80 protein-coding genes, 2 tRNA genes, 1 rRNA gene and 5 pseudogenes (2 of these 88 running past the window's edge) are annotated in these 115,343 nt (G+C 49.1%); 45 read left to right on the forward strand and 43 right to left on the reverse strand.

Going from position 1 to position 115,343, the window contains the following annotated elements:
- The 3 genes from J4864_RS00655 to J4864_RS00665 form a co-directional block, all read left to right on the forward strand.
- Positions 1 to 1,569: the 3' end of a SusC/RagA family TonB-linked outer membrane protein gene (locus tag J4864_RS00655; protein ID WP_025067195.1), read on the forward strand. The gene continues 1,758 nt to the left of window position 1, outside the view; the window shows 1,569 of its 3,327 coding nt (coding positions 1,759-3,327); its start codon lies beyond the left edge, outside the window; its stop codon occupies positions 1,567 to 1,569.
- 25 nt (positions 1,570 to 1,594) lie between these two features.
- Complete coding sequence (locus tag J4864_RS00660; RefSeq protein ID WP_211814239.1) at positions 1,595 to 3,412, forward strand: SusD/RagB family nutrient-binding outer membrane lipoprotein; 1,818 nt, start codon at positions 1,595 to 1,597, stop codon at positions 3,410 to 3,412.
- A 215-nt stretch (positions 3,413 to 3,627) separates the two neighbouring features.
- A complete protein-coding gene (locus tag J4864_RS00665) occupies positions 3,628 to 6,813 on the forward strand; it encodes an endo-beta-N-acetylglucosaminidase (protein ID WP_211814240.1) in 3,186 nt (1,061 codons plus the stop codon).
- Between the two features lie 363 nt (positions 6,814 to 7,176).
- Here the strand turns inward: J4864_RS00665 and J4864_RS00670 are convergent, their stop codons facing one another.
- The 10 genes from J4864_RS00670 to J4864_RS00715 all read right to left on the reverse strand — a co-directional run bounded on the left by J4864_RS00670 (position 7,177) and on the right by J4864_RS00715 (position 19,266).
- Positions 7,177 to 7,350 (reverse strand): hypothetical protein, encoded by a 174-nt coding sequence (locus J4864_RS00670; protein ID WP_211814241.1) that lies wholly within the window; start codon positions 7,348 to 7,350, stop codon positions 7,177 to 7,179.
- The gene (locus J4864_RS00675) at positions 7,347 to 8,720 is read right to left on the reverse strand and encodes an MATE family efflux transporter (protein WP_211814589.1); all 1,374 of its coding nucleotides are present in this window, start codon (positions 8,718 to 8,720) and stop codon (positions 7,347 to 7,349) included. Before J4864_RS00675 ends, J4864_RS00670 begins: the two co-directional genes overlap by 4 nt.
- A 600-nt stretch (positions 8,721 to 9,320) precedes the next feature.
- On the reverse strand, positions 9,321 to 11,618 hold the full coding sequence (locus tag J4864_RS00680; RefSeq protein WP_246479403.1) for a carboxypeptidase-like regulatory domain-containing protein: 2,298 nt from the start codon (positions 11,616 to 11,618) through the stop codon (positions 9,321 to 9,323).
- Positions 11,619 to 13,069: 1,451 nt separating this feature from the next.
- Entirely contained in the window at positions 13,070 to 13,816 is a 747-nt protein-coding gene (locus J4864_RS00685; RefSeq protein ID WP_007368231.1) for a polyprenol monophosphomannose synthase, read from the reverse strand.
- Between the two features lie 68 nt (positions 13,817 to 13,884).
- The gene (locus J4864_RS00690) at positions 13,885 to 14,712 is read right to left on the reverse strand and encodes a lysophospholipid acyltransferase family protein (RefSeq protein ID WP_246479404.1); all 828 of its coding nucleotides are present in this window, start codon (positions 14,710 to 14,712) and stop codon (positions 13,885 to 13,887) included.
- Between the two features lie 14 nt (positions 14,713 to 14,726).
- Positions 14,727 to 15,905, reverse strand: a complete 1,179-nt coding sequence (locus J4864_RS00695) for a metallophosphoesterase (protein ID WP_211814242.1) — start codon at positions 15,903 to 15,905, stop codon at positions 14,727 to 14,729.
- A gap of 125 nt (positions 15,906 to 16,030) precedes the next feature.
- Positions 16,031 to 17,410 (reverse strand): dihydroorotase, encoded by a 1,380-nt coding sequence (locus J4864_RS00700; RefSeq protein WP_211814243.1) that lies wholly within the window; start codon positions 17,408 to 17,410, stop codon positions 16,031 to 16,033.
- Positions 17,411 to 17,537: 127 nt separating this feature from the next.
- A complete protein-coding gene (locus J4864_RS00705) occupies positions 17,538 to 18,392 on the reverse strand; it encodes a DUF4369 domain-containing protein (RefSeq protein WP_211814244.1) in 855 nt (284 codons plus the stop codon).
- Positions 18,393 to 18,503: 111 nt separating this feature from the next.
- Positions 18,504 to 18,938, reverse strand: coding sequence for a hypothetical protein (locus J4864_RS00710; protein ID WP_211814245.1), 435 nt, complete (start codon positions 18,936 to 18,938; stop codon positions 18,504 to 18,506).
- On the reverse strand, positions 18,922 to 19,266 hold the full coding sequence (locus tag J4864_RS00715; RefSeq protein ID WP_040554712.1) for an FtsB family cell division protein: 345 nt from the start codon (positions 19,264 to 19,266) through the stop codon (positions 18,922 to 18,924). Before J4864_RS00715 ends, J4864_RS00710 begins: the two co-directional genes overlap by 17 nt.
- 157 nt (positions 19,267 to 19,423) lie before the next feature.
- Between J4864_RS00715 and J4864_RS00720 the strand changes: the two genes are divergently transcribed.
- Positions 19,424 to 21,229: a DNA polymerase III subunit gamma/tau gene (locus tag J4864_RS00720; protein ID WP_211814246.1), complete on the forward strand. Its 1,806-nt coding sequence runs from the start codon at positions 19,424 to 19,426 to the stop codon at positions 21,227 to 21,229.
- 528 nt (positions 21,230 to 21,757) lie between these two features.
- Here the strand turns inward: J4864_RS00720 and J4864_RS00725 are convergent.
- Positions 21,758 to 22,240, reverse strand: coding sequence for an S-ribosylhomocysteine lyase (locus J4864_RS00725; protein ID WP_040554713.1), 483 nt, complete (start codon positions 22,238 to 22,240; stop codon positions 21,758 to 21,760).
- 5 nt (positions 22,241 to 22,245) lie between these two features.
- Positions 22,246 to 22,944, reverse strand: coding sequence for a 5'-methylthioadenosine/adenosylhomocysteine nucleosidase (locus tag J4864_RS00730; RefSeq protein WP_211814247.1), 699 nt, complete (start codon positions 22,942 to 22,944; stop codon positions 22,246 to 22,248).
- A 134-nt stretch (positions 22,945 to 23,078) separates the two neighbouring features.
- On the opposite strand from J4864_RS00730, the gene J4864_RS00735 reads away from it, so the two are divergent.
- From J4864_RS00735 to J4864_RS00760, 6 genes are all read left to right on the forward strand, one after another.
- On the forward strand, positions 23,079 to 25,616 hold the full coding sequence (locus J4864_RS00735) for a YfhO family protein (RefSeq protein WP_211814248.1): 2,538 nt from the start codon (positions 23,079 to 23,081) through the stop codon (positions 25,614 to 25,616).
- Positions 25,617 to 26,164: 548 nt separating this feature from the next.
- Positions 26,165 to 27,490 carry an MFS transporter gene (locus J4864_RS00740; protein WP_211814249.1) on the forward strand — a complete coding sequence of 442 codons (1,326 nt, stop codon included), beginning with the start codon at positions 26,165 to 26,167 and terminating at the stop codon, positions 27,488 to 27,490.
- A 59-nt stretch (positions 27,491 to 27,549) separates the two neighbouring features.
- Positions 27,550 to 28,338: a glucosamine-6-phosphate deaminase gene (gene nagB, locus J4864_RS00745; RefSeq protein ID WP_004353564.1), complete on the forward strand. Its 789-nt coding sequence runs from the start codon at positions 27,550 to 27,552 to the stop codon at positions 28,336 to 28,338.
- On the forward strand, positions 28,338 to 30,326 hold the full coding sequence (locus J4864_RS00750; protein ID WP_211814592.1) for a glucosamine-6-phosphate deaminase: 1,989 nt from the start codon (positions 28,338 to 28,340) through the stop codon (positions 30,324 to 30,326). Before nagB ends, J4864_RS00750 begins: the two co-directional genes overlap by 1 nt.
- Before the next feature lie 23 nt (positions 30,327 to 30,349).
- Positions 30,350 to 31,693, forward strand: coding sequence for a sialidase family protein (locus tag J4864_RS00755; protein WP_211814250.1), 1,344 nt, complete (start codon positions 30,350 to 30,352; stop codon positions 31,691 to 31,693).
- Between the two features lie 630 nt (positions 31,694 to 32,323).
- Complete coding sequence (locus J4864_RS00760) at positions 32,324 to 33,685, forward strand: dipeptidase (RefSeq protein ID WP_211814251.1); 1,362 nt, start codon at positions 32,324 to 32,326, stop codon at positions 33,683 to 33,685.
- 247 nt (positions 33,686 to 33,932) lie between these two features.
- Here the strand turns inward: J4864_RS00760 and J4864_RS00765 are convergent, their stop codons facing one another.
- The 3 genes from J4864_RS00765 to J4864_RS00775 form a co-directional block, all read right to left on the reverse strand.
- Entirely contained in the window at positions 33,933 to 34,991 is a 1,059-nt protein-coding gene (locus J4864_RS00765; protein ID WP_211814252.1) for an agmatine deiminase family protein, read from the reverse strand.
- Between the two features lie 624 nt (positions 34,992 to 35,615).
- Positions 35,616 to 37,106: a hypothetical protein gene (locus J4864_RS00770; protein ID WP_211814253.1), complete on the reverse strand. Its 1,491-nt coding sequence runs from the start codon at positions 37,104 to 37,106 to the stop codon at positions 35,616 to 35,618.
- 118 nt (positions 37,107 to 37,224) lie between these two features.
- Positions 37,225 to 39,639: an outer membrane beta-barrel family protein gene (locus J4864_RS00775; protein ID WP_211814254.1), complete on the reverse strand. Its 2,415-nt coding sequence runs from the start codon at positions 39,637 to 39,639 to the stop codon at positions 37,225 to 37,227.
- A gap of 411 nt (positions 39,640 to 40,050) precedes the next feature.
- Here J4864_RS00775 and J4864_RS00780 point away from each other — a divergent pair, with 411 nt between their 5' ends.
- The 3 genes from J4864_RS00780 (at position 40,051) to J4864_RS00790 (ending at position 44,653) form a co-directional block, all read left to right on the forward strand.
- Positions 40,051 to 42,897 (forward strand): putative LPS assembly protein LptD, encoded by a 2,847-nt coding sequence (locus J4864_RS00780; RefSeq protein WP_211814255.1) that lies wholly within the window; start codon positions 40,051 to 40,053, stop codon positions 42,895 to 42,897.
- A gap of 182 nt (positions 42,898 to 43,079) precedes the next feature.
- On the forward strand, positions 43,080 to 43,595 hold the full coding sequence (locus J4864_RS00785) for a nitroreductase family protein (protein ID WP_211814256.1): 516 nt from the start codon (positions 43,080 to 43,082) through the stop codon (positions 43,593 to 43,595).
- 173 nt (positions 43,596 to 43,768) lie between these two features.
- Positions 43,769 to 44,653 (forward strand): carbon-nitrogen hydrolase, encoded by an 885-nt coding sequence (locus J4864_RS00790; protein WP_007368255.1) that lies wholly within the window; start codon positions 43,769 to 43,771, stop codon positions 44,651 to 44,653.
- Between the two features lie 898 nt (positions 44,654 to 45,551).
- Here the strand turns inward: J4864_RS00790 and asnA are convergent.
- A complete protein-coding gene (gene asnA, locus J4864_RS00795) occupies positions 45,552 to 46,589 on the reverse strand; it encodes an aspartate--ammonia ligase (RefSeq protein ID WP_211814257.1) in 1,038 nt (345 codons plus the stop codon).
- 453 nt (positions 46,590 to 47,042) lie between these two features.
- Here asnA and J4864_RS00800 point away from each other — a divergent pair.
- From J4864_RS00800 to J4864_RS00825, 6 genes are all read left to right on the forward strand, one after another.
- Positions 47,043 to 47,116: transfer RNA gene (locus J4864_RS00800), tRNA-Arg, on the forward strand.
- Positions 47,117 to 47,293: 177 nt separating this feature from the next.
- Positions 47,294 to 48,472, forward strand: a complete 1,179-nt coding sequence (locus tag J4864_RS00805) for a dicarboxylate/amino acid:cation symporter (RefSeq protein WP_211814258.1) — start codon at positions 47,294 to 47,296, stop codon at positions 48,470 to 48,472.
- A 146-nt stretch (positions 48,473 to 48,618) separates the two neighbouring features.
- Positions 48,619 to 49,842 carry a peptidase T gene (gene pepT / locus J4864_RS00810; RefSeq protein ID WP_211814259.1) on the forward strand — a complete coding sequence of 408 codons (1,224 nt, stop codon included), beginning with the start codon at positions 48,619 to 48,621 and terminating at the stop codon, positions 49,840 to 49,842.
- A 145-nt stretch (positions 49,843 to 49,987) separates the two neighbouring features.
- Positions 49,988 to 52,258 (forward strand): cation:proton antiporter, encoded by a 2,271-nt coding sequence (locus tag J4864_RS00815; protein WP_211814260.1) that lies wholly within the window; start codon positions 49,988 to 49,990, stop codon positions 52,256 to 52,258.
- Between the two features lie 377 nt (positions 52,259 to 52,635).
- Positions 52,636 to 54,084, forward strand: coding sequence for a tyrosine-type recombinase/integrase (locus J4864_RS00820; RefSeq protein ID WP_246479405.1), 1,449 nt, complete (start codon positions 52,636 to 52,638; stop codon positions 54,082 to 54,084).
- A gap of 52 nt (positions 54,085 to 54,136) precedes the next feature.
- Positions 54,137 to 55,654, forward strand: coding sequence for an AlbA family DNA-binding domain-containing protein (locus J4864_RS00825; protein WP_211814261.1), 1,518 nt, complete (start codon positions 54,137 to 54,139; stop codon positions 55,652 to 55,654).
- A 187-nt stretch (positions 55,655 to 55,841) separates the two neighbouring features.
- On the opposite strand, the gene J4864_RS00830 is transcribed toward J4864_RS00825, so the two are convergent.
- The 13 genes from J4864_RS00830 to J4864_RS00890 form a co-directional block, all read right to left on the reverse strand.
- Positions 55,842 to 56,423 (reverse strand): hypothetical protein, encoded by a 582-nt coding sequence (locus J4864_RS00830; protein WP_211814262.1) that lies wholly within the window; start codon positions 56,421 to 56,423, stop codon positions 55,842 to 55,844.
- Between the two features lie 11 nt (positions 56,424 to 56,434).
- The gene (locus J4864_RS00835) at positions 56,435 to 57,421 is read right to left on the reverse strand and encodes a relaxase/mobilization nuclease domain-containing protein (RefSeq protein ID WP_211814263.1); all 987 of its coding nucleotides are present in this window, start codon (positions 57,419 to 57,421) and stop codon (positions 56,435 to 56,437) included.
- Positions 57,396 to 57,707, reverse strand: coding sequence for a plasmid mobilization protein (locus tag J4864_RS00840; RefSeq protein WP_211814264.1), 312 nt, complete (start codon positions 57,705 to 57,707; stop codon positions 57,396 to 57,398). The genes J4864_RS00835 and J4864_RS00840 overlap by 26 nt, the downstream gene beginning before the upstream one ends.
- 147 nt (positions 57,708 to 57,854) lie before the next feature.
- Positions 57,855 to 58,388, reverse strand: coding sequence for an nSTAND3 domain-containing NTPase (locus J4864_RS00845; protein ID WP_211814265.1), 534 nt, complete (start codon positions 58,386 to 58,388; stop codon positions 57,855 to 57,857).
- Between the two features lie 2 nt (positions 58,389 to 58,390).
- Positions 58,391 to 59,092: a phage replication initiator YdaU family protein gene (locus J4864_RS00850; protein ID WP_211814266.1), complete on the reverse strand. Its 702-nt coding sequence runs from the start codon at positions 59,090 to 59,092 to the stop codon at positions 58,391 to 58,393.
- 15 nt (positions 59,093 to 59,107) lie between these two features.
- Positions 59,108 to 59,431, reverse strand: coding sequence for a DUF3853 family protein (locus J4864_RS00855; RefSeq protein WP_211814267.1), 324 nt, complete (start codon positions 59,429 to 59,431; stop codon positions 59,108 to 59,110).
- Between the two features lie 231 nt (positions 59,432 to 59,662).
- A complete protein-coding gene (locus J4864_RS00860; protein ID WP_211814268.1) occupies positions 59,663 to 60,979 on the reverse strand; it encodes a DUF6043 family protein in 1,317 nt (438 codons plus the stop codon).
- A gap of 751 nt (positions 60,980 to 61,730) precedes the next feature.
- Positions 61,731 to 61,839: ribosomal RNA gene (gene rrf / locus J4864_RS00865) — 5S ribosomal RNA — on the reverse strand.
- A gap of 21 nt (positions 61,840 to 61,860) precedes the next feature.
- Positions 61,861 to 63,477: an AAA family ATPase gene (locus J4864_RS00870; RefSeq protein WP_211814269.1), complete on the reverse strand. Its 1,617-nt coding sequence runs from the start codon at positions 63,475 to 63,477 to the stop codon at positions 61,861 to 61,863.
- Between the two features lie 7 nt (positions 63,478 to 63,484).
- Positions 63,485 to 64,123 carry a hypothetical protein gene (locus tag J4864_RS00875; protein ID WP_211814270.1) on the reverse strand — a complete coding sequence of 213 codons (639 nt, stop codon included), beginning with the start codon at positions 64,121 to 64,123 and terminating at the stop codon, positions 63,485 to 63,487.
- A gap of 1 nt (position 64,124) precedes the next feature.
- The gene (locus J4864_RS00880; RefSeq protein WP_211814271.1) at positions 64,125 to 66,578 is read right to left on the reverse strand and encodes a hypothetical protein; all 2,454 of its coding nucleotides are present in this window, start codon (positions 66,576 to 66,578) and stop codon (positions 64,125 to 64,127) included.
- Complete coding sequence (locus J4864_RS00885; protein ID WP_211814272.1) at positions 66,575 to 70,459, reverse strand: AAA domain-containing protein; 3,885 nt, start codon at positions 70,457 to 70,459, stop codon at positions 66,575 to 66,577. Before J4864_RS00885 ends, J4864_RS00880 begins: the two co-directional genes overlap by 4 nt.
- Positions 70,460 to 70,588: 129 nt before the next feature.
- Complete coding sequence (locus tag J4864_RS00890; RefSeq protein WP_211814273.1) at positions 70,589 to 71,041, reverse strand: hypothetical protein; 453 nt, start codon at positions 71,039 to 71,041, stop codon at positions 70,589 to 70,591.
- Between the two features lie 385 nt (positions 71,042 to 71,426).
- On the opposite strand from J4864_RS00890, the gene J4864_RS00895 reads away from it, so the two are divergent.
- On the forward strand, positions 71,427 to 71,771 hold the full coding sequence (locus J4864_RS00895; protein ID WP_211813571.1) for an ISAon1 family transposase N-terminal region protein: 345 nt from the start codon (positions 71,427 to 71,429) through the stop codon (positions 71,769 to 71,771).
- 1 nt (position 71,772) lies between these two features.
- Positions 71,773 to 72,756, forward strand: a complete 984-nt coding sequence (locus J4864_RS00900) for an ISAon1 family transposase (RefSeq protein ID WP_449579656.1) — start codon at positions 71,773 to 71,775, stop codon at positions 72,754 to 72,756.
- A gap of 111 nt (positions 72,757 to 72,867) precedes the next feature.
- Here the strand turns inward: J4864_RS00900 and J4864_RS00905 are convergent.
- A tRNA-Met gene (locus J4864_RS00905) sits at positions 72,868 to 72,941 on the reverse strand.
- A 333-nt stretch (positions 72,942 to 73,274) separates the two neighbouring features.
- On the opposite strand from J4864_RS00905, the gene J4864_RS00910 reads away from it, so the two are divergent.
- The 3 genes from J4864_RS00910 to J4864_RS00920 all read left to right on the forward strand — a co-directional run bounded on the left by J4864_RS00910 (position 73,275) and on the right by J4864_RS00920 (position 77,174).
- A complete protein-coding gene (locus J4864_RS00910; RefSeq protein WP_211814274.1) occupies positions 73,275 to 73,667 on the forward strand; it encodes an START-like domain-containing protein in 393 nt (130 codons plus the stop codon).
- A 354-nt stretch (positions 73,668 to 74,021) separates the two neighbouring features.
- Entirely contained in the window at positions 74,022 to 75,944 is a 1,923-nt protein-coding gene (locus tag J4864_RS00915) for an LptF/LptG family permease (RefSeq protein WP_211814275.1), read from the forward strand.
- Positions 75,945 to 75,968: 24 nt separating this feature from the next.
- On the forward strand, positions 75,969 to 77,174 hold the full coding sequence (locus J4864_RS00920; protein ID WP_211814276.1) for a bifunctional 3,4-dihydroxy-2-butanone-4-phosphate synthase/GTP cyclohydrolase II: 1,206 nt from the start codon (positions 75,969 to 75,971) through the stop codon (positions 77,172 to 77,174).
- 747 nt (positions 77,175 to 77,921) lie between these two features.
- Here J4864_RS00920 and J4864_RS00925 read toward each other — a convergent pair.
- Positions 77,922 to 79,221, reverse strand: a pseudogene (locus J4864_RS00925) (IS1380 family transposase); the annotation flags it as partial.
- Between the two features lie 216 nt (positions 79,222 to 79,437).
- Here J4864_RS00925 and J4864_RS00930 point away from each other — a divergent pair.
- The gene (locus J4864_RS00930; protein WP_211814277.1) at positions 79,438 to 80,187 is read left to right on the forward strand and encodes a hypothetical protein; all 750 of its coding nucleotides are present in this window, start codon (positions 79,438 to 79,440) and stop codon (positions 80,185 to 80,187) included.
- A gap of 50 nt (positions 80,188 to 80,237) precedes the next feature.
- On the opposite strand, the gene J4864_RS00935 is transcribed toward J4864_RS00930, so the two are convergent.
- A complete protein-coding gene (locus J4864_RS00935; RefSeq protein ID WP_211814278.1) occupies positions 80,238 to 82,232 on the reverse strand; it encodes a helix-hairpin-helix domain-containing protein in 1,995 nt (664 codons plus the stop codon).
- Between the two features lie 382 nt (positions 82,233 to 82,614).
- Positions 82,615 to 83,916: pseudogene (locus J4864_RS00940) on the reverse strand (IS1380 family transposase).
- Positions 83,917 to 84,098: 182 nt separating this feature from the next.
- Between J4864_RS00940 and J4864_RS00945 the strand changes: the two are divergent.
- The 6 genes and pseudogenes from J4864_RS00945 to J4864_RS11945 form a co-directional block, all read left to right on the forward strand.
- Entirely contained in the window at positions 84,099 to 84,812 is a 714-nt protein-coding gene (locus J4864_RS00945) for a DUF8188 family protein (protein WP_211814279.1), read from the forward strand.
- Positions 84,813 to 84,826: 14 nt separating this feature from the next.
- Entirely contained in the window at positions 84,827 to 85,546 is a 720-nt protein-coding gene (locus tag J4864_RS00950; RefSeq protein WP_211814280.1) for a DUF8188 family protein, read from the forward strand.
- Between the two features lie 14 nt (positions 85,547 to 85,560).
- Positions 85,561 to 86,283 (forward strand): DUF8188 family protein, encoded by a 723-nt coding sequence (locus J4864_RS00955; protein ID WP_211814281.1) that lies wholly within the window; start codon positions 85,561 to 85,563, stop codon positions 86,281 to 86,283.
- Between the two features lie 133 nt (positions 86,284 to 86,416).
- Positions 86,417 to 86,677: pseudogene (locus tag J4864_RS00960) on the forward strand (contractile injection system protein, VgrG/Pvc8 family); the annotation flags it as partial.
- A 23-nt stretch (positions 86,678 to 86,700) separates the two neighbouring features.
- A complete protein-coding gene (locus tag J4864_RS00965) occupies positions 86,701 to 87,933 on the forward strand; it encodes a hypothetical protein (RefSeq protein WP_211814282.1) in 1,233 nt (410 codons plus the stop codon).
- Positions 87,934 to 88,130: 197 nt separating this feature from the next.
- A pseudogene (locus J4864_RS11945) lies at positions 88,131 to 88,386 on the forward strand (hypothetical protein); the annotation flags it as partial.
- A 199-nt stretch (positions 88,387 to 88,585) separates the two neighbouring features.
- On the opposite strand, the pseudogene J4864_RS00975 reads toward J4864_RS11945, so the two are convergent.
- A pseudogene (locus J4864_RS00975) lies at positions 88,586 to 89,828 on the reverse strand (IS1380 family transposase).
- Positions 89,829 to 90,252: 424 nt separating this feature from the next.
- Here J4864_RS00975 and J4864_RS00980 point away from each other — a divergent pair.
- Complete coding sequence (locus tag J4864_RS00980) at positions 90,253 to 90,522, forward strand: MerR family transcriptional regulator (RefSeq protein WP_211814283.1); 270 nt, start codon at positions 90,253 to 90,255, stop codon at positions 90,520 to 90,522.
- A gap of 241 nt (positions 90,523 to 90,763) precedes the next feature.
- Positions 90,764 to 91,318: a glycoside hydrolase family 108 protein gene (locus tag J4864_RS00985; RefSeq protein ID WP_007368274.1), complete on the forward strand. Its 555-nt coding sequence runs from the start codon at positions 90,764 to 90,766 to the stop codon at positions 91,316 to 91,318.
- 350 nt (positions 91,319 to 91,668) lie between these two features.
- Here the strand turns inward: J4864_RS00985 and J4864_RS11755 are convergent, their stop codons facing one another.
- Positions 91,669 to 92,226 (reverse strand): hypothetical protein, encoded by a 558-nt coding sequence (locus J4864_RS11755; RefSeq protein ID WP_246479412.1) that lies wholly within the window; start codon positions 92,224 to 92,226, stop codon positions 91,669 to 91,671.
- Positions 92,163 to 92,855 (reverse strand): transposase, encoded by a 693-nt coding sequence (locus tag J4864_RS11760; RefSeq protein ID WP_246479413.1) that lies wholly within the window; start codon positions 92,853 to 92,855, stop codon positions 92,163 to 92,165. Before J4864_RS11760 ends, J4864_RS11755 begins: the two co-directional genes overlap by 64 nt.
- Before the next feature lie 1,169 nt (positions 92,856 to 94,024).
- On the opposite strand from J4864_RS11760, the gene J4864_RS00995 reads away from it, so the two are divergent.
- The 3 genes from J4864_RS00995 to J4864_RS01005 all read left to right on the forward strand — a co-directional run bounded on the left by J4864_RS00995 (position 94,025) and on the right by J4864_RS01005 (position 96,936).
- Positions 94,025 to 94,930 (forward strand): Cbp1 family collagen-binding glycoprotein adhesin, encoded by a 906-nt coding sequence (locus tag J4864_RS00995; RefSeq protein ID WP_246479414.1) that lies wholly within the window; start codon positions 94,025 to 94,027, stop codon positions 94,928 to 94,930.
- A gap of 112 nt (positions 94,931 to 95,042) precedes the next feature.
- Positions 95,043 to 95,858 (forward strand): Nif3-like dinuclear metal center hexameric protein, encoded by an 816-nt coding sequence (locus tag J4864_RS01000; RefSeq protein WP_211814284.1) that lies wholly within the window; start codon positions 95,043 to 95,045, stop codon positions 95,856 to 95,858.
- A gap of 253 nt (positions 95,859 to 96,111) precedes the next feature.
- Complete coding sequence (locus tag J4864_RS01005; protein WP_211814285.1) at positions 96,112 to 96,936, forward strand: zinc ribbon domain-containing protein; 825 nt, start codon at positions 96,112 to 96,114, stop codon at positions 96,934 to 96,936.
- A 1,223-nt stretch (positions 96,937 to 98,159) separates the two neighbouring features.
- On the opposite strand, the gene J4864_RS01010 is transcribed toward J4864_RS01005, so the two are convergent.
- The 3 genes from J4864_RS01010 to J4864_RS01020 form a co-directional block, all read right to left on the reverse strand.
- Positions 98,160 to 98,906 (reverse strand): peptidylprolyl isomerase, encoded by a 747-nt coding sequence (locus tag J4864_RS01010; protein ID WP_211814286.1) that lies wholly within the window; start codon positions 98,904 to 98,906, stop codon positions 98,160 to 98,162.
- A gap of 351 nt (positions 98,907 to 99,257) precedes the next feature.
- Complete coding sequence (locus J4864_RS01015; RefSeq protein WP_211814287.1) at positions 99,258 to 100,085, reverse strand: DnaJ domain-containing protein; 828 nt, start codon at positions 100,083 to 100,085, stop codon at positions 99,258 to 99,260.
- A 127-nt stretch (positions 100,086 to 100,212) separates the two neighbouring features.
- Positions 100,213 to 100,671, reverse strand: coding sequence for a type I restriction enzyme HsdR N-terminal domain-containing protein (locus tag J4864_RS01020; protein WP_211814288.1), 459 nt, complete (start codon positions 100,669 to 100,671; stop codon positions 100,213 to 100,215).
- 229 nt (positions 100,672 to 100,900) lie between these two features.
- Between J4864_RS01020 and holA the strand changes: the two genes are divergently transcribed.
- From holA to J4864_RS01045, 5 genes are all read left to right on the forward strand, one after another.
- Positions 100,901 to 101,926 carry a DNA polymerase III subunit delta gene (gene holA, locus J4864_RS01025; RefSeq protein WP_211814289.1) on the forward strand — a complete coding sequence of 342 codons (1,026 nt, stop codon included), beginning with the start codon at positions 100,901 to 100,903 and terminating at the stop codon, positions 101,924 to 101,926.
- Positions 101,927 to 102,764: 838 nt separating this feature from the next.
- A complete protein-coding gene (locus J4864_RS01030; protein WP_211814290.1) occupies positions 102,765 to 103,235 on the forward strand; it encodes a helix-turn-helix domain-containing protein in 471 nt (156 codons plus the stop codon).
- A 721-nt stretch (positions 103,236 to 103,956) separates the two neighbouring features.
- Positions 103,957 to 104,733, forward strand: a complete 777-nt coding sequence (locus tag J4864_RS01035) for a dihydroorotate dehydrogenase electron transfer subunit (RefSeq protein WP_211814291.1) — start codon at positions 103,957 to 103,959, stop codon at positions 104,731 to 104,733.
- A gap of 114 nt (positions 104,734 to 104,847) precedes the next feature.
- The gene (locus tag J4864_RS01040; RefSeq protein WP_007368294.1) at positions 104,848 to 105,756 is read left to right on the forward strand and encodes a dihydroorotate dehydrogenase; all 909 of its coding nucleotides are present in this window, start codon (positions 104,848 to 104,850) and stop codon (positions 105,754 to 105,756) included.
- Between the two features lie 235 nt (positions 105,757 to 105,991).
- Positions 105,992 to 106,543, forward strand: coding sequence for an isochorismatase family protein (locus J4864_RS01045; protein WP_211814292.1), 552 nt, complete (start codon positions 105,992 to 105,994; stop codon positions 106,541 to 106,543).
- A 249-nt stretch (positions 106,544 to 106,792) separates the two neighbouring features.
- On the opposite strand, the gene aroC is transcribed toward J4864_RS01045, so the two are convergent.
- The gene (gene aroC, locus J4864_RS01050; protein ID WP_007368297.1) at positions 106,793 to 107,902 is read right to left on the reverse strand and encodes a chorismate synthase; all 1,110 of its coding nucleotides are present in this window, start codon (positions 107,900 to 107,902) and stop codon (positions 106,793 to 106,795) included.
- A gap of 80 nt (positions 107,903 to 107,982) precedes the next feature.
- Positions 107,983 to 108,573: an FKBP-type peptidyl-prolyl cis-trans isomerase gene (locus tag J4864_RS01055; RefSeq protein WP_211814293.1), complete on the reverse strand. Its 591-nt coding sequence runs from the start codon at positions 108,571 to 108,573 to the stop codon at positions 107,983 to 107,985.
- Positions 108,574 to 109,089: 516 nt separating this feature from the next.
- Between J4864_RS01055 and J4864_RS01060 the strand changes: the two genes are divergently transcribed.
- The 4 genes from J4864_RS01060 (at position 109,090) to J4864_RS01075 (ending at position 113,083) form a co-directional block, all read left to right on the forward strand.
- Complete coding sequence (locus J4864_RS01060; RefSeq protein WP_007368300.1) at positions 109,090 to 109,458, forward strand: hypothetical protein; 369 nt, start codon at positions 109,090 to 109,092, stop codon at positions 109,456 to 109,458.
- Positions 109,459 to 109,958: 500 nt separating this feature from the next.
- Positions 109,959 to 112,049: a S8 family serine peptidase gene (locus tag J4864_RS01065; protein ID WP_211814294.1), complete on the forward strand. Its 2,091-nt coding sequence runs from the start codon at positions 109,959 to 109,961 to the stop codon at positions 112,047 to 112,049.
- Positions 112,050 to 112,178: 129 nt separating this feature from the next.
- On the forward strand, positions 112,179 to 112,667 hold the full coding sequence (fldA, locus tag J4864_RS01070) for a flavodoxin FldA (RefSeq protein ID WP_211814295.1): 489 nt from the start codon (positions 112,179 to 112,181) through the stop codon (positions 112,665 to 112,667).
- 56 nt (positions 112,668 to 112,723) lie between these two features.
- Positions 112,724 to 113,083 carry a DUF2023 family protein gene (locus J4864_RS01075; RefSeq protein ID WP_174256077.1) on the forward strand — a complete coding sequence of 120 codons (360 nt, stop codon included), beginning with the start codon at positions 112,724 to 112,726 and terminating at the stop codon, positions 113,081 to 113,083.
- Between the two features lie 225 nt (positions 113,084 to 113,308).
- On the opposite strand, the gene J4864_RS01080 is transcribed toward J4864_RS01075, so the two are convergent.
- Both J4864_RS01080 and J4864_RS01085 read right to left on the reverse strand, forming a co-directional pair.
- Positions 113,309 to 114,568, reverse strand: coding sequence for a nucleotide sugar dehydrogenase (locus J4864_RS01080; protein ID WP_211814296.1), 1,260 nt, complete (start codon positions 114,566 to 114,568; stop codon positions 113,309 to 113,311).
- 108 nt (positions 114,569 to 114,676) lie between these two features.
- Positions 114,677 to 115,343: the 3' portion of a nitroreductase family protein gene (locus J4864_RS01085; RefSeq protein ID WP_211814297.1), read on the reverse strand. The gene runs 59 nt beyond the window's last position; only the last 667 of its 726 coding nucleotides appear in the window; its start codon lies off the right edge, out of view; its stop codon occupies positions 114,677 to 114,679.

A 115,343-nucleotide genomic window follows, 5' to 3' on the forward strand; every position in this document is an offset into this window, starting at 1 on the left:
ACGGAGATCTACATCGACTACCTGCTCAACTACAACAAGACTTTCGGCGACTTCGACCTCTCAGCGACAGCCGGATGGGTGGGACATACCATCAAGGGTGAATACAAGGGGACGGATGTCATCGCTACCTATTATGACCGTACGCTGCAGAAGCTGCCTACGAAGGTGAACTACTTTGACACCAGTGCCGGCGGCATGGGCGCGACGTCAAGCTCGAAGTCGTCGAACTGGGACCGTGCATGGCTCGCTACGGCGCAGATGGGATGGAAGGATATGGTGTTCGTCGATGCTTCCTACCGCCGCGACTGGTACCGTCCGTTCCGTTACTTCAAGCTCAGCGGCATTTCCAATACCGACAACTACGGCTATTTCGGCATCGGTGCCAACGCCATCCTGAGCAAGCTCCTCAAGCTCCCCGAGCCGGTCAACTACCTGAAGTACCGTGCCTCCTACTCCGAGGTGGGTAACTCCATCCCCAACATCGCCTACAACGCCGTGAGCACGAACCTGCAGACCGGTGCCATCAACGGCAGCAACTATGCGCAGTTCGTCGACCCGCGGCCGGAGAAGACCCGCTCTTTCGAGACAGGTGTAGAGAGCCTCTGGTTCAACAACCGGCTGAGCTTCGACCTCACCTATTACAACGCTACCATGAGCCACCTCTACATGACGGCGGCGACGGGTACAGGTCTGACGAAGAACATGAACTCTGCCAAGGTGCGCAACCAGGGCATCGAGATGACCCTTGGCTACGACTTCAAGCCGGTTAGCTGGCTGCGCTGGCGCACGTCGTTCAACCTCTCCTACAACAAGAACAAGATTCTCAAGACCGCCTACGACGAGCAGGGCAAGGAACGGCTCATCGAGCAGAAGGTCGGCGGCGTACACGTGAAGTACATGGAAGGCGGTTCGATCGGCGATATGTACGTGCCCGACTTCGACCGTGACGAAAACGGACACATCAAGCTCAATTCGCTCGGTCAGCCGCAGTTCGACAAGAGCGGAAAGCTGAAGTACATCGGCAACATGAACGCCAACTGGCAGATGGGATGGAGCAACACCTTCACCTGGAAGGACCTCTCGCTGTCGTTCCTCATCAACGGACGCATCGGTGGCAAGGTCATCAGCCTTACGGAGCAGCAGCTCGACTACTACGGCTACTCGCAGCGTTCGGCAGATGCGCGCCTCGAGGCGGAGAAGAACAACATCGTCGCAAAGGACTACGGCAATGTCCCGGGCATGATGCTGCCTGACGGCAGCGGGCGCATTGTTCCCGTGCAGTCATACTATCAGGCAATCGGATCGGCAGACAGTCCCGCAGACTACGTCTACAACGCAACGAACTTCCGTATGCGCGAGCTGTCGCTGGGCTACACCTTCCGCAACCTCTTCGGCATGAACCGCAACCTCGCACTGTCGTTCATCGCCCGCAACCTGTTCTTCATCTACAAGGACGCACCGACTGATCCGGACGTTTCTCTCTCGACAACCAACGGACTGGGAGCCTTCGAGCTGTTCAACACGCCGTCGACCCGCTCCTACGGTTTCTCCTTGAAAATGAATTTCTAAACCCAACGATTAAAACCTAACGACAATGAAACTGAAAAATATAGGAACAGTCCTGGTTCTCTCTGTTGCCGGACTGACACTGAACTCCTGCCTGGACTTCGATGTCACGGGTGCCGAGTTCAACCAGACGACACAGAATGAAAAGAAGGTGGTACGGCAAGGTAAGGTCGACTCTATCGATTACCGTGTCAGCATTACCAAAGAGAAATTCGATGATATATATGGCAAGATAGAGACCAATCTGAAAATTGCTCTCGGCGGTGTATATGCGACTCGGGGCGGAAAGAAAGGAGACCCCCCTGTTGCGCATCAGTATCAGTATCTGTCTACATTCTATCAGGATGCCTTCGCACAGTACGGTGTCATCCCTCATGTCAATTATCCCTACTCCGGTATCAACATCGTGTCCTCTTCGGCCATCGACCTGAAGGCTTACAGTGGTGCATACGGTTCCTACCAGGAAGCGACGAAGGCTTTGGTTCCGTTGCTGAACATGGAGGAAATAGATTCTCTTCCGGAGCTGAAGGCGACTTATCTGCTCTTCCTCGACTTTGCAAGCATCGAGTGTGCGGACAACTACGGCCCGATGCCTTATCAGGACCTGAAGACGAACAAGCAGGAGCGTCCTTTCACATACGACGATGTGGAGACGATCTACAGTACGGTAGAGGCTAATCTTGACAGCATTGTGAAATGTTACGATTATTATCAGGCCAACCGCCCGCAGTGGTATAAGGAGAAAATCCAGCGTGCGCTGACCGATTACACTAAATGTAATGTTTCTGCTGACAGGGGAGGATTTAAGGATATGGACATCCTGAAGCGTTTTGCCAATTCGCTGAAACTCCGCATGGCGATGCACATCGTCAAGGTGAATCCGTCGAAAGCAAAGCAGTGGGCCGAGGAGGCTGTAGCAAGTGGTGTCATCGAGACTGAAGAGCAAGAAGTCTGCTTCCTCACAGCCAGCACTGGCAAGAACAATCCGCTGGTAGAACTTTGGAATACATGGAATGATATGCGTATGGGTGCTGGATTTGAGCAGGTGCTCAGGGCTTACAATCATCCTTTCCTTGAAACGCTCTTTGAGAAAAACGACTTTATCCGCTCATCGAAAGGGGAAGACAAGAATCTGAATGCTGGTGAAAAGGTATGCGGAATCCTTGCCGGAGCACATGTCGGGCAGGAACAGGGAAGCACATCAAATCCTTACAACGGATTTTCAAAGCTCATCAACCGTACGATGAACAATGCACCGCTTTACCTGATGAAGCTCTCCGAAGTCTGCTTCCTCCGTGCCGAAGGTGCCGTGAGAGGCTGGAATATGGGTGGCTCTGCCCAGCAGTTCTATGAGCAGGGTATCCGCGAGGGGAACTTTATGGACCGTCAGAGCCAGCGCCGTCCCTATAAGGGAAAGTATGAGGCGGCTATGGATACTTACCTGAAGATGGAGAAGGCCATTCCGTTTACTTATGTTGATCCGACAGGCAACGATGCTGACCGTGTAAGCGAAATCACCGTCGGCGTGAAGTGGAATGAGGGCGACTCACAGGAGACAAAGCTGGAGAAGATTATTACCCAGAAGTACATTGCAGGTTTCCCCAACAGCCTTGAGGCATGGGTTGACCTCCGCCGTACCGGCTATCCGCGCCTGTTCAAGATGCTGAATATGCAGGATGGTGACGGATCGCTGAAAGATGGAGACATCGTACGCCGTCTTCCATTCCCCGGCACTTCCGACCCTGCTACGCTCAAGGACGTTGAGGCTACGGGCCTGAAGGCGCTTGGCGGAGCCGACAAGGAAGGGACACGCCTTTGGTGGGATGTAGAGAAGCCGAACTTCTAACTCCTTGCAACACTGAACATCAAATATCCAATCGGTAAGGACAGACACCTTCGTCAGTCTGTAACGAACAGATAGCTCCTGTACAGGCACCGGCATCTGTCCTTGCTGATTCCTTTCTGTCGGCTTATGTGAAAGCGGAGGCAGCCACGTCTCAGTCCGACTTTGAGCATTGACAAAACCTATTTTTTAATTATAACCCAACTAAAATCATTAAGATGAAAAAGAAATCTACTTTAGCCGCACTGCTTCTTACAGCACTGCTGAGTGGGAGTCCTGCATCAGTCATGGCGCAGAACTACAACTTCGGACAGCTGAACTGGAAGAAGATGGTAGACCTGTTCGCAACAGCCCTGCAGCAAGGCAAGAACTTCCCGACCGACGAGGAGATTGCTTCCCAAATGGGCATGACGACTACAGACCTGTCTTTTATCAAGTCACACGTAAAGCGTCGTGACATTCTTGATCAGAACGGACGTCTTATCAAGAACACTTATGCTGACCGCCGTGTATGGATGAACCTGCCGATGGGCAGCGGATCGGGTGGCGATGCCGGCTATCCTACAGGTGTGTGGCACAACGACGTGTTCTCTCTCTGGAACTATACAGCCCTGTGGGGCAGCTGGAACCACAGTGTAGCACAGATTCCCGGTGCGTGGACGGATGCCGCACACAAGAACGGATGTGACATCCTGGGTGGAACCATCTTCTTCGATGGCGCTTCTTCTGCCGGGGCATACAACGACTGGATTACTTATGCAGGAGCGAAGACTACCGATGCCAAACTGGCTTTTGACGGCTATCGTTACGTTAAGCCTATGATCCACATGCTGATGTATTTCGGTATGGATGGTGTCAATATTAACTGGGAGTTGCATCAAGGCTCTGTGGGCAATTACAAGGGTTTTCACAAGGCATTGTACAAGTATGCAAAGCAGGTGGGCTTCGACGGTTTCCATTTGGGTCTTTATGGCAGCTCGTCACAGCTGACAGCCTATCAGGCTACCGATTGGTATGCAGATTCTGAGGGACAGATTTCCGATCTGATGCTGAACTATGGTGGTGAAACCGGGGCAGAGAACTCCGTGCAGAATGCCAAGAAGGCAAACAGCACACTGGGTGCCAAAGGACTCTGGCAGGGTTTTTGGATTGTGAACTTCAGCAAAGAATGGGAGGATATGACCTATGATGAGGCCAAGGAACTGAATATCTGTCTCTGGGGCGAACACAAGGACAGCCGTTTCTGGAGTTACAACAGCGGATCCAGCACCATGGAACAGCAGGATCACTACCAGCAGTTCCTTGAGCGCACCTTCAGTGGTGGTAATCGCAACCCGCTAAACAAGGTGGGGTTAAGCTACAACAGTCATAATATGGAATGGGCTGGCGATACACCTCCTATGAATGGATGGAAAGGCTTTGCCGACATGGTTCCAGAGCGTTCTACCGTCAAGGGCAGCTTCCCGTTTGCGACCAACTTCTGTCTGGGTAACGGCGACCGTTACAATTACCGTGGCAAGAAAGTTTCAGGTGCATGGTATAATATGTCTGCACAGGACATCGTACCTACCTATCGCTGGCTGGTGCTCAAAGCCAACGAAAAAGTCAGTGATGCTGCACAGATCAGCAAGGACGTTACACCTTCATTCACCCATGAGGATGCCTTTACCGGCGGCACCAGTCTCCGTCTGAAGGCGACGGGCTCTACGGCCTCCGACATCGTGCTCTACCGCACGGACCTTACCACCAACGGCGCAAAGCCTTATGCACTCGTGGCTACCAAGAAGAACGGCGAGAAGAACGGACAGCTGAAACTCATCCTCTTCACCGGCGGTCAGTGGAAGGCATACGACATACCGCAGAACGGTGGCAACAGCTGGAAGGAGCACCGGATCAACCTCGAGGGTCTTGCCCATGGAAGCAAGGTCGAGTATGTCGGTCTCCGTGTGGAGAATGCCGAGAATGGTTTCGATGCGTATGTAGGTGAGCTGCAGCTCAATGACGGAAACACAGCGAAACCTGATGAAGTACAGAACGTAGACGTTACGACTACCTCTACGCTCGTTGAGAACGGCACTACAACTGTTGACCTGAAGATGGCATGGGGTGTAAACCATGTGGCCAATGAATACGGTGTGGTATATAACAAGGATGCCAACATCGACCACTTCGAGGTTATCTACCGTGCGTCAGATGCCAATGACGCCAATGTCGTTGAAGTGGGACGCACCTCACAGTGGGCGGCATTCATCCCTGCACTGGACATAACAAAGGCTGCGAAACCTCAGGTGGCTGTCGTAGCGGTATCAACCGACCTCAAAACCGTTACCAAGCCGGAATGGCATGACATCAAGACCAGCAGTGAGGCGGGTGCGAAAGATCCGTTCGGCTCTTACGGACAGTCCTTCCTCGATACCAATGCGGAAGGCTACAACAATGCTGTCCGCCTGCGCGGCGTTGAACGTTTCACCGTCAAGGGAACACCTGATGGCGACTATAAGTATGAGCTTCCTTATGAGGATTATCTCAAGGACAACAGTCCTAACGGCGTTAAGAACAGTGCTCGTTTCCTGAACTACCACCATGCTGACAAGACTCTTAAGGTAAAGCAGGGTGAAACCTACGAGTTTACCCTCAAGGGTTTTGATGCCCAGGTGGTCGCTACAGGCACCAAGGACGACTGCCGTTACTGCTTCGTAGGCGGCTGGATGGACTTCGACGGCAGCGGTACTTTCAACTACGGAAAGGGCGTTGTAGAGCAGCCATTCTGGAAGGACAATGGTTTCTACTCTTATGCTGACGGCACTTCCTATGCGAACGATCCTGACAAGGATCAGTCTACCTATCCTCTGGATAACAACACCAAGGACGGTACGGAGGCCTATGGCGAGCGTGTGTTCCGTGCCGGAACGCTCCGCAAGGGCAATCCATGCCTTGTAAAGGGTGACGGTCTCAAGGGTAAGATAACTATTCCGGCTGATGCTCACGTAGGCAAGAGCCGTCTGCGCATCGTCTACTCTGACGCATGGTTTGCTGGTGCTTTCGGTCCTGGTTCCAAGACGAACAAGGGCTACACACTTGATATTGATGTAGATATTGTAGGAGACAACCAGCCGGGCCGTACGTATGTTGACAAGCATGATGTAGGCAATCCCGACAACTGGACGATTGTGACAGCGGTTGACAAGGTTGCCAATGTGACAGGTGTTCCTTCTGTCAAGGTGGTTAATGGCAGGCTGGTGTTTGAGAACACCTCTAAGGCTGAAATCTACACGGTTGACGGCAGACTTGTACAGAGTATTGTCGCACCTGTTACGGCAGAGTTGCACACGGCAAATAAGACAGTTCTCATTTTGAAGCTGCATAATAACAAGACCGTCAAGAGCGTGAAAGTTGTACTATAGTATAAAGACGGCTTCCATGTCTCTGCTGACGGAGACCATATTAGAAATTCCTGTTTTCAGGAACTTCTTGGGAGTCGTTCCTTAATTTCTTTAGAGGGAAACAACCCACTAATGAACTTGCCGGACCGGGCAAGAGGCTGCCAGTGCAGCCTCTGCCCGGTCCCTTTTTTGTGCAGAACGGTGCCGGCCTGTTGTCAGTGTAAGTTGAGAATCGGGTACGAAGGGAGAGAGTTGATGAAGGAAAGGGATGGAGTGGGGGAAAAAAGAGGGAAAAAAGAGGGAAAAAGAGGGAAAAAAGAGATAGATGATGATTGCTGCCCCGTAAACCTTTCTGTATTGAAGTCAGTTACAGGCATCTCGTGTTTAGGGACGCATGAATGACACGGTCTTGGTACACCCGTCTATGTGTTGCAGCCTGTCACGTGTTGCGTTGCGGTCCATCACGCAGGGTGCCCGTCGGTCGGCACCGTCCGTGTTGAGGCTCGGCTCCTTGTAATTATGTTGCAGGTTTAATGTGTAGAGTGGGCGCAGCGTCATGCCGCAGACGGGATGCGGTGGTCCTTACGCAGCCGTTTCAGCAGCCACAGGTAGGCGGGGGCGAGGAATAGGTCGGCCATCATCCATGCCACCGGGTCGGCATAGCAGACACCCAGCCACGCCCATGCCGGCACCAGCCAGAGGCTCACGCCGCAGCGGGCGATCATCTCCATCACGCCGCTCATCATGCTCAGGTTGCTGTAACCGAGGCCCTGGATGCTGTATCGCAGGATGACGAGCACGCCCAGTGCAGGGTAGAACCAGTTGGAGATGCGCATCAGCTGTGCCGCATTGGCGATCACCTCCTGCTCGCCTCCGTTGACGAAGAGCATCATCATTTCGTCGGCGAAAGGATAGATGACGGCGACGGTCAGGACGAAGTAGACCATCATGATGCCCATGGCGTCGCGCACGCCGGTCTTCACACGGTCCAGCCTCCTTGCCCCGATGTTCTGTCCGCAGTAGGTCGCCATGGCGACGCCGATGTTCTCCAGCACGCAGGTGAAGAGGTACTTGATGCGGATGGCGGCTGTGAACGAGGCCACATAGACCGTTCCGAGGGCGTTGTTGGCACTCTGCAGCATGATGATGCCGACGGCGGTGATGGAGAACTGCAGGCCCATCGGTACGCCGTTGTTCAGCAGGATGCTGATTTTCTTGTTGTTGAAGTCCCGTTCGTCTCCCTTCGGGACAAGTACCGTCAGGCGGCGGCGGATGAACCGCCGGCACAGCCCCGAGGCGAAGGCCTGGCTCAGGAAGGTGGCGATGCCCGCTCCCTCGACGCCCATTCCCAGCAGGAGGATGAACACGACATCCAGCAGGATGTTCAGGAACGAAGATGCGATGAGGAAGTAGAACGGCTCCTTGGAGTTGCCCAGCGCACGGATCTGTCCCGAATAGAGGTTGTAGGCGATGGTGAAGGGGATGGTGCAGAACTGCAGGAAGAGGAAGACGTAGGCATCGTGGAAGACGTCGGCCGGCGTGTTGACGAGCTGCAGGATCTTCTCGCAGAACAGGTACGAGAGCAGGGTCGCCACCAGTGCGAGCACGACGGCGATACGTCCGGCGTTGCTCACGTAGCACCGCATCTTGTGGTGGTCGCCGGCGCCGAAGGCCTGTGCCACGGGGATGGCGAAGCCTGCACAGGCGCCGTTGCAGAAGCCCATGATGAGGAACATGATGCTGCTCGAGGCCCCCACGGCGGCCAGTGCGCCCACGCCGATCCACCGTCCCACGATGGCGGCGTCGATGATGAGGTACATCTGCTGCAGGAGGTAGCCGAGGATGAGCGGTACGGCGAACTTCAGGATGGATCGTGCAGGTGCGCCGCTTGTCATGCTCTCTGTGTGCTGCGAGGGGGTAGCGGTCATATCTGTCAAAGTTTAATGTTGTCTTTTCTCTGTCGTTATCTTGTCACGCTCTGCAAACTTACATAAAATCCTCGAATAACGGGTCGTTTGAACAGGGAAAATGTTTTTCATCTTTAAGACCTGCTCTGGAAAGCGGACTCTCCTCGCCAATGCTGACGGGGAAGGCGGCAGATCCGTCGGAGGTGTTTTCAGAGGCTGCCATGTAATGGAAACAGGGCGTGCCAGAAGTTTACAGGATAGCGAAAGCAGGGACGGACTTCCCTGTTCTCTTTTTGTGTCCGCAATAGAGCTCGAGCGGTATCAGATTTTTCAATAGATGTATCTATGATTAACCCGTTGGCAGAATTAATTTAGTGCATACTTAGTGTTCCCTGGAAAAAGATCAAGCAGTCCAAAGGCATATAAAATCCATTGGGCTGCTTAATTTGAAATGAAGAAGATGAAGCCAAAATACGGCTTTTCTGAAAATTGCGAGACAAGGTCCCCTAAAGAACTCCCATCACGTTCTTGACAAAGAAACACATTCCTGCCCGGCATCTTGCCGTGTCCGGAAGCCTGGCTCCGTATGTTGTCGGCTCTGTATAATCATACCGAGGCCTGCTATTTGCTTCCTGACAAAACGCCAGAATTGGTATCACTATTATTTATTCGTTTGTTTACATTGTTCTTGTGTTTACCGAAGTCTACGTTGATATATGCTTCAAGCATGAATATCCTGTTCAGGTCATGCGAAAAAGCATCCTGCCTGTTAGGAGCCAGCTTCGACCAGTTTTCTACATACTGACTGTACCTGCTGCTGAAAGGATTCAATACCTGAGCTTGTATGCCCCAGTTATCCCTATTATAGCCGATAGATATTGAATGCAGAGTCTCCTCCTTGGTTAAAGTCTCTCCCCATAGTATTTTATGCCCTTTGCCGGCACTGACCATCAGGAACCAATTCCCTTTCAAAAAGGTAACAGAACCATTTACGCCGAAATCAGAATAGGTGTGGGTGTAATTATTCCCCTCACTTATGTATCTGTTGAAGTATGTGCTGACATTAATCTGACAATTTTCACCGAAAGGAATCAGCTTCAAATTTAAATTATTCTGCAACCGATGAAACCCCCTCTGATTTTCCATTGTACGTATATACTTGTTATTCTCGAACAATGTCGTCTCCATCAAAGGCTTGTCATCAAAGCTGTATCTGATAAGATAATCCAGATCCAACCATTTGCACTTCCAGTTGACGGTCAAATCATTAGAGAAGAACGTCACGGTCTTAAGATTAGGATTCCCTCGTCTGACTTGATAATTATCTATATTCTGGCTCACATCATTCATATCTGATAATGATGGAGAATAACCTGAAATATAGCCAGTGTATCTGACAAGTAAATTCTTGGCCAGATTGTATGACAATTTAAGTGTTGGGCGAAAGATAAGTTTACTCAGGCTTACATCTCCCTGACTGTTATATGTTCTCATTACACCACTACCCATGGTGTATGCCAATTTCCCTACCTTAGACATAAATTCCACGTACCCATAGGTCTCAGCTGTTCGCATACTTACATTCGCATTGATGGTTCCACCATAATTATTGGAAACGAAGGCCTGATTATGTTTTATGCCAAGTGATAACATGGAATTTTTAATCTTCTGCTCATAAATAGCCTCAGCGATGAGCGAATATTTATCACCTTTTGTCTGCGATGCATATTCCTCAACAGAATTTACTCCTCTCTGAACAAAATGCCTATTATTCTTAGTTTTTATATAGGTTCCTACCACATCAATAAACAGATTCTTACCCTTAGCCAATTCTGTCTGGTAATAAATATCTAATGAAGGTATATTTTCCCTCGACTTTTCATGATCGGATATTTTATATTCCTGTCCAGCACTTGTAAGTTCGGATTCTCTGTCTGATATGGAATAAGGCATATCCATATATGACTGTCTATAGTTGATACTTAGCAGACTGTTGTTTTTACTATAGTCATAACCTAATAGGAAATTCATCCTGTCATACTTTACCTTTGTAGGCAAGCCTGTTTCCACATTGTATAGTGGAGTTGCTGTTCCATTAAAGGTTTCAACATTCTCGCGTATCCATTTCAAATCTCTGCGTTCCCAATTAGACATAAACTTGAAAGACGAACTTCCAAAATGATAATTAGCGGAAACATCATAATCTCCTGTTCCGATTTTATTTATGCCATTGGTTAAATCGACTGAGAAATTTCCACCTGAGTTCCTCCGTTTCAGAATAATATTAATGACAGCTCCCACATTTCCATAACGCAATCCCGGATTATCATGGTATTCCACCTTTGCTATATCGTCTGGTCTTAGAGATTTCACCTCAGGAAGCTTTGCCTTTACTCCATTGATTTGTAATTCAACTGTCCCTCCTGTAGTCATCTCTATGCTATTGTTAATAGAATTGATCTCAATGCGTGGAAGACTTAAATTCTGCAGTAACAAAAGGCCATTACTGGATGCCTTCCGTTGCAGACTACTAGGAATAAGTATCTGTCTGTCAATTTTCTGAATTTTATTACTGCCAATGACTTTTACCTCACCTAAAGCCTTTGGTAATACCATCAGTTTGATCTTTCCCATATCAACATCATCCGATGCATTATTACAGGTAATATATTGGTCTTCATAGCCTACATATGACAGATGAACGATAAAGTTATTCGATTCTATACCTTTAATATGGAATTCACCCACATCATTTGTTACGCCACCCAACAAGAATGTCGAATCTGCCGACAGAATTCTGACCGAACATCCAATTACTTCCTTGTCGTTCTCATCGATAATTCTTCCTTTTACACTCATTTGAGAGTATGCTCCTTTGGAAAACATCAGAAACAGGAGCATCATAAAAATATGCTTCATTATTTTATAACATTTAGATAATTTTCCTCATAATATCACATTTAGATCTTTAGCCCTTGTACATCTTGGATCTGGCATAGAAAAAGATTTTCTTCTGTTATCTTTCCTCTGTGAAAGAAGATAAGTGATGAGAACAATTCTCCCGGACTACGAAATTGGCGATTTCATTCAGACAGGATTTATCTGCCATGAATGTCTCATGTTTTTTGAATGATGCAACTTCCTTTTCCATAAAAATTCTTTTATATTTAATTTATACGGCAAAATTAGCGATTTTCCAAATATTGAAGACTACACTTTTGGGTAATTTTCCTTTTCCTGCCTTACTTTTTACACTTTTGTGTAATCTCATAGTGTTATTTCGAAGAAAAAAGTTTCCCCCCGATTCTGTCCGTGATGAGCCGTTCGGGGGATTTCGTGTAAAGGCACAAATAATATATCAAACTGGAAAACAGTTGTTTGTGAATTTTCTGAATATCCCTATTAACGTTTAATAATGTCAAATCAGATTCTAAAATCACGTTTCGTTGGCCAAACAAAGAGGTTTTCAAGGTAAAAGTATTATCTCTGTTTTCCTGTTCTCTTATTTTCTCTGGCAATGACGCCCCCAAAAACAAGTTCTTGGAAAGGAGGTTTCCGTGCGCCATCTGTCATGGATTTTTACCATGCGGGGCTGGATGAGACCCTTGCTCTTGTTCATCGTCCCCTCCTCAGATGAAAAATTGGAGTCCATGGAAACAGGAAAATGGCCAGTAGAGTGTAAGTCCCTTGTTTACAGGTTGATAACGGCGTGTGCAAGAAACGGTGCTTGGTTAGACGGCAATCGGGCGTTAGTTGAGGCTCAATCGGGCGTTAGTTGGAGGGCAATCGGGCGTTAGTTAGGAGGAAAGAGACGGCTGTTTGCCTTTCAGCCTCCCACAGTCTGTCTCCCAGCCGGATGAAGAGCGGGTAAAAACGGATGGACAGCCATCCGGATTGTAAGATTATTTTCTGTACGGCGGCTAAGATTCAATGTGTGATATCGGATAGAGGGAGAGGTCTCCTTTCCTCAAAAGAAGAATTGCCTGTTGAAAAGAAATCATAAGATGTGCCAGAAGTTTATTTAGTAGCTGAAGCAGGGACAGCCGCCCGTCTGTCCGATAAGGAAAGTCTGTTTCGTGGAAAGAAGAGGGCGTCTGTCCACATACGGTAGTGGTGTGTGACACGCTTCCTGTTCCGGTTTTACAGGGCGGCCGCTCCCCCTGCGATGTCCTGTGCATCGGTCTTTCGCTGGACATGAGACCTGCCGGCGCATTGTTCCCTCCTGCTTATATACGGCAGATTCAGCCCTCTCCTTCTGCCACATAGCCCGCTGTGCCTTTTCAAGGAGAAAGCTGAATCCGCCCGTCTGGAAGAGAGAATCCCGGCAAAGGTAACGCCCGGGATCCGCCTGTAAGATTCGGAAAGTGGGATTAATCCTGCACCTTCGGATATTTCCTGAACCATCCATCCATCCGCAGTCGCATTACGCCGAAGAAGGCCTCGGAGAAGATTCCGCCGCTCATCTTGCTGGTCCCCTCCCTGCGATTGACGAAGACGACAGGCACCTCCTTGATTCTGAAGCCGATCTTGTAGGCCGTGTATTTCATTTCGATCTGAAAGGCATAGCCCTTGAAACGGATCCTGTCCAGAGGGATGGTCTCGAGGACGCGGCGGCGGTAACATACGAATCCCGCTGTGGTATCGTGGACGTGGAAACCGGTCACGATCTGGACATACCTGCTGGCAAAATAGCTCATCAGCACCCGTCCGATAGGCCAGTTGACGACATTCACACCGCTGACATAACGCGACCCGACGGCGACGTCATACCCTTCGTCGTGCGTGGCCGCATAGAGCCGCGGCAGGTCGGCGGGGTCGTGACTGAAGTCGGCATCCATCTCGAAGATGTAGTCGTACCCGTGCTCCAGCGCCCATTTGAAGCCGGCGATATAGGCTGTGCCTAATCCCAGCTTGCCCGCACGTTCGATGATGAAGAGGCGGTCTCCGAACTCCGTCTTCATCAGCCGGTGTACAATCTGTGCCGTCCCGTCAGGACTTCCGTCGTCGATCACCAGAATATGGAAATGCTTTTCCAGCCGGAAGACCGCCCGGACAATCTTCTCCATGTTCTCTTTCTCGTTGTAGGTCGGTATGATTACAATGCTGTCACTCGTCATAGGAATACTGTTTTAACAGGACAAATGTAGTGGAAAAATATGATACTGACAAATTTTCCAGCTTGTTTTTACTGGTCCGGATTCTCAACGAAACCCCGGTATTCAGGTGTAAGCCCCGACATGACAGCCTCGTAGGCTTCGGCCATCGTCCGCTTCTCAAACTCCGTCCCCTTCCCTCTGGGCGGAATCGGCTCGTGAATGGTAAGACTGAGCCGGTGCCATACGGGGAAATGCCAGTCCTTCGTCCGTGGCATGACATCATAGGAACCGTTGATGGTAAGCGGGCAGACCGGCAGCTGGAGCTCGTCGGCCAGCATGAAGGCGCCGCGCCGGAACCTGCCCATGTGTCCCGTAAAACTGCGTGCCCCCTCGGGAAAGACGACGACGGACATCCCCTCGCGCAGTGTCTCGCGCGCCGTGTCGTAGGTCTTCTTTATCTTGCTGGCACCGCTCTTGTCCACATAGATGTGGTGGGCTTTTTCACAGGCCAGTCCCACCAGGGGAATCTTGCGGATGGCCTTCTTCATCATCCACTTGAAGTTACGGCCGAGGAAACCGTAGATGAGGAAGATGTCAAAAGAGCCCTGGTGATTGCAGACGAAGACATAACTCTGTCTGGGGTTGAGGTGTTCCCGTCCCCGGACCTCTACCGGCAGGAAAAGCAGACGGACCGTAAGCCACGACCAGCATTTGCCCGGATAATATCCCCAGAAGTGGCCGTTGCCCAGCTGGCAGCCTGCCGTCGTTATCAAGGCCGTGAGGGCAGAGGCCAGGATGAAGAGGGGAAGGAAGATGAACAACGTGTAAAGATTGTACAGAACCGTCAGAATCCGTGCGGGCAACGTATGCAGAGCAGCCGGTCGCCGGTCCTGTCGCTGAGGTGTGGAAGTATACATAAAGGATTTCTTTTTTATTTCTTTTTCTTCGTGTGCAGCGTGATGACTGTTATCTCGTTAGGCATGTTGAGCCGGAACGGCACCAGTCCGCCCAGTCCCGCCGTGACATAGAGGAACCGTCCGCCCTGCCGGTAGAGCCCGTAGTCTTCATGCTGTCGGATGCGGGTCGGCCTCCATCCGAAGAGCTGCATCTGTCCGCCATGCGTATGCCCGCTGAGCGTCAGCTGTGCCGTCGTCTTCGGGAGGATGTTCCGCTTCCATGCGGAAGGGTCGTGCTGCAGCATGATGACAAAGGCGTTTCTGTCCAGGCCCTTCGTGGCCTTTCCATAGTCTGCATAATTGGGGAAAGGCGGTCTGCCGTCGTTCTCCGTGCCACAGATACAGATGGTCTCGCCGGCGGGCGAGGTGATGAGCAGGTGCCGGTTGCGGAGGAGCGTCCATCCCAGTCGCTTCTCCTCCACGGCGATCAGCCGTGCCTCCTGCGCCGCCTTCTCCTTGGGATTCCCTTTGATATATTCGGTATAGTCGTGGTTGCCCAGGACCGCTACGGTTTTCCTCATCGGTTGCCGTAGGACAGGCGCCATCTTCTCCACCTCTTCAGGGCGCATGTTCTGCAGGTCGCCTGTGAAGCAGATGAGGTCTGGGTTCTGCCGCACGATGTTGTCCATCTCCGCCTGCAGGATTCTCTTCCGCCATCCGTCGAAAGTGCCGAGATGGAGGTCGGATACATGTACGATCCGGTAACCGTCGAATGACGGCGGCAGATCCCGGAAGGCCAGAGACACGTGCTTCACCCGGACAGCGGAGACCCCGGCGGTGAGTCCATAAACATAGAAGGCGAAGGCAAGGGTGCCCAGGACAAGTCCGATGCTGTGTCCCCAGTTGCGCTGCGTATGCGTAACGTACTTGCGCACGGCCCATCCTGCGAAAGACGAGAGGGTGAAGATGGCCTTGGGGCCGACGAACATGCCGAGGAGGAAGAGATAGGTGTTCAGCCATGTCAGGTCGGCAGGTGCGAAGTTGCGGATGGAAGCCAGCGCACAGGTATAGACGACCATGCCGATGCAGGGAGTCCACCATAGCAGGCGTTGCCGCCACGTGATGTGGTAACGCTTGCGGAAATAGTGCATATCGATGTACAGGTCGGACAACACTATTGTCAATATAAGGTATATGACGATTCTGGCTATCATTTCTTCTTCATGCAGAGGCGGTGAGGACTTCTTGCCGCAGCGTCAGGCCGGGGACGGTGTCGGACAGGGACTTCTCTCTGAAACGCTGTCGTCCACAACAAGGGCGGGGCAGGCCTTTCCGGCATTCAGAGGCCATGTCCGGCTGACCGGCCGGCCTCCTGTCCGTGCCGGAAGGTAATCTGCTCGCCGCGCACCGTGCCGTCAAGAAGTCCGTCGTTCAGCAGATGGTGTCCGTTGCAGAAAGTATGCAGTACCCGCCACCGGTAGGTATGTCCCTCCATCGGACTCCACTTGCATTTGCTTTGAATACATTTCCTGTCGACCGTCCAGGGCTGACGGGGGGCGACGACGACGAGGTCGGCCTTGTATCCTTTCCGCAGGAAACCCCGGCGGTCCACATGGAAGAGCCGGGCCGGGGCATGCGCCATCAGCTCCACCATGCGTTCGATGCCGAGCACGCCCTGATCGACCAGTTCCAGCATCGTGACGAGTGAAAACTGAACCATCGGCATCCCCGAGGCGGCCTTTGTGCAGCCTCCCTGCTTCTGTGCCGGCAGGTGCGGGGCATGGTCGGTACCGACGACCGTGATCCGTCCGTCTGCGAGTGCCCGGCGGATGGCGGCCTGGTCGGCAGCGGTCTTGACGGCAGGATTGCACTTGATCAGCGCCTTCTTCGTGAGGTAGTCCCGGTCAGAGAATACAATGTGTGCGAGGACAGCCTCCAGCGTGATCCGTCCCTCATCCTCCGGACGGTTCGCCAGAGACAGTTCTCCTGCCGTAGAGATGTGTGCGATGTGCAGGTGCGTCCTGTATTTCCGGGCCAGTTCGACTGCCAGCCGGGAGGAGGCCAGGCAGGCCTCCGCACTGCGGATTTCCCCGTGATGGATGATCGCCGGATCGTCGCCGAAGCGTTCCCTGGCTGCCTTCATGTTCGCATTGATGATGCCTGTTTCTTCACAGTGCGTCATCACGGGGAGACCCAGTTCGGCAGCGACCCGGAAGATCTGCTCCAGCGCCTCACGCCGGTCGACAAGCATGTTTCCTGTCGAAGCACCCATGAAGAGCTTGATGCCGGGGACCGTATGCGTGTCGAGCAGGGGGAACAGACCGCTGTTGGCATTTGTCGCGCCAAAGAAGAAGCTGTAGTTTACGTGGCTCGTCCGCCCCGCACGTTCCCACTTGTCGTGCAGAGCCTCCGGCGTCGTCGTCTGCGGAAGCGTATTCGGCATCTCGAAGTAGGAGGTCACCCCGCCGTATGCGGCAGCCCGGCTCTCGCTCTCGATGTCTGCCTTCTCCGTCAGTCCCGGCTCACGGAAGTGTACATGGTCGTCGATCACGCCGGGCAGGACAAAACACCCCGTGGCATTGACGGTCTCGTCAAATGAGCCACGGGGCTGCTGTGTTCCGGCCATGATGTCTGCGATGCAGTCGTCCTCTATGACGAGCGAGCCGATGAAGCTCCGCCCTTCGTTGACGATTGTTCCACCTTGGATGAGTTTCCTCATGAGTTTCTGTTGTTTAGGGATTACTGGCTTCCTGCTCTGAGACCGTGTCTCGAAAACAGGGGAATGGGGGGTGCGGAGAGAGGAAGAATGCGCAAGAACAAAGGAAGCGGATGTGCGGAGCGGAGTCTTATCTGCGGGCAGGCTCGCCGGCCATCTGTGCGGGCGTCGGGGGTGTGACGGCGGCAGTGGGAGCGGTTCCTGCCGTGTCCGGGATGGCTGCGGCGGCAGGTTCGGCCGTGCCGTTCATCTCCTTCTGTGCCTGCTGGAAGTCTGCATAGAAGGCCTTTACCTGCGGATTCTGCTTGAAGGTGTCTGTCGCCTTGGCCATGATGTATTCAATCCATGACGGCAGCTGGTTGACCACGTTGGCATACATATAGTCGTTCATCCATATGGGGAAGGCATTGGGGGTCGTGTCGTAGGTGATGCGGGTCAGGAATCCCCAGGGGCCGAGGATGTTGTCGAAGTTCTCCGTGATGAACTTCGTGAACAGCCTGTCTCCTTTGGCATATACGCCCAGCGCCTTCTTGATCAGGCGGGCATTCACCGTCTCCTCGTCATGTCCGTTCAGGATGGCTGCGCTCTCTTCATGGTCGATTTCGACGTACTGGTTGCGCAGCTGTGTGAATTTCGTCCAGAAGTCGTTGAGCTTGTCGTTGAGCGGCGTACCGCTGACACGCTGCTGCGTGTTGTCCAGCCTGAGCGTGATGTCTCCTTTCTCCAATACGACGGGGAACTGCAGGTTGACATCGTCCATGAACACCTGTGCCACCTTCACCGAGTCGATCGTCCCATGGAAGGAGAACTGTCCGTGAACCACGTCACAGGAGTCCAGATTGATCAGCGAGTCGCCCTGGTCGGTCTTCAGATACAGCTTTCTCCCATCCAGACTCGACACGTTGGAGGTCCCCTGGATATTGAAAGAGTTGGCACACGATGTGAATGCAGCGAGTGTCAGGAGTGCGTAGAGAACTTTATTCATAGATCATTTAACTGTTCAACTTCTTCTTCTCAGACAAAATTACAACCTATAATCGGACTTGAAGAACTTTTTTATTCAAATTAAAACTATCTGTAATGTTTTTAGCTTTTTTTAGTCACTGCCTTCTCCGCCCTCTTTCTTCAGCTCGTAGCTGATGCGGTGGGTCGTGTACATCTCTAAGACGGCGGATATGAGCAGGAGGATGACCCAGTTGTGATGGAAGATGCTTACGTAACTGCTGTAACCGTCCAGCGAACCGGTGAATGCCGGACGGAGAAAATGGTAACAGTCCTCCACCATGAACAGCCCGGAAAGGATGAATCCCCAGCCCGCCAGGGTCATGATGCGGCGCAGACGGCGGACGGCCAGCCGCGTGCCGAGGTAACGCTGCCGCGACTGCATGAGCACAAAGCCGGCGGTACCGGCCAGCATCAGCCAGCAGGCGACGGACTGAATGAGAAAGAAGGCATACAGACCCGTGCCTGCAACCATGACGATTCCTCCCAAAAGGTAAACGGTTGATTCGAGTTTATTCAGCTGTCTCATACTTAGGTGTGTTGTCGGCCGGCTGCTCATCGTCGCTCAGCACGAAGATGTCTTCGTTGTCAGCCTTCATGAAGTAACGCTCCCGGGCCACGCGGGCGATGGCGTCCGAGTCGGTCTTGAGGTCCTTCAGCTGCTGTGTGTCGTGCTGATACTGACGGTCATATTTCCGGATTTCGGCCTTCAGGTCATCGATCTGGTAGGCGTATTCAATGCGCTTCATGAAACTGTTCTCGTCCAGCACGCCCACGATGAGTGCGCCGAAGATGATGACAATATGGAACTTGAACCGACTGAAGAATCTGTAAATATGTCCGGTAATCTTGCTCACTTCTCTCCTTATTATTTTCTGCAAAAGTAAGGAAAAGATTGCAGACGTACGCAGGAAGCATCCATATTTTTAGCAAATTAACAATTTAATCCTGTCTCTCTCCATCCACTTCCCTTAACTTTTATTACCTTTGCAAGACAATCAGATTTTCAAAACTATGGATGAATATATTGTCTCGGCGCGCAAGTACCGGCCGATGTCCTTCGATTCCGTCGTGGGGCAGCAGGCGCTGACTACCACGCTGAAGAATGCCGTGAAAAGCGGTAAGCTGGCGCACGCTTACCTCTTCTGCGGACCGCGGGGAGTGGGCAAGACGACCTGCGCCCGCATCTTTGCGAAGGCGATCAACTGCGAACATCCCACGGCCGACGGCGAGGCCTGCAACGAATGCGAGAGCTGCAAGGCCTTCAGCGAGGGGCGCAGCTACAACATCTTCGAGCTGGATGCCGCCAGCAACAACTCAGTGGAAAACATTAAGTCGCTGATGGACCAGACGCGCATCCCGCCGCAGGTAGGACGGTACAAGGTCTTCATCATCGACGAGGTACACATGCTTTCCACGGCGGCTTTCAATGCTTTCCTGAAGACTTTGGAAGAGCCGCCGGCACACGTCATCTTCATCCTCGCGACGACCGAGAAGCACAAGATCCTCCCGACCATCCTGTCCCGCTGCCAGATCTACGACTTCGAGCGCATGACTGTGCCGAACATCATCAGCCATCTGAAAAGCGTTGCCGAAAAGGAGAACATACAATACGAGGAGGAGGCACTGAACGTCATCGCCGAGAAGGCCGACGGCGGTATGCGCGACGCCCTTTCCATCTTCGACCAGACGGCGAGCTTCTCGCAGGGAAACATCACCTACCAGAAAGTCATAGAGGACCTGAACGTACTGGATGCGGACAACTACTTCCACATCATCGACCTTGCCCTGGAGAACAAGGTGAGTGAAGTGATGGTGCTCCTGAACGATGTCATCAACAAGGGCTTCGACGGCGGACACCTCGTCAACGGACTGGCATCCCACGTCCGCAACGTGCTGATGGCAAAGGATGCACAGACGCTCCCGCTGCTCGAGACAAGCCAGCAGCAGCGGCAGCGCTATCAGGAGCAGGCGCAGCGGTGTCCTGTCCGCTTCCTTTACAGCGCGCTGCAGATCATGAACCGCTGCGACGTGGAGTACCGGCAGAGTTCCAACAAGCGGCTGCTGGTGGAACTGACCCTGATCCAGGTGGCACAGATCACGCAGAAGGACGATGACGTGCCTGCCTCGGGGCGTAGCCCTAAGCGATTGAAATCCCTGTTCAAGAATCTTATTCTGAAGGCTCAACAGAAACCGGCTCCGCAGGTGGCCGGGAGCCTGAGACATCATGACGAGACAGCACGCCGCTGTCAGGGCGGAAGCCGGGAGCAGGTGGCTGCCCCGTCTCCCGGCGGCACACACGTCACCGCCGCAGAGCGTCCGGCGGCGAAGGTGGCAACAGGTCTGCCGAAGTCCATCAACCTGGGGGCATTGAGCATGTCATTTGACAATCTGCTCAAGAGCGACAGGAAAAAAGCCCGGGAGGACGAGCCTGAAATCACCAACAAGGACGAGAATGAGCCGTTTACACAGCAGGACCTCGTCGTCCGGTGGCGTGCCATGTGTACACGTATGCCGGACAAGATGCAGGCACTGGCACAGCGGATGAAGAACATCACGCCGACCATCACCGAATTTCCGAATATCCAGGTGCTGGCCGAGAACAACATCCAGCTCAACGAAATGCTTCCCATCCGGTCGCGCATCCGGGCCACGCTGGCGAAGGATCTGCACAACGGACAGATCGGCCTTACCATCCGGCTTGCCAGACAGGAGGAAATCAAACCCATGCTTACTCCCCGTGAAGAGTTCGACAGGCTGATGAAAACCAACCGCTCTGTAAAGAAACTCGTAGAGACGCTCGGGCTGGAGCTGGCTTAGCCGACATGGCCGTATTGTCCGGCAGCATACGGTGTTCCGGCACACGCTCTTTGCATACAAGGCAGCGAAACACCCTCCGGCCAGCTTCTCCTGTACGGCAGGGCACTCCCTCTCCGGCACAGGCAGCGAGGCCGTCGGGCTTGGCACAACCGGTGTCAGGCCTCAGCACGGCCGGTGTCCATCGGCAGTACAGCCGGTGACGGGCATCCGCACGACGGCAGAAGCCGGTAAGGAAGGGTACTTCCCGGCATCATCATACCTGTAAAAAGGAGGCTGCCGGCCGACTTATTGCGGAAGATGTCTGCCGGACAGCGACAGGCTTGTTTGCATCCTCTAAACACAGGAGGGTGTGTCAAAATGCAAATACCGTTTTGATCATCTTACAGTTTGAAACAATTCATTAAAAAAGACCTTTTCTGTACTCGATTCTGAGTAAAGAAATGGTCTTTTCTTTGTTGTAGGAAAAACCTGCTTATGGTTTGAAAGTCGTCAAGTTATTCATCTGCATTTTGACGCATCCTCCCTCTCTTATTTCTCCGGGTAATGGAGGTTGGCTTCGGTGATATTGTCCAGCACCTCTGTGAGAAACTTCTTCGACTCCCACTTTGCCATCGGCAGGTCGTGGAGCAGGTAGTTGCCGCAGTCGCAAGGTGCTGCACCGGGGATGTCGCCCTCGTAGTCGGCAACGAACCGGAAGGTGCGGCGCATCAGTCCGACGATGTCTTTCGATGCAAGGTCGCCGCGGAGAATCAGGTAGTTGCCCGTCAGGCAGCCCATCGGCCCCCAGTAGATGATACGGTCTTTCCATTCCGGGTCGTTGCGGAGATAGGTGGCGGCCAGGTGCTCGATGGTGTGGATGGCTCCCACGTGCAGCGCCGGTTCCCGGTTGGGCTCTTTCATGCGGATGTCGAAGGTGGTGACGGTTTCTCCGCCTACTTCGTCCTTGCGGCTTACGTAGATGCCGCGCAGCAGCCGCTCGTGGTCGATGGTGAATGATGGGATCTTGTTCATAGTTTTCATATTATGTCGATAAAGTGTTTCGTCACCTCGAAGCTGCCGTTGGCGACACGCTCCCAGAAGTCGAAGTACTGACTCGCCTTGCTGTCCTTGAGCGGTATGTCGCTGATGATGCGGAAGGAGACGAACGGTGTCCGGTAGATATGGCAGACCTGTGCGATGGCGCAGCTCTCCATGTCGACGGCCGTGGCACCGGGGAACCGGTCCAGTATCTGCTGCATCTTCTCACGCGAGTTGACGAACCACTCGCCGCTGACGGTCAGTCCGCTCCGTATGTGCAGTTCCCTGCAGTCAGGCAGGTCGTTCAGCGACAATGCCTTTTCCACCAGTTCGGCAGGAGCCGTGAAGTATGCCGGCATGCCGATGATCTGCCCGAACGCCACTTCGTCACCGCAGTAGGCATCGTGGTAGGTGCAGGCCGAAGCCACCACCACGTCCGTCACCTCCAGCGTCGTGTCTGCACCGCCGGCACAGCCGCTCGATACGATGAGGTCAGGGTGGTAATGATGGATCATCTCCACGGTACCGACCGCCGCATTCACTTTTCCGATGCCGCACTGCAGCAGGATGATTTCCTTGTCTCCCAGTCGGCCTGTCACGAAGTCTTTATGGTCGAAATGCTCCTTTGCCGTTTGGGAAAGGATTGCTTTGAGCTGCGTGAACTCCTTGTCCATCGCAACGATGATTCCTATTTTCATGCGGCAAAGGTACGAAAAAGTTATAAGCTGGAGATTGTACGTGCTTTGTTTTTTGTAACTTTGCACGCATGATATGGAATCCATGACCTCTCGGTCAGGAAATTCTGTCAGACGAAAGCAAAACAAAAACAAACATGAAAACTTGGAAAAGATTTCTGCCCGATGTGGTGGCTGTCGTGTTGTTTGCGGTCATCTCGTTCGCTTACTTCTTTGTTCCCGTCACACAGGGTAAGATCCTCTATCGCCACGATGCCTCGGCAGGTGTCGGATCGGCACAGGAAATGGCGGCCTACCAGGAGCGTACCGGCGAGGCGACACGATGGACAAACGCCATCTTCGGCGGTATGCCGACCTACCAGATGTCGCCGTCCTACCGGTCGACGGACGGCCTGTCGCAGGTGATGAACGCCTACCACCTCTGGCTGCCGGACAATGTATGGTTCCTTTTCGCCTATCTCCTGGGCTTCTACATCCTGCTGCGGGCGTTCGACTTCCGGCAGTCGCTGGCGGCGCTGGGCGGTGTGATGTGGGCCTTCTCGTCCTATTTCCTGATCATCATCGCTGCCGGACATCTGTGGAAGGTGATGGCACTGGCCTACCTTCCGCCGATGATCGCCGGTGTCGTGCTGGCTTACCGCGGCCGGTATCTGTCCGGCTTCATCGTGACGGCGATATTCACCGCCTTCGAAGTGAAGGCGAACCACGTACAGATGACCTATTACTATCTGTTCGTCATCCTCTTCATGGTCGTCGCCTACCTCGTGAAGGCCATCCGTGAGAAGCGGCTGGCGGGATTCCTGAAGGCGACAGGCGTGCTGGCGGCGGCAGCCGTCATCGGCATCGCCATCAACCTCTCCAACCTCTACCACACCTGGCAGTACCAGAAGGAGAGCATGCGCGGCAAGAGCGAACTGGTGAAGGCGGACAAAGCCAACCAGACCAGTTCTGGGCTCGACCGTGACTACATCACGCAGTGGAGCTACGGCATCGACGAGACGCTGACGCTGCTCGTGCCCGATGCGAAGGGCGGGGCGAGCGTGCCGCTGAGCCAGAGCGAGACGGCGATGAAGAAGGCCGACCCGCAGATACAGTCGATGATTCCCCAGCTCTACGATGCCTTCCCGCAGTATTTCGGCACACAGCCGGGGACGAGCGGACCGGTCTATGTCGGAGCGTTCGTGCTGTTCCTCTTCATCCTGGGACTGTTCCTCGTGAAAGGCCCGATGAAGTGGGCGCTGGCTGCGGCGACCGTGCTGTCTGTCCTCCTGTCATGGGGGCACAACTTCATGGGGTTCACCGACTTCTTCCTCGATTACATCCCGATGTATGCGAAGTTCCGTACCGTGGCGAGCATCCTCGTCATCGCCGAGTTCACCATACCGCTGCTGGCCGCCCTGGCGCTGAAACGCCTCGTCGACGAGCCTGACCTGCTGGGCAGGAAGATGAAGTTCGCCTATGTCAGCCTTGCCCTGACGGCCGGCGTGGCGGCCCTGATCGCCCTGTTCCCCGACATGACGGGGCCGTTCGTCAGCGATCAGGAACGCCAGATGATCAACGGCATACAGGGCATGGACAGCAATACGGCAGGGACGATTCTCGCCAATGTCTCGGCGATGCGTTCCGCCATGGTCAGTGCCGACGCATGGCGTTCGGTCGTCGTTATTCTGATCGGTTTCGCCCTGCTCTTCGGTTACAGGATGAAGAAGCTGCGCGCCGATTATATGATCGCCGCCCTGCTGGTGCTCTGCCTCGTCGACCTGTGGCAGGTGGACAAGCGTTATCTGAACGACGGTATGTTCGTGCCGAAGAGCGAGCGTGACATGCCGCAGCAGCCGACGGCGGCCGACGTGGAGATCCTGAAAGACAAGGGCCTGGACTACCGTGTGCTGAACTTCGCTTCCAATACTTTCAACGAGAACGAGACCGCTTACTTCCACAAGAGCATCGGCGGTTACCATCCCGCCAAACTGCGCCGTTACCAGGAGATGATCGACGCCTACATCGTCCCGGAGATGCAGAAGGCGATGCAGGCGATCGCCGCCAAGGGCGGCAACATGCAGGCTGTGGACGGGGCGAAGGTGTTCCCGGTGCTGAATATGCTGAATACGAAGTACTTCATCCTTCCGTTGCAGGGAGGCACGACAATGCCGCTGAAGAACCCTTACGCACAGGGAAACGGATGGTTTGTCGATAAGATAAGCTATGTTGCCGATGCCAATGCGGAGTATGCGCAGGTGGGCAGGATAGATGTACGCCATGCAGCTGTAGCCGACAAGGCCTTTGCAGCTGTCCTCGGACAGGCGGTGGAGAACGGCTCTGCGGCCACGGTGAGACTGGAGAAGTACGAGCCGAACAACCTGCGATACACCGTCAGCTCGAAGAACGGCGGCATTGTCGTCTTCTCTGAAATCTATTATCCGGGCTGGACAGCGACGGTAGACGGGCAGCCTGCAGAACTCGGCCGTGTGAATTATATCCTCCGTGCTCTCCGTGTGAAACCGGGCAGCCACACCGTTGTCCTCGACTTCCACCCGGCGAGCATCTCTACGACTGAGACGGTTGCTTACATTGCCATGGCCATTCTGATCCTTGCCGTCCTGGGAGCGGGATACATGAAGTTCAGACGGCGGAAGGGGACGGGAGAGCCGAATAGGCTGATGGCAGGAGCCTGAGAAGGCACGGTGCTGTCTTCCAGCACTCCGGGGAATACGGTCTTGTTCCCAGCCGGAGGGGTACCGCGTCCCCGGATATTGGGAACACGGTTCCCGACCGGTTGGGAACACCCTTCCCGGCCGTCGGGAACAGGATTCCCGGCCGTCGGGAAGGGCAGTCCCGGCTGCCCGGAGAAAATCTTCCTGTACATGCTGCGCCCGCTCCTGTCGATGCGGTTTCTGGAGAGGACAATTGTGATCCGGCCGGATGAGGCGAACTGATCCGCATCGTTCGGTCTTGTTTTCCGGTCCCGGTCCGTCCTTGCTGATGCCCGGGTTCTCCTGCGGGCAAAAAGATGTCGGGAGGGGACTTCATTTCCGATGCCTGTTCCTTTGTACCCTGTCCGGATGATGGAGGACGGTGGTGTCCGGATAGCTCCGAGGCGGAAGGATGCCCTTGTATGAGGATGTACACCGGGTATTGGTAAATTAAAGTTAAATAGGTCTTGAGGTGATACGCAAAAGTGCCCTCTGGGCTGTTATTCCTTTAGAAAATCCTGATAGACAAAATGAATCTGAACCCTAAGAACCTAACGGAGGAAACCACATACAACGGGAAACGGATCAGTCCGGCGGCATGGGTGCCTACGCTTTACTTCGCCATGGGCATGCCCTTCGTCGTGCTCAACATGGTCTGCACGCTGATGTACAAGGGAATGGGCGTGAGCGATGCGCAGATCGCCTTCTGGACCTCGCTCATCATGCTGCCCTGGACGCTGAAGCCGCTGTGGAGTCCGTTCCTGGAGATTTACAAGACAAAGAAGTTCTTTGTCGTACTGACGCAGCTGCTCACAGGCGTGCTCTTCGCCCTGGTGGCCTTTGCGCTCCATCTTCCCTCTTTCTTCCCGGTCACGATAGCGATACTCTCGGTGATCGCCATGAGCGGTGCGACGCACGACATCGCAGCCGACGGCACTTATATGTCCGTGCTGTCGAACGAGGAGCAGGCACGGTGGATAGGCTGGCAGGGGGCATTCTACAACATTGCGAAGATTGCCGCGACGGGCGGGCTGGTCTATCTCGCCGGCACGTTCATCGGGCACTTCGGCGTGACGAAGGCCTGGATGCTGATCATGCTGATCATCGCCGCCGTCATGGTGACCATCGGCATCTATCACTATGCCGTCCTGCCGGACCCGGCGAAGCCGACGGAGGGCAGTCCTGTCTCGCTGCACGATTCTCTGCACGAGCTGCTGGAGGTGTTCCTCGACTTCTTCCGGAAGAGACACATTATATATTATATCTGTTTCATCGTCCTCTACCGCTTTGCCGAGGGATTCGTGATGAAGATCGTCCCGCTCTTCCTCAAGGCACCGCGTGCCCAGCAGGGACTGGGACTGAGCGAACAGGAAATCGGCCTGTGCTACGGCACCTTCGGTGCTGCGGCGTTCGTCATCGGTTCGATTCTCGCCGGCTACTACATCGCCTGGCGGGGGCTGCAGAAGAGTCTTTTCTCGCTCGCCCTGGTGTTCAACATCCCCTTTGTCGCCTACACGTTGCTTGCCGTCTACCAGCCCGAGAGCCTGTGGCTGATCGGCGGCGGTATCGTCATGGAATACTTCGGCTACGGATTTGGCTTCGTCGGTCTGTCGCTCTTCATGATGCAGCAGGTGGCGCCGGGCAGGCACCAGATGGCCCACTATGCCTTTGCCAGCGGCATCATGAACCTCGGAGTCATGCTGCCGGGCATGCTGAGCGGCTACTTCAGCGACCATCTGGGCTACCGTATGTTCTTCATCGTCGTACTGGCATGCACCATTCCGGCCCTGCTGATCACATGGTTCGTCCCGTTCACCTATCCCGACAGGACGAAGAAGGCAAAGGCCGCGGCATGAGCGGGGAACAGCGTGTACAGCACATTCAGACCCAAACAAAATAATTAAAACCAAAGATTATGAGATTAATCATAGAACCCAACTACGAACAGCTGTCCCGGTGGGCGGCCAACTACGTCATCGAGCGCATCAATGCTGCCAGAAACCAGGAAAAGCCGTTCGTGCTCGGACTGCCTACCGGTTCGTCGCCGGAAGGGATGTATGCCGAACTGGTGATGGCCTGCAAGGAAGGCAGAGTCAGCTTCAAGAACGTCGTCACGTTCAACATGGACGAGTATGTCGGCCTGCCCGAGAGCCATCCGCAGAGCTACCACACCTTCATGGCCGAACACCTCTTCAACCACATCGACTGCCCGAAGGAGAACATCCACATCCTGAACGGCAATGCCGAAGACCTGGAGGCAGAATGCCGGCACTATGAGGAGATGATCCGTGAGGCCGGCGGCATCGACCTCTTCCTCGGCGGCATCGGCCCCGACGGGCACATTGCCTTCAACGAGCCAGGGTCGTCGCTCCGCTCGCGCACCCGTGTGAAGACGCTGACCTCTGACACGCGCATCGCCAACTCGCGCTTCTTCGACAACGACCCGGAGAAAGTGCCGGCACACGCACTGACCGTAGGTGTGGGCACCGTCATGGACGCCCGGGAGGTGCTGATTCTCGCCAACGGTCACCACAAGGCCGAGGCCCTGCGTGCAGCCGTAGAGGGCGGCATCACCCAGAAGTGGACCATCAGTGCGCTGCAGATGCACGAGCACGGCATCATCGTCTGTGACGAGGCTGCGACCGACAAGCTCACCGTAGAAACATACAAATACTTTAAAGACATAGAAAAGGAGAACCTGTGATGAAGCTGAATCTTAGTTCAAAGATCGTACTCAACCAGATACCGGAGGAGTTCTACCGTCCGGCAACCGCCATCGAACGTTCGGAGATCACCCGCTTCGAGAAAGTGCCGACCGACATCTTCCCGACCATCGAGGAGGGTGCCGTCGACATCGCCAACCAGCTGGAAGCCGACATCAAGAAGCGGGAGCAGGAAGGACGGAAGTTCGTCATGGGCGTAGGGTCCGGCTCTTCGCTCACCCCCATCTTCCAGGAGCTTATCCGTCGGCACGAGGCCGGCAGGCTGAGCTTCAGGAACGTGGTCGTCTTCAACGCCTACGAATATTTCCCGCTGAACGCCGAGAACGTGAACCGCAGCATCAACCAGCTGAAGGAGCGTTTCCTGAATCATGTCGACATCGAGGCGGAGAACATCTTCACGCCCGACGGGACGCTTGCCCAGGACGATGTGCAGGAACACTGCCGGCAGTACGAGCAGCACATCAAGGAGCAGGGCGGCCTGGACGTCATCCTCCTCGGCATCGGCCGCATGGGCAACATCGCCACCAACGAGCCGGGTTCGAGCCTCACGTCGGCCTCACGCCTCATCCTCATCGACGAGACGGCGCGCGAGGAGATGAAGATGAGCTTCGGCTCGCAGGAGACGGTTCCTCCCTGTTCCATCACGATGGGCGTCAGCACCATCCTCTCCGCACGCAGGATCTTCCTTACGGCATGGGGCGAGGAGAAGGCCGACATCATCAAGAAGACCGTAGAAGGCAAGGTCAGCGACACTGTCCCGGCCTCTTTCCTGCAGACGCACAACGATGCGCACGTCGTCATCGACCTCTCGGCGGCAGCCAAGCTGACGCGCATCCAGCACCCCTGGCTTGTCGCTTCCTGCCGGTGGACGGACAAGCTGGTACGTTCGGCACTCGTCTGGCTCTGTCAGGTGACGGGCAAACCGATCCTCAAGCTGACCAACAAGGACTACAATGAGAACGGCCTCAGCGAACTTCTGGCCCTCTACGGGTCGGCCTACAACGCCAACATCAAGATATTCAACGACCTCCAGCATACCATCACCGGATGGCCGGGCGGCAAGCCGGATGCCGACGACACCTACCGTCCGGAGCGTGCCAAACCGTTCCCGAAGCGGGTCATCGTCTTTTCGCCGCACCCTGACGACGACGTGATCTCCATGGGCGGTACGCTCCGCCGCCTCGTCCAGCAGGGCCACGACGTACACGTCGCCTATGAGACATCGGGCAACATCGCCGTCGGCGACGAGGAGGTCGTGCGCTTCATGCACTTCATCAACGGTTTCAACCAGCTCTTCGGCAACGAGCAGGACGAGGTCATCAAGTCGAAGTACAAGGAGATCAAGGAGTTCCTGAAGCACAAGAAGGAAGGCGACATCGACACACAGGATGTCCGCACCATCAAGGGGCTGATCCGCCGCGGCGAGGCGCGCACGGCCTGCACCTTCAACCAGATTCCGCTCGACCACGTCCACTTCCTCGACCTGCCTTTCTATGAGTCGGGCAAGATCGAGAAGCTGCCGATGGGCGAGGCCGACGTGAATATCGTAAGGAAACTCATCAGTACCGTGCAGCCGCACCAGATCTACGTGGCCGGCGACCTGGCCGACCCGCACGGCACGCACCGTAAATGTACGGATGCCGTCCTCGCCGCCATCGACCTGGAGAAAGAGGCCAAGGCGGCGTGGCTGAAGGACTGCCGTGTGTGGATGTACCGCGGCGCATGGGCGGAATGGGAAATCGAGAACATCGAGATGTGCGTCCCCATCAGTCCGGAAGAGCTTCGTGCAAAACGCAATTCCATCCTCAAGCACCAGAGCCAGATGGAGAGCGCTCCGTTCCTCGGCAACGACGAACGGCTCTTCTGGCAGCGTTCCGAGGACCGCAACCGCGGCACCGCCAAGCTTTACGATGATCTTGGGATGGCCTGCTACGAAGCGATGGAGGCGTTTGTGGAATATAAATTTTAGTATAAATCCGGCAAATGCTATTCATGTATAAAAGGATTTTATCAGCTGTCATCCTCTGTACCGTACTGTTACAGGCCGGTGCGGTCGGGACAGGAAACGACAGGAAAGAAAAAAACGATGATGGTTTTACCACCATCGTTTTTGATAGGGCGCACAGCCCCGTCCCCTACCGCATCCCGGCCATCGCCGAGACACGGCGGGGCACGCTGCTGGCGGCCTGCGACTTCCGCTTCAGCCATGCGGACGTGGGGTGGAACAACCGCAACGGCCGCTGGCAGATTGATGTCGTCATGAAGACCAGCAGGGATCACGGCCGCACATGGTCGGACACGCTCTGTGTCGCAAGGGGCGATGAGCAGGCTGCGGACACCGTCCGCACGGCTTTCGGCGATCCGTGCATCGTCGCCGACCGCACGTCGGACAACGTGCTGATGAGCTGCGTCGCCGGGAAGACCGGTTACCAGACGGCGACACGCCGGAATCCCATGCACGCCTTCTTCTTCCGCAGCACCGACGGCGGAAGGACATGGGACAACGGGACGGACCTGACGGAAATGATACACGGTCTCTATGACGGACGGCTGCCCGGCGGCGGCAGTCCCGACGGCATCTTCCTGACTTCAGGGAAGATCATGCAGAGCCGGTACATCCGCAAGGGACGGTTCTACCGGCTGTACATCGCCCATCCCGTCCGACAGAGAGGAGTGGACCGTTGCGGCACGTTCGTCATCTATTCCGACGACTTCGGCCGCACATGGAGCGTGCTGGGTTCTCCCGCTGTTGCCCCCTCTGTCGCTCAGGACGAGTCGAAAGTGGAGGAGCTGCCCGACGGGAGCGTGCTGCTCAGCTGCCGGGATGTCTATGGCGGACGGCGATTCAATGTCTTCACCTATGCGGATGCCCTCAAGGGCACAGGCAGCTGGGGACAGGAGGTGATGCCGGAGAACATGACCGGCAGGCAGGTCAACGCCTGCAACGGCGGCATCCTGGTCGTTCCGGCAAGGAGGACGGCCGACGGACGCCGGCTGTTCGTAGCCCTCCAGTCCGTGCCGCTCAGCGCATGCCGCGACAGTGTGGGCTTCTATTACAAGGAGCTGGCTGCCTATGCCGACTATTCCACGCCTGAAGCCTTGGGCAGGGGGTGGAAGAAGGGACTGCGTGTGACGGATGGTTCATCGTGCTATTCGACGATGGTCAGCATGAAGAACCGCCGCATCGGTTTCCTGTATGAGGTACGCGGGCAGGACGACGGCTATGACATCGAGTTCCGGAGCCTGTCCTTGAAGGAGATTACCGGGGGAAGGTATGCTCTTCTTCCTTCCGTTGACCGTTCTTCCTACATCAGGGAAGCTGCGGCCGTACGGTAGGGAGGATGGTCGGGTGTTTTAAGATCTGGCCGGAAAGTCGTATAGGACTGCTTGTGGGAGCTTTCCCGTCCGGGAAATATTTTCCGGCAGGTCGCTCGTTTCCCTGCTCTATGATGGGGAAGGACCGTTCCGGTATGAAGTTGATTGTTGCATGAAGCCGGACGGTTGTCATCTTGCTGGATGGACTCGGCCGGTATAGTCGGTCAAGTAGGGCTGGCCTGCTGGTTAAGTATATTCCGTCTGTCAGCTAAGTATATTCTGCTTGTTGCCAAGCATAGTCGAGCTTTCGGTCAAGTAGGAACCGCTTGCGGGTTAAGTATATCCTGTTTATCGGCTAAGCATAGTCAACTTTCCGGTCAAGTAGGGTCAGCCTGTCGGTTAAGTATCATCAGCTGTCTGGCGGTACTTTTCCGACAGTCTGCTAAGAGTTGGAGAGACGGCGGGTTGCCCGGGAACAATCCTGCTGACAGGATATTTCCGTGTGAAGTACCCGAAAGAGCAGCGGATGTCTCTGTCAACGGAACGCTGTCCGTAGAACAGTTGTGCGAAATAAAAACCACGGAAAACTTGCAGAAGTCGTAAATCATGTTTAAATTTGCGAGTATTACGAAAATCAACAATCAAATCACTATGATCAAGAACTATGTAGAAGAGAACAAAGACAGGATGCTCGAGGAGCTGTTCAGTCTGATACGCATTCCCAGCGTAAGTGCGCAACCGGCTCACAAGGAGGATATGGTGCGCTGTGCCGAACGGTGGAAGGAACTGCTGCTTGAGGCTGGAGTCGACAAGGCAGAGGTGATGCCGTCAAAGGGGAATCCGATGGTCTATGCCGAGCGGATGGTCGACCCGAAGGCGAAAACCGTATTGGTTTACGGGCATTATGACGTGATGCCGGCCGAGCCTTTCGAGCTGTGGAAGACCGAACCTTTCGAGCCTGTCGTGAAAGACGGCCATATCTGGGCACGCGGTGCCGATGATGACAAGGGGCAGTCGTTCATGCAGGCGAAGGCTTTCGAGTATGTCAACAAGCACAACCTGCTGAAGCATAATGTGAAGTTTATCTTTGAAGGTGAGGAGGAAATCGGATCCGGAAGCCTCGGTCCGTTCATCGAAGCACACAGGGAACTGCTGAAGTGTGACGTGATACTCGTGTCCGACACGGGTATTATCAGTCCTGATGTTCCCTCCATCACAACGGGGCTGCGGGGTCTGTCCTATTGGCAGATTGAGGTGACAGGTCCCGATCATGACCTCCATTCCGGGACGTTCGGAGGGGCTGTTGCCAACCCGATCAATGTCCTCTGCAAGCTGCTTGCCGACGTGACGGGACCTGACGGAAAGATCCGGATTCCTGGTTTCTATGATGATGTGGAGGAGGCTTCCGAAGAGGAACGGAAGCTCGTTGCCTCAATTCCTTTCAATGAGGATGCGTACAAGAAGTCCATCGGTGTGAAGGCTCTCTTCGGTGAGGAGGGGTACAGCACGATCGAACGCACAGGCTATCGTCCGTCATTCGATGTCTGCGGTATCTGGGGCGGCTATACGGGAGACGGTGCCAAGACCGTCATCCCATCGAAGGCATACGCCAAGATCTCGTCCCGTCTCGTCCCGCATCAGGATCACAACAAGATCAGTCAACTGGTAATCGACTACTTCAACCGCGTCGCTCCCGACACCGTTACCGTGAAAGTGGAGAAACACCATGGCGGCTACGGCTACGTCTGTCCGATCGACTTCCCGGCCTACAAGGCGGCGGAACGTGGCTTTGAGACTGTCTTCGGCAAGCGGCCGTTGCCAGTCCGTATCGGTGGAAGCATCCCCATCATCTCTACCTTTGAGAAGATGCTCGGTGCGAAGAGTGTTCTTATGGGTTTCGGTCTGGAGTCGAATGCCATCCACTCGCCGAACGAGAATATGCCGGTTGACCTCTGGCTGAAAGGCATCGAGACCCTTGTCAATTTCCACCTCGAGTACGACAAGGAAGCATAAGCGTATCCCCTGTCACCGTGCCTGCTGTTCCGATGGGGGCAGCAGGCAATATCCTTCAGGCCGGAATCCCGAGAGAACGTCTTTCCTCGGTCGGTTCGGAAAAAGAAGGAAGATGTATCAGAAAGCACCCATGAGGGGTGTGCGAAAAAGAGTAGATGCCCCCGTTTGTCCGGTAAACAACCTGTTCTACGGACAGACGGGGGCATTTCTCTTTGTCTGACAGGACAACTTTCCGTACCTGCCTGAGTCAAGGCAGTTGCATCGTCAGGCAGTGGATGGATCCATGCTGCCTTATGATTGTACGGCTGTCGATACCGATAATCTCCCGGCCGGGGAACGCCTCCTGTATGGTTCCTAATGCGGCCTTGTCCTTTTCGGGCTGATGGTATGTGGGTACCAGTACTGCTCCGTTGATGACAAGGAAGTTGGCGTATGTCGCCGGCAGCCGCTCACCGTCGTCATAGATGGCATCCGGCATCGGCAGGCGCAGCAGACGGTAAGGTCTGCCGTCGGGCGTACGAAGTCTCTTCAGCTGTTCCTCCAGAAGGCGGAACGCCTCATAATGTTCGTCCGTCTCATCGTCACATCCTATATATAATAAGGTGTCATCCGGAGCGATGCGTACGATGGTGTCGATATGTCCGTCGGTGTCATCGCCTGCCAGCTGACCGTGATCCAGCCAGACGACACGCTCCACGTTCGGGAAGAGCAGGCGCAGCCGTCTGTCGATATCCTCTTTTGTGAGTGGCTGATTGCGGTGTGCGGCTGTCAGGCAGCCGGTTGTCGTAAAGAGCGTACGGTCTCCGTCGCTTTCTATCGAACCGCCCTCCAGCACAAAGTCCTTGTGATTTTCCAGTGCACCGTGAAAGAGTCCCGCTTCATAGATCTGCCGGTTGATCCGGTTGTCCTTCTCCGCTGCAAACTTCCCGCCCCATCCGTTGAAACAGAAGTCAAGCAGGTGGGTCGGCTGGAAGCTGCCCTTGGGCTGCGCATCCGAAACGAGGGAGATGGGAGCAACGTCCCGTGCCCATGTGTCATTGCTGTCACAGGCGAAGAGGGTTACCTGCCTCATCTGTTCCTCTATCAGCCTTTCTGCCAGTAAGTTGCGCACCTGCTCTGTGTTTCGTGTCGTGATGAGCAAGGCCTCATGGCGTGTAATGGCATCCGCCATCTGGAGATAAACCTCGGTAATCTCTTTCAGGTAAGGCCGCCAGTCAGTGTCTTCGTGCGGCCATATCAGCATGACGCCGCTTTGCGGTTCCCATTCTGCAGGCAGCCTGAAACCGTGATGTCTGTCTGTATTCATGGTGCAAAGGTAAGAAAAGAAAACGTGATATGCCGCTTCCCGCCGCCGATTTATTGCCGTAGTATTATAGGAAAGGTGCGTCTCCTCCTGGGGATTGTCGGCATGAGCAAGGCCATGATGCAGCTTGACGCAGGTCAATTCATGGGGTTGACGTAGGTCAATTCAGGCGTTTGATATGCGTCAAAATCTTTGATGAAAGTCAACTTTTACCCAAAGATCAAGGTAAAAAAGGCGTTTTTTTTTGTTTGAGGCCGGAAACCACACTAACTTTGCAAGCACAAAACGAAACAAACGGCACCTCATCAGGATAACAAGAGGTGGCCACTGAAAGGGCTTCAGTCTCAATAGGCAGACACAAGTAAAAAGATTGTTTAACAAGAAAAGAAAGGAAAACGTTATGAAAGAGAGAATCAAGAAAGCAAGCATTATGCGTAAGCTGTTCAACTATCTGACAAACGTCATCAGTGAGTACAACATGGGTCGTGCAACTTGTCTGGCATAAGCCGGCAGCACGCTCATTCCTTACGCTAAGAGTTTAGAAAGAAAGTAAAGTTTGAGAGAATATAAAGAGAAATCGGATCGGAGTCCCTGTGGATTCCGGTCCGATTTTCGTTTGCGGAGGGCTTACTTGTTGCCGGCTGCATCGTAATCGGCAATCAGCTGCCGCAGCCCTTCCAGTGTCCGGGTGTCATATTTGGAGGCATCCATACCTGGACGGTTCAGATATTCAGCTGTCAGTTTTGTCCTCGTCTTTGCACTCCGTGTACCTAACATGGCTTTGTCGCCAAGATAGATGGCCTCTTTTCTGTCCTTCAGCTTCAGATAAAGTTCGTCTTTATCCAATGGATGTTCCAGGATGTAGTTGCCCTTTCCGTCGGTAAAGCGTACCTCAAAGAACTGTGGGTGGCGTGTCCCGATATTGATGGAACCACTGCCGCCGGCATTCGTCAGCACACCGTCTTTCGAGCCTTTTGCGCCGATATAGGTCTTGCCGCCTGCATATACGGTTACGTTGTCGGCAGCCTTGAACTTCTGTTCGGTCTTGCCGTTCGCGTCGTTGTGCGTCAGTGTTACGGCTGATCCCATTGCCGGAGCGTCAAGGTCGAGGATGCCACTGGTCCCTTTGCCCATCTTCTTTTCAATGGATTCATAGACGATGGTGATGCTGCCCTCATGTGTCGTACCGTCGGCAAGTACCACCTTGCCAGGCACATTATAGATGTTCACGGAAGCCTCCCTGGTCTCTTTCACCAGCTGTCGTTCTTCGTCGGCAGCCTGCTGTTCCTCTGCTTTTGCCTTGTTGGCCAGTCGCAGCTTGATATTCTCCGTCATGTCTCCCAGTGCATAGCCGTTGGCAAGCAGTTTGGATACCATGCGGCGTACCATCTCGTTCTCGGAGAGCTGGGGTGCCGTCTTGTATTGCAGGAAGGGAAGTTTCCTGTCATCACAGGTCGTTATATTGCTGAAGTTCTCGCTGCCGCTCCAAGATTCGAGCTTGATCTCGGCTACCTGGTTGCCCACACGGTCCTTGATATAATAGTTTCTTTTGCCTAATGATGGGTCATTGACAAGCACCTTTCCCACCACCTCTTTGTTGATGATGATGTCGCCGTTGTCGTTGATGGAGAAAGGATGCTGTGCAGTGAAGTCCTCATCGGCTTTCTCCATCTCTTTGACTGCCGCATAGATGCTGTCCCATTTCGCAGAGAAAGGACGTGAGCCCTGCTCGAAGAGGTCGGTGATGGCGGATTGGTTGATGCCGCTGCCGGCGATGAGCTGGGGCTTGCTGTCTAACAGCTTGTAGACAAAGTACTTTGTGTTGGACAGAACAATCCTGTCTTTCGGGTTCTGCAGCTCAAAGACTGCGCCTTCGGGTGATGTGAACTGGAGCCAGTCTTCCGGTGTGCTGATGCCTTGTTTTGTCCTGTTCGTAATGAAGAATGTGAACACCTTTTTCCCGTCGGGCGTAGACAGTTCGCAGACTCTCTTCTCTTCTTTTACAAGTGCTACCGGTGTGCCGTCAAGCAGAACCTCTCCTTTCTTGATCTTCAGATCCTGGGCATGTGCGGAAAGCACCATGAAGCTGGCGATGAAGCCTAATACCGTTTTTCTCATTTTACTTGTTTGGTTTTGATGTTGATTGAAATTGTCTGTTATGTATTTTATGTCTGATGTCGGTGTTCCCGGTGAATGGAGTCTCTGGTGTCTGCCGGGTCTGTCTTGCGGGAGGTTTCTACAGACGTTCCGCCTCCTTCACCCGGTTCTTGTCTGTTTCAAATTTCCTGCTTCCGAAGTTGTAGTGTACACGGAAGAGTACCTGTCGGCTTTCGCTGTGCCCCCAGATGTCCAACTGCAATGCCCCCTTGCGTCCGTAACTGTCCCAACGCTCAGTGTGGAGGAGGTCGGTAATCATCAAGGATAGTGAGAGACGGTCACGGAGCAGCCGTCTGCTCAGTCCGATGTCTATGCTTCCGCTTGGCTTGAGCACCTCATAACTCCTGCCTTGAGACTTGCTTGCATATTTGGCAGACAGCTCCATACGTATCTTTGCAGGCAGTTGTATGTCGTTTGAAAGGGTAAGGTTGCAGGATGGTCGACGATAATCTTCTCTGTAGGTTTCGTAGTCAAGATGGTTGACAAAGTAATAGGCACCGATGTTTGTACTGATGTCCCACCATGATGTAAGGCGTTTGTTATAGACAAGGTCAAGTGCCAGCTGCTTCTGCTTGCCGATGTTCTTGGTTGTCATGACAATACAGTTCTTCTTGTAAGTGTCGGGAAGTTGAGTGAAATAGTCATTCAGCTGGTTGTAGGATAGGGTAATGCTAAGGCTGTTCTTAGTGTAGCCTAATGAAATCTTATGGCTTATCTGCGGTTGGATAAACGGATTTCCTTTCCAGTAGGTCAGCTCGTCCAGCAGATATTCAAAGGGGTTGAGGTCTTCATATCTCGGTTTGTCCTGTCGTTTGCTGTAGGCGAGTGTGAGCTTTGAACTGTTGTTGAGGTCGTAACTGACGGAGAGGTTGGGGAAGAGCCTTGTGTGACAGTTCTTGTTCTCTTCCATCACTGTTCCGTCCTGATAGGATTTCAATGTCCCTACAGTCTGCATATATTCAATTCGTAAGCCTGCAGAAGCCTGCAGCCGTTTCCACTGCTGGGCATATTGCATATAACCTTCAAGGTTTGACTCTTGATAGGTAAACCTGTTTGACCTTGTGAGGTCAAGTGCGCCTTTTGCATAGAAGCCGAATCGGTTACGGCTTTCCACCTTGGCAGCCTTGACACCTGCCAGCAGTTCTCCACCACGGCTGTTCTTCAGTCTGTAGTCTGTTGTTGACGACAGGATGTTGATTGTTTTCTTGTTTTCGGCTGGATAGTCGTCTTCACGCAGCAGCTTCCCGTCAGGAGAGTAGAACGCATTGGGCTGTTGATTCCTGCTCAATCCGTCAACGTGAATCCAGTCGGCATTTGCAGCGATGCTCTGCTGTTTCGTGATGGCAAACTGATAGCCTATGCCCGTCGTATATTTTGTATTCTCCTGTTTGGTATAGTCATTTCTTGCCTTCAATATTTCATGGAGTGTTTCCCTACCTTTATATATCCATGTAGTGGTTGCCGTAACTCCAGGTCCCGTCAGGGCATCAACCGATGTGTTCAGCGTCAGCTTGTGTCTTTTGCCGGGTTGGAATACAAAAGCCAGTCCGCCAGCGTAGGTGTTACGCTTGTCGGTATCGTCGGTCTCCGAGAAGTTGCGGTCTCCGTCCTGTATCCTGTCAGTGCCATATTCCATGTCGTAGTGTCCGATGTTGTGACTGTAATTGATGCCCAGCTGCCATGTCCGCCTGTTGTAAGCCATGCTGAAATCGGAACTCTGGCGCAGGTGGTTCCAGAAGGAAACACCATGCGAGGTGGAAATATAGAGTCCTCGCTCGTTATTGTTCTTCAGTGTGATGTCGATAATACCGCTTGCCCCTTCCGAGTCGTAACTGGCATCGGGATGGGTGGAGGTGGTAATGCTGGCAATGTTGGAAGACGGGATAGCACGCAGATAGGCAGTAAGTGCTTCACCTTGAAGTCGTATGCGCTTCCCGTTCACATAGACGGTAGCACTGCCGAGGGCAGAAAGCGACAGATTCCCTTTACTGTCAAGCCTCACACTGGGTGTATGGCGCAGAACATCTAAGGAATTACCAAGGTTGGCAAGATAAGACCGGACTACGGAAATGCTTATCTTTCCGCTTTCCATCTTTATCAACGGGCGTCGTTTGCGGGCTGTGACGACAACGTTTTCCAGCTCTGTTCCGTCTGAGCGCAGGTAGATGTTATAAGTGTCGTTGTTGTCGGGAATGGAGAAGAGAACCGTGGTGTCACGGCATCCGATGGCTCCGCAATACAGCTGGTAACTGCCGTCCGTGATCTGGCAGCTGAGTTTTCCGTCTGCTTCCGTCAGTCCATTGGCAACGACTTTGCCTGTTTTCTGGTCGGTAATGATAAGCGTTGCTGCGTCGACGGGTTCCTCTGTCTGCTGCCGGATGCGAAAGGCGATATTCTGCTGGGCCATGACCTGCGATGTGTCAAGTAACAGCAGCCCCATGATCAACAGGGAGAATGAAGCGGAGCGTCCGGTCAGCAGGTTTGTGATCGACATAAGTTCAGTTATATTTCGTATGAATTGTTTTTTTACCTGATAGTTTCGTCTGCAAATTTACGAAATAAATCCCGATTATATGCAGTCAGTAAGGGGTTTTCCTCCCCTTTTTCAGGAGATAAGGCGAAAGTCTCCTCTTTGTCTGCACCTGTCTGGCGGAATCTAAAGGCGGCGATGCAAAGCCGTGACAGCAGGGGTGTCCTGTCCGCAGCCGTCTGGAACAGGAGTACCAGACGTTGGGAACAGGAGTACCGGGCGTTGGGAACAGGATTCCCGATGCTGTGGTAATGTATGACACACGGAGCTTCAGGCTTCCATGTGCAGCAGACAGGGATTGCGGAAAACGTTAAAATAGCGTAATGGTGGCTGTTTTTCGGCATTATTTGAGTATTTTTGCACGTTATTTAGGCAATGAGAAATAAGAGCATTATACTCCTTCTGTCGTTTGCCATCGTCTGTGCGATGGCAAGTGTCAATATGCCTGTTCCGAAGGGTAAGAAAGCCCGGAAAGCAAAAGCCGGCACGATTGTGGTCGACAGTCTGCTTCAGGGACAGGCCGCAGGGACAGGCCGGGAGGACAACGAGCATATTCCGGATACCACGAAGATGGACTCTCTCCAGCTGGCGATCTACCATCACAACAAGGCCATCGACGACTCCATCCGTGCCGACAGTATGATGCGGGCACGCTCGAACGGCATCGATGCACCGGTGAAGTACTCGGCCGACGACTCCCTCGTCTACGATGCGGCCACGGGAACGGCCTTTCTGTATGGCAATGCGAAGGTGGATTATGAGAACATGAAACTTGCGAGCGACAAGGTCTTCATGAACCTTGACAGCAGTACGGTGCGCGCCACGGGAACGGCCGACTCGGCGGAGGAAGACGGCATAAAGGGCAGACCGCTCTTCACGATGGGCAAGGACGAGTACAAGAGCGATACGATGGCCTTCAACTTCAAGTCGAAGAAGGGCCTGATCAAAGGGGTCTATACCGAGCAGCAGGACGGCTTCCTCAGCGGCGAGGTGGGCAAGCGCGACTCTTCGGGTGTCATCTATCTGCAGCATGGCCGCTACACCACCTGTGATGATCCTCACCCCGACTTCTACATCGCCCTCTCGCGTGCCAAGGTGCGTCCGGGCAAGGATGTCGTCTTCGGTCCGGCCTATCTGGTCGTGGCCGACGTCCCCCTTCCGTTGGCAATCCCCTACGGGTTCTTCCCTTTTTCGAAGAAATATTCGAGCGGATTCATCATGCCGAACTACGGTGATGAGAACGACCGCGGGTTCTATCTGCGCGACGGAGGCTATTATTTCGCCATCAGCGACAAGTGGGACCTGAAGCTCCTGGGGGAGATCTACACCAAGGGGTCGTGGGGCGTTTCGGCGGCCAGCAACTACCGGAAACGCTACCGGTATTCCGGTTCGTTCCTCTTCAGTTACCAGGATTCGAAGACCGGAGACAAGGGACTGCCGGACTTCACGGAGCAGGAGAGCTTCAAGATACAGTGGAGCCACCGTCAGGATCCCAAGGCCAACCCCTACAGTTCGCTGGCGGCAAGCGTGAACTTCGCCACGTCGAGCTATGAGCGCAACAACCTCAACAGCATGTACAATCCGCAGACGCTCACGCAGTCTACCCGTACATCGTCCGTCAGCTGGAGCACGAATTTCTCAAGTATAGGCCTCTCATTGAGCGCCACGACCAATCTGGCGCAGAATATGCGCGACTCGACCATCCAGATGACGCTGCCCGACCTGAACATCAGTCTGAGCCGTTTCTATCCGTTCAAGCGCAGGCACGCTGTGGGCAAGGACCGGTGGTATGAGAAGATTTCGATGAGCTATACCGGCCAGCTGTCCAATTCCATCTCCACCAAGGAAGACCAGCTGCTGCATGCCAACCTTTTCAAGGACTGGAAGAATGCCTTTCAGCATACAATCCCTGTGCAGGCGAACTTCACCGTGTTCAATTATATCAATGTCACACCGTCGTTCAATTTTACAGACCGCATGTATTCCAAGAAAGTGCTGCGTGGATGGGACAATGTAAAACAGAAGGAGGTCGTGACAGATACCACATACGGCTTCCACAATGTGTATAACTGGAGCATGAGCGTGGGAGCCAGTACAAAGCTGTATGGATTCTGGACACCGAACCGCAAGCTCTTCGGCGACAGAATCCAGGCGATCCGCCATGTCATCACGCCGCAGATCTCTTTCTCTTATTCGCCGAACTTCGGCGCACGCCGTTATGGTTATTATGGCAGTTACCAGTACACGGATGCCAGCGGTAACGTGAAACTCGTGGAATACTCGCCTTATCAGGATGAATTGTACAGCGTCCCAGGGAAGTACAAGACCGAGATGATCAGTTGGGACGTAAGCAACAACATCGAGATGAAGGTCAAGAGTGACAAGGACTCCACGGGCTTCAGGAAGATAAGCATCATCGACGAGCTGGGAGCGAGCATGTCGTACAATGCCGCTGCCGACTATCATCGCTGGAGCGACCTCAGCATGCGCCTGCGTCTGAAGTGGTGGAAGAACTATACCTTCTCCATGAATGCGCAGTTTGCCACCTATGCTTACGAACTTGACGCCAACGGCAAACCTTATGTCGGCAACCATACCGAATGGGGCTATGGCCGGCTGCCCCGCTTCCTGGGGATGTCGCAGAATTTCTCGTTCACGTTGAACCCGGAGAAACTGAAGAAGTGGTTCGGACATAAGGAGGATAAGGAGGATGACCAGACGGACGACGACGGTGACGGTCCCGACACGGACATCGAATCCAATATGGACGACGACCTTGAAAAGGGGAAGCATGCGGCAAAGAAGAAGCGCGGCAACATTGCCGAGACGGACGACAACGGTTATATGCGCTTCAATATGCCGTGGTCGCTGACAATCGGCTATGGCATCACGATGCGTGAGAATACGGCCGGACGGTTCAATACCAAGACGATGCGCTATCCTTATAAGTTCACGCAGACGCTGAACTTCTCGGGGAACATCCGCATCAGTGACGGCTGGAACATCAACTTCTCAAGCGGCTACGACTTCGAAAACCATGCCATGAGCATGACCACGGCCAGTCTGTCGCGCGACCTTCATTGCTTCAATATGAGCGCATCGGTGGTGCTGGCACCTTATACATCGTATAATTTCACCTTCCGTTGCAATGCCTCGACGCTGACGGATGCGCTGAAGTATGACAAGCGGAGCGGCATCAGCAATGCCGTCCAGTGGTATTGACCCGGAAAGGAAAGGGTTTTGTCTGGTACGTCCGGAGCAGGCAGAGCCCCCCTTTGAACGCCTGTTGCTGAAATGTTCTGGGGGCTGTATGCCGACTTCGGTCTCTTGTCCGGATTCGGGAATGCGATGGACAGACGCATACACCTTCTCTCTCTGATTCTCAAAAACTAAAAAATACGACAATGGAAGCATTAGAAGCTCTGATGACACGCCGCAGCATACGCGCCTATGAAGACCGTATGCCGGCACAGGAACTGATTGACAAGGTGATGGAAGCCGGTCTTTATGCTGCAAGTGGAAAGAATATGCAGACGGCCATCATCGTGGAAGTGACGAACAAAGAGGTACGCAAACGTCTCTCGGTCATCAATGCCGAGATTATGGGTACAACAGCCGATCCATTCTATGGTGCCCCTGTTGTCCTTGCTGTTCTGGCCGATAAAAGCAGTCCAAACCATGTCTGTGACGGTGCGTTGATGATGGGTAACCTGATGAATGCAGCCCATGCCGTCGGTCTGGGAAGCTGCTGGATCAACCGTGCCAGGGAGACTTTTGACCGTGCAGACGGCAGGCGGATGCTGGAAGAGTGGGGGATAGAAGGCGACTATGAAGGGATAGGTTTCTGTATTCTGGGCTTCCCGGCGAAGGAAGGAAAGGCTGCCCCGCGCAAAGCGGGACGTGTCTTCTATGTGAAATAGCCGCCGCCGGCACCGGGTACACGGCTGCCGTAGGCGGTGTAGGGCAGGAAGCCGTAGGCGTAGGACTTTGAAAAAGACAATCACATGCCCCGCTGTCCGTAATCGGGACAGTCTTTCAGCATCTCCTGCCGGTTGGCGGCAGGAGACGCTGGGGGTAGGAAAAAAGACTTTGTATGAGAGAACTGAAAATAGGAATCCTGCAACAACACAATGTTGCAGACACAAAGACAAATACGGAACGGCTGGCAGAAGGCATTGCCGGACTTGCGCACCGTGGTGCAGAACTCATTGTCCTGCAGGAACTGCACAATTCGCTTTATTTCTGCCAGACAGAGAACGTGGAGAACTTCGACCTTGCCGAACCCATCCCCGGACCGTCAACAGATTTCTATGGGAATCTGGCACGTGAACTGGGGGTCGTCATCATCGCCTCCCTCTTCGAAAAGCGTGCGCCGGGGCTATATCACAACACGGCTGTAGTGATAGAAAAAGACGGCAGCATTGCAGGCAGGTATCGCAAGATGCACATTCCCGATGACCCGGCCTATTATGAGAAGTTTTACTTCACGCCGGGCGACCTTGGTTTTCATCCTGTTGACACCAGCGTGGGTCGCCTTGGCGTACTCGTCTGCTGGGACCAGTGGTATCCTGAAGCAGCCCGGCTGATGGCGCTGCAGGGAGCGGAAATACTCGTTTATCCCACTGCCATCGGCTACGAAAGCAGCGATACGGACGAGGAGAAACAACGCCAGCGTGAGGCATGGACGACGGTCATGCGGGGGCATGCCGTCGCAAACGGACTGCCGGTCGTCGCCGTCAACCGTGTCGGCTATGAGCCGGATCCGAGCGGGCAGACGGGGGGGATACGGTTCTGGGGCAGCAGCTTTGTGGCCGGCCCGCAGGGGGAACTCCTGTTCCGCGCTTGTGACAAAGACGAGGAGCATACGGTTGTTCCTGTCGATCTTGACCACAGCGAACAGGTGCGCCGCTGGTGGCCTTTCCTCCGGGACAGGCGGATCGATGAGTATGGGGCGATGATAAAAAGGTTTATTGACTGAAGCCTCACCCCCGGCCCCTCTCCGAATGGAGAGGGGAGTGAAATGCGCTGTCTGCTGTCTTTAGGAGGGGTAATCGCCAGGCCGTGAATCGTATTTACATACTTTCCATGAAATATACTGTCTGCTGTCTTTAGGAGGGGTAATCGCCAGGCTGTGAATCGTATTTACATACTTTCCATGAAATATACTGTCTGCTGTCTTTAGGAGGGGTAATTGCCAGGCCGTGAATCGTATTTACACATTTTCCGTGAAATGCGCTGTCTGCTGTCTTTAGGCGGTATAATCGCCAGGTCTTGAATTGTATTTACATACTTTCGGTGAAATGTACGGTCGGCGGTTCCCAGGGCGGTATAATCGTCAGGCAGTGAACCGTATTTACACATTTTCCGTGAAATGCACCACCTGTGGTTTTCAAGGTTTTATTAGGAAAACAGGGAAAAACAACGATTGCCGCCGGTCTGATGGCAAAAGAACAGTTGCCAGTCCGATGACAGGAGAACGGTTGCTGCTGTACTGTTAATTTAGAAATGAGAAGAGTACTGCTGCCGGTATACTGTTAGTTTAGGAATGGGGAGGAGATGGTTGCTGGCGTACTGTTAATTTGTGAATGGAGAGGAGATGGTTGCTGGCGTACTGTTAATTTGTGAATGGGGAGGAGATGGTTGCTGGCGTACTGTTAATTTGGGAATGGGGAGGAGATGGTTGCTGGCGTACTGTTAATTTGGAAATGAGAAGGGTGCTGTTGTCAGTGTACTGTCCCTTTAGGAAGGGAAAGGACACGGTTACCGGTGTACTGTTGAAGGTAGTGGTAATTGATACATGGAAGCTACGGTTACTTTTCAGGGGAATCACGGTATTCACTCCCCTCTCCATTCGGAGAGGGGCTGGGGGTGAGGCTTTATATCAATCCCATCCCCACCTCCTCACATTCTTTCCGCATCTCTTCCGGCCAGATGCTGGCCTGTATCTCTCCGATATGTGCTTTGTGCAGCAGGATCATGCAGAGGCGGCTCTGTCCGATGCCGCCGCCGATACTCAGCGGCAGCCTGCCGGCAAGCAGCTGCTGATGGAAGAAAAGGTGCTTGCGCTCCTTCTGTCCTTCAAGACCCAGCTGGCGGAGCAGTGCCTGCCTGTCCACACGGATGCCCATAGACGACAGTTCGATGCTATGTCCGAGGACCGGATACCAGACAAGGATGTCGCCGTTCAGCCCCGTCTTTCCGTCTTCAGCTATGGTGGACCAGTCGTCGTAATCGGCTGCACGCCCGTCATGTTTCTCCCCGTTGCTTAGCTTGCATCCGATTCCTTCGATGAATACAGCACCGTATTCTCTGCTTATGGCATCCTCGCGTTCCTTGGCGGTCATCGTAGGATATTTGTCCAGCAGTTCCTGTGCATGGATGAAGTGTATCTCTTCCGGAAGGAACGGTTCCAGCTCGGGATAGGTTTCACAGGCAAGAAACTCCGTACGGAGGATGGCTGCATAGATGCGCCGGACGACACGTTCCAGATAGCAGCGTGTCCTGTCGTTTTCCGTAATGACCGCTTCCCAGTCCCACTGATCCACGTACAGCGAATGGAGGTTGTCCAGTTCCTCGTCGGCACGGATGGCATTCATGTCGGTATAAATGCCATAGCCCGGCTGTATCTCGTAGTCGGCCAGTGTCAGCCGCTTCCATTTCGCCAGCGAGTGTACCACTTCTGCCCGTGCCTCTCCCATATCCTTGATGGGGAAGGAAACCGGCCGCTCGATGCCGTTCAGGTCGTCATTGATGCCCAGACCGGTCTGTACGAACAGCGGTGCCGTGACGCGGCTCAGCCGCAGTTCGGTAGCTAAATTCTGCTGGAAGAAGTCTTTTATCAGCTTTATCCCTTGTTCGGTTTGGTGCTTGTCGAGCACCGCTTTGTATCCTTTTGGCTTTATCAATCGGCTCATGACCATTCCTTTCTGTTTGTCTGCTTGTTTCTTTAATTGTCTGCAAAGTTATAGAATAATTGTCATATTGGCGAAGAATGTCCTGCTGAATGTTGCAGGACTATATGGAAACCGTCATTTTTTGTGTCTTTCTGACATTTTTGGCATCTTCGTCGGCAATGCTCCTTGCGAGGGAGAAGGTGTGAAATCGGTGTGTAAGACTTTGTGTGGGAATGTTGTGTGGTAGAATGTTATGTGGTGGAGAATGTCGTGTAGCGGTATGTTATGTAGCGGAATGTCGTGTGTGGTGGTATATTGTGTGGTGAAATATTATGTGGGAGTTTTCGGAGGGATTGCGGGAGCTTATTGGGAAATTGTAGGTGAAATTGTGGTTGGAATCAAAATCTTTAGCAAGAATGTTTGCTGTTCGTTTGGTATTCTGCAAACTTTACCGTACCTTTGCAACCGTTATCAGGCTCCGTAGCTCAGCTGAATAGAGTGTCAGATTCCGGTTCTGAAGGTCCAGGGTTTGAATCCCTGCGGAGTCACTATAAGGGCGGGACTTCTTTTTAGAAGGGATCTCTAATACGAAAGGATGGGGACGGGTTCTCCTCCCGCACAGATTCACAGATTGTTAACAAAGGATGTATGGTTTTACTGTCCATCCTTTTTTGTTTTACCGAATTAGCATCGAAGACGACTAATTCATTTTTAAAAGACAGAGCATGGAAAAGAAATTCAAGATCGGACTGCTTCCACGCGTCATCATAGCCATACTTCTCGGACTGTTTCTTGGCTATTACCTTCCGGCACCTGCCGTAAGGCTGTTTCTGACTTTCAACAGTATCTTCAGCCAGTTCCTTGGCTTTATGATTCCGCTGATCATCATCGGGCTGGTTACTCCGGCCATTGCAGGCATCGGGAAGGGGGCCGGGAAACTGCTGCTTGTGACGGTTGTCATCGCCTATGTCGATACGATCGTGGCTGCCGGTCTGTCCTACGGGACAGGTACATGGCTGTTCCCGTCTATGATCGCTTCGACGGGAGGCAGCATACCGCATATTGACAAAGCGACCGAACTGGCACCTTATTTCTCCATTACCATTCCTGCCATGGTCGACGTGATGAGCAGTCTGGTATTCTCGTTCATCGTCGGCCTGAGCATTGCATACGGAGGTCTGCGTACGATGGAGAGCCTTTTCAATGAGTTCAAGACCGTTATAGAGAAAGTGATCGAGAGAGCCATCATCCCGCTCCTGCCGCTTTATATCTTCGGCGTGTTTCTCAACATGACGCACAACGGACAGGCACGGCAGGTGCTGCTGGTATTCTCGCAGATCATCATCGTGATCCTTGTGCTGCATGTCCTCATCCTCGTCTATGAGTTCTGTCTTGCCGGTGCTGTCGCAAGGCGAAATCCTTTCCGGATGTTGTGGACGATGCTGCCTGCCTACCTGACAGCCCTGGGGACCAGCTCGTCGGCGGCGACCATCCCTGTGACCCTGAAGCAGACAGAGGAGAACGGCGTAAGCAAGGAAGTCGCCGGATTTGTCGTTCCACTCTGTGCCACGATCCACCTCAGCGGCAGTGCCATGAAGATTACGGCGTGTGCCCTGACAATCTGTCTGCTGACAGGACTGCCGCATGGACTGGGACTTTTTACCTATTTTATCCTCATGCTCGCCATTATCATGGTGGCCGCCCCGGGTGTGCCCGGAGGTGCCATCATGGCTGCCCTGGCTCCTTTGTCGAGCATCCTGGGCTTTAACGATGAGGCACAGGCCTTGATGATCGCCCTGTACATCGCCATGGACAGCTTCGGTACGGCCTGCAACGTGACAGGCGACGGAGCCATTGCTGTCGCCGTGGACAAGTTCTTCGGCAGGAAACGGGTGGGGGGATGACGGTGGAAAGACGCTCCGGTGGACAGACCGTGCCGTCCCTCCTGCTAATAAGAAATCATAAAAACAGACTGTGAAAGTAGTATCATTAGGCTTTTTCGGAATTAAATCGTATCTTTGCAAGCATACAACTAAATATCCGTAACATCATGGAAATAGTAGAAAGATTTATCAACTACACCAAGTTTGACACACAGTCGGCTGAAGACTCAGAGACTGTTCCCAGTACGCCGAAGCAGCTTGTCTTTGCGAAATATCTCAAGGAGGAACTTGAACGGGAAGGACTGAAAGACGTCGAGATGGACGAGATGGGCTACATTTATGCCACGCTCCCCGCCAATACGAAGAAGAAGGTACCGACAATCGGGTTCATTTCTCACTATGACACTGCGCTTGATGCCAGCGGTGCCAATATCAAAGCACGGATCATCGAACACTATGATGGAGGCGAAATACAGTTGAATCCTGATATGGTCAGTTCTCCGCGGATGTTCCCGGAACTGCTGGTCCATAAGGGAGAAGACCTTATCGTCACTGACGGGACGACACTGCTGGGGGCTGACGACAAGGCAGGTATCGCCGAGATTGTACAGGCGATGTGCTTCCTCCGTGACCATGATGAAATCAAGCATGGAGACATCCGGGTCGGCTTCAATCCGGATGAAGAGATCGGAAAGGGTGCGCATCACTTCGATGTGGAGAAGTTCGGCTGTGAGTGGGGATATACGATTGACGGCGGTGACCTGGGAGAACTTGAATACGAGAATTTCAATGCGGCAGGTGCCAAGGTGCTGATTCATGGCGTAAGTGTCCATACGGGCTATGCCAAGGGAAAGATGGTGAATGCCAGCCGTCTGGCTTGTGAGTTCAATGACATGATTCCGGAGACGGAAATCCCTGAACAGACGGAAGGTTACCAGGGATTCTACCATCTTCTCGGCATTGACAGCCGCTGTGAAGAGGCAAAGCTCAGTTATATCATCCGTGACCATGACCGCAGCCATTTCGAAGAGCGGAAGCGTTTTATGGAGAACTGCGTGAAGAAGATGAACGAGAAGTATGGAAAAGGGACGGTTGAACTGAAGCTGAACGACCAGTACTACAACATGAAGGAGAAGATCGACCCCAACATGCACGTCGTCGAACTGGTGCTCCGTGCCATGCAGCAGGCCAATGTCGCTCCGAAGGTGCAGCCGATCCGCGGCGGTACGGACGGTGCGCAGCTGTCGTTCAAGGGACTTCCCTGTCCGAACATCTTCGCCGGCGGAGTCAACTTCCATGGGCCTTACGAGTTTGTCTCGGTACAGGTCATGGAGAAAGCCATGCAAGTCATCGTCAACATCTGCCGGCTGACAGCCGAGTTTAATGATTGAGTTGAGGATATAGAGGAGTTAAGGAGGTTAAAGGAGTTTTGTCCCGCCAGTACATCGGACACGGTGTTGGCTCAACTCTTTTGTCTTCCTTGACTCCTCCTGTACCCTCTGACTCTGCCCTAACTCTCCCCCAATTCCCCGATTCATGTCCGAACTTCCTTCACTGGTCAAAGACCTCGCCCTCATACTCGTTGTAGCAGGATTCGTAACACTTGTTTTCAAGAAACTCAGGCAGCCATTGGTGCTGGGGTATATCGTGGCAGGATTTCTCGTGTCGCCCCACATGCCCTATCTGATGAGTGTCGTGGACAAAGCCGATATACAGACATGGGCTGACATCGGGGTCATCTTCCTGCTGTTCTCATTGGGGCTTGACTTCTCCGTGAAAAAGATTCTCAAGACGGGAGTAGCCCCTGTCATTGCGGCCTGTACCATTCTCTTCTGTATGATGACACTGGGTGTTGTCGTCGGTTACAGCTTCGGGTGGAAAGAGATGGACTGTATCTTTCTGGGCGGCATGCTCGCCATGAGTTCTACCACCATTATCTATAAGGCTTTTTCTGATATGGGGCTCACACAGAAGGGCTTTGCCAATACGGTCATGAGCGTACTGATCCTGGAGGATATCCTCGCCATCGTCATGATGGTAATGCTCAGTACGGTAGCCAGCGGTGCCAGCCCTGACGGCGCACAGGTGGTCGGCAGCATCTTTAAAATCGCCTTCTTCCTTGTGCTGTGGTTTGTCGTCGGGCTCTTTGTCATTCCGCTCTTTCTTCGTTCCGTCCGCAAGATACTCAATAGCGAGACATTGCTGATTGTGGCGTTGGGGTTCTGCTGCCTGATGGCCGTCATTTCCACACAGGTAGGATTCAGTGCCGCCTTCGGCGCCTTTGTCATGGGAAGCATTCTGGCGGAGACCGTTGAAGCAGACAAGATTATCCGGCTTGTAGATCCCGTGAAAAACCTCTTCGGCGCCATCTTCTTCGTCTCTGTGGGAATGCTGGTCAATCCGAAGGTACTTGTAGACTATGCTGTCCCCATCTTTCTGCTCGTCCTGACCATCCTTGCAGGGCAGGCGGTATTCGGGACTTTGGGCTATCTGCTTGGCGGACAGACGCTCAAGAACGCCATGCGCTGCGGATTCTCGATGGCACAGGTGGGCGAGTTTGCCTTTATCATCGCTTCATTGGGCCTGTCCCTGCACGTCATCAGCGATTTCCTCTATCCGGTCGTCGTAGCCGTGTCGGTCCTTACCACTTTCCTCACGCCGTATATGATCCGTGCGGCGGAGCCTTGTTATGACCTCCTCGTCAAGCACCTCCCCAGGCAATGGGTGCGCCGTCTCACGCATATTCAGAATGAACCTTCCGGTGAAAACGCCTCCGCCGACAGTCATTGGAAGGAGCTGGGCAGGAAGATGCTGCTCAATACGATCATCTACGGTATCCTCTCCTCGGCTGTCATCGCCGTCATGTTCTCAACGGTGCTCCCTGTATGCAGACATTTCTCTTTAGAATGGACAGGCAGCCACTGGCCGGGCAATGCCGTGTGTGGTCTCTTCACGGTGGCTCTCATCTCGCCGTTCTTGCGTTCCATCGTCATGAAGCAGAATCATTCAGAGGCTTTCAAGACTTTATGGACGAGCCGGCGCATCAACCGGCTGCCGCTGACAGCTACGATTCTTGCCCGCATTGTTATTGCCGTCGGTTTCATCTTCTACATCTGCAATTATCTTACACGGTTCCAGAATGCACTGATGATAGCCATGGCCGTAGGCATACTGGTCCTGATGCTTCTCTCCCGCCGGCTCAAAAAACGTAGCATCACACTGGAACGGTTGTTCATCGAAAATCTCCGGAGCCGCGACATCAGGGCACAGGTCCAGGGAAAAAGAAAACCGCTTTTTGCGGATCATCTGATAGATCGGGACATTCATATCGCCAATCTTGAACTGCCGGAGGACTCTCTCTGGGCAGGGAAACCGCTCAGCAGCCTGAAGCTCCGCAACCGTTTCGGTGTACACGTCAGCAGCATTCTCCGGGGAGCACACCGTATCAACATCCCGAATGGCAATACCATCCTTTTCCCCGGTGACAAGTTGCAGACGATCGGTGATGATGAACAGCTGACGATGCTTTCCCATGCCATGAAGGAGGAATTGCAGCCGGAAGACACAGAGATAGAGAAGCGGGAGATGAAACTACGGAGCTTCACTCTTTCCCGAGAAAGCCCTTTTATCGGTAAGACGCTCAAAGACAGTGGTATCCGTGATCAGTATAACTGTATGGTAGTGGGGGTGGACGAAGGGCAGAAGAACCTTACCCTCGTCACACCTTCCCGCTGTCTGCAGGCCGGGGATGTGCTGTGGGTTGTGGGGGAACAATCCGACTTGGAGCGTATCATGGCATTAGGGTAGGGAATAGTGAATCTACTGAGTCTGAATAGTTTCGGAGAGGCTGTCCGATTGATGAATGGCCAAAAGCATATCTGTAAAAACAAAAAGGAGTTGCGGACAATCCGTAACTCCTTTTTCGTAGCGGGGGTGGGATCCGAACCCACGACCTCCGGATTATGAATCAGGTACAATTTATTTTTATGATTTTTAGTTTTCAAATATTTGTTGATTATCAGCAATTTAGTAACTTTGCAATAGTTAATGATAGTAGGAAATATCCCATATCAAACCGCATTTGTTTTCCCATTGTTTTCCCATTTTCCGTTCGGATGGCATAATTGGGGATATAAAAATGTGGGAGACACATGCTCTTTAGATAGAACCAGAAAAATGAATAAATGAAAAATTCCCACCTTAGCACCACTTACATGACAGCACGATATAGCTGCTGTACCTTTTCTCTTATCCTCGACAAACGTCACCCTAAAAAGGATAAGAACACACTCCCTGTAGCAATGCGTTATACCATCAACAGAAAGTCGTGGTATCACTATGTCGAAGGAGAATATACTATTGAGGAATTTTCCAAAATTTGCAACCTTAATACAAAATCAGTTCGCTCCGAATTATATAGCAAGAAACTCCAGTTTGATTCTGTCTTTAACAAATACAAAGAATTGATAGAACATCTAGGAAGTAATCTGACACTTGAAAAAATCAAAGCTGTCATTACCGGAGAAGAATCGATAGCCAATACCTCTTTCATTGATGTATGGAAAAGAAAAATCAAAGAGCTGTCTACTAACGGGAGGTTTACGACAGGAGAATCCTATGAATGTGCCCTAAAATCATTTCTGAAAATTCTATGGAAACAGCCAGTAGAAGGTTTTCATATCGACAAAAGCATCATCGAGAGATGGAATGAAGGTATGATGGAAGGAGTGAAGGATAGAGATGGAGAATTGGTTGGTAAAATATCAGATACCACACGAGGCATTTATCTACGTTCGGCCCGTGTTATTTGGAATGAGTGTGTAAAGCTCGGCTATCTTGCCAATACAGAATATCCATTTTCCAATCGTAGGGATATGAACCTTGTATCTATTCCTAAAGGAAACACACGCAGGGCTGAGTTTCTGGATGTAGACAAAATGACAACACTGTATAAAACCTTCATTGGAAAGAAATATCCAGAGAGTTGGCCTAGCGACTTCACTCCAAATGTTCACTATTCATTAGGGCTCTTTCTGGTGCAATATCTTTGTAATGGCTTCAATTTGGTTGATGAAGCTGGGCTGACATACGACGACTATTATTATTCCACCAACGGCAAGGCGTTTCGTTTCAGCAGAAAGAAAACTGCAGGAAGAAGCGAAGAAGGAGCGGAGGTTATTATTCCCATCATCGAACCTCTGAAAAAAGTTCTGGATGAAATTGCCGCTCCGCCGCAGAAAGGAGCCTTAGTGTTCCCAGATATTCTGAAAGATGCAAAAACGGACGAAGAGATACGCAGACGTACTACGCAAGAAAACCAGAACGTTCGGAAAAGGCTACAAATCTTGTGCAAGGACGCCTTGGGATGGGAAGAAAAGATTTCCGGCACATGGGCCCGACACTCCTTCGCCACCAATATGCGCAATGCGGGAGTGGATATGCAATACATATCTGAAAGTATGGGGCATTCTACCCAAAAGTCGGTTACAGTCCTGTATCTTGCCTCCTATCCGCTTGACAAGCAGTTTGAGTATAACAGTCGTTTGTTAAATTTAGATAATAAACCAACAAAAGCCGACATCAAACAAATGACGAAAGCGGAATTACAAGACCTCCTGCTAAAAATGCTCTAACTGCTAAACAATATCAAATAAAAAGATTACATTTGCAAATAAAACAGCAGACATGGCTTTACCCGTAAACATAGAAGACTTGCTGAGCAAGCGGAAAGTGGAAGAAAACCGCATTGAATTCAAGCGTGGTTGGAATCCTGATGACATTTATCACAGTATTTCGGCTTTTGCCAACGATATTGATAATTTGGGCGGTGGGTATATTCTTGTTGGTATTGACCAGGACAGCAATGGCTTAGCCAAAAGACCCGTATTTGGTGTACCATTGGAACAACAAGACAAGATACAGAAAGATATGGTGGCCTACAATAACATGATTTCGCCCTATTATCTCCCTCGTACTTCTTTTGAGCAAGTGGATGGCAAGGATGTCTTTGTCATCTGGGTACCGGCTGGAGTCAACCGCCCGTATGCTGTCCCAGCCAATGTCACGGCAAAGGTAAAGAAGCCGACATACTATGTGCGTAGTGGTTCCAGCAGCATCGTAGCTAAGGGCGAAGTACATGATGAACTGATGGCGTTGGCCAGCCATATTCCTTTTGACGAGCAGCCTAATCCGAAAATTAAAGTAGAGAATCTTTCAATGGTTCTACTACGGGATTATCTGGTGAAAGTTGGAAGCCGACTTCAGGAAAGTGTATTTCAGCAGCCCATGCGTAATACGCTGGAGCAGATGGATCTTTATGACGGGCCAACAGAAAACCGTATGCTGAAGAATGTGGCGGCAATGATGTTTTGCGAGCATCCCGAAAAGATTTTCCCATACACACAGGCAGAGATAGTTATTTTCCCGAATGGCAGGGAGAATGATCCCAATAATTTCAGCGAGAATATCCTGCACGGCAGCGTGCCACAATTGATCAATGGCGCATTGACCTATCTGAAGAATACCATTATCAGGGAGTATATAGCCAAGCAGCCAGACCGTGCAGAGAGCCTGAGATACTATAACTATCCCATGCCTGCTCTTGAGGAAACAATAACGAATGCTTTCTATCACCGTGACTATTCGCAATATGAACCAGTGACCATTACAGTGGAACCAAACGGCATCACTGTAACGAGCATTCCTGGTCCAGACCGCTCTATATCACAAGCTGCCATACAGCAAGGCATGTCGTTGCGTTCCCGACGATATCGCAATCGTCGCCTGGGCGACTTCCTGAAAGAACTGGACTTGACCGAAGGCCGCTCCACGGGTATTCCCACCATTCAAACCGCACTGAAAGAAAACGGTTCGCCACGTGCCATTATCACAACCGATGACAACCGTACTTTTATTGATGTTTTCATCCCCATTCACGAAGGATGTAGCGATACTGTTGTATTAAACAGAGAGCAAGGTGTCCCTCAAGGTGTCCCTCAAGGTGTCCCTCAAGATAATAACCTTGATGATTGGATTATGAAACAAATCCTCAGCAACCCGAATATAACTACCCAAGAACTTGCAATCTCCAGCAGCAGAAGTACAAAAACTATAAAACGCCATATAGCCAAAATACCAAATATAAAGTATATTGGCAGCGGCTATAGTGGTCATTGGGAAATAAACGACAAGCATCAGAAGTAATAGCCGAATATTATCCCCACCTTTTATACCCGGTGTGTGAAAATCCAAAAGGTCATTGACCAATTAGGAAACGGCACCCAAATACGTTTGTTGTGGACCCTCTATAAAGTCCCTCTATAAAGCACTTGAATGGAAAGAAATAACAGGCAACAAATAATTTATCGAAATCTATTTGAATACAAACAGCTCATTCGCTGATATGGTGAGTCTTGTGAATCCAATCTCTCATGGACTCCTCCCAAGTTTCGGTCCTTCGCTCATTGACCGCCTTGAATTGTTGGTACCATTTTCCAGAATATCCCCCCGTATTGTAGAACACGTAACGCCCAAAGTCGGCAAACCCTTGTTCTCGGTCAATACTTTTCCGCATTGCTTCCATTTTGGAATGCTCCGTACAAATCATATTCAGCCCAATGGCAAACATAAAGACACCGAGATTAAAAATGACAATACTTGCAATCATCCATAACTTGATTTGCTTGAACTTGTCCATTTCCTTCTGAAAAGTCTTATGAGCAATGTCTGGGAATCTATCTATAGCTATCTGAACATTATCAACTTTTGAGGCCGAAACATTATCCAGCGATACCGTTTTAGGAGCCTTGGCCATTACTGCATTGAGTGCTGTAATACCTTTGTTGTAGGCCAAAGTGAGAGCTTCACACATTTGGCTTTGAATGGTCTGTATCTGCTGAGCCATTCGCTTTTCGCCTACAGGAGCTACATTTGTTGCTGCCTCTGGCCGTGGTACATATTGATTTTTCTTCATAAATGATATTTCTATATCGATAATCCTTTTGAGGCAAGTCGCTTTTCTTCATCAGTCATGTCGTCCCAGCTTTTTCCAAAAGAGCCACCGACCTCACTTTCCGCATTTCTTGTATTGTTACTTGAAATGACCGGCAGACCTGAGAATCGAACCGACCTCGCAGCAGCAGCCTTCGGTCGTTGGAGATAAACTTGGGAATTATTCTGATAGTTTTTGCGCTCATTCTTGTTTTGTTGAAGTCTATGATAAGTATTCCTTATCCGTTTCAATGTGAAGCAACGGTCAATCTCACTTGCTTTGTATTCTGTCCCAGATTTAGCTTTGAAATAGAATACTTGTAGCTGTCCCTTACTATTCAATGCATCACGAATTACCACACCACGCTCTGCCATTGCTATTTTGAATCCTTCATAACTAAAATGTGGCAAATCTCTGAGTGCGTCAAAAGCAATCTGACGGATTTTGTTCTTGTTCCTTCGGGAGATTTCCATAGCATTGGAGAGCCCATACTGCCTACTCATTTCATTGGCAACTTTAGCTGCTTTCATTCCAACATAAGAGTCCGACAAAAGTTTTCCGTTAGGCAAGACACGGTTAGCCAATATGTGCCAATGTTTCAACTTCTTATTGTTATCGGTACAGTCGTGCTGCCAGGCAATCCATTGGAGTTGCTTATATTCCATTTCTTGCAGTCCAATTTGGTGGATCATTATACGGCTCATAAACTCTTCCACAATTTTCTGACCTTGTTCCAAAGTCGTTACTTTATCAGCGTCTTCTTCTGAAAGCGTAATCACAAAATCGAAGTAGCCTTTCTTGATATTCGGCTTATAATTGAGCATAATATCTCTCATCTCTTCGACCACTTCAAGCGAATTGCCACCATATACATTATGTCGGCACAGTTCCGTCGCAACCTTGACATCTTCGATGATCTTTTTGGCATCATAATTGGCCTTCTCTCGACCATGACTAATGCTTCTTCCTGTTGCTATCATAAAGCAATGATTTTAGTTGGTTGACGATTGCCTGAAGCTCTTTCATCAAGGCCGTATAACTCCCTTGATGAAAGAAATTATGGATATGCTGTAGATCCGCAGTCGCTTTCTTTATATCCTGAAGCAAAAGGAGTTCTTCTTCTGGCAGCCTCTTCCAAGGACGGAATCCCAGTATCACCTTACGGACATAATCGGACTTGGTAAGTCCGCAATCCTTTGCAGTACTGTTTATAGCAAAGAATTCATCTTCCGTGCATCGAAAATCTATTCTAAATTCTTTTCTCATGCCACTTGCCATTTAATAACTTTGCGACCATCGGGAGTGAATTCAAGAGGGGATTTGTACGACAATCCCACTTCTTGCAATTCACTACCAATTACTATCTCAGGAACGTAGGCTTTCACCCCTAAAGAGTACTATCTTAGTAATGGCTCAGAGCCTGTCAATAGTCCGCTCGCCATACTTATTTGCCAATTCTGAAACCGTCAGGTTAGTCGTCAGAATCAAAAGTTTGCCTTTCTTCTCTGCTTGATCCACGAGTTCGGCAAAAGGAGTCCTCCGCTCGCCGTACTTGACATATTCGCTCTCGGTACCAATATCATCAACGCAAATAATATGGCGTTGGAGAATGTTGTCAATACTGCTGTTTAGTTCCTGTGCATCGACGACATTCACTATCAGTCGGCAGTATTGGTTCAACAGCACCGGGATAATCTTGGTGCAGATGACCGTCTTGCCACGTCCAAGATTACCCATACAGATAAGTCCGCTTCCTTTGTTATCGCCCAACCATTCTGCAATCAAATCATATTCGGGAAGGTACTGGGCATCTGGGATAAAAAAGTTGAATCCCTTCTGAAGATTTTCTTTTGGATCAGGGATATGAAATCTAACCTTGGAAGGATTGGGGTTGTATCTGTCCGTTCTGATTCTTTCAACAGCAACACTAAAGTCTACGGTGTTCATAGTTACCATGTCTTATCGTTATCGTATTTATCGAAAGAATTATCTTTTAGGAGAACGCCAGTATTCATGGCTGTTTCAGATGCACTGATATGTTGATTTTTTGCAGAATAATTGGGTAAAGGGAACAGTCCCATCCAACCATTAGCAATGCTGCGATCAATTATTTGGTCAGCTTTCTTCGGATCATTGTTACTGAAATTGAGCAACTGGTTATAGCACTTTTTCAACGAGCTGTTAGTAACAAATGGTTTGTTTATATCTCTCCTATATTGCATCCATTTTTTGAATAGCGATGAAAATCTATCATCTATAAAATCCAACAACTCTGTATCTTCTTTCTTCTTTTCTTCTTTCTTATCTATAGGTTTATTATTGTATGCAGAGGCTTGAAAAGTGGTATTGTTTGGGTATTGAGTCGGTATTGTTTTCGAAGCATTACGATTGCCACGAGGCGCACCTCCGTGATGATGGTTTTCAGACTTACTGCATCCATTCTCATACTGACGCCACGACTTATCCAATTCTACTTTTGCTTGTAGAAACAACTCAAAACTGCGCCCATGAACATTTTCCATTGTCCTTCTATTCAGTCCATAGCAAATGATAGCTGTCACCAAAGGGAGCTTTTCTTCAGCTGGGCACTCCTCTATGAGCAGAAGAAGTGACCGGGTAAATGTAAACTTGTCACGTTGTAGGTTTTTCATAAGCATGGTTTTAGATTAGAGAATAGAATTTTTGTTTTCCGCAGCAAGTTCTAAAGCCTTATCAACATCAACAACAATCTTGCGTCCAATTTGAGAGATGGCATCGTCAATGATACCACTCTTCTTGATTCGGTTTGCCGTAGGAACACTGCATCCAAACGTCTCAGCAATACCCTTGATGCCATAGGTAAGTCTCTTCGGCTTGGAAAGTTCATCCTTAACATTGTTCTTATTGCAGTAAAGTGAAAGATTGTTCATCAGAAAAGCGAACTGTTCACCATTCATCATACAAATAGGAGTCTGCAAGAGCTCCTCTATCGAAAATATCTTCATGTCCATTTTTGTTTGATTCCTAATTGTCAGCAAATGATTACTGACGTTGTTTAACTCTGTGCAATCCGATCGATCTTTATTGCACCGCAAAATTAGGAACATGAAAATCAAAACATGTCTTTTTAATTATTCACGAAAAAAACAGACCGAGATATAACATACAATAACAGAAAAAGGCAGATAAGAGGGTATCGCAACGCTTTTATCCGCCTTCATAAAACATTATTTTGTACCATATCAAGCCGACATCGTATTCTCGAATATCGGTAGCCATTTATTGACTATCTTACGAATACTTTTCCATTCTTCAGAGAAATAGCCCTTATCCCAATTGACCTCATGTTTTCTTTGCGACTTATCCAGCAAGTATTGACGAATCAGCTTCTCCGAGAGTGCATTTTCATGTTTTTTTATCTTGTTGTATTTCTGCCGGGCCTTAGTAATATCCTTTTCAGGCATATCCATGGCGACAAACACTGAGCTGCAGAATGTTTTGAAATTGCAAGGACGCAGAGCATGGGTTCTTTGAAGCAAATAATATAGACACCCTAATGCCGTGGTTTCTGAGTTCTCGCTTACAAAGCAGTGAATGTTTTTAAGCATCTCTGGGGTGTCGTTTGTAAGTAGTTCTTTGAGTGTCCGTAAGTCTTTGGCTTTACCTCCTGTACTACGGACATGACTTAACACAGAATTGATGAAGTCTCCCGTTTCCTCATCTTCTTTCTTGACGATTGCCTTCCACTCTGTTTTCTTCTCAAAACCATCGAGGATGCTCTCTTGAACAAGGTTCTTTATAGCAATATCGGACAAGGTTTGTTCCTCCATATTAGGGTTAGCTGCATCAATATTGCTAATGGCTGCGGAAGTCATCTTTATAAATCCGTGGTCAAAAATCATAAAATAATACAGGCTGTAAATCGAGTCTTTCTCCACATCCTTTTGGGCAAGCAGACTTTTCAAGAACTTCGGAACCATCAATAGGCAATAGACCATATAAGTTTCTGCTACCAATTTCACAAGCTCTCTGCAAGATGCCTCCATCTCTTCTTTGGTCATACCAACAGAAGCATCATATTCCTTCATCATGCCGTCAATGAGACTATTGAAATAGACACGTACTGTTTTGGGAAGGTGTGCGAATAAAGCATCCAGCCATTTTACATCAATAACAAACTCATCAGCTTTTGGCGTATAAGAATCGGACGTATTCAATGCCACGGCTTCACATGATGCCAGGTTCAGGCAAATGAGAATATTCCCATCAAGACATTCGTCCACCATAGTATCATATTTTTCTACGATGGCAGGTATTCTTTTGGGCGCTATAAAATCATTTTGAACAAAGTCATCCATATATTCCCACACCTCCACCATCTCTTTCGGCTGATGGTTCAAGAAGAGCCCGAATAATTTTGCCATGAAACTCATATCACCTTTAGCCATGGCATTAAATTCTGCCAAGAACTTGTTATAAAAAGAAAGATGTTGTTGATGCCACGATTTTAGAATCTGCTGTGGCGACAGATGGTTTGCACTTTGAACATTGTTCTTCATTTGTTCTACAGGTTAGGACAACTGTGTACTGGTCGTACAAACAGTTTGCCAGATTGAATAACAACATTCTCTCGAGTTTTGTAGCCCAATTCACTGGATTCGTTCCCAGCGGAGAGATGGGGCCCATAAAAAGACGAACCAAAGTAAACAGCATCCTGTTTTGTATCACCTACAACCAAAGGGTACATCTGCAGAGCTTTATTCACTCTGGTGTGTTGGAGTCCGCCAATGTACTTTTTCTTCTGTTTACAATATCATGAATGCCATTGCAGACAGATTGAATTCCAATACTTTGTCAGAGATAGATACCTGTGCCACTCAAAGCTATGGCTAACCATCACATAGACAATCTTCACAAAGATACTTATTTTAGTTTAAAAATTGCCTTTATACTTAAGTTTTTAATGCGCACCGAATATTCTCCCGCAGGTACTCGCAAAACTTGTATTTTTGTAATTTGAATTCGTTCTTACAAATTTAAAAGAGCCTTTTACCCCCATGCTCAGGAGGTCCTTATTACAGAAGCATTATTAACCCCACTAAAGCAAGTAGCCAAACAAGGTCAGCAAAACACTTTCCAAGTTGAGTCTAAGACGAATCCCCAAAAGGAGATGACTTTTTCAAATCAGCTCCTTTGTTTTCGGACTGATTTAACTACAAGTCACCATTTACTAGAATAACATTAAAATTATCCATAATGACTTTCTGGATTAAGTTATGCATCACATGTTATCATCCCTGTTCGCTTCCGGGCTGGCACCGACCTACTTTCCCGAATTTGCAGTACCATCGGCATTAACGCATTTCACTTCTCTGTTCGGAATGGTAAGAGGTGGGACAACGTTATCATAAGCACCTAATTATATCTCGATACTCATTCATTACTCTTTTGTAGTATTTAAATCAAATGACCTTTCAAGCGCCAACTCTGGACGAGTGAGAAGGATAGGCATTTCCTTCTTTTCTTCAGCAATCGATTCACTAGAAGCATTTTTAGCTCTCGTAGCCGCCCAATTTCTAAGTGCAGCGATTTGTTCCTTCATTGTTGTTGACAAAGGAACAGTCTTTGCTATGGCATCCATTAGATGCTTACTTAGAAGTTTCGGTTCATCTGGTGCTTCAACGTAGGCCGCAAACATGGCCTCTTTTATGCATTCTTCTATTTCTGCGCCATTAAAACCTTCCGTTTTCTTGCCAAGCATTTCCATTGGGTATTGAGAAGGATCTTGTCCCTTCTTTTTTAAATGTATGGAAAATATATTTTCTCGTTCTTGTTGACTTGGAAGATCTACAAAGAACATCTCATCGAAACGTCCCTTTCGCAACAATTCTGGTGGTAAGAGATTGATGTTATTTGCAGTAGCTACGACAAATACTGGAGATGTTTTCTCTTGCATCCACGTCAATATTGTGGAAAAAATTCTTGATGTTACACCTCCATCAGTTGAACCGCTTGATTGTACACCGCTAAGTCCTTTTTCTATTTCATCAATCCAAAGAACACAAGGTGCTACAGCTTCTGCGGTCGCAATTGCCTTTCGTATGTTGTCCTCACTGCTACCAACCAACCCTTGATAAACCTTGCCAATATCCAACCTCAATAATGGCATATTCCAGAAAGATGCAATACTTTTAGCAGTAAGACTCTTTCCACAACCAGGAACGCCCAACAGCAATAAGCCTTTTGGTTCTTGTAATCCAAAATCACGTGCTTTCTTTTCATATGCTTTTTGTCTTTTGAACAGCCAATCTTTTAGAACTTCCATACCACCAACATCCTTAAGGCTTTCATTCTTAGGAAAATAATCAAGGATGCCAGACTTCTTTATGATTTGTTCTTTTTCTGAAGAAACTGTATATGGTGCATTCTGTCCAAAATCGTCCTTAACAGCAGCAAGACAAAATGCCAAATCTGCTTCCATAGAGGTCATCCCTAAAGCTGCATCTACCATTCTATTACGCATTTCCACCGATAGATTGATCTTACATTGTCTTTCAACAACGCCAAGTGTCTTTTCCATATCTAATCTATTCGGTAATGGAATATTCAATACAGTTACATATTTTTCCAATTCTACAGGCAATTTATAGACAGCAGACAAAATAATGGCGTGAGTATTCGTATGCCTTGCTCTTTCAGCGATAGAACGAATATAGTATTTAACATTTTCCTCTTCTATATAATTGTTGAAATCTTCCAACACAAATACATCCTTACTTGTATCCTTGTCATTTAGAATGTATTTTAACACCTCTTCGGGTTCAACTATTTCTTCATCATCTTTATTAATGACAGGTAGGGGTTTGTCGCTACTAAGGTCTCGTAAACCACTTACACAATTCCAGTTGAATAGACGAACACCCCTTCCTTCCGACTTAAGTATATTTATTATACCTTCTATCTTCTGTTTTGTTCTGTCATATTCAAAACTGGTCAGATACAGGACTGGATAATATGCCTTTAGCATATCTTTAATTTTCGAATATATGGCTTCCATTTTGATATTATTTCTGTTCTATAGATTGTGTGTTTTTTCTACGGGACTTCATCTTTGCTAAATATTTAGCTGGAATATTTGTTTTCTTTGTCATTACCCTTTTGTTACCCAGTAATTGTTCTAGGACATCCATAGCGTCATGAGCTCTTTCATTAACATCGTTCGGTAGATAGTCGGAGTCAGTAACAATCGTCCCATCTTTTAAAATAACAAACTTTATCTGCGCAACAGGTTCGTCCTCGTTTTTGTCTTTTGAACGACCTACCATAAAAAAGCTATAAACTTCTTCTGTTGTTGGAGAGAATCGATCATTTGCTTTATAGGTAAAGCCTTTTTTCTTAAATTCTTGAACCAATGAGTTTTTTGCATATGCAGCATTCAAAGCATAGAATTGGTTTTGTAATTCTTCTACTTTTTGTGCTGCATTTGGTATATAATAAGTGTTATATGTTACTTTATTTGTTGTGAGATTAAGTTTAAGGGCAAATTCACCATACAGTTTTGTGCCTTGGTTTGTATCTGTTACAAGTAGCTCATTTCCTCTAACAGAATACGACCATCCCAAGGTGTCACACGCAGATTTAAGAACATCTACGTGCATCACCTGAGGATTTCGTACAAATCTTGAAGATTCGAATCGTGACATACTACTCAATTTTATATTTTGTGGCAATCTCAATTATCTCAACAGAAAAAAGGAAGGTGCGACTACCATTCCATCGAGTAACTCGATTGTTATGACTATTGATAAACATCATTAATTCATCATTCACCTCAAATTTCTCATATTGGAACTGAATACCCTCAACATCGAAAATAATCCGTTTTTGGTCTCCATTATTATATATAATACTGAGATTGTCGAAGTCTTCACATTTCTTTACGATTCTTCGAAGTGAATTATGAACATCAGCAAGTCTCATTTTCTTTTCGATACCGACCTTTATTGCGGAAGCTAAAACATTTGTACCAGCCAAAACCTTAAACAATTTGTCAATGTTTTCAAGGCCAATATTAGTTGGAGAACACATCTTTTTAGCTTTAGCCACAGAATCGATTGTTATTCGGGTTCCATGTTGGCTTCCGTCCATTGCTTCAGATACCATTGTTTTAACTTCTAAAATTGATGCACTTTCAGTGTCTAGATTTTCCATGGTGGAATTTTGTGGCTGCCTTGGAGCAAATGGCTGTCTTGCAGTTTTAGGCGAGACTTTGCCAGGAAATATTTTCTTATCTGGTACAACGTCTAAATGATTGAGACAACTTTCAAGCAGCTCAATTATAGAAGGATCATCTATTGAATTAGAAGACAAATCCTTGGATATACTTTCCAATGATGATTTGTACCTCTTTTTATCCTTCATGTTTAGCCCTCCCATATTTGATGCGACAACTAACTCTTGTTCAATCTTTGTTAGTTTCTTATGCAGTTCCGCTTTAAGGCATCCCAAAACTTTTTCTTCAAGTAAATCTTCAATCGGGCTGAACAACTTATGAACCTTAGGATTGTCAACATTCAAGAAATAATCTAAGCGTTCATTCTTGTAATTTGCTAAGGATGTAACTTCCAGACTTTCGATTTTCTTCTGTATCCTCGATGCGTAAATTTCTGCAAATTCCAATTGAAAATCTACATACTTATTCTTTGCAACGGTATGATGCGCTAATGTCATCTCTTCTCTTCGTATATGTTTTTGTTCCTCTGATACTGAGAACGATAACACATTGAAACTTCCTGAAAAAAGGACTTTCTGGTCACCTTTAACTTCAATGACATTTTTAAGATGAAACTCTGGGAGTTGAACATAGAAAAAATTAGGATATTGTTCATCCAACAATTTTATTCCAGGTTCAACCTCTTCATCTATCATTGGTTTTCCATCGTTATTAGATGCAGGTTCAGAATAAGCAATGAAAACTCTCTTGTTTTCGTCCTTGAGGAAATTTTCTATAAGTGGACCGCGATCGTGCATAAATGCACCCTTTCGAATCCAAGGGCTAATGAGCCATATTTCATCTGGATCATCCTCATTGAAAATCTTTTGAAGTTCAAGCTCAAAAGATAAAGAATCGTATAGTGCTTTTTTATGAAGTCTCTCCTTATCTGTATTTGCTGATCGAGAGGACTCTGCTTTTGTATCTGACAAAGGTGCATTTTGAGCATTCTCTTCTTCAAGTAATAGTTGCTTTTCTGCCTCCTTTATGTCTTCAGAAATTTCTGATTTGGCAGTCTCTATTGCATCTCCTTCGAGTACTATGGTCTCCTCGTCAATTTCACACTCAAACCTAATACAGTTTTCAAGAAGTTCCGACAACAATTCTGGGTTGGAATTTATCTGCTCCGACATTACATGATTTAATGTATTTGAATTTTCGTCGAAAACAAATGCACGAACCTCTTCCGATGAAGCAATACTTTGTACAAAGCACACATATACCTTATAACTTGCCTCATGTCCTTCACTCCATATTGCACTTTCTAAAAGATAACGATTCTGTGGAAAATGCACATCTTGTGCTTGACATTCTGCATACTGCTTAATCTGCTCTAAAGAAAGATTTAGATTGTCACAAGGCGTGTTAATCTCGTTAATTTTTGAGAGATTGTCGCCTATACAATTTTTTATATTCAACCAAGACAAGTGGGACTTATCAACGTATATATCAAACGATTTTGTATAGGTATCAGGACGTTCACCTTTGCTTGCGTATGTGCGACCGGCATCAGTAAGAGCCATACATGAATCATCACCTTCAATAGCATTGAAGCCTCGAAGTGTATCAATCGCTGTCCGCAATATTGACTGTTCTGCTTTGTCGTTTACTACGTCCAAACCCAAAATCAAACCTATTTTTTTAAATGACGATGTTCCATCTACAAGAAGTATGCCGACAATACCCTTTTCAAGCGATGTTATCTTTGCAGGTCTTTGAGTTTTACCTGCATAAGTAGCTTTGATAAAGTTAATGTCATAAGAAATATATCCAAAGATTCTTTCAGAAATTTTCTTTTCTTCGAATACTGCCTTGGCTATACGAGTACCAATAGGTTCCTGTGCCTTTTGGGTCGCTGTATTTTTATGTTTTTTTATCTTGCTCATCTTACTGCATCTTTAAGTTGTTCAAAACTAACAGTTTCCATATTTGCAATGGAAGCAGCATAATTACTATTACTCTCAAATTGACGTTTGTTGCCAACGACAATAAGAAGACGCCTGGCACGAGAGAAAGCGACATTAATACGTTCGATTTCTTTTGCAAAACCAATATTGTTCTTAGGGTTGCTTCGAACAGTTGAAACAATAATAATGTTGCGCTCCATGCCTTGGAATCTGTCAACTACATCCATTCTATAGTTCTTTCCCTTGTACTTCTTTCGGATTTCCCGACTTTGAGCACTATAGAATGTAATGATGCCAATTTCTTTGTCTTCTGGTTTTTGCTGTGCATTCACAAACTCAGAATATCCATCAGCCTGTAGGAGAGCCTGAAGAACTAAATCTATGGCTTTAAGTTCACCTTCGTTTTTGTAACCAGGGCTTAAGTATGTTTCTGGGGTATGAACATCTATCCATACTGCATGAGTGCTGGGTTGAATTATAGGATTTAATGTTATACCATGCCATCTACTTCCCTTATTTGCCAAATCTGGAATGTCCATAGTTTCGGTTATTCCACACTTTAATCCACCAGTCGCGGCAAGTTCATCTTGATAGAATTGTTTAATTGTATTCATGATCTGTTCATGCATACGATATTGTGTATCAAGTGTGGCAACGATTGTCTTTCTAACTTTTGCAGCAGCTTCAAACAAACGTTTGAATTGAGATTCAGCCTTTTGTAATTTCGCAGCAATTTCTTTTTTGCCAATCTTTTCTAGAGCGCTATCAATTGTATTTTCATCCATCATTGGAGGCAACTGCTTATGGTCACCAATGACGATAATTTTTTTGCCCAAGACAAGTGGTACTGCCATTTCTAATGGTGTGGCTTTACTGGCTTCATCCATAATTACCACATCAAAAAACATGTCAGAACGTTCGTTACCTCCAAACATGTCAGAATATGACTCCATAAAATCACGAGAACCACAAATACTACATGTTGCAGCCACGAGATTTACATTAGTTCTGTATAAACGGCTAAACTCAGTCCTGGAATGTTTATCCTTGGCTTCGAGTTCGTTCTTCCAAGAGCTGATCGCAGACAAATATTTGGGGTCATTAGATATTTTATTTGCAATTCTATCAATCCAAATACGAGTTGCATTATCTTCTCCATTCTCAGAGTCTTGCGCCCAACTATCCATTACTGGCAAAGAGAATCTTCTTCCTTCCGGTTCCAATTTGTCAGGTTTACCTATACGAACAGGTCGAATACCAGATTGACTTTGCAGTCTTTCAAGAGCATTGTCAACTGCAAGATTTGTCTGTGATGTTAATAAGATTCTGCAATCAGGATTCTTGCGGATTTCTTGCCATATTATCTCGGCAATAACAGTTGTTTTACCAGTACCAGGAGGACCTTGTATAAGTGCTAAATCTTTAGCAAGAACAGATTTTGTGACAGCCTCCAATTGCTTTTCGTTCAGATTCCCGATCTTGTGAGTACGAATGTCTTCCATTGCTGTATTAATGTCAACAACGGTTTCTCCTGCATACTTTGGGTCAAATATGAAATTTGGAAGGTTCGGATTTATAGGCCTATGGTTGTATTTGCTTTCTGGCTTTAAAATACGACTCATAGCCTTGCTTTGGCGCATTAATTCCATGGTTTCACCCATGGCAGGGAATTGTATATAGTCACCTGCAACAATTTTCAGTTCTTTTGACGATAATAATTCTAAAACGTCATTATTGGGTTCTATGATGGTATAGTCTCTTGTTCTTCGTACGCAATTACCAATATTTAGGCTGTCTTTTTGAAGATACTGACGACGACGATGACGTATAATGCTTTCCTTTGAGTACTGACTATGCGCTAACTCTTCTTCATCGACCTCGCTTAACTTATCATATTTTGAACCATTAATATAATTGACGTTTTCATTTCTAAAGTCAGATTGAAGCTTGCGATCTAATTCCTGCAATAAAGAAAGGTCCTCCGAAAGCGTCCATTGTGTAACACCCTTATTATTGTTGTCATCATAAAGAAGCTTTATTCCATGAATAGAGGCAAGTGCCCCTTCTATTATAGTCTCAATATTATCTCTTTCCTCAATGTCCACAAAATTGAAAGCAAAATTCAACTCTTTAGCATCTTTGCTGAGTCTGTTTGTTGTGAAATTGCCACGTTTGTCAGCAAGTGCCACATTGACCTTTTCAAATACGCTTCTACGATATTCTTCATTCTCGCAAAGGAATTCTATGCGTGCTGTTGGTTCATACTCAGGAGCTTCTGCACATATAGAGTCATCAAACTGTGAGAAAATTTCTTCTTTAAGAGTTGTATAATCCTCTTGAGATTTTGGGTAGAAAACGACACACGATCTTGGCACATCTACTTGCAGTGAAGATTTGCCATAATTCTGGAGCTTCAAATCTGCAAGAACAGACTTTTCAATCTGGGGCGCAAAAGCGTAGTGGAATGTACTACTAATATATTGGTCGGAATAATTTTTTCTAACCATATTAAAATAACGGCCAACTCGTGGCAGTTCGCTAGGATCATTTACAATCCAAGTGTAGGTATTTCCTTTTATGTTAGCACCTTCAATCTCAATCCTCGTATCTATTTGTTTAGGTGAAACAGATACCATACAACTTGCAAAACGAAGTTTTTGGAATATGGAAAGTTCTGTACTAAGAGGACGCTTAGACGTTATTACATAATGTTTCCCATGTGGTATAACCTGGGTGTCATTAGGAAGGGCCTTAATATAGTTGTTTATATCAATAGATTCAGCAGAAGGCAATAAAGCCATGACCAATTTGGTCGTACAAACAACCTCCGCTATACCTTTGTGATGAGTATCTACAATTTTCTGAAGGAATACAATATCCTTATCAGAGGTTAAAAGAAACTCTCCCGACTCATTCTTCTTTAAATCTACTCCGAACTCAGTCAATTCCGAATCAATGGAAGAGGTTATGGCTGCTAATTCTTCTGAATCTGATATGATTGCAATTTTCCCGCTTACCGTATTGGTGGGTTCTGAATCAGCCTGATAGCAATAGTCTCTTCCAATTGCCTTAATACTTTCTATAGTATCTTCGGGAATGGATTGGTAACTATCAAATGATATAAGGCATTCTCCATCATCGATGGAAACATTCGCTTCCATCTCGCATTTCCCTTTTATTTCTTCAGTAATAGCATTATTTAAATTCTGAGCATAGCTATTCATATCAAAATCCAATTTAAGCAACCCCCCTTTTTGTTTGCTAATGTTTTGAATCTTGATTAAATCTCGTTTGTTCTCTAATAGAGTATTTAGGCCGTCAAGATAAGCCTGCCACATTTCCTTGTCCTCCTCTATTTGAATCTCAATAGGGGGTATCGGAAGCGAGAAACAATCCTTCATGAATTGGGTAATCTCTTGAACATGACCAATCCAATAAGGACCAGCTCCGTTTATCAATTTGAATGAATCCTCATATAAATCAACAAAACGGACTTCACATTTTCTAACTATAAATTGGTCTTTTTCTTCAGGCAAAACCATATTCTTGACTGTGAAATGAGGGGCGCGTAAAGTGCATTCATCCCTTGCCAATTGTGCAGTCATGCAAAAAGGAAGTTCGTCGAACTTTATTGCGAGTTCTTCATATACCTTATTTCGTCCCTTTTGACGACGGTGAATAAGGTAGCACGTGTGGGTACCCGACAATTGTGCAACAGTATCTTCAAAAGAAATCGTCGCATCTTTGTCATAAAATTTAGCATCGTCACTTGTATATCTTACGAACAAAGGAAGAGCTTCACAATCTTCAACGTTGCTGTAGATATTGGACTCTGATTGTCTAATTTCTAATTCTGCCATAGCGAATTAATAATTTGATATTTAATTTATTGGCTCCATAACGAATCGTATTGGATAAAGATGGATTACTCACACAATTCGTTATAGAGCCATTTTATTCTTAAAGGTAATCAAGATGTAAATACATACTTACTTTAAATATACAATGCTAACATTTCTGTCGTATATATTAAGTTGAATTCTTCTAATTTCCGCATCTTCTATTAAGAGTACAATACCATAATTATCGAATGATGCATCTGTCAAGGGTACACCTAGTGCCAAAGCGTCTTCGTCATATCCATATCCACGCAGCTCAACAATATTCTCACTCGTTGAAATTATTCGCATTCGCTTGGGTGCCATTTGGATGTTGTCTTTCCATAATGGGTGAATTCCATCGAGATTATATATTGTAACTGTATAACCCTCACCGCCTTCTATGTTCTTTTCAATAATAAAGCGTCTGTTGCAGCCAAGGTTGTGACCTGAAGCATCCTTCCCGCTTTGGAAACGAATGTGGTCAGAGGAGTCAAAAGGAATATATCCGACTGGTGGATAATTGTCCCCTTCTATGAGATAGTCAACAAAATGATTCTCCATAATTCTATCTGATAATAGATTTCTCAAATTGCGATTTGTTAAAACCTGTCACAAAGTTATAAAAATAATAGCAGATTATTATAAAGAGCGTGATATTTTTATGAGCAAAACTATGCTTGACACAAAAAATGGGGTACTTATATCTTTCTTTTTATGTTATTCCACCTGAGCATTAACCTCGAAGCCATGTATCAATAGGCATTGCTTATTTACATACGATTCTGTTTTATACTCTATGGCATTGCCCACCATTTTGCAAATAAGCGATTTAAAGTAGGATATCATAGCCTTTTCAAAAGCCATTTGTTTGGGTCAGTCCTAAAACCCAGTTGCAAGCCTATACTCTTAAGCACATAATTCCATAAGTATTTATTACCTTTGCATCATGAAGAGTGACCAACTATTACGTTGCATCTTTCCAGATGTACTTGCCGACTACTTTGATGTTGTCGATATTCAAGAGAGTGTTTCCCAGTTTGACTTTTGGCTTGACGAGCGTAACTTTATGGAAAAGTCAGACCATAAGCTAGGCACTGTAAGCAGTTATGGTTTTACCAGCGAGCGTGTAATTCAGGACTTTCCTCTTCGTGGCAAAGCCGTCTACCTCCATGTTCGCCGTCGCAAGTGGCGTGACAGTTCCAACGGAGAGATATTTACTTATTCATATGATGACTTGACGGCCGAGGGCAGTAAACTATCCCCCGAGTTCGTTTCTTTTTTAAAAGAATAGAATTGAGTCCACTGCAGAGAGCATCGCAAGCATCGGTGCGCACTATGGCGTAAATGGCAAGCAGTTATCCACACAGTACAAGGAACATTTCAGTGATTATCGTAGCTGGGACCAGTTGGGGCATGCTCAAGACTGGCTATTGTTTGAAGATAACATAGGTGAGAACCTAAGTATTGATGAGACCTGTCTAAGCAGTGGCGAGGTTTATACTTTTCTGACCAACAAGGCGGGAAAGGGCAGAAAAGGGACTTTGGTAGCTGTGGTTAAAGGGACCAAGGCAGAGGACGTCATCCAGGTTCTCAAGACGATAAACCTTTCTAAACGAAAGACAGTCAAGGAGATAACACTCGATTTATCATCTTCTATGATGCGCATAGCCCGCTCTGTTTTTCCAAAAGCACTTATTACCAATGACAGATTTCATGTGCAGAAACTATATTATGATGCTCTGGATGACATGCGTATTGCTTACCGATGGATGGCAAGAGATAAAGAGAATGAGGAGATAAAAGAAGCTAAAAGTAAGGGTAAGGAATATATACCATTTAGATACAGCAATGGTGACACGCGCAAGCAGTTGCTCGCCAGAGCAAAGTTCATATTGACCAAGCACAAGACCAAGTGGACTGAAACACAGAAAGGTAGGGCGGAAATCATCTTTGAACATTATCCGACACTGAAAAAGGCATATGATTTGGCTATGAAACTTACCGACATTTATAACATCAAGAGCATCAAGGATGCTGCAAGGCTGAAGCTGGCAAAATGGTTTAATGAGGTTGAAGAGCTGGGAGTGGACAATTTCTACACAGTGATTGACACGTTTGAAAATCATTATCAAACCATACTCAATTTCTTTGTAAACAGAGCTACGAATGCAAATGCCGAGTCATTCAATGCTAAGGTTAAGGCATTCAGGGCACAGTTCAGAGGAGTTACAGATATTCCTTTCTTTTTATATAGGCTTATGAAATTGTGTGCTTAAGAGTATAGGCTTGCAACTGGGTTTTAGGACTGACCCATTTGTTTTCCCAATGTTTTCCCAGATAAAAGAAAAAGGAGTTACGAAAACTTCGTAACTCCTTGATTCTCAACGTAGCGGGGGTGGGACCCGAACCCACGACCTCCGGATTATGAATCCGACGCTCTAACCAGCTGAGCTATCCCGCCATCCATGGTGCTTTCGTTCTCGAAAGCGGGTGCAAAGGTATGGAAAAAAAGTTAAGTCTGCAAATTTTGAATCACTTTTTTAGCGGATATACAGGAAAAAGTTTTATATTTGCAGGCGGCTGCTGTCTGCGGGGCTGGTTTCTGTCTTTCCGTAGAGCCGGATGAGCGGCTGCATGGCGGGCTGTATGGGGAATGTTCCGTTCCGCCGGCAGGAGGGGGGCGGTGGCTGTCCTGCAAGGCCGGGACAGGTAGCGGGATGCCGGCAGGTTGGAGCGGACGGCCGGGGGAGAAGAGTTATAAAAATAATGAAAGAAAATGCAGAACATTTGAATAATGAGCAGGAAAATAGAGCTGGAATATGAGCTGAAGACCCGTTCGGGCAGTGCCGTGTGGACATTGATCAGTACGCCGGTCGGGTTGAAGAAATGGCTGGCCGACGATGTCTTCTTTGAGGAGAATGTAGCCACGTTCGTGTGGGGAGACCCGCTCCGCGAACATGAAACACATACGGCAATTGTGATGGAGATGGTGAAGAACAGTCATATACGACTGTGTTGGGATGATTCGGACGACGATTCCTATTGGGAAATAAGGATGTTCCACAGTGAGATCGCCGGCAACTATCATCTCGGTATCACCGATTTCGCCGAGGACGGAGAGGCGGAAGATCTTGTCCGGATATGGAATCAGAACATAGACCGGCTGCACCGGATTACGGGAGTTTGAGGTTTGAGGTTTGAGATTTGAGGTTTCTGCAGGTCTGCTTTTTCTGTTTAAAGGCTGGAACGCTCTGCTTTTCTTTTCACGGCCTTGAGGGTTGCAGTCCGGTTTCATCAGCCCCTTCCGGAACATTGCCGGACAGGTCGCAGGGTGGCAGGCGGAGAATAAAAAAACTAAAAAAGACCATTACTCTGATATTTTTATGTACTTTTGCAGAAAGTAAGCTGCGTTCGGCAGAACGAAAGCTATCTTTCTCCTGCACACGTTTGCCTTCCCTTTGCAGGAAGTGGGGCTGCACACGTTTGCAGCCAGTCTGTCTGTGTGCAAGGAAAAGGTGAGTAGTCAATTCTACATCGTCTCATGTTTCGGATCAGAAAATTAGATATATTCATAGCCAGGCAGTTTGGCATGCTCTTCGCCGGGACCTTCTTCATCAGCCTGTTCGTGCTGATGATGCAGTTCCTTTGGCGGTATGTCGACGACCTGATCGGCAAGGGACTGTCCGTGGATGTTCTCGGGCAGTTCTTCTGGTACATGAGTCTGATGATGGTACCTCAGGCGCTACCGCTGGCCATACTCCTTTCTTCCCTTATATCCTACGGCAACCTCGGCGAGAGCTCCGAGCTGACGGCCATCAAGTCGGCAGGCATCTCACTGATCCAGTCGTTCCGCGGCCTGATCGTCATCAGTGTCCTCATCGCCTGCGGTTCGTTCTATTTCCAGAACAACGTCGGGCCGAGCGCGCAGAAGCACATCGCCCAGCTGCTCATCTCCATGAAGCAGAAAAGTCCGGAGCTGGAGATACCCGAAGGGATCTTCTATGACGGCATTCCCAATACCAACCTTTATGTAGAGAAGAAAGACCTGAAGACGGGACACCTTTATAATATAATGGTGTATCGGATGACCGACAGCTATGAGGACCAGGCCATCATCCTGGCCGATTCGGGCATGCTTCAGTCGACGGCGGAGAAGAAGCACCTCGTGCTGAACCTGTGGAGCGGAGAGTGGTTCGAGAACATGCGCTCGCAGGAGATGGGCAACAGTGCCAGCGTCCCTTATCGCCGGGAGACATTCGCCCATAAGCACATCGTGCTCGACTTTGACGGCGACTTCAATCTCACTGACATGGCGGGGATCTCGAATGATGCCCGCACGAAGAGCATTACCCGTATACAACACGACAAGGATTCCCTGATTCATGTCTATGACAGTGTAGGGAAGGCGTATTATAAGGATGCGCAGGCGATTTACTATCCGTCGCCGAAGCTCACTCCTTCTGATGAGCGGAAGGCGGTCCGGATGGCCGCCGGAAAGGGTTTTGAGGTCGATTCGATGTTCAGCAGACTGCCTGCCGACCAGCGCCGGCAGGTCGTCGACCAGGCCTTGTCTACCGTCCAGCAGGAGGTAGGCGATCTGGAATTCAAGAGTCTGGTGACCGGCGACGGCGACAAACTGATCCGTCTGCACGACATCGAGACCATCAACAAGTTCACGCTGTCGCTGATCTGCATCATCTTCTTTTTCATCGGCGCACCGCTCGGTGCCATTATCCGCAAGGGCGGACTGGGCATCCCGATCATCGTCAGCGTCATCGTGTTCATCATCTTCTACATCCTCGACAACACCGGCTACCGTATGTCCCGGCAGGGCGACTGGGCGATCTGGTTCGGCAAAGGACTGTCGATGGCGGTGCTCATCCCGATGGCGGTGTTCTTCACCTACAAGGCAAACAACGACTCGGCGGTGTTCAATGCCGATCTGTACATGAACCTGCTGCGGAGGATGTTCGGCCTGCGCATCAAACGGAGCATAGCCAGCAAAGAAGTGATACTGAACGATCCGGAGTACGGCAGGGATGCGGAACGGCTCCGGCATCTGAATGTGCAGGTCACCGAATATGCGAAGTCGCGCAACCTGACATCGCCGCCGAATGTGATCAAGGTGTTTTTCCGTTATCATGCCGACCATGTCATCGAGGGCATCAGCGACGAGCTTGAGACCGTCATCGAAGATCTGGGCAACACGCGCGACAAGGTCATCATGACCGAGCTGAACCGTTACCCGGTACTGGCCGTGAAGGCGCATACGAGGCCTTTCGACCGCCGGTGGCTGAACATCCTTGCAGCCCTCATCCTGCCGGCAGGCATCTTCTTCTACTTCCGTATGTGGCGCTTCCGCCTGCGGCTCTACCGTGACCTCCGTACCATCGTCAGCTGCAATGACGTGGTGATTGCGGAGATAGAGTGGATGGAGAAGAGGGCTTCCGGCGGAAGAACCTGAAACACTCATAATCAGTAACAATATATGGAAGACTTTAAACTCGACAGCATCGAAGATGCTTTGAACGATTTCCGGGAGGGGAAGTTCGTCATTGTGGTAGACGACGAGGACCGCGAGAACGAGGGCGACCTCATCATGGCGGCGGAGAAGATCACGCCGGAGAAGGTGAACTTCATGCTGAAGAACGCCCGCGGCGTGCTTTGCGTGCCGATTACGCTCTCTCGCGCCGACGAGCTGGATCTGCCCCATCAGGTGTCGGACAATACGTCCATGCTCGGTACGCCGTTCACGGTTACGGTAGACAAGCTGGAAGGCTGCACGACAGGCGTCTCCGCCCACGACCGTGCCGAGACCATCAGGGCACTGGCCGATCCGGACTCTACTCCCCAGACCTTCGGCCGGCCGGGGCACATCAATCCGCTCTATGCGCAGGACAACGGCGTGCTGCGCCGCTCGGGGCATACCGAGGCGGCCGTCGACCTCTGCAAGCTGTCCGGCTGCTTCCCGGCCGGCGTGCTCATGGAAATCATGAACGAGGACGGCACCATGGCACGTATGCCGGATCTGCAGAAGCGTGCGAAGGAATGGGGCATGAAGATCATCAGCATCAAGGACATCATTGCCTACCGTCTGAAGAAGGAGTCGAGCATCGAGGTGGGCGACGAGGTGGAGCTGCCCACGCAGTACGGCACTTTCCATCTGATTCCGTTCCGGCAGGCGAACGGTCTGGAGCACATGGCCCTCATCAAGGGTACGTGGAAGGAAGACGAGCCGGTGCTCGTGCGTGTACACTCTTCCTGTGCGACAGGCGACATTCTCGGCAGCCGGCGATGCGACTGCGGCGAGCAGCTCCACAAGGCCATGCAGATGATCGAGAAGGAAGGGAAGGGCATTCTTATCTATATGCAGCAGGAAGGCCGCGGCATCGGTCTGATGAACAAGATTGCGGCTTACAAACTGCAGGACGAGGGGCTCGACACTGTTGAGGCAAACATCCATCTCGGCTTCCGCCCCGACGAGCGCGACTACGGCTGCGGTGCACAGATGCTGCGCCACCTCGGTGTACACAAGATGCGGCTGATGACCAACAATCCCACCAAGCGGGTCGGTCTGGAAGCCTACGGTCTGGAAATCACGGAGAATGTGCCCATTGAGATTGCCCCCAATAAGTTCGATTACCGTTATCTGAGGACAAAGCGCGACCGTATGGGACACGACCTGCATCTGTAAACCTCTCCGCCTTGGGGAGGGTGCATCAGGAGACAGACGCGCAGGCTGATGTCCTGAGCTGTAAGCGATGCTTCCATGGAAGCTGAGGAAAAGACCATTTCTTTACTCGATGGCGAGTACTGAACTGGTCTTTTCTTTTGCTGTCGGCATGGATGTGGATGAGATTTCTCAGCAGTTCCTGTTTCCGTACAGGCCGGTTATACACCGCTTGCGTATGTCCTGTTGGGCAGGAAGGAGGCGGTATTCCCACTTCCAGCTCATGTACCGGTTTTAATCTTATTTCCATGCAGGATTTTAGTTGTAATCGGGATGACACGAAATTCTATAATCAATATGGTCTTACGTCAGATGAGATTATATTTATAGAACAGACCATCAGGCCAATGAATTAATATCTTCTTATGCTTCGATTATATTCTAAAGTATCCAACCGCTTCAAACACAGGATTTTATCATTTCTCTTTGCCTATTGTCCCCATATCCATTGAGTTTTAATATATGACTAATAAAAGTGGGTCTTCCGGAATTTGGAGTGATGGTATTATACTTTTCAGGCTTCCTGTTGATAAAGGAGTACCTCAATTCCGTAGCGTTTTTCCTTGTGAGGCGGTTTTACATGTTGAGATGTCTTTTTGGGGCTCTGTATGCTGATATGAGGATTTTCGGGGCTTCTAGGGTCTTGCCCAGACATGAAATCCCCCACCCAAACCAATGGGGAATATGAGAACCACAAAGAAATGCTGCCTGTTCAAGGAATACTTCAGAATAGTATGCTTTATTTGTATACAGGTTCAGAACGTTCTGTCTTCCCGTCCGTACCCATTTTGCCGGCACGCTGACAAAATGCAGGATAAAGGCTTTCAGCCTGCTTGTCCTTTTCAACGGCTTGACCTTCTCGCTGATATTACGGACGAGATAGAGATAGAAGTTCTTCAGCATGGCGGTAACCATCATGAAAACCATGTTCTCAGCCATAAAGGAAAAGGGCAGATGTGCCCGGCCGAAGTCATTGTTCTGTATGTCGAAGTTCTTTTCGCTCGCCCCGCGTTCATTGTAGAATGTAATGATGTCCTTCTCTGTGGATGTCTGGTTGTTGGTAAGGATACAGCGGTATGTGTATATCACTCCGAACATATCGGTCTGTACCCTGCCGTGCCTGTCTTTCAAGGGAGTACGCTGTACGACAAGCCTGTATGACTTTCCTTCGGTGAGGTTGTCCATGCTGACGGAGGTGACATCGCATCTCTCATAGCCAACCTCAACGCTCTTCCATCCTTCCAGCTGGCGGAAGTCCTCGTGTCGGCTGCCGCAGTTGGCAGCACGTATATAGAACGTGTTGCAGCGCGGCTCTACGGTTCGGATGATCTCCTTCGAGAACGCCCCGCAGTCAGCACGGAAACGCTCTATTACCACACCAAGTTCGGAGGTCACACGGTCCATAATGCGACGGAGCGTGTCCTCCTGATGGAATCTCACATTGGTGTTTCCGTCACGGTTCTCACCTCCGACTATGATCCCCCCAATGGAAGCCCAGCCAGGGAAATAGCCAAAATCCTGCTTGTAGGAATACTTTGCATCGAACTTGTGGGCAGGAACGAACTGGTGGTCAAAGTCCAGGTCAACATGGCTGCCCGCCTTTATAAGTCCCATTCTCCGTATCATCCGTAAAAGTAAGGTGTTCAGCTTCTCTGCAGTGTTGAAACTGTAAGACTTGCCGGAGGTTTCGCTCCTGTAGACAATATTCTTTTCGGCAAGCGCCTTCAGTCCGCGCCTCCACGGTGTCGGCACCGGGCAACAGCGTGTCAGGTCTCTGCCTGAACTGTCCTGTAAGCGCATTGATGTCCTCAAGACAATCCCCGCCACAAAGGTAGCTGAAGAAGAGAGATCCCAGGATGCTTCCATGGCTGAATGCCTTGCCGCTGCATCCGCGTCTGCCCAACACGGATCCGGTAAGTTTTTCAAAGCCCAGCTTTGAAAAAACGTCCATGATGTGATAAATTCCTCCGAAGGAAGTGATATTCTCGTTTTTAATTGCTACCTTTGTCATGTCAGTTTTTTGCTTGCTTGTTATGTTTGCAGCACCAAGATAGGTGAAAATTCTGACATATCCAAGTGTTTTGAGGACTTTGTTTCTCAGGCACTTGGAGTTCTCACAAGAAATTGTGCTGCGGAATTAAGGTATATCATTACTTTTAATTACTTTTGCAGGCAATGGAAATGACATAATCGATGGTAGATTATAAAACGAAAAAGGGTAAGGAATATGAAAAGAAAGGTGTGTTCCTTTTTATTACTTATGTTGGCTGCAGCTAATTGCATGGCTTGCAGCCTTCCGTCCGACACAGCTGCGACAAGTGAAAAGTCAGGAAACCCATTGATAGAATACGGGTATGATGCCGAGACTGATACTGTAATAGGATATTATGGGAAGCCGATTCAGCACTTGACAAGTTTTGTGAATAATACGATACAGCTTAGTTGTCCTACTCCAAACCGTTGGAAGGGATTTTATACATGGAAAGGATTTCGGATATCTGACTTTTATGTAAAGATGGGAGAAGCATCATTCAAAGGGATGAATGCCGCTGTTTTATCTCCGATAACCATGACGACTGCTGTTGACATTATTACGGATTCGATTTTTACCGACCGCCTTCTTGCGATAGAATACAAGGGAAGACGATGGGTTTACACCAATGTTATTCGCAACACGGAAGCTGAAACAATGCTGAGTTTTGAGAATATAACAGCAGGGGAGGAGGGGATAGAACTGAGTTTTGAAGCAGGACAAGGATACAAGTATGCCTATAACATCCTCATTAACATGTATGACGGGCAGCCATGCCTGTCCAATATTTATGTTGATGAACACAATTCGTCCGCAAAATATCAGGCAACGCATCAATTTGATTTTACTTCTTTTGGGGACGAAGGAGATTTCCCCCTTTATCGCTATCGACGCCATTTCCCGATGCTCCTACGTATGGGAAACTACGATGCCTTTGGCGAATAACAGCCCCTGCCATCTACTTTATGGATAGCAATTACATACGGGACAAGTACTTAAAATCGCCATCGAAGTTGAAAATCAAGTCCACTTAGTGTTGAAGAGTTGACCTGCTGAAGCCCGGAAGAGACGTGGTTACGGTCGAAGTAATGGGTGGTTGAACTGCGAAGGATGAGCATAAGATGGCTTGAAAAGTCAGCCCGTACAAAGAGACTATAACGCATTCCCCTGCCAAAGAAGGACGGAAAGCTGAAGGAGTAAAGCGGACCACGCTCATAGATGTAGATGCGGGAGGAGAAGTCGGCTGTGTGGAAGTAGCCTAATGTGCCGGTAAGACTGAGCCATGAGAGCGGCATCCATGTGCCTGACTCACTTAACATATAGCCGAAACTTCGATTGAGATAACTGCTTGCAGCTATATCCAACTGGCTTTTACAACTCCATGAATCGGCAGAATAAGTCAGTGAGAAACGTCCGCGCTGCGTCAGTTCGTTCACAAGGGCAGTCTTCTCGGTATTGTCTTTCTCACGTATCCGAAGCCGGTAACGTGCCAGAAGTGACCAGCGTTGGCGGATATAGGTAAGCATCAGCAGATTGTCCCACGCCTTGCTGGCAGTATGTGCGCCAAAACGAGGGTGTGAGAAGTAAACGAAATCAGTGTAAGCCATGAGCGACAAGCCACGTGTCACGTTCCAGTCGGTCCCTACAAGGATTCCGCTCTCGTTCTGAACCGCTCCGTTGTCACCGAATCCACGTGCAAGAAGTGCCGTGTACTGATAGCCATAATATCGTTGGATAGCAAGGAGTGACAGGTTAGGTGCAGCCTGAAAGGAGAGGTTATTCACTGTGGCAATACTCCCTTTGCCGTCCACTGCCGTCTCGCCAGCCAACGACCAGCGAGGATGCTGATAGCCATAGTCCACACTGACGTTCCAGAAGTTATTGCCCGACGGAGCGTGATGATGGTAATATAATGAGGTGTTGGGCGTCAGTTCCTTATCGAAACAGGTGTAAAGAGCCGACAATCCTACACGAAAAGCACCCGATGACCAGCTCAGATGTGTCCCGGCGACAAACTGCGAGGCAGCATCTTTTCGGTTCATCTCCCGTTCTGTACGGTGATAGCCGGTATTGAGTGTCGTCTTGATGGTGCCACTGTCAGAGAGTGTGGCATCAATGGTTCGGTAGGAAAGGAAAGCTGTGAGGTCAAGATGTTTTGCCATCTCCACGGTTGCAGCTGCTCCCTGCAGATAATTGGCTGCCGAGCGGGATGAATGTGTATGGATTCCTGTGGACTGTCTGCCGAGCGTTGAGAGCATGGCAGGTTTCCCAAAGGAGAAAGAGTTGTTGATGACAAGTCCCTGTCCGAAATTCACCTTGTATCGTCCTGCCGCCAAAGCCTTCATCCGTCCCATTTTCCTTAACAGCACGTAAAAGCTGTAATGGTCATAACCCAGACTGTTGCCATGTGCAAAGAATGGCTCACCTGCATCTTGTGCACCCACAACTCCTGCCTGGACATAATCGCCATAACGGAAAGTGTAACGGAAAGAATGGGCATACGGATAGCCGATATAGCCGTTGCGGTCGCCTTCCCGCTTATAGAAAGGAATGTGAGAAGTAAACATCAACGTGTGTTTTCCACCCTTCAATATAGATTTAAGAGAGGGGAACTGTTTGCGTTCTTCTGCTGGAGAAACATAGACAAAATAAGGAAGAAGCTGGCGGCGTACCACATCAAGGGATTCAATCATGGCAAGCTCGCCCAATGACTGCATGCCATGATACTGGTAAACGTAGGCTTGCAGTTCCTCAATCTGTTCAGCCGTCAGGAATGGGATGCGTTCCAGTTCTTCCCGTGTTGCCGTATTGATGTTCAGTGGATGTTCTGCAAGCCCAGCCAGCAGTTCAAAAGTTTCCTCCTTCACTGTTGTATTTTCTTCGGTATTGGCATAGAGTTCATCAAGCAACTCTTCCCATTTACAGGGTTGTTGTGCGATGGCATTAAGACTGACAAGTCCAAGGAGCCAGGTCAGTAGTAGCTTCTTCATTCGGTATAACTTTCAAAGTATTAAGGCAACAAATATAGCCTTTGTTTCTGATAAAAGCAAGCAAAACAGCAATAAAAGTAAAAAAACCGTGCTGAGAACTGGATTTTAACCTTAATTCCGCAGCACAATTTCTTGTGAGAAATCCAAGTGCCTGAGAAACAAAGTCCTCAAAACACTTGGATATGTCAGAATTTTCACCTATCTTAGTGCTATCCCTCAATTCCGCAGCGTTTTTCCTTGTGAGGCGATTTTATGTGTTGAGATGTCTTTTTGGTGCTCTATATGTTGACATGAGGTTTTTCGGGGCTTCCTGGGTCTTGTCTAGGCATGAAATCCCCCACCCAAACCAATGGCGAATATGAGAACCACAAAGAAATGCTGTTTATTCAAGGAAGACCTCAGAGTAGTAGGTTTTATTTGTATATAGGTTCAGAACGTTCTGCCTTCCAGTGCGCACCCATTTTGCTGGCACGCTGACAAAATGCAGGATAAAGGCTTTCAGCCTGCTTGTCTTTTTCAATGGCTTGACCTTCTCGCTGATATGACGGATGAGATAGAGATAGAAGTTCTTCAGCATGGCGGTAACCATCATGAAAACCATGTTCTCAGCCATGAAGGAAAAGGGCAGATGTGCCCAGCCGAAGTCATTGTTCTGTATGTCGAAGTTCTTTTCGCTCGCTCCGCGTTCATTGTAGAATGTGATGATGTCCTTCTCTGTGGATGTCCGGTTGTTGGTAAGGATACAGCGGTATGTGTATATCACTCCGAACATGTCGGTCTGTTCCCTGCCGTGCCTGTCTTTCAGGGGAGTACGCTGTACGACAAGCCTGTATGACTTTCCTTCGATGAGGTCGTCCATGCTGACGGAGGTGACATCGCATCTCTCATAACCAACCTCAACGCTCTTCCATTCTTCCAGCTGGCGGAACTCCTCGTGTCGGCTGCCACAGTTGGCAGCACGCATATAGAACGTGTTGCAGCGCGGCTCTACGGTTCGGATGATTTCCTTCGAGAACGACCCGCAGTCGGCACGGAAACGCTCTATCACAACACCAAGTTCTGAGGTTACACGGTCCATAATTCGGCGGAGCGTGTCCTCCTGATGGAATCTCACATTTGTGTTTCCGTCACGGTTCTCACCTCCGACTATGATGCCCCCGATGGAAGCCCAGCCCGGGAAATAGCCAAAATCCTGCTTGTAGGAATACTTTGCATCGAACTTGTGGGCAGGAACAAACTGGTGGTCAAAGTCCAGGTCAACATGGCTGCCCGCCTTTATAAGCCCCATTCTCCGTATCATCCGTAAAAGTAAGGTATTCAGCTTCTCTGCAGTGTTGAAACTGTAAGACCTGCCGGAGGTTTCGCTCTTATAGACAATATTCTCTTCGGCAAGCTCCTTCAGTCCGCGCCCCACAGTGTCGGCACCGGGTAACAGCGTGCCGGGTCTCTGCCTGAACTGCCCAATTAGCGCATTGATATCCTCAAGACAGTCCCCACCTCAAAGGTAGCTGAAGAAGAGGGAGCCCAGGATGCTTCCATGGCTGAATGCCTTGCCGCTGCATCCGCGTCTGCCCAACACGGATTCGGTAAGTTTTTCAAAGCCCAACTTTGAAAAAACGTCCATGATATGATAAATTCCTCCGAAGGAAGTGATATTCTCGTTTTTAATTGCTACCTTTGTCATGTCAGTTTTTTGCTTGCTTGTTATGTTTGCAGCACCAAGATAGGTGAAAATTCTGACATATCCAAGTGTTTTGAGGACTTTGTTTCTCAGGCACTTGGAGTTCTCACAAGAAGTTGTACTGCGGAATTAAGGTATAGAAAGAATACATCTTTTAGATAAAGAAAAATCAAAAATAGTATCAGATGGGAAGTAGCAAAGGAAATTGGGGAAGATACGGATTACAAGCATTTGGAATTTCAGTGCTTGGTCCCCTCTTATTTTATCTTATTAATCCTATCATTGAACATTTTAAGGGAAATCGTGATGCTGTAGCATATACAAAGACATACGTAAGTCAGTGGGATAGTATAAAACTCATACTACCTAATGACTTATTAGAACGATCGATAAAGGAAGGTTCAAGTCATATTAAGATGTTGTCATCCTACAGAGACAAAAATCGGATAGTTGCTGCAAATGAAATATATTATATCCCTCAATATAAGAAATATTTTGAGTTAATTTGGATAGAAGGAATTGATGAAATTGTTGGACTTTACAATCGTCATCATGATGCAGCTGGTGTTCAAAATAGCTTAATGCGTCCAAACATGGTGCTATCAGTCTATGTAAATCGTAAACAATGGAAGGATAAATCATACGGAACGATAGAAAAGCCAATGCCAGTCTTTCTACATAGAATTATCTCTGGTGATGATATCGAAGAGCGCAATAAGAACGCATTAAGAAAAGATAGACGTTTTCCTGGAGAAATTATGATAGATTTCTATCTCCCTCCCAAGGCTGTTCAACGTATGCGCAACACACCAGACTCTGTTAACTATAAGTTTGCAGAGTATTACTTGCGTTATCTCCTACCTGAAGACGAGTTTGAAAGATTGTTTGAAGAAGAATAATCTAAAAGTTCATTATGATAGGAAGTAATAAAGGTAATTGGGGAAGATACGGATTACAAGCATTTGGAATTTCAGTGCTTGGTCCCCTCTTGTTTTATCTTATTAATCCTATCATTGAACATTTTAAGGGGAATCGTGATGCTGTAGCATATACAAAGACATACGTAAGTCAGTGGGATAGTATAAAAATAGTGCTACCCCCTAACCTATTTGATTTCTCATCTGGTGAATTTACGCATCGAACAGAAGTCTTGACTGGTGATGGTAAGCAAAAACAAAGGATACTTGCAAGCTTTGAAAAGTGTTATATTTCACAATATAAGAAATATTTTGAATTGATATGGATTAAAGGTATAGATGAAATTGTTGGGCTTTATAATCGTCATTATGATGCAGCTGGTGTTCAAAATGACTTAATACGTCCAAACATGGTGTTATCAGTCTATGTCAATCGTAAACAATGGAAGGATAAATCATACGGAACGATAGAAAAGCCAATGCCAGTCTTTCTACATAGAATTATCTCTGGTGATGATATCGAAGAGCGCAATAAGAACGCATTAAGGAAAGATAGACGTTGTCCTGGAGAAATTATGATAGATTTCTATCTTCCTCCTAAGGCTGTTCAACGTATGCGTAATACACCAGACTCTGTTAACTATAAGTTTGCAGAATATTACTTGCGTTATCTCTTATCCGAAGACGAGTTTGAAAGATTGTTTGAAGAAGAATAATGTAAAAGTTCATTATGATGGGAAGTAGCAAAGGAAATTGGGGAAGATACGGATTACAAGCATTTGGAATTTCAGTGCTTGGACCACTTTTGTTTTATCTTATTAATCCTATCATTGAACATTTTAAGGGGAATCGTGATGCTGTAGCATATACAAAGACATACGTAAGTCAGTGGGATAGTATTAGACTCGTTTTACCAGAAAACCTATTTGATCAAACCTTGCAAGGAGAAGGGACAAGTTATGTCCAAGTAATAAAATATGATAAAAAACAAAGTCAGAGAATATATGCCAGCAATAAAAGATATTATATTCCTCAGTATAAAAAGAATTTTGAATTGATATGGATTAAAGGAATTGATGAAATTGTTGGACTTTACAATCGTCATCATGATGCAGCTGGTGTTCAAAATAGCTTAATGCGTCCAAACATGGTGCTATCAGTCTATGTAAATCGTAAACAATGGAAGGATAAATCATACGGAACAAAAGAAAAACCTATGCCAGTTTTTCTACATAGGATTATCTCAGGTGATGATATAGAAGAGCGGAATAAGAATGCGTTAAGGCAAGATAGTCTTTTCCCAGGAGAAATTATGGTATATTTTTATCTCCCACCCAAGGCTGTCCAACGTATGCGCAACACACCAGACTCTGTTAACTATAAGTTTGCAGAGTATTACTTGCGTTATCTCCTACCCGAAGACGAGTTTGAAAGATTGTTTGAAGAAGAATAATCTAAAAGTTCATTATGATGGGAAGTAGCAAAGGAAATTGGGGAAGATATAGTCTACAAGCATTTGGAATTTCAGTGCTTGGTTCCCTCTTTTTGGGTGTATTATCGTTTCTGGCTACTCTGCTACTTACAGAATGGAAACGGCACACAGCTGCTTCTCATGGAATGACACAACCATTGGGGATGTGGTTAAGAAACTATGCGCAGAAGCTAAGGTGCAGTTGGAGTTAAATCCTGCATTCAAGGAAACCAAAGACTTTATCTGCCAATATGAAGAGTCGGACTTCGACTTTATCCGTCGTCTTGCTCATCAGTATCAAGAGTGGATGTATTTCGATGGAACAAAACTCATCTTTGGTAAACCACGGAAATTGGCTAAATCTTCAAAACAAGAAAAGACTTATTTAGCATATAATATATGAGACAGAATTATTTATTTATTTTATCATTATTGTTTACAATTAGCTGTAAAGGGGTAAGCCAGAAACACCCAAGAGAAAGCCAAAAGATTGAGAATGTAAAAGGTCAAGTTCAATTAACACATAAACTATCGCCAATGGAAGAGCAATTGATAAGAGATTATTACGAAATAGACGACCCAGAAGGCATAATAGTACAGCCCAATGATATGCAGGAGAAATGTACTGACCTGGCTGTACGTCTAATTTGTCAGGAACTTATAAGAAGTGGGTTCAAGCCCCTTCCCTCCCAAGAAGCCTATAAAAGGGTATATCAGATATTCGGAGTTGATCTGAACCAACATTCCAAAGAACTAATACAGGATGGTTTTTGGAAATATGCAGATAAAGGAAATTCAAAAGAACGAAGTATTCAAAAGAATATCATGGCTTTAAAAGCGGTTCCTGATGGTCAAACTTTTGGCATATTTTGGGATTTACAAACGTTCGTACCTCAATATAATTGTGTTATTCTTTCACCTTCACTTAATCAAGTTGTTACCATAAAAGGAACTGTCAAAGGTGCAGATGGAGAGGAATACATGGATACCGAGAAAGGCAAGATCGTCTATTCCTTAGATAAGAGTATCTTTTACAGAAATCAATTCATCTTCCACGACAGCAAGGCAGCACTCACTTGGCTTATGAATAATGACAGGGATTTCCTTCGTGAGTTATTCCTGAAATACGGCTATGACAAGTCTGATATTATCAACAAGATGATGATAGATGAAGTGAAAGGGGAGGAAGAACTCCCTATAGGAAAAGAGTACAAGGAACTCTTTGTTTCAAAAGCTGCTGATGGGCGACTTCTCATTCATCAAGGACTGCTGCAGTATATGTTGAAACATGCTGACAGAAAGAATCTGTATTACTGTATGTTGGATGAATATTTATCATATTTGTTGGATTTAGAAAATGAACCAGAGTTCGACGACCTGACAAAGGATGAAAGATACAAGGCTGGTGCATACATCGGGTATTATTATGGTCTTATGTATGAGAAGTGTATAGGAACACCTTGTGATAATGAAGGTTTTGGATATGCCCTGTACTATCAGAAAGACTTTATTTCATACATCAAGAAGAATAATTACTTCCACCTAAAGGACTTCGATAAGATAATACAAAGGCAATATGACCGGTATCAGGAAGGAGTTGAAATCGAAAGTCATCGTATGTCTGGTGAGTAGTATAACATTGTGCTATTCCTTGACATTATGAGGTATATATCATAATTCTATTCAAAACATCAAAAATAGATATGAAACGATTCTTGTTTATAAGCTCTTTATTAATAGGGCTTCTTACTTTTGCACAGTGTAAATCAAATTCTTCTAAGGATAATACCCTTGCTGTAAAGAAACTAATGAACAACGAAAATATAAAAATGAATGAGATAGATTCCTTAAAATATTGGGGAGTTGATAAAGATAAGCTGTTGAAGCATTTAAAACTTCAAGAACTTGCGTGGTATGGTGGCGATTTTCGAGATGATCAATCAAAACCAAGATACATGCCAACACAGGAGGATTTTCTCTTGACAATACCTTTGGTGGAGCATTATTTATATACTCATGGCTTTAAGAAACCTTCAAAAGAACTATTTGAAAAAAGAATCAAACAAGTTTTTGGAAAAGACCTTGGAGCAAATACGAAGTCAACATTCATAAACCTCCTCAATTCCGCAGCGTTTTTCCTTGTGAGGCGGTTTTATATGTTGAGATGTCTTTTTGAGGTTCTATATGTTGATATGAGGATTTTCGGGGCTTCCTGGGTCTTACCTGGGCATGAAATCCCCCACCCAAACCAATGGGGAATATGATAACCACAAAGAAATGCTGCTTATTCAAGGAATACTTCAGAATAGTATGCTTTATTTGTATACAGGTTCAGAACGTTCCGCCTTCCTGTTCTCACCCATTTTGCCGGCACGCTGACAAAATGCAGGATAAAGGCTTTCAGCCTGCTTGTCTTTTTCAACGGTCTGACCTTTTCGCTGATATGGCGGACGAGGTAGAGATAGAAGTTCTTCGGCATGGCGGTTACCATCATGAAAACCATGTTCTCAGCCATGAAGGAAAAGGGCAGATGTGCCCAGCCGAAGTCATTGTTCTGTATGTCGAAGTTCTTTTCGCTCGCCCCGCGTTCATTGTAGAATGTGATGATGTCCTTCCCGGTAGATGTCCGGTTGTTGGTAAGGATACAGCGGTATGTGTATATCACTCCGAACATATCGGTCTGTTCCCTGCCGTGCTTGTCTTTCAAGGGAGTACGCTGTACGACAAGCCTGTATGACTTTCCTTCGACGAGGTTGTCCATGCTGACGGAAGTGACATCGCATCTCTCATAACCAACCTCAACGCTCTTCCATTCTTCCAGCTGGCGGAACTCCCCGTACCGGCTGCCGCAGTTGGCAGCACGTATATAGAACGTGTTGCAGCGCTGCTCTACGGTCTGGATGATTCCCTCCGAGAACGACCCGCAGTCGGCACGGAAACGCTCTATCGCAACACCAAGCTCGGAGGTCACACGGTCCATGATGCGGCGAAGCGTGTCCTGCTGATGGAATTTCACATTGGTGTTTCCGTCACGGTTCTCACCTCCGACTATGATGCCCCCGATGGAAGCCCAGCCCGGGAAATAACCATGGTCCTGCCTGTAGGAATACTTTGCATCGAACTTGCGGGCAGGAACAAACTGGTGGTCAAAGTCCAGGCCAACATGGCTGCCCGCCTTTATAAGTCCCATTCTCCGTATCATCCGTAAAAGTAAGGTGTTCAGCTTCTCTGCAGTGTTGAAACTGTAAGACTTGCCGGAGGTTTCGCTCCTGTAGACAATATTCTTTTCGGCAAGCGCCTTCAGTCCGCGCCTCCACGGTGTCGGCACCGGGCAACAGCGTGTCAGGTCTCTGCCTGAACTGTCCTGTAAGCGCATTGATGTCCTCAAGACAATCCCCGCCACAAAGGTAGCTGAAGAAGAGAGATCCCAGGATGCTTCCATGGCTGAATGCCTTGCCGCTGCATCCGCGTCTGCCCAACACGGATCCGGTAAGTTTTTCAAAGCCCAGCTTTGAAAAAACGTCCATGATGTGATAAATTCCTCCGAAGGAAGTGATATTCTCGTTTTTAATTGCTACCTTGTCATGTCAGTTTTTTGCTTGCTTGTTATGTTTGCAGCACCAAGATAGGTGAAAATTCTGACATATCCAAGTGTTTTGAGGACTTTGTTTATCAGGCACTTGGATTACTTGCAAGATTTTATGCTACGGATTTAAGGCATTACATAAAAAATACCGCCATAAGGGGTTATGTTCTCGTTTTTTATTGCTATCTTTGCCATGCTAAGTAGGATTGTACTTTGATCTTTTAACACCATAAAGTTAGTGAAAATCCTACAAATAGCAAAACTCTGAGAAACGATTGTTCCTCAGAGACTTATAAAAAATATTAATACCAAATTACGTATTTAGTTGCGGAATTAAGGGTTAACTATAAAATAAAAAATGACAAATGGATAAAGGAATACGAAACAAGCTTTTAGGTGTTTGGGGCACGGTTATAATTGCTTTCGTTGGAACGTGGGTACAGTTAAACTCTCGTCTTTCCATTCTGGAGGTGCAAGTGGATAACTACCACCTGCTCCATAATGAGAACAACAGAAAAGCACAAGAAGGTATGGAAGAGATTAAGGATAAGCTCGATGAGATAAACGTTAAGGTTACGCACCTTAACGATGTCAAAATGGGCCGTCCGGATATACAGAAAGGAGGTGTTTTTTGAAATGTTTTAAGACTGTTTCAGGGGGTGGAGGGCTACAACTCCCCACTTCTTTAAGCGAATAATTTATATAGGTTCCATAGTTAGTGGCGTCGCCCTTGCTATACATGTGACTCTGGTTGCTGGTGGTGCTGTCGGATCCCACTGTTGGCAGGATATATACCCATATTTAATTGGAGTTTCAGCAGTTATGGCTGCGGTGGCGAAACTGACTATGGAAGATAATGAACAAAAATAATAGAGTATGGCAAATTTAGATGTTTTAGCACCTTTCATATTTAGCTTTGAAGGTGTTTACGGTAATGACCCCATAGACCGAGGAGGGGCAACGAAGTATGGTGTAACGATAGCCACTTGGAAGAGGCTGGGCTATGATAAAGACCGAGACGGAGATATAGATGTCGAGGACTTGAAACTCATAACCCTTGATGATGCCAAGATGATTATGCGCAAAAACTTCTGGAACAAGTGGCAGGCAGATGCTATTAAAGATCAGTCTATCGCTAATTGCTTGGTCGACTGGGTATGGGCTTCGGGTGCGTATGGAATTAGGATACCACAAGTAAAGCTGGGTGTACTTGCTGATGGTGTGGTAGGCCCGAAGACTATTGCAGCCTTGAACAAGCAAGACCCAAAAGAGTTCTTTACGTGGCTGAAAGAGAGGAGAAAGCTCTATATACTGAGATTTGTGCAAAACCAACCAGCACAAAAGAAATTCCTAAAGGGATGGCTCCGGCGGTTGGATGGCATAAAGTATGGTTCACTTGTTTACAACAATGGAAAGGAGGTACGTTTCTGATGAGAAAGCTATTAGGAGTATCCCCGGCAATGCTGGATGTTTGTCTGTTGGCTGACTGTTGGACAACGAAACTTGCATAGACACAAATCGTACATGACAGCTTTTTCAGATGCGATACAGTATAGTCCGTTAGGCTAGGAAAGGATAGCGTCTCAGAACGAGAGAAAACGACTATACAGGCGAAGCATGACACGGTCAATGGTACTGATACAGTATTTGTAATTCGTGAAGGATTACAGACCGTTGGAAGGTGCGGATAGACACTGTGCAAAGGTCGTCTACATAAAGACAGCACGAGATAGTACATATATATATCAAGCAGCCTGTACAGAACAATAGTCCGTTAAATGTTATGCTGCGTCATCCTCGAAACTAAAGATCTCATTAATACTTTCTTTATTAAAAGGCGTGTTCGGGTTCTTCTCGAACACGTCAATAATTCGTTGCGCATAGTAGGCATTGACCATCTGCGCTTTAAGTCGACCGACGGACGTGCCAAGTTCCCTGCACATGATCTTGGCCACATTGAGTGCCGTGAATGAAGAGTAGAAGGCAAAGTCAAGTTTTCTCTTGTCGCGTGCCTGACAATCTGTAAGGCCGAGGAACTGCTTTGCGTCGCGAAAGCAAAACTCCTCTTGGAAACGTGTGGTGTAGTACTCCACCACATTGGGTCCGTCCATGCTCTCGTCCGTACAGAAATACAAGCGCCGACTGCCATTGGGCAACTCGTGGATGACAAGCGAAACGACCCTGCGCAGGGACTTGCACCATGCCCTGAGCGCATAAGCCTTGCCGGAGGTCTCCTCCAGCTCAAGCATTTCGACTTTGGACATATCGATGTTCCTCACGTCAATCTTGTCACCTTTGACACGGGGACGACCGGGCTTTCCCGTGGGTTCCCGTCCCATGTGTAGAACAAGGCTGCGTCATGACGCAGGCGGCTCACAACATGGAATCCCATCTTCATAACCTTGTCGATGAAGGGTCTTTTGGAGAAGGCTGAGTCGGCGACAAGCACCTTGCAGATACGCTGTAAGGTTACCTTGTCGTCCTGCAACACCTTGGCATACCAGTCGTACAGGCTCATCTCTTTTTTCTCCTCGCTTTCTTCCAATGTGGTCTGCACCGCCTTCAGCATCATGCACTCATGCAGATCCACGTCTATCACACCGATGCCGAGGATCTCAAGACCGTGCTTTACCGCACCTGCACAGCCCGACCAAAACGTACCCACGTATGGGGTATGCTTCCCAGCCTTCCTGATGAAGCTCGGGTCTATGACGATGGCATTGCGACCCTTGCCTTGTTTGAAGGCGAAAGCACACAGCCACATGTTCATCTCAAGCCAGTCCACGCTGCGCTCTGCCGTCTGCCGATAGCACTGCTCGCCACGATTGCCATAGCGTCCCATCTGCGTGAAATTGCATCTCCTTGGGATGACCATCAAAGGAAAAAGCATTTCCATGACGTTTGTCTGGATACTTTTGCTTAACTTTGCTCCATCTTCGGCACCGAATGCTGCTTTGCAGAGCTTCATATATCGGCTAATCAAGTTGGTTATCAGCATAAACTTTATGTTTCTTTTTCAACCCATAAAATTACTGAAAATCAATTAGATAGCCGATTTTATCATGTTATATATTGTTATTTGATCTACTCTTTTTCAGAGACTTATCATGTTTTCTTTCTGCCACAATTTCTGTTGCCTTAGGGACGAAAGCTTCGCAAACCGTGAAAATTTAACGGACTATTGTACTTTATCACTCTATATTTCGGAAGAACCGATAAAATGCAGAAAAGGCAAATAGATACGAGGTCTGTCCATCAGTATGTCTTTCCGTCTTCTACGGACAACTTATTCTCATATCATCGGTGTTTGTAAACAGTTTTCATGCAACCAAAGCCGAGACATGCTCTTCTGGCTCCTGAAAGATGCCTGATTGACCTGCAACAGGTGCTCTCTTAGCGTGTTACCAACGCCCTTTTGAAGTCCAATCAAGCCCCTTTTGCGAGCGGATTAATAACCAACTGATTAACTGCCGGTTACGGACTCGACTTTTGTATGTGTTTTTTATATTTGCAGATGATTTATTAGAAATTATGTAATGACTTTTCAAAATCTTGTCTGTGTTTTCAACGTATTAAAATGAAAAGGTCTTTGTATCGGAGAAGGACAACAGGATAGACAGCTGCCAGTCTTGACTATGTTTTTGTTGAATGAATCACCTCGGTTTCTCTGTTAAAGCTATGCGGAAAGCATCCACGCATTTAACGGACAAACCATAGACTTGGGAACAAAAGGTATAGTCCCTACGATGGGAATTTTTATAGTGCATTCGCTTTTTTCTTTCAGCCGTACCGTCTCCTTGTTCTCTCAACAAGAAGAAACGGAATCTTCTCGTCTAAGCGGGAAAATCTTTCAAAAATGTTTTTGAAGATCTGACGGAATCCGTTTCCGGTAGTAAAGCGTGCTGTTTGTCTATTCATCGTGTGTTTTTCTGTCTGTCTGATTTTCTGTTTTACCCCATTTGCGGTCTGTTTCCCTTTTGTGCAAATAGTTTGAACATCCAGTGTGCGGGTGGTGATTCCGCTATTTTGCGGCCGAGTGACGTGTATTTATCCTTTTATTAGGATTTTTAAGACGTATCAGTCGGAATCTTCGGATAAATGACGTATCTTTGCAGGAATATTCGATATTTGTTAAAGATGAACCGCAATAATTTCACATCTCTAATTTTACTTGCAGGTATTGTCACGGTCACGTCTTGTGTGGAGGAGAAGCGTCCTACTCCCGTCCGGCAGCGCATCAATGTCACTCCTCCATCGAGAGAGTCGGAGGCGATAAGCCAGCTTACGGCATCCATTGACGACATATCAGCCAATCTTGACCTTATCTATTCGCAGGAAGCATTGCTCTGCAAGACCGTCGAGCACACGAATAAACGTACGAAGATAATCCAGCAGATCAATACCCTTGGGGCATTGCTGGGCGAAAAACAGCGGCAGATCGCCCGGATACAAAAAGAGAGGTCAAAGAAGCCGGAGGGCACGGCCGGAGAACGTGCTGCAATGGAGAAACTGTACAAGGTGCTGGACTTCCTTTCGGCGCAGCTGCAGGAAAAAGGCGAGCGCGTGGCCTCTCTCCAGGTGATGGCGAAGCGGAAAGACATAAGCGTAGAGCAGCTAAGATATGCTGTCATGAACCGGGACATCAATATGGATGTGCTGTATGACAGGCTGAGGCTGTCGGAGCTGGAACGGGAGAACATCAGGCTCAAGGCAAGACAGATTCTGGAGAGGCAGGAAGAGCCTTCGCCGGAGGTGTATTACATCATTGCACGGAAACAGACGTTGAAGGAGAAAGGCCTGTTGAAGACCAGTCTGTTCTCGAAGAAGATCGACGGCAATCATATCATCGAAGAGAATTTCACGAAAGCTGACCGTAAGGAGCTGAAGACGCTGACAATCAACTCGCGTACCCCGAAGGTGCTGTCGGCGAACCCGGAGACAAGCTATACACTTACGGAGAACGAGGATGGGACAACGACACTGACGATTACCGATGCGGATAGGTTCTGGAACGTGTCACGCTACCTGATTATCCAGGAGTGACGGATTCCCTCGGGGCTTCTTGCCTTCCTAGCCTTGATGGGAGGCGGAAGAAAAACCGCCTGCAAAGATTTGCGGAACCGGATATTTTTCTTATCTTTGCAGTCTGAAACTTATGCGTAGCGTGAAAATAAAGGAAGTGATTGATGCCCTTGAACGATTCGCGCCTTTGCCCTTGCAGGAGAGCTATGACAATGCCGGCCTGCAGGTCGGATTGACAGAGGCGGAAGTATCAGGGGCTTTATTGTGTCTTGACGTGACGGAAAAGGTCGTGGACGAAGCCATCGGACGAGGGTGCAACCTGATTGTGGCGCATCATCCGCTCATCTTTCACAAGCTGGCACAGATTACGGATGCGGACTATGTGCAGCGTACGGTATTCAAGGCTGTCAAGAACGATGTCGTCATCGTTGCCATGCACACGAACCTGGATTCGGCCGTGGGAGGCGTGAACTACAAGATCGCAGAGAAGTTAGGGCTTGGGAACATCCGTCTTCTGGGACGTGCCAGGCAGGCGGCGGATCCGCAGACCGGAGAGCTGGTGACCGGTGGAGACGGTGTCATCGGCGAGTTCGAGACACCGCTGGCTGCCGATGACCTGATTCTGCTGCTGAAGGAGCGGTTTGACGTGGAGTGCGTTCAGGCAAACGAACTGCTCCGGCGTGAGATACGGTCGGTTGCCCTTTGTGGAGGGTCAGGTTCATTCCTCCTGCACGATGCCGTGGCCGCCGGTGCCGATGCTTTCGTTACGGGGGAAATGGGCTATCATGAGTTCTTCGGACATGAGCAGGAGATCCAGCTTTGTGCCATCGGGCACTATCAGAGCGAGCAGTACACGGCTGAGGTGCTGCGTGATGTCATCCGCCGGGACTGTCCGGGTGTGGAATGCTGCCTGTCGGAGATAAATACGAATCCGATCGTTTACTTTTAGTGGACAGAGGGGTGTCCCGGCTGTCTGTCGTCGTATTCGGGGGCTGTGTCTCAGACCGTGATGCCGACTTCTCCCGGATCGTTTCGGAGAGGCTGTCGGAGACGGGTCTTTACACGCAGGAGACTTTGGGTGCGACAGCGTCCGGTGAAGAGGGTGCAGTCCAAGCGACATGGTGACCAGAAGCCCGGGCTCTAGACGCCAGATGGCGAATCGCATTTTATGAACATTGAATTTTGAATTAATACAAGGAACTATGGCAAAGAAAGATCCAAAAGAGTTACCAGTAGAAGAGAAGCTGAAGAATCTTTTCCAGTTGCAGACAACATTGTCGGGAATCGACGAGAAGCGTGCGCTGCGGGGTGAGTTGCCGCTCGAGGTGCGCGACCTGGAGGATGAGCTGGAAGGGCTGCACACACGTATCGAGAAAATAGACCAGGATATCAAAGAGTATCAGACTGCGATTACCCAGAAGAAAAGTGACATTCTGGAGGCGCAGGCAAGTCTGGAACGCTACAATAAACAGCTGGATACGGTGGCGAACAACCGCGAGTATGACACGCTGACCAAGGAAATCGAGTTCCAGACTCTGGAGATAGAGCTTTGCAACAAGAAAATCAAGGAAGCCCAGTTGAAAGTCGAAGAGAAGCAGAGGGACCAGGACGCCAACCGTGCACTGCTCGAAGACCGCCAGCATGCTTTGGAAGAGAAACGGAACGAGCTGGATGAAATCATGCAGGAGACCCGTGAGGAGGAAGGGATGCTGAAAGAAAAGGCGGCAGAACTGGAGACGAGGATCGAACCGGGATTGCTTCGCAGTTTCAAACGTATCCGTCGCGGAGCACGCAACGGACTGGGAATCGTCTATGTGCAGCGGGATGCCTGTGGCGGCTGCTTCAACAAGATTCCGCCCCAGAGGCAGTTGGACGTGAGGATGCACAAGAAGATTATCGTCTGCGAGTACTGCGGGCGTATCCTTATCGATCCGGAACTGGCGGGTGTGAAGGTGGACAAGCCTGCAGAAGAGAAACCGAAGAAGCGCAGGACGACACGCAAGAAGAAGGAAGAAGAAGGAGAGTAAACCTCTTCTCCATCATACGGTCTGACGGAAGGGGAGACTCCGACAGAATAGATGAAACGGGTGACAGGAGAAAAGAAACCGCCGTTTCTCTACGGAGCGACCGCACCTCCCGGCCTTGTAAAATGAAAAGAGACAATCCTCTGGACATCAGGTGCAGGTATCTTTACATCTGGTGTCCAGAGGATTGTCTCTTTCTTGCAGGGCTTCCTGTGGAATTTGTTAGCCCTGTTCTTTTCTTGTACATCTCTCAATAAGATTTAGTCCAGTCCTTCCTTGTCCAGACTTCCATGGAGATGTCGGCCCTGCCACCTTTATCTTTTCTTGTATAATCCTCAATACGGTTTAGCCCTGTCCCCTCTTGTACAGCCTCCAATGGGGAAGCCGGCCCTGTTCTTTCATCCTGTTTTCCATTGGCGGAATCTGTTATGTCAGAGGAGATTATAGACGGAAGCCCTTTGCAAGAGTCGGCAGAATATGTGCGAGAAAAGGCTGGGAACTATTGTGGTACTTCACCGAAAGAAATTAATGACAGGCAGGTATTGTTAACAGCGCTTTGTGGAATATCAGGTAAGGTGAGTCCTAAGTGGGGGCATGGGCTGTTTGGAAGGTCGGGAGCAAAGCAGGCTTTACTGCGGTCACAGCACAAGATGGCCCTATTGTCTGTCTTGCGCATTGGATGAAATGAAAAAGAGGATATTCATGAATTTGGAGTGATGGGGTTTGTCTAGTGTGTTTATAATTTGGATGAAATATCACACAGAGGCAGGGAGTGGATGGAGGTAATCCTATAGTGAAGGCACCGTCGGTGCTTGGAAGGTTATCTGAGGGCTTTATCAGAGCATTTTTGTGAAATTTTTGAATAGCGTTTATCCCCCAAAAACGCACCTCTCTTTCGCTCTTCTATGCCATCGGCAACTCCGTGATAGTTTTCCTCTGCTTTCTCCGCTTCTCTGTGTGCCTATTATGTAGTAAGTTTACTTTATCACTCCAAATTCCGGAAGAACCGAAAAAGAGGGTGTGTCAAAATGCAGATTAATGACTTGACAACTTTCAAACTATAAGCAGGTCTTTCCTAAAAGCAAAGAAAAAACCATTTCTTTACTCAAAATCGAGTGCAGAAATGGTCATTTTTAATGAATTGTTTCAAACTGTAAGATGATCAAAATGGTATTTGCATTTTGACACATCCTCTTTTAACGGTTGTCCTGCTGTCCGTTTGTGTCTCACAGCAGGGTGATGTTTTCGATTTTTATGTCTTCTATCGGGCGGTCGTTGCGATCGGTCGGGCAATGCTGTATACGTTCCACGACATCGAGCCCTTCCTCAACCTCGCCGAAGACCGTGTACTGGTTGTCAAGGAAGGGCGTTCCGCCAAGGGTCGTGTAGGCCTCGGTCTGCTCGGAAGTGAAGGCGGGCTTCCCGTTTTGTCTGCATAATTTCTTGGTCTCTTCAATCAGGTTGTCCTGTAATTCCTGCAGACCTGCACGGTTGCGATTGCGTCTCAGATCCATGATCTGCTCATGATGTTGTTTAGCCAGCTGATTGAAGATCTCCTGCTCTTGTTGCAGTTCCATCTGTCGTTCTATCTGCTTCAGTTCGGCAGGTTTGTAGGTCTTGCCCCATACAATATAGAACTGGCTGCCACTGCTTTCACGGTCTGGGTTCACGTCGTCGCCTGTCCGGGCTGCACTCAATGCGCCTCGTTTGTGGAAATAACGAGGGTAGACGAACTCTGCCGGAAGGGTATAGTCCGGTCCGCCCGTGCCCAGCATCTTCCCCTTCGGCGCATTCTTGCTGTCCGGGTCTCCGCCTTGTATCATGAAGTCCTCTATGACCCGGTGGAAAAGGGTGCCGTTGAAGTAGCCTTCTTTCGCTAATCTCAAGAAGTTGTCACGATGTCCGGGTGTCTCATCATAGAGGCGGATGATGATATCCCCCTCGGTGGTCTTTATACTTAGTCTTGTTGTCATAATTTATTTTTCAAGATTATATTTCTCAAAGTTCACATACAGCTTAAAGTCCGGAGTCCCGATGTTTTTTCGTAGTCAGCTGTCAGACTTATTGGTTCTAAATTCATCCGGGATCTACCATTGACTTGCCAATTCACGGCTTCTGTATATTGCCGGATTGATTAGCTGGTGTTTATGGGTAAGATGTCTGTTAACCGGTCTTTTGTTATCCGGACGGTTGCCGGCCATCGACTTGTCTGCTTGTCTACTTGTCAACTTGCCGCTTCACCTGTCAGCCGGTTCGCCTGATGGTCAGTCTGCCTTTAGTCCGTCAATCGGTTCCTTCCTTGTCCGTACAGACTTCGTCCTCCTTTACAGTCCTCTTGCCTTGAAGATTCTCTCTTTGGCATCATTGATTTCCTGGAACTTCTTTTCTGCGGCCTTGCGCACATCCTCGCCAAGAGCAGACACACGGTCGGGATGATGCTTCAGTGCCATCTTGCGGTAGGCAGCCTTCACCTCCTCATCCGTGGCCGACGGAGATATCCCCAGCACCTTGTAGGCTTCCTCGATGTTGCTGCTGTCTTTTGCGCCATTCTCCAGATTGAGCATGGACTCTACGTCCTGTGCGGAAAGACCGAGATAGTGGGCGACTTCCTTCAGTGCTGTCACTTCTTCCGGACTGACAATGCCGTCTACTTTGGCGATGATGACAAGGTAGTTGAGCAGCTGCAGCCGCTGACTGATGTTCATGTGGAAACTGATTTCGATGCAGCTTTTACGGATGGTTTCTTTGAATTGATAAGGGCCTTGCTGCCTTTGCAGTTCGAACAGCTTCAGCAGGATGTCCTCTCCCTGGTTTACCGCCTGCGGTCCGAAGTTGTGACGGAGAAACTGCCGTACGAACTCCATTTCAGAGTGCATGATCCGACCGTCCGCTTTTATGATGTAGGAGGAGAGGACGAGCATGGAGAACAAAAAGGAGTTCCGGTCTTCCTCGAAAGGCCGTCTGCCTCCAAATGTTCTTTGTTCATAATAGCTTTGTCCTCCGTTTCCGGCATCATCATCCGGTCCTTTGTGTTTCTTGTCTTCGATGGCTTCGTCAAGCATTGTTCCTATGCAGAAGCCCGCTACAGCTCCCAGGACTCCTCCACCAAGAATCCAGCCCAGGGCGCCGCCAATCCATTTCCCAATTGCCATATTTTCTCTTTTTAATTATCGTTCAGCACAGTCTGATGCCATATTCCTTGTAATGCGCAAAGATGATGCCAAAAGATCAAGGGATTATATTGTAAATAAAATTACCAGTATATGCAAGATCCTTTGTCTATAAATTGTTGATATTTTTATAGTCTGGTATCATCTCCAAAAATCGATACGTGTGGTTTGTATAGTCCATCTTGCAGATATAGGTTTCCAATCCGTTCGAAACGATGAGATAATCTACATGGAGCAGGAGGTTATACACCGTTATTTGGTCAAAGACCTTTTGGGTCAGAGCTATGGTAGGTGCCTTGTACTCGATGATAAGCCTCGGCCGAAGCTGTCTGTCGTACAGTACGCTGTCTGCACGTACTCTCTTTTCTCCGACTTGCAGCGGGACTTCGTTGGCAAGCAGGGCTGCGGGATAGCCTTTATAGCCGATCAGATAATGAATGAAATGCTGGCGTACCCATTCTTCTGGAGTGAGTGCCACGTATTTTCTGCGCAGTATGTCGAAGATCTGTCTCCGTCCGTCAGCCTCTTTCACCCTGGCAGGGTAAGGAGGTAGGTTAAGTCGCATCATTTCCAAAGCGGTTCTTTCTATTTATATATAATATAATAAGGTGTAAAGCGTCCGGGCGAAAGTCAAACGAAAATTTTGTATTCTATTTCTTTTCTATTAACTTTGCACAAGAAGGCTGTGCCGACACGCCCTCAGGACATTCTCCCCTGATGGACTTCTCTCCGTTCACGGCAGGGAAGCCTTTTGAGGGTAACAGTCTGCCTTCTATGCAAAGTTAATAAAAAAGTAAATGCCAGCAAAGCAAGGAACCACATTTCAGCACATCATGCGAGATCTGAAAAGCAGGAAGTTTGCTCCCGTCTATATGTTGATGGGAGACGAATCCTATTACATCGATCAGATTTCCGATTATATTGCAGAGCATGCGCTTCGCCCAGAAGAACGTGACTTCAATCAGACCATTTGTTTCGGGTCGGACAGTACAGCCGTGCAGATAGCTGATATGGCACGGCGCTATCCTATGATGGCCGAGTACCAGGTGATCATTGTCAAGGAAGCACAGAATATCCGTTCTTTGGAACCTCTGGAGAAGTATCTCAAAAATCCTGTAAAATCAACCATCCTGGTGTGGTGTCATAAAAACGGGAAAATTGATGCCCGCAAGAAAGCAGTAGGGCTGGCTCAGGTTGTGGGAGTCGTTTTCGAGAGCAAGAAACTGCGGGACTATCAACTGCCGGATTTTATCCAGACTTATCTGAAGCTGAAGAACGTCAGCATTGACCCCAAGGCGTGTCAGATGATAGCCGACCATATCGGATCCGATCTCGGCCGTCTCACCTCCGAACTCGACAAGGTGCTCATTTCACTTCCGGCAGACCGTCTCCGTGTGACACCGGAGGTGGTGGAGAGGGAAGTCGGGGTAAGTAAAGATTTCAATGCGTTTGAGCTCAGAAATGCCATTGTCCAGAAGGACTGTTTCAAGGCCAATCAGATTGTGAAATATTTTGACAGCAATCCTAAGGCTGGTTCTCTTTATTCATTCCTCCCTTTGCTCTTTTCCTATTTCCAGAACCTGATGATTGTACACTATGCTCCTCGCCGGAACACAGATCAGGACATTGCAGGTGCATTGGATTTACGTAATTCTTGGGGAGCGAGAGACTATATCACAGGCTTGAAAAACTATTCCGCACGTAAAACGATGAGCATAATTTCCAAACTTCGGGAGATTGACGGCAAGAGCAAAGGGCTGGATAATCCCAATACAGGTGCAGGAGATTTGATGAAAGAACTTATTTTCTTTATTCTTCATTAGGAAAGAAAGGGAATTTTGAAGCTTTTTGGTGGCTCAAAATTCCCTTTTTTATTTAAAATCATGTGTTTTTTGAGTTAGAATGAGCATCCAATAAGGGGTGCTTTTCTTGTGTTTTATGCTGACTGATAGGGCAGTTAGCTTGTTTTCTCCCCCTCATTTTTCGCATATTTCCGGGAATCTACGCACCTGTCTGTAAATACGCTAAACATGCAGAAAATGGGATTATGTCATAAAACAAGATTTACCGTTCACAAATTTTATAATTTTGAAATGTCGGATTCTTATTTATAGACAGCATACTGATGTTTGTGAATGTAAATTTATAATTTAAAATATACAAAGTGAAAACATGCGCACCCTTGCTGATATTTGTTTTTCTAAAAGAATATATTTGGATTTGAAGATTTGAACGAATAAATATTCATCCCACTTATTTCCTATCTATACTTCTGTAAATCAGTTTTATAATGACATTCTCTATAAAAAACAGTTGGTTTATGGATGATATATACTCCCTTAACTGCATATTCGAGAATTTACATTCACATATCATCCATAAATTTTCTAAAACCCAGTAGATTAGTATTTTTTGCTCATTTTTATGTTTTATCGTTTTCATTGGTGTGAATTGTGATTTGTAAATGTGTATGCGAATGCACAATGTTCTCTATCCATAGGTGTTGAAATGTGAATATCAAAATCTTAATATGGAAAAATAGATTTCCTCCCGCATTATTTTGATACTTGAATTATTATATTTATCTTTGTAAAGTCGTTAGAAAAGCGTCAGGAAAGCTTTCAAACGTCACTATTTGGTTATGGACAATAGAATTCGGTTATGAAAGATAGAATCAGACAGCTCATGGAAAGTCAGCACATGACCCAGCAGACCTTTGCAGATTTCATCGGCATCTCATCGGCCTCTCTCAGTAGCATCTTCACGGGAAGGACCAAGCCTACCCTGAATACGGTGGAAGCCATCAGGAGCAAGTTTACCAGGATCAATCTCGACTGGCTTGTTTATGGGCAAGGTCCCATGTTTAAGGATCAGGTCGCTGAGCCGGACGCTCCGGCTGGCGGCGTGAAGAAAGAGCGTCCGGACAGTTCTGAAGGTTCACTTCATTTCACGTCCCCTACTTCCCACTCACATCAAGAAGGCGGAACGGCCGCGGTAACCTCTGCTGATCCTATGTTCAAAAATCCGACACGAACGGAAGTGAAATATATTGACAAACCACAGCGTCGGATCACGGAGATCCGCATCTTTTTTGATGACCAGACATGGGAGAGTTTTGTTCCGAAGAAGTAGTCCTCGGACATGTTGCCGTTTTCAATATCCCGATCTAATCGGACATGGGAGAGTTTTGTTCCGAAGAAGTAGCCCTCGGACCGTATTTTTTCCCGCCATTGTTAGTCTGACAGCTGGTAGCTACCGCATGGTCTTTCGGAGGCAAAGGTACAACAGAAATGGTTCCAGACAAAGAGAATAGGAGTAGTAATATCCTGTAATCAGTTGTGTAGGTCCTTTCGGAGAGCTCCCGTTGTAGTATTCGGCTTCTGTCTTGTACCGTGGTCTGTCAGACTTTCCCGTCCGGCAGGTAGAGAAAAGTCGGGAGCAGCTGCACCCGGAGGCGGACCAGCCTCCTCTTTCTCCGGGGCATCAGAGTAGAGGTTGCGGCTGTCCATTCATGGAAGCCTCCAATAAGTCTGATCATGTTGCCATCGGTACTTCACTATCTGTACTTCACTGAAAGAAAAAGTGGTTTTCTATGTCCAGATGATGGATAATTCGGGATTTTTATGTAAGTTTGCATAAAATAAGCTGCACTCGGCAGACCGTAAGCAAGTTTCCTTCTGCTCTCGTCTGCATTGTTTTTGCATGAAAAGGCTGCACTCGGCAGATAGGGAATCCGCCCCTTCTTCGCATTGGGCGGCCACTATTCACCAGGTGGCTGTACCGGCGGAATGAACGCAGGCGGCCGTCTGTCTTCGCAGGCAATGTTTGCATAATGATTAAAAGCAAGATAAAGATGAAGAAGTATGTCCTCGATCTGAAGGTGTCTTCTGTGGAACGCATCAATGAAAGGAATGTCCTCATTAAACTGACAGATGACAGGCCCTTTCCCGAGATGCTTCCGGGTCAGTTCGTGGAGGTGAGGGTGGACGGCTCTCCCTCTACCTTTCTTCGCCGTCCGATCTCCATTAATTTCCTTGATTGTGAACGCAATGAACTGTGGCTGCTTGTCGCTGCCATAGGAGAGGGTACACGTGCGCTCGCGCGCCTGCATTCGGGAGACATACTGAACTGTGTGCTCCCACTGGGCAACAGTTTTACTCCTGTACGCCGTCCCGGCGAGCGGGTTCTGCTGGTCGGCGGAGGCGTCGGCGTGGCTCCATTGCTCTATTATGGCAAGCAGATCAGGGAGGCGGGGGGTGATCCCGTCTTTCTGCTGGGCGCACGTACGGCGGCTGATCTGGCTGAGGTAGAACTTTTCAAAGCGTATGGAAGGGTATGTATAACTACCGAAGACGGCTCTGCCGGTGAAAAGGGATTTGTCACGAATCATTCCGTCCTCGTGTCAGAACACTTCGACCATATCTCTACATGCGGTCCCAAGCCCATGATGATGGCCGTTGCCCATTATGCCCGGAAGGCCTCCATTCCCTGTGAGGCCTCATTGGAGAATATGATGGCCTGCGGTGTCGGCGCCTGTCTATGCTGTGTGGAGAAAACCACGGAAGGGAATCTCTGTGTCTGTAAGGAGGGTCCCGTTTTCGATACCCGCCGCCTGTTGTGGGGAAAGTAAGGGGCGGCATCGGCAGGAGTCCGGTTCTCATGGCGCATACGCCGCAGAAGGTAAAGGAAGTTCGTCTGAAGAGACATCTATAATCTTAGATATGTAAAATAAAATGATTATTGCATGGCTGATTTGAATGTAAAGATAAATGATTTGCGCTTGAAGAACCCCGTGATGACGGCCAGCGGTACTTTCGGTTATGGCCTTGAGTTCGCCGACTTCGTGCCGTTGGACCAGATCGGGGGCATCATCGTCAAGGGTACGACGCTGAAGCCACGTGAGGGAAACGACTATCCACGTATGGCAGAGACTCCTCAGGGGATGCTAAATTGTGTGGGTTTGCAGAACAAGGGGGTGGATTATTTCATCGGACACATCTATCCCGAGATAAAGGATATTGACACCAATATGATCGTCAACGTGAGCGGAGACTCCCCGGAGTCGTATGCGGAGACGGCCGGGCGGCTTGATGTGCTGGACGGGATTCCTGCCATTGAGGTGAATATTTCCTGTCCGAATGTCAAGGAGGGAGGAATGGCTTTCGGGGTGACCTGTGCCGGAGCGGCCTCCATCGTGAAGGCTGTACGGGCACGCTATCACAAGACCTTGATTGTGAAGCTGTCGCCAAATGTCACGGACATAGCCGGCATAGCACGTGCCTGTGAAGACGAGGGAGCCGATTCCGTATCCCTGATCAATACCCTCATGGGCATGGCGATTGACATTGAGCACCGTCGTCCGAAGCTGAGCATCCGCACCGGCGGATTGAGCGGCCCTGCTGTAAAGCCTGTTGCTGTCCGTATGGTCAACGATGTGGCAAGGGCTGTCAAGATTCCCGTCATCGGGTTAGGAGGGATTTCTACGGCCGAAGACGCCATCGAGTTCCTCATGGCAGGGGCGACGGCGGTCCAGATAGGGACGGCAAATTTCCTTGATCCCCGGGTGACAATCAAGGTGCGTGACGGCATCAGTGACTGGCTTGATCGTCATGGTTGCAAATCCGTCACGGAAATCATCAACTGTCTTGCATGAGTTCGTAAAAGGTGACGGCAATGCCTGTAGAACTCCCCCTTGATGTCTTCAGCTTCTTCAGCGGACAAGTCCCGGCTTTCTTCCCGGCGAGGGTATGGCTGACTTTACTGCCGGAGGAGGTAGCTGAAGAGGCCGCATAGAGGCAGGAGGACACCAGAGGCTGACGGGCTTTCCGTACCGGTATGCCGGCGTGGATTTTCCAGGATATTTCTTTATAGTAAAAAGATTACATTGAATGAAGAAGATGTTATTGATCGTCGACCCGCAGGTTGACTTTATCAGTGGTTCACTTCCCGTGAAAGGTGCCGCCGGGGCAATGGATGCACTCGCAGAGTATGTAAAGGCACATGGTGATGAATATGCCGTGAAGATCGTCACGTCCGACTGGCACCCTTATCATCACTGCTCTTTTGCCGAAGAGGGTGGGCAGTGGCCCCGTCATTGTGTGCAGCATTCTGCCGGTGCAGCGATATGGGAACCGTTATTGGCTGCGCTCAACGAGTCGAAGGGCGGTTTCACCTTGCTGTATAAGGGCGACAGCATCCAGAAGGATGAGTATTCCATCATGCAGAACGAAAGTTCGGCGGATGTGATAAGCCGGCTGGTCCGTGCCTTGGGGATAGAACAGATTGATGTCTGCGGTCTGGCAGGGGACATCTGTGTGCTGAACACCGCAGAAGACTTGAAGCGCAGGGGCGGCAATGCACGTCTGAACATCCTTGAGGCCTATGCTCCGTCGCTTGACGGCGGGTCGGCGCTGAAGGCGTTTATAAAGGCCTTGGACTGAACCGTCCGGAAACAGGGAGCATCTCCGCTTTGTTGCGCAGGAAAGAATCTGCCAGGTGATGTCCTTGCGGTGCCTTCGGTATCAAGGGAGAATGCTGTAATAAGGTGGATTTCAGCGCCTGTCCCATAGGAGAAAACAGCCGGGTGACCTGGACAGTCATCCGGCTGTTTTTCTTTTCCCCGACGGTAATATGCCTGAAGTGTCAGGTTCATGGCGGCAGTATGCCCGTATGTATTGTTCCTTTTCTGTCTAAAGTCTGTTTGTCCTGCTTATCAGCAGTGCGTCAAGTATCGTCATGGCGGCCATCGCCTCGACGACGGGGACGGCACGGGGCAGTACGCAGGGATCGTGCCGGCCGCGCACGTTCATTGTGACCGGATGCCCCGCCTTGTCTACGGTCTGCTGTGCCATGAGCAGCGTTGCGACAGGCTTGAAGGCCACGCGGAAGTAGATGTCCTCGCCGTTGCTGATCCCTCCTTGTATGCCGCCGCTGTGGTTGGTCTGGAGTTTGAGGTTTGAGGTTTGAGGTTTGAGGTTTGAGGTTTGAGGTTTTTCTTTGGCTGGCAGGAAGATGTCGTTCTGCTGGCTTCCCCGCCATGCCGCGCCGGCAAAGCCCTCGCCGTATTCAAATCCCTTTGCGGCGTTGATGCTGAGCATGGCGGCGCCCAGCAGTGCATGCAGTTTCCCCGATTCCGGTTCGCCCAGCCCAGCAGGACAGCCTTTGACGACACAGGTGACGACACCGCCGATGGTATCACCCTCCTGTTTTACCTGTGCAATGAGTGCTTCCATCTCCTTGGCTTTCCCGGGGTCGGGGCAGCGGACGGGGTTCGATTCGATGCGGCTGAGGTCGTACCGGCGGCAGTCTCTGTCGAGCTGTATGTCGCCGACCTGTGAGGTGTAGGCTGTGATGCTGATGTCCAGCTGCCGCAGTACAAGTTTGGCCAGAGCACCTGCCACTACCCGGGACAGCGTGATGCGTGCAGAGGCACGTCCGCCCCCTCGGTGGTCGCGGATGCCGTACTTGCTGTAATAGGTATAGTCGGCGTGGGAGGGACGGAAGAGGTTGCGGATGTCGTCGTAGTCCTTTGAATGCTGGTTCGTGTTGCGGACGAGGAATCCGATCGGTGCACCGGTAGACTTCCCCTCGAACACGCCGCTCAGCAGCTCCACCCGGTCTGCTTCCCTGCGGTCTGTCGTGATACGGCTCTGCCCCGGCCGGCGACGGTCCAGCTCATGCTGGATGAAGGCGGTATCGACGGGGATACCGGCCGGCATCCCGTCGACGACACCGCCCACGGCTGCGCCATGGCTCTCGCCGAAGGTGGTCAGTGTGAAGAGTTTTCCGAATGTGTTCATAAGAGTGGGCTGTGTGACAGGGGTGTCTCCCCTCCGGGGCTTCCGGCGGAGAGGCGGGGCATGAGAGAGGATTAAGGGGGTCAGTGGCAGCTGCAATTGCCTTTGCAGCCTCCCTCGTCCTTGCAGCCTCCCTCGCCTCCACAGTTGCAGTCTCCTCCGCAGCCCCCGCAGTGATGCTGGCTCATCTGCTCGAAGAAGCCCTTGATTTCCGCATCACTTGCCGGGCGGTTCTCGATGACGTGCCCGCGGAACTGAAGGTCTTTCCCGGCGAGAGGATGATTGAGGTCGATGGTCACCTTGTCGTCCGAGACCTCCAGCACCTTGCCCAGGAAGCGATGTCCCTGCTCGTTCTGCAGCGGTACGACGGCATCCTTGTAAATGTTCTTTGAATCGAACACGCCATCATGGGAGAAGGTCTCCTTGTCGAGAGCCAGTACGCTCTTCGCATCGTGTTCGCCGTAGGCCTGCTCCTTGGTGAGCGAAAATTCAAAGTCGGTATCCTTTCCGTATTTCACGATTTCCTGCTCGAAAGCCGGCAGTGCCATTTCGCAGGCAGTATAGAACTGCATGGGTTTCTGTTCCTCTGTCTTCTCGATGAAGTGTTCCTGACCGTTTTCTACACTGTATAGCTCGTAGCTGACTACGATGAGCCGGTGTGTGTTATTCTCCATTATTGCTTGTTTAATGTTAAGGTATGTTCTGAAAATTCCACGTTGGCCTGTCTTCGATGGGGACATCGTCCACCCTTTCCGTGCTGCTGTCATGCGGCATTTTCCGCTTCCTCTTCCAGGTGCATGATCTGCCATGCTCTTTCAAGGAGAAAGCTGAATCTGCCCGACTGAAAGGCTGAAATCCCTCCGAGGCAATTTTCAGGACCTGCCTTGGTCGTTTGTCTTCTGCAAAGGTAAGGATTTAAAGTGAGAAAAGGGTGCGTGCTGATCGTTTTCTTTTTCCGGGTTCTTCTGCATACGTCCCGTAAGAGGAAGTCGGATACGGCCTGCTGATATAAATCAAACGTCTTGACGTGTGTCAAAAATATAAGAGAAAACGGATGAAAAGTGACGGAAAGTTATGTCAGAACCTGATTATCTTGTAACTTTGCAAGCGAAAAAGAGATAAAAGTTACAGTTAATTAGGATAACAACGAGTTTCCCCATCGGGTTGCTCATCATGATTAAGAAAGGAAAATGATTATGAAGAAGATTGTATTGACAGTAGTAGCAGTAATGAGCATGACAATGGCTTTCGCAGCCGGTGAGAACGACAACAACGCTGCAAACGCCAACGCATATAAGTTCAATGTGAGCACATATGCCCTGAGCCGTGCCCTGAATCTTAACCAGGACCAGATCGACGCCGTTGAGGACATCAACCGTACATTTGCCACCGAGATGATGAACGCTTCTGTTGCCGACAGCTCCGAGCGTGAGGCGAAGGTGAACGAGGCCATCAAGAAGGATCTTTCTTATATGCACTATATTCTGAACAACCGCCAGTATCGTGAGTACGTCAAGCTTCTCAACGTCACGCTGAACAACCGCGGCCTGAACAAGTAACCAGGCTGCTCCCTGTTCCTTGCAGAAGCGGGACTTTATACAAAAACATATCAAGGCTACGGACCGGGCTGCCGGTCTGTAGCCTTTTTCGTGTCTGCGGTGCTGTCTCCGCTGATGCCTTCAGCCGTCAACCAAGTTTGAAAGTAAAACGGAAAACAGTCACCCCCAGACATTAGACTGCATTAAGCAAATGCCCCTGAGTCCTGGGACGGTTGTTCCCGACGCCCGGGAATCCTGTTCCCAATGCGTTGGGAATCCTGTTCCCAACGTCTGGGAGTCCTGTTCCCAACGCCTGGGAATCCGGCTCCCGTGTAGTTCAATGTTTTCGGTTTGCCGGTGGGGGCGTTTTACTTGCAGGGTTCATTTATTTTTTGTTCCTTTGCAGCAGACTTTCCGACGGACCGACGACCGCAGGGGAGAAGCCTGTGTGGTTGGCTGTCGTTCAGAGGAAAGACGGGCACGGATGAATCTGTCTAAAAAAACGATATATACAAATGCAAATGAGACGAATCCTGTATTTTTTCCTGTTCCTTTCCATGACACCCGGGATCAGCGCACAGCGTCCCCGCTATGAGAAGATGTCGCCCTTTGTACGTGAGGCGATGGCCTCCGCACTCGCCGTCCGGCAGCTCACCCGGGGGCAGGGGGATGAAAGGCTGCTGACGGCTTTCGTGCGCATCGACGGCAATGCGGCGGAAGTGCTGCGCCGATACGGCTGTAAGGAACTGGCCCGGGTGGGGGACATCAGCATTGCCGCCATCCCGCTGGATGTGCTCGGACGGCTGTCCTGCAGCCGGCAGGTGAGCCGCATCGAGACAGGCGGCCGGTGCAGCGTGCAGATGGATACCACACGTTTAGTGGTCAATGCAGAGCCTGTCCATGCCGGGGACGGACTGTCCGCGGCTTATACGGGACGCGGGGTCGTCGTAGGCGTGCAGGACATTGGTTTCGACCTGACGCATCCCAACTTCTATTCTACGGACATGAGCCGTTACCGCATCAAGGCAATGTGGGATCAGCTGTCGCGTGACACACTGGGTTCAAGCCTTTACGTCGGGCGGGATTACGTCGGGCAGGAGGCCTTGCTCGGAATCGGTCATGCCGTTGACGGCGAGACGCAGACACACGGCACGCATACGGCGGGGATTGCGGCCGGCGGCGGAGCGGAGGGCAACGGGTTGGTTTCGCCTTATCGTGGCATGGCCTGCGATGCCGACCTGGTGCTGGTCGACAATGCGGCGGACAATGCCTCGCTGATCGATCCGAAGGACTACTACAAGTACACCTACGCCACGGATGCGCTCGGTTTCAAGTACATCTTCGATTATGCCGACCGCCATCACCAGCCTTGTGTCATCAACTTCAGCGAAGGCAGCCACCAGGACTTCCATGGCGACGACCAGCTGTATTACCAGCTGCTTTCCGCCATGACAGGTCCCGGGCACATCATCGTCTCGTCTGCCGGGAACGACGGCGCACGGAACACCTACATACATAAGCCGGCAGGACAGGAGCGTGCCGGGGCATTTGTCAAGGGCAACCCGAACAGGGTAGGCTGCACGGCAAAGTCCGGGAAACCTTTTGCATTCCGGCTGACCTTATATAATAAGGCGGACTCCCCTTTGGTGCTGGAGGTCTCTACGGCGGATGTCTGTGCGGCCCGCGACTCGCTCCTTGCCGACTCGGCGGTGATAGACGGCAAGAAGTATGTATGGCAGGTGCTGGCATATCCCAGCTGTTATGGTGCCGGCGAGACCGCCTACGACCTTCTGCTGAGCAGCGCCTCCGGCATAGGCGACAGTCCGTGCGTGTCTCTCCAGGTGGTGGGCAGGGAGGCTGACGTGGAGCTCTATCGCACGTCGGGCTATCTGTTCCCTCACGCGTTCGACCCGGGACTTGATGCGGGAGACTGCAGCCGTACGGTCTTTTCGCCGGCCAGTTCGCCCGACGTAATCTGTGTCGGTGCGACTGGCTACCGCACCAGTTTCGTCAATTATCTCGGCGAACGGAAGGTATATGATAATGGCCAGCACGGTGTGCGGACACCCTTCTCCGCCATGGGTCCCACGCTGGACGGCCGCACGAAGCCCGATGTCATGGCACCGGGACAGAACATCATCTCTTCTTACAGCACTTTCTTCATCAGCAATCCGAAGAACATAAACGGCCCTGTGCAGAGCGACGTGCGCCACTTCGATTACAACGGACGCACCTACGCATGGAATGCCGATGCCGGTACGTCCATGGCGGCGCCGGTCGTGACGGGTGCCATCGCACTGTGGCTGCAGGCTGATCCCCGGCTGACCCCTGCCGACTGTCTGGACATCTTCTCGAAGACCTGCACGCATTATGACACGTCGCTTGCCTATCCGAACAACCTCTACGGGTATGGGCAGATTGACGTCAAGGCCGGCTTGCAGGAAGTGCTGCGTAGAAAGGCAGCGGGCATCAGGGAGGTCGACGATCATGGAAAAAGAAGACAGGAAGACGCGCGCATTTATCTTCTGGATGGCCGGTGCGTGGGCACTTCCATGGAAGATCTCCCCAAGGGAATCTACATCTGGAATGGCAGGAAGTTCGTAAAACGGTGATTTCCGCTCCCTAAAAGTAGGTATTTTCCATAAACCATCATTTTTAGGTATTGCAGGTAATGTTTTTTCATCGTATCTTTGCAAACGTAAAAAATAAACAAACAAGAATATTAAATCAGTAACAGAAATATGAAGAAGACAATTGTTGTTTACGGTTCATCAACCGGTACATGTGAAAGCATTGCAAACACCATCGCCGAGAAGTTCGGCGTTGAGGCCATTAACGTTGCAGACTTCTCGGCAGATACCATCGCAGAGAATGACAACCTGCTTCTCGGTACTTCCACATGGGGTGCAGGTGAACTGCAGGACGACTGGTATGATGGTGTCAACGTACTGAAAGGTGCTGATCTCTCCGGCAAGACCGTGGCGATTTTCGGCTGTGGCGATGCTGAAAGCTATTCAGATACATTCTGCGGCGGCATGAAGGAACTCTACGATGCTGCACAGGGGGCGAACATCCTCCCGGGCGTGTCAACGGACGGATATGCCTTCGACGACAGCGAGGCTGTGGTAGACGGGAAGTTCGTAGGGCTGGCATTGGACGATGTAAACGAGGACGACAAGACCGAGGGCCGCATCGATGCATGGCTGGAGACCATCAAGCCGGCATTGTAAGCCGCAGCCGGGAGAACCGTCTTATATTCTAACCATATCCGGGAGGGATCACTATGATGACAGATATGATGACCGCCGACATGAAAGTGTTGATGAATCACATCTACGAGTACCAGAAAGGTGTGCGGCAGATGGTTCTGTACACTTGCAACAAGAAGTACGAATCATTCGCTACGCTCCGGCTCGAACATCAGAACATCCCTTACCTTATCCAGCCGGTGGGGCACGACCGCATGAATCTCTTCTTCGGCCGTCAGGAATGTCTGGACGCCATCCGGCTGATGGTGACGAAACCTCTCAATCAGCTATCGCCGGAGGAGGACTTCATCCTCGGTGCGATGCTGGGCTATGATATACGTGTGCAGTGCGAGCGGTACTGTGAACGCAAGTGTCGTACTTGTAAGCGTGCGACATAAGCCATAATTATTAAATGATAATCTTGTTCGCGAAATAAATTATTTCATAATGTTTTTGTATTATAAATGGGCTTGTTGTGAAACAAGCCCTTTTAGCGTTTAAGACTTTCCTCCATAAAAAAGCACCAAATGGCTGCTCACTTGGTACCATATACAAAAAGAAAAATGAAAAAGCACCAAATGAGTACTCATTCAGTGCCCGTTCTTTTATGGATGAAAGGAGTATTAATCCCGTCTGAATATATCTCTTGTATATACTTTCTCTTTCACATCGTCAAGGCATTTATCGTAGCGGTTGGCGATGATGGCATGGCAACGCTGCTTGAAGGCGGGAAGGTCGTTGACGACAAGGCTGCCGAAGAAAGTGGCACCGTCTTCGAGTGTCGGCTCATAGATGATGACCTGTGCTCCCTTGGCCTTGATACGCTTCATCACTCCTTGAATGGAACTCTGGCGGAAGTTGTCACTGTTCGACTTCATTGTCAGGCGGTAGACGCCGATGATACATTCCTTCTCTTCATCTGGGTTATAGTCGCCCCGGTCATAATAGTCATAATAGCCTGCTGTGTGCAGCACCTGGTCGGCAATGAAATCCTTGCGTGTGCGGTTGCTTTCCACAATCGCCTGGATAAGATTCTCGGGGACGTCCGCATAATTGGCAAGCAGCTGCTTCGTATCTTTCGGCAGGCAATATCCGCCATAGCCAAATGATGGGTTGTTATAGAAAGATCCGATACGTGGATCAAGGCAGACACCTTGGATGATATTCGAAGTGTCAAGTCCCTTCACCTCGGCGTATGTGTCCAGTTCGTTGAAGTAACTTACACGCAAGGCCAGGTAGGTATTAGCAAAGAGCTTTACGGCTTCTGCTTCGGTAAGTCCCATGAAGAGGGTAGGGATGTCCTGCCTGACGGCTCCTTCTTGTAACAATCGGGCAAAGAGATGCGCCGCACGGTCGAGTCGCTCGTCGCCGTCCGGACGGCCGACGATGATACGGCTGGGGTAAAGGTTGTCGTAGAGTGCCTTGCTCTCACGCAAAAACTCTGGTGCAAAGAGGATGTTGTCGCATTTATATTTAGCCCGGATGTTCTCTGTATAGCCTACAGGGATTGTCGACTTGATCACCATGACAGCCTCTGGATTCACCTTCATTACCACCTCAATGACCTCCTCGACATGACGTGTGTCAAAGTAGTTCTTTACCGGGTCATAGTTCGTCGGTGTGGCAATGACGACGAAGTCGGCATTCCTGTAGGCCGCCTCAGCGTCCAACGTCGCCGTGAGGTTCAGTTCCTTTTCGGCCAGATACTGTTCGATATAGTCGTCTTGGATTGGGGAACGGCGGCTGTTGATCAGGTCGATCTTTTCCTTTATCACGTCAACAGCCACCACCCGATGGTGCTGGCTTAATAACGTGGCAATGCTGAGACCGACATAGCCGGTCCCGGCGACAGCGATTCTCAAGTCTTTTAAGTCCTTATCCATTGTGTCTTGTTCAGATTATCTGCAAAGATACGTTTTTTCTCTGAAAGGTATGACGGATGCGGATAAAAACTTCTCTCCCCCTTTATAAAGGCAGACAGGGCCTGAAGCCTAAACCGTATGGTAAGTTTCTTCAAATGGACGGCGGTAACGTTCGCCCCAGACACCGTCCGGCATACGGACACCACAGGTAATGACCATGTTGATTTCCGTATCATAAGGCGGATGCAGAGCCTTTTTCACCAGCCGGCTGTCAAACCCTTCAAGCGGACACGTATCATATCCGGCCTCACTCATTGCCAGCATGAAAGTCTGGGCAGCCAGGGCACAGCTCTTGTGTACGCTGACACGTATGTCTCCTTCGCTCACCTGCCGCATTATGGGACGGAACAGACCTATGGACTGTGCCAGGGCCTTGCGGAAAAGTCCCAGCAGACCGAAGAAGCGCGAATAGACAAAGGGGATCAGCTTCGTATAATACAGTTCCTGCTTCCTGATGCGTTTCTCCTGCTTTCCGGCCGGACTGTTGCTTCTGACATTGTCCTTCTCAAATGCAAGTACCGCCTGTGCGTGCTGCCTGTATTGGTCCTGTCGGGTGACGAAGACGACTGTCTGCTGTGCCGAACGTGCTGTCAGCTGGTCCAGACAGGCATGAGACAATTTCTCCAATACATTCCTGTCCGTGACATGATAAGCTTCCCAAAGCTGCATATTAGAACTTGTCGGAGCTAAGGTGGCCTGTTCTATACACCTCTTTACAACCGCATTGTCGAGCGGT

The sequence above is a fragment of the Prevotella multiformis genome, from assembly GCF_018127985.1.
GTDB lineage: Bacteria > Bacteroidota > Bacteroidia > Bacteroidales > Bacteroidaceae > Prevotella > Prevotella multiformis.

Coding starts and splice junctions, on each gene's coding strand:
- J4864_RS00660 (WP_211814239.1), top strand. CDS start 1,595: ATGAAACTGAAAAATATAGGAACAGTCCTGGTTCTCTCTGTTGCCGGA.
- J4864_RS00665 (WP_211814240.1), top strand. CDS start 3,628: ATGAAAAAGAAATCTACTTTAGCCGCACTGCTTCTTACAGCACTGCTG.
- J4864_RS00670 (WP_211814241.1), bottom strand. CDS start 7,350: ATGACGCTGCGCCCACTCTACACATTAAACCTGCAACATAATTACAAG.
- J4864_RS00675 (WP_211814589.1), bottom strand. CDS start 8,720: ATGACCGCTACCCCCTCGCAGCACACAGAGAGCATGACAAGCGGCGCA.
- J4864_RS00680 (WP_246479403.1), bottom strand. CDS start 11,618: ATGAAGCATATTTTTATGATGCTCCTGTTTCTGATGTTTTCCAAAGGA.
- J4864_RS00685 (WP_007368231.1), bottom strand. CDS start 13,816: ATGACGAGTGACAGCATTGTAATCATACCGACCTACAACGAGAAAGAG.
- J4864_RS00690 (WP_246479404.1), bottom strand. CDS start 14,712: ATGTATACTTCCACACCTCAGCGACAGGACCGGCGACCGGCTGCTCTG.
- J4864_RS00695 (WP_211814242.1), bottom strand. CDS start 15,905: ATGATAGCCAGAATCGTCATATACCTTATATTGACAATAGTGTTGTCC.
- J4864_RS00700 (WP_211814243.1), bottom strand. CDS start 17,410: ATGAGGAAACTCATCCAAGGTGGAACAATCGTCAACGAAGGGCGGAGC.
- J4864_RS00705 (WP_211814244.1), bottom strand. CDS start 18,392: ATGAATAAAGTTCTCTACGCACTCCTGACACTCGCTGCATTCACATCG.
- J4864_RS00710 (WP_211814245.1), bottom strand. CDS start 18,938: ATGAGACAGCTGAATAAACTCGAATCAACCGTTTACCTTTTGGGAGGA.
- J4864_RS00720 (WP_211814246.1), top strand. CDS start 19,424: ATGGATGAATATATTGTCTCGGCGCGCAAGTACCGGCCGATGTCCTTC.
- J4864_RS00725 (WP_040554713.1), bottom strand. CDS start 22,240: ATGAACAAGATCCCATCATTCACCATCGACCACGAGCGGCTGCTGCGC.
- J4864_RS00730 (WP_211814247.1), bottom strand. CDS start 22,944: ATGAAAATAGGAATCATCGTTGCGATGGACAAGGAGTTCACGCAGCTC.
- J4864_RS00735 (WP_211814248.1), top strand. CDS start 23,079: ATGAAAACTTGGAAAAGATTTCTGCCCGATGTGGTGGCTGTCGTGTTG.
- J4864_RS00740 (WP_211814249.1), top strand. CDS start 26,165: ATGAATCTGAACCCTAAGAACCTAACGGAGGAAACCACATACAACGGG.
- nagB (WP_004353564.1), top strand. CDS start 27,550: ATGAGATTAATCATAGAACCCAACTACGAACAGCTGTCCCGGTGGGCG.
- J4864_RS00750 (WP_211814592.1), top strand. CDS start 28,338: ATGAAGCTGAATCTTAGTTCAAAGATCGTACTCAACCAGATACCGGAG.
- J4864_RS00755 (WP_211814250.1), top strand. CDS start 30,350: ATGTATAAAAGGATTTTATCAGCTGTCATCCTCTGTACCGTACTGTTA.
- J4864_RS00760 (WP_211814251.1), top strand. CDS start 32,324: ATGATCAAGAACTATGTAGAAGAGAACAAAGACAGGATGCTCGAGGAG.
- J4864_RS00765 (WP_211814252.1), bottom strand. CDS start 34,991: ATGAATACAGACAGACATCACGGTTTCAGGCTGCCTGCAGAATGGGAA.
- J4864_RS00770 (WP_211814253.1), bottom strand. CDS start 37,106: ATGAGAAAAACGGTATTAGGCTTCATCGCCAGCTTCATGGTGCTTTCC.
- J4864_RS00775 (WP_211814254.1), bottom strand. CDS start 39,639: ATGTCGATCACAAACCTGCTGACCGGACGCTCCGCTTCATTCTCCCTG.
- J4864_RS00780 (WP_211814255.1), top strand. CDS start 40,051: ATGAGAAATAAGAGCATTATACTCCTTCTGTCGTTTGCCATCGTCTGT.
- J4864_RS00785 (WP_211814256.1), top strand. CDS start 43,080: ATGGAAGCATTAGAAGCTCTGATGACACGCCGCAGCATACGCGCCTAT.
- J4864_RS00790 (WP_007368255.1), top strand. CDS start 43,769: ATGAGAGAACTGAAAATAGGAATCCTGCAACAACACAATGTTGCAGAC.
- asnA (WP_211814257.1), bottom strand. CDS start 46,589: ATGAGCCGATTGATAAAGCCAAAAGGATACAAAGCGGTGCTCGACAAG.
- J4864_RS00805 (WP_211814258.1), top strand. CDS start 47,294: ATGGAAAAGAAATTCAAGATCGGACTGCTTCCACGCGTCATCATAGCC.
- pepT (WP_211814259.1), top strand. CDS start 48,619: ATGGAAATAGTAGAAAGATTTATCAACTACACCAAGTTTGACACACAG.
- J4864_RS00815 (WP_211814260.1), top strand. CDS start 49,988: ATGTCCGAACTTCCTTCACTGGTCAAAGACCTCGCCCTCATACTCGTT.
- J4864_RS00820 (WP_246479405.1), top strand. CDS start 52,636: ATGAAAAATTCCCACCTTAGCACCACTTACATGACAGCACGATATAGC.
- J4864_RS00825 (WP_211814261.1), top strand. CDS start 54,137: ATGGCTTTACCCGTAAACATAGAAGACTTGCTGAGCAAGCGGAAAGTG.
- J4864_RS00830 (WP_211814262.1), bottom strand. CDS start 56,423: ATGAAGAAAAATCAATATGTACCACGGCCAGAGGCAGCAACAAATGTA.
- J4864_RS00835 (WP_211814263.1), bottom strand. CDS start 57,421: ATGATAGCAACAGGAAGAAGCATTAGTCATGGTCGAGAGAAGGCCAAT.
- J4864_RS00840 (WP_211814264.1), bottom strand. CDS start 57,707: ATGAGAAAAGAATTTAGAATAGATTTTCGATGCACGGAAGATGAATTC.
- J4864_RS00845 (WP_211814265.1), bottom strand. CDS start 58,388: ATGAACACCGTAGACTTTAGTGTTGCTGTTGAAAGAATCAGAACGGAC.
- J4864_RS00850 (WP_211814266.1), bottom strand. CDS start 59,092: ATGAAAAACCTACAACGTGACAAGTTTACATTTACCCGGTCACTTCTT.
- J4864_RS00855 (WP_211814267.1), bottom strand. CDS start 59,431: ATGGACATGAAGATATTTTCGATAGAGGAGCTCTTGCAGACTCCTATT.
- J4864_RS00860 (WP_211814268.1), bottom strand. CDS start 60,979: ATGAAGAACAATGTTCAAAGTGCAAACCATCTGTCGCCACAGCAGATT.
- J4864_RS00870 (WP_211814269.1), bottom strand. CDS start 63,477: ATGGAAGCCATATATTCGAAAATTAAAGATATGCTAAAGGCATATTAT.
- J4864_RS00875 (WP_211814270.1), bottom strand. CDS start 64,123: ATGTCACGATTCGAATCTTCAAGATTTGTACGAAATCCTCAGGTGATG.
- J4864_RS00880 (WP_211814271.1), bottom strand. CDS start 66,578: ATGAGCAAGATAAAAAAACATAAAAATACAGCGACCCAAAAGGCACAG.
- J4864_RS00885 (WP_211814272.1), bottom strand. CDS start 70,459: ATGGCAGAATTAGAAATTAGACAATCAGAGTCCAATATCTACAGCAAC.
- J4864_RS00890 (WP_211814273.1), bottom strand. CDS start 71,041: ATGGAGAATCATTTTGTTGACTATCTCATAGAAGGGGACAATTATCCA.
- J4864_RS00895 (WP_211813571.1), top strand. CDS start 71,427: ATGAAGAGTGACCAACTATTACGTTGCATCTTTCCAGATGTACTTGCC.
- J4864_RS00910 (WP_211814274.1), top strand. CDS start 73,275: ATGAGCAGGAAAATAGAGCTGGAATATGAGCTGAAGACCCGTTCGGGC.
- J4864_RS00915 (WP_211814275.1), top strand. CDS start 74,022: ATGTTTCGGATCAGAAAATTAGATATATTCATAGCCAGGCAGTTTGGC.
- J4864_RS00920 (WP_211814276.1), top strand. CDS start 75,969: ATGGAAGACTTTAAACTCGACAGCATCGAAGATGCTTTGAACGATTTC.
- J4864_RS00930 (WP_211814277.1), top strand. CDS start 79,438: ATGAAAAGAAAGGTGTGTTCCTTTTTATTACTTATGTTGGCTGCAGCT.
- J4864_RS00935 (WP_211814278.1), bottom strand. CDS start 82,232: ATGAAGAAGCTACTACTGACCTGGCTCCTTGGACTTGTCAGTCTTAAT.
- J4864_RS00945 (WP_211814279.1), top strand. CDS start 84,099: ATGGGAAGTAGCAAAGGAAATTGGGGAAGATACGGATTACAAGCATTT.
- J4864_RS00950 (WP_211814280.1), top strand. CDS start 84,827: ATGATAGGAAGTAATAAAGGTAATTGGGGAAGATACGGATTACAAGCA.
- J4864_RS00955 (WP_211814281.1), top strand. CDS start 85,561: ATGATGGGAAGTAGCAAAGGAAATTGGGGAAGATACGGATTACAAGCA.
- J4864_RS00965 (WP_211814282.1), top strand. CDS start 86,701: ATGAGACAGAATTATTTATTTATTTTATCATTATTGTTTACAATTAGC.
- J4864_RS00980 (WP_211814283.1), top strand. CDS start 90,253: ATGGATAAAGGAATACGAAACAAGCTTTTAGGTGTTTGGGGCACGGTT.
- J4864_RS00985 (WP_007368274.1), top strand. CDS start 90,764: ATGGCAAATTTAGATGTTTTAGCACCTTTCATATTTAGCTTTGAAGGT.
- J4864_RS11755 (WP_246479412.1), bottom strand. CDS start 92,226: ATGGGACGGGAACCCACGGGAAAGCCCGGTCGTCCCCGTGTCAAAGGT.
- J4864_RS11760 (WP_246479413.1), bottom strand. CDS start 92,855: ATGAAGCTCTGCAAAGCAGCATTCGGTGCCGAAGATGGAGCAAAGTTA.
- J4864_RS00995 (WP_246479414.1), top strand. CDS start 94,025: ATGAACCGCAATAATTTCACATCTCTAATTTTACTTGCAGGTATTGTC.
- J4864_RS01000 (WP_211814284.1), top strand. CDS start 95,043: ATGCGTAGCGTGAAAATAAAGGAAGTGATTGATGCCCTTGAACGATTC.
- J4864_RS01005 (WP_211814285.1), top strand. CDS start 96,112: ATGGCAAAGAAAGATCCAAAAGAGTTACCAGTAGAAGAGAAGCTGAAG.
- J4864_RS01010 (WP_211814286.1), bottom strand. CDS start 98,906: ATGACAACAAGACTAAGTATAAAGACCACCGAGGGGGATATCATCATC.
- J4864_RS01015 (WP_211814287.1), bottom strand. CDS start 100,085: ATGGCAATTGGGAAATGGATTGGCGGCGCCCTGGGCTGGATTCTTGGT.
- J4864_RS01020 (WP_211814288.1), bottom strand. CDS start 100,671: ATGATGCGACTTAACCTACCTCCTTACCCTGCCAGGGTGAAAGAGGCT.
- holA (WP_211814289.1), top strand. CDS start 100,901: ATGCCAGCAAAGCAAGGAACCACATTTCAGCACATCATGCGAGATCTG.
- J4864_RS01030 (WP_211814290.1), top strand. CDS start 102,765: ATGAAAGATAGAATCAGACAGCTCATGGAAAGTCAGCACATGACCCAG.
- J4864_RS01035 (WP_211814291.1), top strand. CDS start 103,957: ATGAAGAAGTATGTCCTCGATCTGAAGGTGTCTTCTGTGGAACGCATC.
- J4864_RS01040 (WP_007368294.1), top strand. CDS start 104,848: ATGGCTGATTTGAATGTAAAGATAAATGATTTGCGCTTGAAGAACCCC.
- J4864_RS01045 (WP_211814292.1), top strand. CDS start 105,992: ATGAAGAAGATGTTATTGATCGTCGACCCGCAGGTTGACTTTATCAGT.
- aroC (WP_007368297.1), bottom strand. CDS start 107,902: ATGAACACATTCGGAAAACTCTTCACACTGACCACCTTCGGCGAGAGC.
- J4864_RS01055 (WP_211814293.1), bottom strand. CDS start 108,573: ATGGAGAATAACACACACCGGCTCATCGTAGTCAGCTACGAGCTATAC.
- J4864_RS01060 (WP_007368300.1), top strand. CDS start 109,090: ATGATTATGAAGAAGATTGTATTGACAGTAGTAGCAGTAATGAGCATG.
- J4864_RS01065 (WP_211814294.1), top strand. CDS start 109,959: ATGAGACGAATCCTGTATTTTTTCCTGTTCCTTTCCATGACACCCGGG.
- fldA (WP_211814295.1), top strand. CDS start 112,179: ATGAAGAAGACAATTGTTGTTTACGGTTCATCAACCGGTACATGTGAA.
- J4864_RS01075 (WP_174256077.1), top strand. CDS start 112,724: ATGACAGATATGATGACCGCCGACATGAAAGTGTTGATGAATCACATC.
- J4864_RS01080 (WP_211814296.1), bottom strand. CDS start 114,568: ATGGATAAGGACTTAAAAGACTTGAGAATCGCTGTCGCCGGGACCGGC.